This is a genomic window from Paenibacillus sp. FSL H7-0442, assembly GCF_038593105.1.
GTDB lineage: Bacteria > Bacillota > Bacilli > Paenibacillales > Paenibacillaceae > Paenibacillus > Paenibacillus polymyxa_D.
Window position 1 is genome coordinate 2,308,602 of record NZ_CP151963.1, and the last position, 113,899, is coordinate 2,422,500.

The window sequence follows — 113,899 nt, forward strand, 5'->3', positions numbered from 1 at the left end:
GCAGAATCGTATGAAGCTGGAGCAATTTGCAGCATTGTCCCGCGAGCTGGGTGAAAAGGAAGACGTGATTGCACTGGCTTGGGTACTTTCCCATCCGGCTGTAACGGCTCCAATTATCGGACCACGGACCTTAGAACAGTTAGAGGATGCTCTACGGGTACCTGAGGTCAAATTGAGCGAGGAAGTGCTTGCCAAGCTGAATGAGATTTTTCCAGGTCCAGGAAAACCTGCGCCAGAAGCCTACGCTTGGTAATAATACTTTGTACTCGTCATAAAGCATCATTCTTTGTTAGAAATCATCGGCAAAAAGCAGCAGATCAGGAGCCTCTCTTTGATCTGCTGCTTTTTTCTGGTGCCTGATCCACATTTGAACGACCATGGAAAAAATATATATGCGCTAAAACAAAAAGATTAATTCTCCCATTAATGCAAAAAGAACTTCCAGAGATTGTGTTGCTTCTACGGTCGCCAGTTTTTGCATATTTCCACGAACCTGATCTATAGCTTTAAAAAATAAAACTCTTTAAATATCGTTATTTCTCATATTAATAATAACTTAGGTCATTCATTTCAAGAGTTTTTTTACGGTTGACAAGGCAAAAGGGATGCTGTATATTACTGAAAGTTGGTGTTAATAGTAATTATTACGATTTAAAAAATGAAAATGAAAATGAAAAGCCGATATTCAAGGGAGCGTACCAGCGATGAATAAGAAAGCAATACCAGTAACAGTGTTGAGCGGATATTTGGGTGCAGGAAAAACAACGATTTTGAATCATGTATTAAACAATCGGGACGGAATGAAAGTGGCAGTCATCGTCAATGACATGAGTGAAGTGAATATAGATGCTGAGCTGGTTAAAAAAGAGGGCGGCTTGTCCAGAACAGAAGAAAAACTGGTCCAGTTGTCTAATGGTTGTATTTGCTGTACATTGCGTGAAGATTTATTGGTGGAGGTCAAGAAACTGACGGAACAAGGCGAGTTTGATTATATTTTAATCGAATCTACAGGCATCAGTGAACCTGTGCCAATCGCTCAAACCTTTACGTACGCCGATGAAGGAACTGGCATTGATTTGGCATCGCTGGCAAAACTGGATTGCATGGTGACCGTAGTCGATGCGAACCGTTTCTGGCATGATTTTGAATCAGGAGAAACGTTACTGGATCGCAGGCAGGCTACTGGTGAAGACGACACGCGTGATATCTCGGACTTGCTCATAGACCAGATTGAAACCTGTGATGTATTGATTCTGAATAAGTGCGATCTGGTTCAGTCTGCTGAGCTGGATAAGCTGGAGGGTGTGCTGCGGAGATTACAGCCTGAAGCCCGAATCATTCGTACTTCCAAGGGAAAGGTCGCTCCTTCGGACATTTTGAATACAGGGCTGTTCAATTTTGACAAGGCTAGTCAATCCGCTGGATGGATTCGGGAGCTGGAGCTTGAAAGCCATACACCGGAAACGGACGAATATGGGATAAATTCCTTTGTATATCGTCGTAGAAGACCATTTCATCCTGCAAGATTGGCTGAATTTATGAACTATTGGCCGGAGGAGATCGTTCGCGCCAAAGGTTTGGCCTGGATTGCAACCCCGCAGGATTGGGCAGCGAGTATTAGTCAGGCAGGACCATCTATTCAATTTGGCCCTGCGGGAAGCTGGCTTGCTGCATTATCCGAAGAAGAACGGCAGGAGATCGTTGCAGCTGACCCTGAGGCTCTGGACCAATGGGATGAACAATGGGGCGATCGCATGAACGAAATCGTCATGATCGGTATCGGAATGAATCGACCGGACTTGGAAGAAGAGCTAGATGAATGTCTGCTGAACGATAATGAAATGGATATGGACTGGTCCAGTTTTGAAAATCCGCTTCCTTGGCCGACATGATGAAGCTAGTTGATCCATTCATTAATAAAGTCCATACATTTTTTAGCTGCTGGAGAAACATTTTTTAAGGAAGCGGTAGCGATACCGATAGTACGGGAATGCCTCTCATCCAATGGACGAATAGAGATGTCGTAAGGAATGTGAGACGGGATCATTTCAGGAAGAATACTCACGCCTAGTCCATTCTGCACCATAGCCATAATCGCATGGTCATCTTCTAATTCATATTTGATTTTAGGTGACATATTATGCTGTGAAAAAATATTCCTTACATCGGTGTCACAGCCTGCAACAGGCATAATAAAAGGCTCATCTCTGAGCTGTTCTACTCGAATGGAGGCTTGCTTTCCCAGAATATGATCGGAAGGAAGTAGACAAAGCATGCTTTCTTCTTTTAAGGGCAACGCCTCTAATGTGTCTAGCGTGGGGAGGTTCACAAAGCCGAAATCAGCCTCCCCACTGATTATCCAGCTCTCAATTTCATGGTAGTTCCCATCGAGCAGTTTTATTTCAATAAGAGGAAACTGCTCATTGAATTTTTTTAGAATACGGGGCAGCCAATGAATAGAGACGCTTGAAAATGTGCCGATCTTTACGGTTCCGATTTCCAATCCTTTAATTAGAGCTACCTCTTGGTAGAGCTTTTCGTCCATTTGTACGATCTCTCTAAATTGCTTCATCAATCTTTCTCCGTTATTGGTCAATCTGATGCCTGAACGACCTCGGATCAGAAGAGTCAACCCTAATTCATGTTCCAATCCAGAGATCGCATGGCTGATTGCCGATTGTGTAAGATTTAAAACTTCCCCGGCCTTTGTGAAACTTCCCATTTCAACTACGCAAAGAAAAATCTTATATTTAAACAAATTCCTGTTCACTCCTATTTTTTTAATGAAATATATTCATGTATCATATCAGATATATTCATTTTTTTTATTTAATATTTATGATTATAATCAAATGAAAGAAAGGTTATATATTTTTGTTTTAGGAGGAACATATGAACTCAATTGCTAAAACTCCTCGGCCACCCTATTATGCGGCTATCTTTACTTCTGAACGTACGGAAGGAGATGGCGGATACGGAGTGATGGGAGACAAAATGGTGGAACTGGCTGCCGAGCAGCCTGGTTTTCTAGGTGTGGAAAGTGTTCGTGATCACAATGGAGTAGGCATCACAGTTTCCTATTGGGAGTCTCTAGACGCTATAAAAAATTGGAAACATAACGAGCTGCACAAGGTAGCGCAGGAAAAAGGGAAATCCGAGTGGTATAAAACATTTGGTTTAAGAGTGAGCAAGGTAGAACGAGATTATTTTTTTACAGTGTAAATAGGTTCAATATCTTTCTATTCATATTCAGTTCATAAACGTGGGTTATCCTCGCTATAGAAACCGTATAGGGAGGATATGAATGTGGATTATACAGACAAAAAAGAGACCTTGGCCATTGAAGCAAGGGGACTCGTTAAAACTTTTGGTGATAAGCATGCGGTTGACGGTGTCGATTTGAATGTCCATGCTGGCACGATCTACGGTGTGCTCGGCCCTAATGGAGCAGGTAAGACGACTACCATCCGAATGCTGTCAACGTTATTGCGACCTGATGGTGGATCAGCGCGTATCTTCGGGCACGATGTAGTAAAGGAGCCGCAGGTTGTGCGTCAATTGATCGGGGTAACAGGCCAATACGCATCGGTCGATGAGTCGCTTAGCGCTACTGAGAACTTGATCATCTTCTCTAGACTGCTTGGACTGGGACGTGCCGAGGCGCGTCATAAGGCAGCGGAGCTGTTGGAGGAATTTGGCTTGGCCGAAGCAGCCAAGCGACCGTTAAAAAATTTTTCGGGAGGCATGCGCCGCCGACTGGACTTGGCCGCCAGTCTCATCGCTAAGCCGCCGCTGATCTTCCTGGATGAGCCGACTACCGGACTAGACCCGCGCACGCGTGTCAAGATGTGGGACACGATCCGGCGTCTGGTCAAGACCGGTTCCACCGTACTGCTCACTACCCAGTACCTCGACGAGGCGGATCAACTTGCTGACCGAATCGCGGTGATCGATCATGGCCGGGTAGTCGCTGAGGGTACGGTGGATGAACTGAAAGCGGCAGTGGGGGCGTCGACTCTGCAACTCAAAGTGCAAAATCAACAGGACATTGAGAGAGCTGTTCAGATCGTTGAACAGGTGCTTTCAGTCAAGTCCAGCGTGTCAGTGGAAGTTGGAAAGATTATTTCTCCGATGGCCAATGCAGATCGGGTAACGGACCTGCTGATTGCCCTCCGTACTGGAGAGATTCGTCTAGCAGAAATGAGTGTGCAAAAGCCGACGCTTGACGAGGTGTTTTTGTCCATCACTGGTCATGGGGCACAAGTAAACGAGCAGCAGACGTCCCAAGGAGCGCATGCTGGGGAGGGGGCGAGAGCATGAAGAGCACTACGGTTATGACAGGTTTTGATCGCACTTTGAAGAAGTCTGTGAGTTTCAGACAGGCGTTCTTCAATTCCATGACGATGGCCTACCGGGGCATTCTGAAGATCCGGCATACTCCCGAGCAATTGTTTGATGTCACGCTCCAGCCGATCATTTTCACACTTATGTTTACCTATATCTTTGGTGGCGCCATCTCAGGAGACGTGCAGCATTATTTGCCGGTTATTATTCCAGGCATCCTCGTGCAGACTGTGATCTCGACCTCCGTCGTTACCGGCGTCCAACTACGTGAGGATATGGACAAAGGAGTGTTCGACAGGTTCAAGTCACTCCCAATCGCACGTATTGCGCCTTTGGCTGGAGCTCTGCTGGCTGACAGTATCCGGTATACTATTGCGACTGTACTTACCTTCGCCATGGGGTATATTTTGGGGTATCGGCCAGAGGGAGGGCTGCTGAGTGTTGCTATCGCCGCGCTTTTGGTCATCGTGTGTTCCTGGGCAGTCAGCTGGATTTTCGCCTTCTTTGGCGTGATTGCCCGCACTGCTTCCAGTGTACAGGGCATCTCCATGATTGTTCTGTTTCCGCTCACTTTTGTTTCCAACGCATTTGTGCCTGTGGACACAATGCCTGGTTGGCTACAGTGGTTTGTGAACGTCAACCCGATTTCACATCTTGTGAACGCAGTCAGGGAGCTTGCGAATACGGGAACGATTGGCGGGGAACTGGCGATCTCCCTGCTTGGCGCTACAGTCATTGTGGCGATTTTCGCGCCGCTTACGGTGCGTGCATATATGCGTAAAGCATAAGATGGCAGTCTTCTTGACGAGGATGAGAGATTTAAGGCAGAACTAGTTAGGGGGATTGAAATGGCGCGTGTATTGGTCGTTGATGATGATCCGCATATTCGCGAACTGGTCGGACACTTTTTGAGGATGGAAGGTCTGGAGGTAGTCGAGGCGGTGGATGGATTGGACGCGATGCGCATTTTTGATCAAATCAAGGTCGATTTACTTGTTCTTGATATCATGATGCCGGGAATGGATGGTTGGGGGTTGTGTCGTAAGCTGAGAGAGCAAACCGACCTGCCGCTGCTTATGCTTACAGCTAAAGGCGAGACGACACAGATCGTGAAAGGTTTCGCGCTCGGAACGGACGACTATCTTGTCAAGCCATTCGACCCCATGGTGCTTGTTGCACGCGTGAAGGCTTTATTAAAACGTTATCGTATCATGGCTTCCAAATCAGTGACTGTCGGAGATCTTGTCCTGCGGAGTGATACATTTGAATGCCGGGCTGAAAAGAAGGAGTTTACCCTGCCGCGCAAAGAATTTGAGCTGCTCTTCAAGCTGGCCAGCTATCCTGGCAAAACCTTTACCCGCGACCAGTTGATCGAACAGATCTGGGGTTATGATTATGAGGGAGACGAAAGAACGGTTGATGTCCATATCAAACGCCTTCGGGAACGGTTTCCGGAGGCAAGCCACTCCTTCCGGATCAGTACGATCCGAGGATTGGGTTATCGGCTGGAGGTAAGGCAATGAAACGAGAACCGGGATTCCTCCATATCCTTGCGAGACTCATGCTGGTGTTATTGGTGCTGTATCTCAGCTGGACTGCCGCGTTCTTTATTATGGAGGCGATCTATTCGCACATGTCATGGGCTCCCCATGGTTTGTTCGTCTTTCTTATGAATACGACGCTAGGCTTTTTCTTCTTCGGTATTATCAGTATGACGGTAAGGCGCTTCTTCCAGCCTAGAGAACAGCACGCTTTTACCGAAATGATCGATGCTTTAAAACGTATTTCGCAAGGAGACTTTCACATTAATCTGGATTGGGATCTCGGCGGGAGGAACGGAAAACATCGGAGGCCGCATCCTTATGTACAGTTGGTGGACAGTATCAATGATATGGCTGCAAATCTGAAGGCTATGGAAAAGCTGCGGGAGGAGTTTATTTCAAACGTATCCCATGAAATCGGCTCACCGCTGACCTCGATAATCGGATTCGCCAAGGCGCTCAAGGACGAGAATCTGGATCGTGAACAGCGAGACCGGTATTTGACGATCATCGAGACGGAGTGTATTCGTCTATCCAAGCTAAGCGATAATCTCATGAAGCTGGCGATTCTGGATTCGGAGCGGCATCTGTTTCGTCCGTCCCTTTATCGGCTGGACAAGCAGCTAATTTCGCTTATTCTCGCCTGCGAACCGCAATGGGAGGCTAAAAAAATCGAGATGACTGTTGAGGTGGATATCGTTGAGATCAACGCGGACGAGGATCTGATGGGCCAGGTTTGGGTAAATCTCCTTCACAACGCCATTAAATTTACACCACAGGGTGGAAGCATATCTGTTTCTCTTTCAAGTAACGGTGAACAGGCGGTTATCCGCATTGCGGACACGGGACAGGGCATCAACGAACAGGATCAGCAACGCATTTTTGAACGGTTTTATAAAGCAGACCAGTCACGGGCCCGAACTGCAGGAGGCAGCGGCTTGGGACTGTCCATTGCTTATAAAATAACAGAGATGCATACCGGCTCTATCTCTGTATCCAGCAAGGTGGGAGAAGGAACGGTATTTACGGTTATGCTGCCGCTGCGCCGGCAAGGAATGAAAGGCAGCAACAACTGTGAAATGTACACCGGCACAGTAATATAAAAAGGAGCGTCTTCAAAGCCATAAGCGGCTGAAGGACGCTCCTTTTTAACTCCCATGCTTATACTCTTATGGCATATGCGTATGTGCTCAGGACTTAGATGAATTTACCGGCTGCATTTCCTGGATAGCTTCCTTCAAGTTGTGTGAGCATAGCTCATACAACTGTTTCCTTTGCTGTTCGCTGGAATTCGTAGCCAGTTTTTGCAGCTCGGTTGTACATTGCTGCAGCAGCGTCAGCACAGCTTGATTCGAATCCTGTGCCTTGGACATCTGTACATTATCACTGTATGGGTCAATATATAGCTCCCCTTGCGTGTCCACCTGCGCGAAAAACACATCTTTGACCGTCAGGCTCTTTTCCTTTAGCTTGGCATCCAGCCATTGTTGAGTAATCCCCATATATGCCATTTGTTGCTCCATAAGTTGTCCATCCATAATGACTGCTGTGGGTTCCTTCTCCGGTAGCTGAAACATATTCAAATCTTTAAGCGTCACAGGCTGCTTGTCTTTGGTTAACAGCACATTGACTTCGCCACTGGTTTCCATGAGAGCAAATTCTACATCAGATACTTTGAATACATTCTTGCTTCGTAGCTGCTCCATGAGTTCATCCAGGGTGAGCCGTTCCTTTCTCAGATTATCCTCTAAAATTTTGCCGTCTTTGATCAGGATTGTTGTCCTTCCATCTGTTATATCTCTGATTTTCTTGCTTTTAATTTGCAAATATTCAATGCCAAGTGTTGTCAGTACCCATACTGACAAGGCTATGAGGCCTAGATACCAGGTGGATTCACGCTCCATAGGAATGGTAGCAGCCAGGTTACCTATCGTGATTCCTGTTATATATTCGAACAAGGAAAGCTGGGATACCTGACGTTTTCCAAGAATTTTGGTGATTAAAAATAATATAGCGACAGCCATTAATGTGCGTATAGCAACCTCGGCCCAATCCTGCATTTACTCAACCCCATTTCATTTCGCCACAAGGGCGCTACTATTCCAAGGATATCCGCGTCAAGGCACATTTAAACTCCAATTCCCCTAAATTTAAATAACTGAGCTACCAATAAACCGATTAAATACGATATAAGATTAAAATTTTCTATCGTTGAATTAGCAATGTCTATTACACAAGCGATTGACGGAAAAGGGTCGGCAGGATACATTATAAATATAATCCTTATTTAATTCATCGGAATTATAAACATTAAGCTCACGGAGGTATGTATATGTCGTCCAAACCTAAAGTTGTATTGTGGAGCAAAACCGGCTGTCATTTTTGTGGAGAGATCAAATCGTACCTGGAATCCCAAAATCAGCCGTATGAAAATATCCAAGTGGACGGAAATGATGCGCTGCGTGACGTGCTGGAAACCAAATATGGTGTTCGTTATGTTCCTGTCGTCGAAGTAGGCGGGGATAACAAATATGAAGCCCTGCTCAACCCGGATCTGGAAGAGTTGGGTAAAGTGCTGGAAAGTTACAATCAAGTGGTATAACAATCATGTTCAAGAGAGGTGGAAGAGTTATGGCTAAGAATAAACAAATTAAATTTGGTGCGATTATTCACGGCGTTGGGGGAAGCATGACGACTTGGCGTCACCCTGAAGTACCTGCGGACGCGAGTGTTAACTTTGAATTTTATAAAACGCAGGCACAAAAGGCAGAGGAAGGAAAGTTTGACCTCGTATTTATCGCAGATGGCCTGTTCATTAACGAAAAATCCATTCCCCACTTTCTAAACCGTTTTGAACCAATTACGATTTTGTCCGCTTTGGCTGGGGTGACGAAGCATATCGGACTGGTCGGCACATTGTCGACTTCCTATAGCGAACCGTTCACGGTAGCACGCCAGTTTTCTTCCATTGATCATATTAGCGGAGGTCGTGCAGGCTGGAATGTGGTGACTTCCCCGCTGGAAGGCTCTGCCCTTAACTTTAGCAAAGGCGAGCACCCGTCGCATCCGCAGCGCTATAAAATTGCAGAGGAATATTTACAGGTTACCAAAGGACTGTGGGACTCGTGGGAAGCGGATGCGTTCGTTCGTGATAAGGAAGCTGGAGTATTTTTTGATCCTGAAAAGCTGCATACATTGAACCATAAAGGTGAGTTTTTCTCTGTGCAGGGTCCGCTGAACATTGGACGATCCAAGCAGGGACAGCCGGTTATTTTCCAGGCAGGTTCCTCCGAGGATGGCAAAAACCTGGCCGCTAAGGAAGCGGATGCTGTATTTACAGGACATGAAACGTTAGAGGAAGCGCAGCAGTTTTATCGTGATGTGAGAGAACGTGCGGTACGCTATGGTAGATCCGAAGAGGATATTGTCATTTTGCCGGGCATATCGCCGATTATTGGCAATACAACGGAGGAAGCGGAACGTAAGTATGAAGAGATCACTAATCTGGTGACGATTGAGGCTGCGCTAAAATATTTGGGACGTTTCTTCGATCATCATGATTTCTCACAATATCCGCTGGATGAGCCATTCCCTGAGCTTGATGGTATTGGCAGCAATGCGTTCCGCAGCGGTACAGATAAAATCAAACGAGTAGCCAAGGAACAAAACTTGACCTTACGCGAGGTTGCGTTGCGTTCAGCTACACCGAGAACCTCTTTTATCGGAACCGCTGAGCAGGTGGCGGATCGAGTGCAGGAGTGGTTTGATAGAAAAGGAGCAGACGGATTCATTATTGGTTCTGATGTACCATCGGGTCTGCATGACTTTGTAAATTTGGTTGTGCCTATTTTGCAGGAACGCGGTATTTACCGTCAGGAATATGAATTTAGTACACTGCGCGAAAATCTGGGAGTGCCTATTCCTGAGAACCGCTATACAGCAGCCAGATCCAAAGTGAAGGTTGACGCATAACAGAAGGAGGAAAAAATATGTCCAAGGTTGTCATCCTATCAGGCAGTCCGTCTACACAATCCCGTTTATACGGCTTGATTAACTATACAACGGAGCAGTTGCAGCAGGCTGGAGCGGAGGTCACATTACTGAATGTGGTCGACTTGCCAGCGGAGGATCTGGTCACAGCTAACTTTAACAGCCCCGACGTCACAGCATCACTTGCATTGATTGCAGCAGCGGATGCCGTTATTGTGGCTTCTCCAGTCTATAAGGCGTCCTATTCAGGACTATTGAAAATATTCCTGGATTTGGTTCCGCAGGAGGGGCTAAGAGGGAAACCTGTCTTGCCTTTATTTATCGGAGGTACACTGGCTCACCTGCTGGTCATTGACTATGCGTTGAAGCCGGTTATTAATGCACTGGGCGGAAGACATATTCTTGGCGGGGTGTATGCAGTGGATCAGTGGGTCGAGCGTCTGCCAGATGGAGCATACGGGTTGTCCGAAGAATTGGTTGCACGGTTGGAACGTTCTGTTAAAGAACTAAATGAGCTATTAAAATTATAGATATTTTCAATATTTCCATTGACAGGTCGTTCAGTGAGTTTTATGATACAAAAAACCAAGTTAACTTATTGGATAAATGTATATAAAACTTACTGGGGGACTTGCGTATGAATATCGAGAATATGGAAGCCTTTGTATACGTGAATCATTATGGGAGCTTTAATAAGGCGGCAGAAGCCTTGTTCTTGTCCCAGCCCTCTGTTACAGCCCGGATTCAGACGCTAGAGCGCGAGCTAGAATGTAAGCTGTTCGACCGTCAAAGCAAGCAAACGGTTCTGACGGAGTATGGACGAAAGTTTCTTCCTTATGCGGAGCAGATGCTTCAGGTGCTGCAAAAAGGGAAGCAAAAGCTCCAACAGCGTAAGAAAGCCCCTCAACAAATTCGAATTGGCTGCACGATATCGGTGTCGAACTACATTATTCCAGAGATATTAAAGCAGCTTCGTGCCCGTTATCCAGAGGTTAACTACAAAATTGTGACGGCAACGACGGATCAACTGGTACATAAACTGTTGAACCGTGAGGTAGACATTAGTTTTGTCCGTAAAGTGATGCATCCGGCTATCCGTACGCTTGCTTTTTATGAAGATCCGATTTCCCTGTATGTATACGACGGCCATCCGTTTATGAAGACAGGAAAGGCCAGCATACAGGATATTCAACGTGAAACACTGGTGTTTTTTGAATGCGGATCACTAGATTGGATGAGAATTCATCGCGCTTTTGAATCACTGGAGCAGCCACCAGACATTGCTTTTCAGGTAGACAATGTGGTCACGGCCAAAAAGCTGGTATTGGAAGAAGCGGGTATTGCCTTCTTGCCAGATGTCTGTGTGAACCGTGAAGTAAAAGATCAGAAACTGTTCCGTATCCATGTTCCAGAGATAGCTAGGGTGTCGATGCAGATTAGCATAATTGCGACCAAAGAAGACTGTGCAGTAACCTCAGATTTTGCAGATGCACTGACAGAAGGTTTCCGGAGTGCTGTTTTGTTATAGAAAAGTTCTATAGCTTGGTGGATTGACGTATAGGTATCCAGGTGTTAAATTAATCACATCCTAAAACCGATTAAACTTATAGGAATTATGTATGATAGAATGTTATAGCTACCATGTATGTCGCAAACTGCTGATATACAAAGAGATGAGGGGGATTCATATGAAAAAGTGGTTTGCAATATTGTCTGTTATGGCAATCATCCTGGTGTTGGCAGGCTGCGGTTCCTCAGATAACGCGTCCAGTGCGTCAGGTTCAAGCGGAGACGTGAAAAAAATTATCGTAGGCACAGGTACTCAATTCAAAAATGTATGCTTTATTGACGAAAACGGAAATTTAACAGGTTTTGATGTGGAACTGATCAAGGAGCTGGACAAGCGCCTACCTCAATACGAATTTGAATTCAAAACGATGGACTTTGGAAATTTGCTGCTAAGTCTCGATGCCGGCAAGATTGATCTGGTATCGCATCAAATGGAAAAAAACCCGGAGCGTGAAGCCAAGTATCTGTTCAACAAAAATCCATATAGCATTTTTCTGAACAGAGTCGCTGTAGCGAAGGATAACAATACCATTCATTCCATTGATGATTTGAAAGGGAAAAAGGTACTTACCAGCCCAACCAGTAATGCGGCGTATGTGCTAAAAGAATATAACAAAAACCATGGAGATGCCCTGAATATCGTTTATACGAGTGGTGCGGCCAATGATACGGTGCAACAAATTACGAGTGGCCGTATAGATGCTACCGTTACGACAGACTTTGCGAACCGTTTTAACACCGATGAAAAAGGAGAAGTAGCTCTGAAAACCGTTGGTGATCCTTTGACTCAATCGGATGTACTGTATGTACTGAATAAAAATGAGCAAGGATTGGCGGATGACCTGGACAAAGCCATTCAGGAAGTGAAGGACGACGGTACGCTGTCGAAGCTGAGCATTAAATGGCTTGGAGAGGATTTCACGAAGTCTCTGGAAGATGTGAAAAAGGAAGGTAACAGCAGTAAAAAGTAAGGATAGACTTGGACATTTCAGCGGTCAGGGTACTCTATGTATTCTGACCGCTGATGTATAGAAAGGAGGCAGGCATATGAGCAGAGAGTTCAATATTGACTATGTTTTTAGCTTTATCCCGAAAATGCTGTCTTACTTACACATCACCTTGTTTATTGTAGCAAGCTCGCTTGTATTGGGGCTTATCATTGGTCTGTTGGTTGCGCTGCCTCGCATGTATAACATTCCATTTCTCAAACGTGTTTCTCAGGTGTATGTTTCCTTTTTTCGCGGAACACCTATTCTAATCCAATTGTTTCTGGTGTATTACGGCCTGCCAGAGCTACTAAAGCTGGTAGATATCAATTCCTCCAGATGGGATGTGCTGTGGTTTGCTGTAGCGACCTACGCACTCAATAGTGGAGCCTTTATTTCCGAAATTATCAGGTCAGGAGTAGAGGCAGTAGACCGAGGACAAATCGAGGCTGCACAGTCCGTCGGCATGTCAGGCTATCAGACCTTTACACGTATCATAATGCCGCAAGCGCTGGCTGTGGTGATTCCGATATTTTCCAATCTGGTGATTGGCAATCTGAAGGATACCTCGCTGGCATTTACAATCGGAGCGATGGAGATGACAGGGAAATCACAGACATTAGGGTCGGCTACCCAGCATTTTGTTGAAACCTACATCGCGTTATCCCTTATTTATCTGGTCATCAGTCTGATTTTACAAAAATTGTTCAGGGTGCTGGAAAATACGCTTCTCCGGCATGAGCATCGGGATGAAGTGCAGAAAGAACCCGAAAAACGAAAAAGTTTTGTGGTGCGCTACTTGAGAAGTCCTCGTCTGAGTAAAGGAGGTAAAGGCATATGAGTCTGGATTTTGGATTTATATATACTGCCTTTTTAGGGTTGTTCTCCGCGTTGCCCAACACCTTAATGATTACGGTGGTTTCTGTACTGGCAGGGTTGGTCATCGGTATGATAACGGCGCTGGCGCGAATCTATAAGGTTCCTGTGTTGTCCCAGGTTTCCCACGGTTACGTTACCTTTATCCGTGGCACACCGATGCTGATGCATTTGCTGCTTATTTATTTCAGTTTGCCTTTGTTAATTGATGCGGGAGCGAAGCATTTCGGCTGGCCGCTGCAATCCAAAGATGTTCCTTATATGGTATTTGCACTCATTTCGTTTTCCATTACCAGTGGCGCGTATATGTCTGAGGTCGTCCGTTCTGGAATTCAATCGGTCAACAAGGGGCAGATCGAGGCGGCTTATGCTGTCGGGATGACGACGTGGCAAGTGCTGAGACGGATTGTATTTCCGCAGGCATTCGTGGTGAGTTTGCCAAATCTGACGAATTCCGTTATTGGGATGCTTCATGGCTCTACCTTGGCTTTCACGGTTTCTGTCACAGAAATCCAGGCACAGGCTGAAATTCTGGCATCTACCAACTGGAAATATTTGGAGGTATATATCGCAGCTGCACTGCTATTTTGGGGCTTGACGGTATTGATCGAGCGAATATCTGGGTTGGTGGAGAAAAAAATCAATGTGTTTAATGGAGGTCGAGCATCATGATCCGTCTGCAAAATATTACGAAGTCGTTCGGCAAACATGAAGTGCTTAAAGGCATTGATTTGACCGTGAACAAAGGCGAGGTCGTCGTTATTTTAGGCCCGAGCGGTTCAGGAAAAACGACTCTGCTACGCTGCATTAATTATCTGGAAAAGCCGAATGATGGGGAAGTCAGCATTGGAGATTTTACAGTGAACTGCAAGCGACCTGCGAAGAAGGATGTTTTGGCTCTACGCCAAAAGACGGCTATGGTTTTCCAGCAATACAATTTGTTCAAGCATAAAACAGCACTGGAAAATGTCATGGAAGGACTTGTCGTTGTCCGCAAGGTCAAGCAGGAGGAAGCGAAAAAAATTAGCATTGAAGTGCTGGAAAAGGTCGGTCTGGGTGAAAAGCTAAATCATTATCCAAGCCAGCTATCCGGCGGGCAGCAGCAGCGTGTCGGCATAGCGCGTGCTTTGGCGCTGAACCCGGAAGTGATTTTGTTCGATGAGCCGACTTCGGCGCTGGACCCTGAACTGGTGGGTGAGGTGTTGTCGGTGATCCGCAAGATTGCGAAGGAAGGCATTACGATGATTGTCGTTACACATGAAATGGGCTTTGCGCGCGATGTTTCAAATCATGTGGTATTTATGGATGGCGGTCATATTATCGAGGAAGGCACACCGGACGACATTTTTAACCACCCCAAAGAGGAACGTACCCAACAATTCCTGAAACGGATTACACCGGAATATAACTATTCAATTTAGACGGGAGAGGGAGACATGAGTATTAAAATCGGAGTATTGGATCAAAGCCCTATACACGAGGGGGAAACGGCAGCGCAGGCCCTTCGTAATACGATTAAGCTAGCACAGCGTGTAGAGGAATTGGGTTTTACGCGCTTCTGGGTATCAGAGCATCACGATTCCGAGCAGGTTGCGGGCTCTTCGCCAGAGGTACTCATTTCCCACTTGCTGGCACGCACTGAGCGTATTAAAGTCGGTTCTGGTGGAGTGATGCTTCAGCATTACAGCCCTTATAAAGTAGCCGAAAACTTTAATGTGCTGTCCTCTCTTGCACCGGGTCGCGTAGATTTGGGAATCGGACGCGCACCGGGCGGGTTGCCGAAATCCACACAGGCGTTACAACGAAACGTTCATGATGCGCCTTCTCTCGAAGAAAAAATTGATGAAGTAAGTCGCTATATTCATAATATTCCGTCTGAAGAAGGACCGTTAGCCGGGTTACAGGCGAATCCGATTCCAGAAACACCGGCAGATATTTACGTTTTGGGTACAAGTACAGACAGTGCTGGAATTGCTGCGCGTTTGGGGTTGCCCTACGTTTTCTCGCAATTTATCAATAGTAATGAGCAGGTTGCATTGGACTCATTCCGTACGTATCGGGCGTCTTTCGATTATAGTTATGGACGTGAGCCGAAAGCTCTTTTTGCGCTTTCAGTCATCGTAGCGGACACTTCCGAGGAAGCTGCAGAGTTAGCAGGGGAGCACAAGCTGTACAAAATTCATCTGGCCAGTGGCAAGACGGCTACGGTGGGCACGTTGGAAAGTGCAGAAAAGTTTGGCAAGCAATCGGGTGAAGAATATACAATTGAAGCTACACAAGCGCAAATTAACAAAGGGAATAAAGACGAAATTTATGCTGTCCTGACGGAAATTCAAGCGAAGTATCAGGTCGATGAGCTGATCGTTACGACAGGAATAAGAGATATACACAAGCGCGTGCGCTCGTTCGAGTTGTTGCATGAAGCTTTTGCCGGATTGCCTGTGCAGTCCTAGAAATTGTTGGTCTGAGAGAATTGTAACTATTTTGGGTTCACGAAGGAGGAATAGGGATGAGTGGATCAACCGGAACGAAGGAGCAGGTTTTGGAGCAGCAACTGGTGGATATTCGCCGCCATCTGCATCGAAATCCCGAGCTATCTAACGAGGAGTTTGAAACTACCGCCTTTATCCGACGTCTGTTGGAAGAACAGAACATAACGATTCTGGATGTGCCGCTGCGTACCGGATTAGTAGCGGAAATTGGCGGACGGCAGGAGGGACCAACTGTCGCGCTTCGTGCAGACATTGATGCGTTGCCTATTCAGGAGGAAACGGGATTGCCTTATGCTTCGGTGCATCCTGGCAAGATGCATGCCTGTGGGCATGATTTTCATACCGCGTCCTTGTTGGGAGCAGCCATACTGCTGAAGCAGCGAGAGCAGGAGCTGAAAGGCACGGTTCGACTGGTGTTCCAGCCAGCTGAGGAAAAGGCTAAAGGCGCTGTCCAAGTGTTGGACAGCGGTGCGTTGGAAGGGGTGCAGGCCATATTTGGCCTGCATAACAAGCCGGACCTGCCCGTAGGCACGGTCGGCATCAAAGAAGGTTCGCTAATGGCAGCGGCGGATGGTTTTTACATCGAGGTGGAGGGTCTGAGCACACATGCTGCAGTGCCGCATGCAGGGATTGACCCCATCGTGGTATCGTCACATATCATTACGGCGCTGCAATCCATTGTGAGTCGGAGCATTAATCCGCTGGATAGCGCGGTCATTAGCGTCACGAAGCTGCATAGTGGCAATGCCTGGAACATCATTCCAGACCGCGCCCATTTGGACGGAACAATTCGCACATTTGACGAGAATATTCGCGCTCAGGTGACTGAACGGTTCGAGCAGGTCGTAAAAGGTGTTGCCGATGCTTTCGGCACGAAAGCAACCATCCGCTGGATCGAGGGTCCGCCACCTGTGCTGAATGACGGTAAGTTGGCCGCCATCGCGGAAGAGGCGGCGGAAGCGGTCGGTCTGGATGTCGTTCGTCCCATACCATCCTCGGCGAGCGAAGATTTTGGGTTTTATCAGAAGAACATCCCAGGTGTATTTGTCTTTGTCGGCACTGCGGGAAGCCAGGAATGGCATCATCCTGCCTTTGATTTGGACGAACGTGCGTTGCCGGGAACAGCGAAGCTACTGGCTTCACTGGCTGAATCGGCATTGAAATCCATAAAGTAGAGCATGAGCCTAGGGGTGGTTTTCCTGTGCCAACTATTATGTGGGCCGGAACTTCTCCCAAAATAACAGAGTGGGATACCTGGATGTTGCGTTATACCTGGAGCCAAGTCAAGAAGGATACTACTCGTTTTCCTACCCGCTAAAAAATGCTAGAGTAGTGTGAAAAAGCTTATAAATAGAGCCGTTTATTCCAAAATCAAATTCTGTGATGGAATTGATTCAGTGAATAAACGGTTTTTTCATTTTATAAAATACCAGTTTTGTGCATGCCAAAGAGTAAGTATATGTCCCAAAATACGATTAAAAATCCTAATTTAAATCATTAAGGAAAATATTGACGATGCAATAATCCAGTGATAATATGATTTGTGATTATTTACAAAAAACGACAAGGAGGATTGATAGTGTACTCTTGATCTCCTAGATTAGTTCGCAAACACGAAAAGAGAGCTGATAGAGATCATCGTTTCAGGAAAACTACTGCAATAATACAAATGGATATGGAGGTACATACATGTTGAACAGAAAAGGAATGATGGCTTCTTTTTCAGTAGTCATTGCTAGTTTATTACTGATGGGAAACGCTAGTTTTGTATCAGCGGATTCTCATCTAAACGGGAATTCTGTGGTTGCGGCAACGGGTGATTCGACATTGGCTGACATGCCAGCTTATCTCAAATCATCGGTGGAATGGGTTTGGAAGAATAGAATGCTGACCGAAGGCTCGACGGCTCGTAAAAATACGATTTTTGATCAAATTTTTGCGGGAAAAGGGACTCTTAATTATGTTATACGCTGGCAATCTTCTAAGCCCGTTACACTGAAGCAACGCCAAGATATTGCTAAAATGATAGATCGGCAGATGAACCATTGGACAGATCATCTTCAAGGATATGACGGCTGGCCTTATAAGAATATTAAAGTAAAAGTGGTAGGCTGGGCTGTTGCTGATCCTTCACTGCTGCTGGACAAGCAGCCGGATGAGGTCGTTTATACGGATACCATTACAGATACACTAGCTTCTGAAAAACCGGAAATTCCCGCTGCACTTCCCGTTGCGCCTAATGAAATATCCCGATTTGAGCATTTTTCGGACCCAAACTATTCTTATCCGGGTGGATTGGATAAACGCTTTGATATGTATCTCTGGGCCACAGAAAATTTTGACGGGGGAGCCGGCGGCGACTGGGGACAGCGTATGAATGATGAATACGTTCTGAGTACGGTGAATTCGGATGAGATTGAGATTACTGAACATGAAATTGGGCATGGATTTGGATTAAACGATTTTTATGAAGAACATGAGCGTCCACCAGGTGGATTCCCAACGAACACCATTATGTGGGCCGGTAATTCCGATCATATCACCGACTGGGATATCTGGATGCTGCGTTATACCTGGAGTCAGCTCAAAAAAGATACTTCCCGTTTCCCAATCACGGCTAAAGACGACGATGGCCCAATTGAAACAGATCCTGATAAAATCGTGAACATAGCACCTGCGGCAACGGCTAGCAGCTCCTATACTTCATCTTGGGAAAATGTAAGCGCGCTAAACGATGGATTTGAACCTGCTAATTCTAATGATCGAAGTCATGCCGTGTATGGTAACTGGCCTGAGACAGGTACACAATGGGTTCAATATGATTTTGATCAAGAGTATACGGTGTCTCAAACGGATGTCTATTGGTTCCAAGATGGCGCTGGCATTGATGTTCCTAAGTCTTACAAGATTAAGTATTGGAATGGTCGCAGCTGGTCTAATGTCAAGCAGGCTAATGGATTGGGTACTTCGGCAGACCAGTATAATACGACTACTTTTACGCCTGTAAAAACAACGAAATTAAGAATTGAAATGGTATCCAAAGGTTCAGCATCCACAGGAATATTAGAGTGGAAAGTAGCAGCTAACAAACTTTAAACATCATATTATTTGTCCAAAGGTTGTCTCCTGCGATATTTGTGGGAGACAACCTTTTCTAATTCATAGCTGAACAGTTAGGGTCTGATGAGATCAGGCTTTTTTTGCGCTTTGATTATGATGCTTATTACGTTCATATTTGTATCTGTGTTTTGCTAAACTCTCGTAGAAAGGGACACTAAGAATGAACGGGTGTACGATAGTATGTATAATGGACATCAGACATGAAAGAAAAGAGGACAGAAAGCGATGAGTCATGACGTGAATGCTCCTTACGATGTACATGTAGCATATGGACCGGTGTTTGAGTTGCTCAGCAGCTTACACACCTTTATTTGCCGCAAGGCGTACAAGAAGACCGATTTATCAGCCGGGTGGGCGGAGCAAGTGCGTGGAACGCTGTCTCCAGGTTTGTCCGAATTGCTGGAGTCCATGGAAATCAATGCAGATTGGAAGATCTTTTATGGACTCGTCTGTATGCTTTCTGATCAGGGGAAGGTTGAAGAGGTCGTAGACCGTCTGGAGAACCGGACTGTACAGGAATTAAATGAACAGGCATCAGCCTATGGAATCCCGCTGCCTGACGACATGGAGAAGCTTCGCAAACTTGCTTTGCAACTGCTATCTGGCTGGGACGAAGAGTATTTTCGCCATGTGGATATAAGTATTCTAAGCGGTCTGGAACAAGAAGCTGAACGAAGAAATAAGGAGAAGGGCATATATAGCTCTATGGAGTGGGTGGATCGTACCACTAATGGCTTCCTGTTCGAGCCTTCCGAAGGACTGACGCGCGTGTTGCTGGTGCCTCAATACCATTTTCAGCCGATAAATATTATTTATCGATTTGGGTCGCTCCTGTTGTGCCATTACTCGGCAGGAATTTATGTTCAGGAGGACGATTTTTTATCCCCACAGGAATATCGAATGATCCGAAGCTTGGGGGAGAAGAGCAGGCTTAGGATTTTAAAATATTTGTATCAAAGCCAGTCTCCACGAACCTTTATTGAGATTGTCCGTCATCTCAAGCTGTCCAAGGGAATCACGCACGACCATATTTTTAAGCTCCGGGCCTCCGGCTTCATTCATGCACATTTTGATGGAGAAACATTACTCGGATATAGCGCACGGCTTTCGGCTGTGGATGAAATGCATCGGAGCATTTTTGGCTATATGGAGCGAAATTAGGCTGCACGCACCCGTCAGACTTTAACACTTTAAACAAATAGACGTCGATCATTTGGAATCCAGATGAGTTGACGTCTTTTTTTTACATAAAAAATGTAGTTCTCCCTTTACAGAACCCCAATAAATTCCTATAATGAGGTTTATCTTCTTAATCACAACTTGTTCTATCGGAATTTAATAATTTAACTCGGGGGGATTATGTTGAAAAAGAGTATTATTTTACTTAGCAGTCTACTTCTGGCGAGCTCTATTTTGCTGGCGGCTTGCTCTAACGGTGGACCGGACAGCTCCAACAATGCTACTGCCCAAAATAATGGGGACACACAGACAGCTACTACAACGCAGCCATTAACAAGTTTGGTAAAGGCCTCTGATATGTCCAAATTGCCGGAAGTGTCCAAAAAGAGAAGCGACACGATTATTGTGGGTCTGACTGACCCAGCCGGGGTGTTTACTCCGTATTTTAACCAAAGCGGCTATGACGGCAACGTGATTTCGCAATTGTGGACTCCGCTGGTCACAGTAGACGAGAAGGGGCTTCCGCTGCCCAATCTGGCTAAGAGCTGGGATATTTCTAAAGATAATCTAACGTATACATTTCATCTGGTTCCCGGTACTAAATTCAGTGATGGCTCCCCTTTGACAGCAGAAGATGTCGCTTTTACTTGGACGTTGATCTATGACAAAGCCTATCCTGGCGACAGTCAAATCCGAAAGCTGAACATTAAAGGCGGCAACGCCTATACGGAAGGCAAGGCAAAACAAATTGCAGGAATCAAGGTAATTGATGCGCAGACCATTTCTGCGACGTTGGAAAAACCTAACGCGTTGGCTCTGCCGATTCTGGGTGAATATGTACTGTCCAAAGCCTACTACGGCAAGGATTATAAGTTTGGACAGCTGGATTATTTTAAGAATCTACATAGTAGTCCTCTGGGGAATGGGGCTTATAAGCTGGAAAAATTTATTCCGGGGCAAGAAGTTCGTCTGGAGGCGAATGATCACTTTTTCAAAGGCAAGCCGAAAACACAGCATTTCATTTACAAAACAGCAGAAGGCGATGCTTGGCAGTTTATTGAAACGGGCGATACCGACTTTGCATCCTTCACCGCAACTCAGGAAAATATTGACAAACTGAAAGGGCTTGGCTTTTTAAACATTTTGCCGTATACCCCTAGCACTTACGGATATTTGCAAGTAAATCTAGAAAATGAAAAGCTTAAGGATAAAAAGGTTCGTCAAGCATTGACCTATGGACTAGATCGGAAAAGTATTTATGTCGACGCAGCTCAGGGAGCAGGGGCAGTCGCAAACATTCCAGCTTCCCCAATATTCTGGTCTTACACGACCGAAGGAATCAATCCATACAACTACGACCCGGAGCAAGCGAAAAAGTTGCTGGATGAAGCGGGTTGGGTGGAAGGTAGTGACGGTATCCGTGAGAAAAACGGACAGAAGCTGACCATTCACCTGCTGACCTCTAAACGTCCAGAAACAGACACCTTTATTGCGCTTGCGGCTGAAAATTACAAAGCGATTGGTGTTGACCTTCAGCCGGAAATCTTTGCAGACTTTAATGCAATGGTAGCCAAAGTAGAAGGTAAAGATTATGATCTCGCCGCCTTCTCGACAGGCATGCTGACAGATCCATCGGATGGAATCGAGCAATTCGTTAATGGAGAAGTCAAGGGATATAACAATCCAAAGGTAAAAGAGCTATATGAAAAAGGCTTGTCTACGACGAATATGGAAGAACGCAAGAAAATATATAAAGAATTATATGTGCTGCTAAACGATGAACTGCCCGTTATTTTTACCAACTATAAGAAGACGGTGTATGCCTACAATGGTCGGATGGAACATGTAAAGGTCAGTCCGTTCATTGGCTTGTCTGGTAATCTGTTCGAATGGTCCCTTAAATAAGCCACATTTGCGGGCCCCTTGTGAAGAACATCAGGTTCGGATCAAGGGGCCTCCCAAATGGGGGAAACGTAATGAGTAGCCTGACCTTGAATTGAAAGGAGTCTGTCATGAGCTCGTTTTTAACGAAAAGACTGACGTATATGGTTATTATTTTGTTGGCCGCATCGATGATGATTTTTTTCCTGTATGCCATGACACCGGGAGATTTCATTAGCGGCAATCTGAAGCTGTCGCCAGAGAGAAAGGCGGAGCTGAGGGAAATTTACGGCCTAAATAAGCCTATTCTTGAACGCTATGGAAATTGGCTAGGCAATGCGCTGCATGGCAATTTTGGCTATTCGCTTGCCCAGCAGAAGCCGGTGCTGACCTTATTTAATGAATATATCTGGAACTCGTTTTTGCTGGCCGTTATATCGACCTTCCTGACCTGGTTTATCGCGGTCATTATTGGTGTGGTTGCTGCTTATAAGCAGTATTCATGGTTTGATACTTTGGTAATGGTAATGATTTTCGCTGCCATGTCTGTGCCCTCTTTTTTTATCGGACTGTATCTGATTAAAATCGCAGCGGTTGACCTGAAGTGGTTGCCACCCGGTGGCATGCTCAATACGGGCAGTAACGCTACAGGTATGGAGTATGTGAAGGAGGTTCTCCAGCATATGACCTTGCCAGTGATCGTTATGACGCTGCTGGGACTGGGGTCGTTGACCCGCTACTTCCGTAGCAATATGATCGACGTGATCCAGCAGGATTATATACGCACAGCCCGTGCAAAGGGCTTAAAGGAAAGAAAGGTACTTTTTACGCACGCATTGAGAAATGCATTACTGCCTGCCATTACGCTCGTTGGCTTCGAATTACCTGCGCTGTTTGGCGGGTCCCTGATTATTGAAAAGATTTTTAATTGGCCGGGGATCGGTCAGTTGTACATGCAATCCTTTTCGCTCCGGGATTATCCGCTACTTATGGGCTTTACGATGCTAATTGCCATATTGAGCGTGATCGGGACACTGTTGTCCGATATTTTGTATCGCATCGCGGACCCGCGTGTGAAAGTGTAAGAAGGGGGCTAAGGAATGTCATCCGTGAGCAGTAATTTGAGCAAGAGCAACGGCAGACTGCAAGCAACTGTTAAATCTTCAATGTGGCAGCAAGCGCTCCGGCAGCTGTTCAGAAACAAGCTTGCTATGGCTGGTCTGCTCGTCGTGGTATTTATGTTTTTGCTCTGTTTTATCGGCCCGCTATTTTCTCCTTATTCCGATAATAAAACAAATATATTAATGATGAACAAGGCGCCAAATATCCATCACTGGTTAGGAACAGACAAGCTGGGACGGGATGTGCTGACACGTGTGATGCAGGCAGGTCAAATTTCTCTTACCGTGGGTTTGGCTTCCATGGTATTGTCAGTCTTTTTGGGGGCTACGCTGGGGGTCATATCCGCATATTTTCGCGGGATTGCAGATCAGATTATTATGCGCGTTGCTGATTTGCTGCTGACAATTCCCAGTTTGCCCCTGCTATTTATTATGGGCGCGCTGCTATCTGATTGGAAGGTTCCACCCGATCAACGGATGTATATTGTCATGCTGATGCTTAGTCTGGTCAACTGGCCGGGGATTGCACGGATGGTGAGGGGCCAGATGCTTAGTTTGCGGGAACGTGAATTTATGCAAGCCGCGACGGTACTGGGACTCTCGAATCGTCGAAAGCTGTTCAAGCATCTGCTGCCGAATATTTTACCGTTGTTGATCGTTATCGCTACATTGAATATTGGCGGAGCTATCTTGAGTGAATCTGTACTCAGCTTCTTTGGCCTTGGCGTGCTACCCACGACACCAACTTGGGGCAATATGATTGATGCCGCTAACAATGTGCTGGATTTTCAGCAACGACCGTGGTTGTGGATACCGCCAGGACTGTCTATTTTTGCTACAGTCATCGCTATTAATATTTTTGGTGACGGGCTGCGGGATGTACTTGACCCGAAACATAAGAGGTAGGTGATCATACACCATGGACAATTTACTTTCCATTGAACATTTAAGCACTCATTTTTATACAGAAGAAGGAACGGTTAAAGCGGTGGATGATATCAGCTTCCGTGTGAAGCCGGGGGAAACGGTATGCATTGTCGGTGAATCGGGCTGCGGCAAAAGTATTACCGCGATGTCGATCATGGGTCTCATCCAGAGTCCTGGTGGTAAAGTGGCAGGCGGAAGCATCCGTTTTGAGGAAACCGATCTGCTAGAGCTTAGCAGAAATGAGATGCGCACGATTCGCGGGCATGAAATATCCATGATCTTTCAGGAGCCGATGTCTTCATTGAATCCAGTCATGACCATTGGTGAACAGCTATCCGAACCACTGATTGAGCATTTGAAAATAGGCCGTAAGGAAGCTCGTAAGCGAGCACTGGAGCTGATCGAACAGGTCGGTATATCCCGGCCGGAGCAGATTTTAAAAAGCTATCCGCATGAACTGAGCGGAGGAATGCTGCAGCGCATTATGATTGCCATTGCTGTTTCTTGCAGTCCCAAGCTGCTTATCGCGGATGAGCCAACCACGGCGCTGGATGTAACGATTCAGGCGCAGATTCTCGATATGCTGCGTGAATTTAAAGCCCAATCCAATATGTCGCTCATGCTAATCACTCATGATCTGGGTGTTGTCGCCGAAATGGCTGATTACGTCATAGTGATGTATGCAGGCAAGATCGTCGAGGAAGGCGAGGTGGTACAGCTGTTCAATCATCCCAAGCATCCTTATACACAGGGGTTACTAAAGTCCAAACCGGTGCTTAATCAGCGCCAAGAGGAACTGTATTCCATCCCCGGGCAGGTACCTAATCCGCTGGAGCTGACGACTTCCTGTTATTTTCACGACCGCTGTGGGTATTGCATGGACATTTGCCGTATAAAAGAGCCTACATTAAAAGAAGTTTCAGCTCAGCAGAAAGCATCCTGCTGGCTATATGAGGAGGCGGTTGTTCATGGCTGAGCCATTGTTGGAAATAGACCGCTTAAAAACATACTTTCCCGTGAAGTCCGGGTTTATGAACCGTACTTCAGGACATGTGCGGGCGGTAGACGATATCAGCTTTACAATCCGTCAGGGTGAAACCTTCGGGTTGGTAGGGGAATCGGGGAGCGGTAAAAGCACGGTGGGCCGCACGATTGTTAGATTGACGGATAAAACGGACGGTACCGTAAAATACAAAGGGGTGGATCTGCACAGCTTGTCTGCCAAAGCGATGCAGGAGCTTCGTCCTAAAATTCAGCTGATCTTTCAAGACCCGTATAGCTCGCTGAATCCCCGTGTACGGATTGGTGATGCCATTGGTGAGGCGCTACTGGATCACGGTATAGCTACCAAAGAGGAGGTCCGGCAGATTGTGCTGGACGTGCTCAAGCTATGTGGATTGTCCGAATATCATATCGACCGTTTCCCCCATGAATTTTCGGGAGGTCAACGTCAACGGATCGGCATTGCCCGAGCGTTGGCGCTTCAGCCGGATCTAATTATCGCTGATGAGCCGGTATCAGCGCTGGATGTGTCCATACAGGCGCAGATTATTAACCTATTCGCCAAATTGCAGGCCGAACGGGGTTTGACATATTTGTTCATCTCGCATGATTTGAGCGTGGTGGAACATTTGTGTTCCCGTATTGGCGTGATGTATCTAGGCTCTATGGTCGAAACAGCTTCGCGTGACGAGTTATTCGGCAATCCGCTGCATCCGTATACGAAGGCGTTGCTGTCGGCTGTGCCTATTCCGGTGCCGAAGTTGAAAAGAGAACGAATTTTGCTCAAGGGGGATATTCCTAGTCCGGTTAATCCGCCTTCGGGCTGCAAATTCCATACTCGCTGCCCCTTTGCCATCGGGCGTTGTTCTAAAGAGATTCCACTCTATCGTGAGGCACGTCCAGATCACTGGGTAGCTTGCCATTTGGCTGAATGAACAGAGCTAGTCAACAAATTTTAAAGCCGTTGAAACGGCAGACCGATCACAAGAGTGAAAGGGGTCTACTGTTTCAACGGCTTTTTAATGTTGTTGTGATTCAAACCGCTTGGGTTGACAACACGCTTGGAGCAGCGTTATATTAAATAGTAATCGTAATTATTACTATTTATGGTGTGAAATCATGTTCATATCCGTGTTCATCAATCTCGTGGTAGTGATGGTGAACCTTCATGATTGGCATATAACACAAGGAGGAGCTTTACATGGCCAAGAAGTCAAAAGTCGTAAAAGAGAAGAAACGCCAGGAAATTGTAGCTAAATATGCGGACCTGAGACGTGAATTGAAAGCAAAAGGGGACTACGAAGCTTTGCAAAAGCTTCCGCGTGACTCATCTCCAACACGCCTGAAAAGCCGTTGTGAGCTGACAGGAAGACCCAGAGGATACTTGCGCAAATTCAAGCTGTCTCGTATAGCGTTCCGCGAGTTGGCACATCAAGGCCAAATTCCAGGCATTACGAAATCAAGCTGGTAAACAGGCACTTATGTTGATCGCCAGCGCATGTAGATTATCTGTGTTGTTAACTTGAGGGTATGTCTGATAGAAGGCTGTAACGGGAATGCTTCATGTCGTAGGGTGACATGGGGCATTCCTTTTCCATGGAAAATATTATCGTTTGTATTGATTCTCCTCAGCTGGTTAGGTAGAATATGGACGGGTTAAAAATAATACATAACAAACGATGATATAACAGATTATGTATACCTCAGGAGGAGCTACAAGATGGAAGTGAAACAGAAAGAGGACTCCTTTTGGAGTATGGTCAAAAAAGGAAACAAATCTTCGGGCTCGGCGGCGTTAGGTAATACTGGCATTGCCTTGATTAAGGGGATTGCTTTTGCCTTGACAGGTAGTGGTTCTATGTTTGCTACGATGATGCATTCCATTGCGGATGCAGTGAATCAAATGTTTGTGTTCGCGGGCAGTGTACTAGCAGAGAAAAAACCGACAAAACGCTTTCCTACCGGCTTTGGACGGGTGATTAACCTGTTCTGTATGGTTGCTGTTATTGTCGTAACGATCATGGCCTATGAAACCGCATTGGAAGGCATTCATTTGCTTCAGCATCCGGCTGAATCTACACATGGATTTTGGATTAATGTAGTAGTGCTGATTTTGTCACTAGTGGTGGACGGATTTGTATGGAGCAAAGCGATGAAAGAAGTGCTGCATGAATCCAGAGTAGAAGCGAAGGGGCTAAGCATTTTCACCACTGCGTTCCGCCACGTGGGGCGTGCTGCACCGCCAACCCGTCTGGTATTTTATGAAGATTTGGTAGCAACAACGGGGGGAGTACTCGCCCTGCTAGCAGTGGTGGTCACATCGCTGACCGATTTTAAACTGTTGGACGGTATTTCAAGTATTCTCATCGGTTGTCTGATGGTCGGTGTTGCTTTCCGGGTCGGTTACGACAACATGGTAGGTTTGATCGGTGTATCTGCTCCTCCTGATATCGAAGAACGTGTGGCTTCCATTATTCTAGCAGACACACATGTTACGGATATTTATCAAATGCGTATTTTGCAGGAAGGACGCTACTATCACGTGGAAGGGTTGATTGAGCTTACACCGGGCATGACGCTGGCAGATGCTGACGATATTAAATTTAGAGTCGAGGACGCTTTGCTACGTGATCCTAATATCTCAGATGCAGCACTGGGTATTCTGGAGGATGACGGAATTAAAAACTGGAAACCAGAAAAGCCAAAGGTCTAGAAACGATAAATCCAGGCCAATCTGGACTCAGTCTGGCAAAAGAGTAGAACAAGAACTTCCATGACTACAGCAACGTGGCGTGGAGGTTCTTTTGTGTTTTGCGGTATTGTTTTTCTACCCCTTTGAATTTAGGATGATTGTTAGATACAATGAAAGCGTTAACAAAAAAGAGGGTGAAACGAATGCTTCTCATGGGGAGGAAAGGCAAATGAGTCTTCTGAGGGAGGCTTGGCCTGCTTCGCGGCTCGTTAAGGCGCTGGCTGGTAGTATGCAGGATTCAGCAAGGCAACGGTTAAGGAGTAATTGGACAAAAAGGCTGCGGACGACTGTCTCTGAGCCGATATACGCCGAGTTTTGGAAGGATATTGAGCGTGCCTGTAAAGATAATCGGGAAACATCATGGCCTGAACTGCCGTTGTCTCTGTTTCGGGAATTTGCTAATACAGGGGAGCGCAAACCGTATGAGGATGTGTACTTTGGACGGCGTGGACGACTGGTTGCTATAGTGCTGGAAGCGGTTGTCAAGCCGGAGCCTCGAAAGATAAAAGCGGTGGAAAGCGGTCTGCTGGACATATGCAGCGAGTACACCTGGGCGCTTCCTGCACATGTCAATGAAGAGGACACAGTAACACCGCCTTGGCAGCAGGTGGATTTATTCACGTCCGAAACAGCACAAATGCTGGTTGAAATTTTATTGCTGCTAGGAGAACAACTGGCTAGCCATGTGGTCGCTCAGGTGCACGAAGAGATCGAACGTCGTGTACTGGAACCCGTTTTTTGGCAGCCTCGTCATTTTGGATGGGAAACCGCAGATCATAACTGGTCGGCAGTATGTGCTTCGGGTTGTGGAATTGCAGCATTGCTGCTGGTAGAAGATGACTTTTCCAGAGCGGTAGCCATCGAGAGCATGCTGGGCGCACTGGATTGTTTTTTGGCAGGCTACAGTGAGGACGGGGGATGCCCCGAAGGCGTAGGATACTGGGTGTACGGCTTTGGTTATTTCATTTATTTTGCCGATATGCTGCGTGAGTTTACCGAAGGAGCAGTGGATATTCTGAACTCGGAAAAGATTAGGCAAATCGCAGCCTTTGCAGAGCGGGTTCATCTGTCGGATGGCATTTTTGCTAATTATTCGGACAGTAGTGAAACGGAACGTTTGCCTTCCGGACTCATCTCTCATTTGAATTCATTGCAAGAACGACCATCTACACTCCCTTTCTGCGTACCTGGTCTGTTGGAAGACCCCTGTCGCCGCTGGGCTCATGTATTGCGTAATCTGGTCTGGACGAATCCTTTGGCATTTGGGAGCGGTGAGACCGTTGCCAATTATTTGCCGCAACTTGGTTGGCTGATGTGCCGCAGCCGCAGTTCCAGCCATAGTGGATATGGAAGCCAAAAGGGTGAATCAGGTATCATGCTTGCATTTTCAGCGAAGGCTGGGCATAACAATGAACCGCACAATCATAACGATCTTGGACACTTCATCCTTCATGGTGGTGGCGAAAATCTATTGTGTGATCTGGGAGCAGGCTTATACACGAAGGCCTATTTTTCACCGGGAAGAGAGTCGATTATCAATATCTCCTCCGGAGGTCACTCCGTGCCTGTCATCAATGGGACTATGCAGCAATCGGGCGCAAAGGCAAAGGCGGTTGTACTGGATATTGCTTTGGATGAGCAGGAGGAGGTACAGCCAGGCACAAGACTTAAGCTTGATTTGACATCTGCTTATCCCGTAGAAGAATTGGCAGTCTTCACCCGCTCCTTCACATGGACTGTGCTGGAGGGAAGCAAGGGAGCAAGGCTTACCGTCACAGATCATTTTGAGTTTGAAACGTCTGGCGTTAGCATGAAGTCATGGGATGTGGAGGAGCTTTTCATCAGCCGCATTCAGCCTAATCTGGGAGCAAACTTCGTGGAATGGAAGGGAACGAGCGCGGTCGTCAGGCTAGATTATGATGCCAGCGTGCTGCGGGCGGGGGTGGAGGCTGTGAAGCACATAGATCATGACGGAGTTCCCTTTGTGTTTTATAAAACATCGCTGCAGCTGGGCTCCAATCACTGGAACGGTTCTGCAAGCGTAGATTGCAATCTGTTTTTTACCATACATTAATTTTCATTTTGAATGGGAGGCAGACAGGATGAATAAGCTGCAGACAGGCAGCGCGTACCCTTGGCAGACGGAACTGGAGAGATTTATAGAACAGGTGGAAAGCGCACCGAACCAAGTGAATGACGGATGGACTCACCAACATAAGCTGGCCGTGCTGGAAAAGCTGGTTCGCGCATATGCCCTGCATCAGGATGAATCTGGAGCTATCATTGACCTCCATTCTGAAAGTGAACGGTACTACTCCACCCCGTCCTATGCGTTCGCTGCGGCGGTATTGGTCAAAGAAGGCCGGCATGATTTACTGGAATCTGCTGCTGCGGCCTTGACGCATAGCATAGCTTGTGTAGTGGAGGAAAAAGCGCCCGATCACCACCCAGACTTTTTTCCAATTATGATGATGGGAGCGTATCGGCTCCTTAAAAATTTGCTGCCAGAACAAGCCACGGCATGGAAGCAACAACTGAGCAGAATTCAGCCGGAGCAGACCTACATTTTTACGATGAGCAAAATGAAAAACCCGAACCGGATGATCAACTGGAATGCAATTATGATTTCCGGCGAGTTTTTGCGTGCAGCGGAAGGAATTGCAGCCGATTCGGAATGGATGGAGAAGTATATCCGAAGCTACCATTTGCCTCGTTTTACCGGTTTGGGCCTGTATCAGGATGGACCGCTGGATCGGCCCAATAGCCCATTTGCCTACGATATCGTTACACGCTTCCATCTGGGCGTGATGCTGGAGAATGGATATGATGGCAGCTGCGCACTCGAACTGCGTGACCACCTTCGCAGGGGGGCGCTCAGCACATTACTGGCGCTATCCCCGCACGGGGAAATTCCGCCGCGTGGAAGAAGCGCGCAGCATCAGTGGAACGAAGCGGCTGCTGCCTTTGTCTTTACAACACATGCTCAGCAGGCTATTACGGCAGGAGAGCATGGGCTTGCAGGTGCGTTCCGACGGGCAGCAGATCTATGCTGGCAAGCAATTAGCCGTTGGCAGACCGATGACGGCAAGCTGCATATCGTCCGCAACCATTATTCGTCCGAGGCACGGCATGGCTTTGAGGTGTATTCAAATCATACCTGCTACAGTCTGTGGACGGCGGCTGTGCTGGCCCACACCCTTCTATATGGGGAGGAGATGGATCGCATTTCTCCAACCTTCATCCCGGCGGAAATCGGCAGCCGGGTGTTGGCAACGGATGGCTGGTTCCAGACTGTCATTGCAGCCGTAGAGGGGCAGCAAATGCTTGTGCAAACATCGGTCAACGACCCGTATAATGTTCCGGGCATCGTGCGTATTCAGCAGTCTGCGCTGCCGTCGCTGATCGGTCCGTCCTCAGCAGGTCATGCAGACCGCGGCTTTACAGGCTTCGCGGAGGGAGATATTTTCCCGCTGAGCTATACCCCGGCCTGGCAAACGGAGGACGGAAAGTGGCACAGCTTGTCGGAAGGTATTCCCGGTACGTTGGAGTTCGATCGGGATGGAGGGATTGACCCGCAGGATGGCGGAGGAACCGTACAGCTGGAACAAAGCTCAGCGTCTAACGGAGCAACGGATTTTACTCTCCTGTGGGAAGGTCCCTTCCCGGGAGTGAGGGAAATCCGAACGCATTATCGTCAGGTACCTGGCAAAATTGAAGTGGCGTATGAGATTCAAGGCAATATTCAGAATGTAGGGGCACTTATTCCCTTAATGGCGTATGACGGTCGGGAGCGCAGCGTAATTCATCATGTCATGTCAGCCGGGAAAGAAACGGAAAGCATTCGAGTAGAATACGCAGGCGCAAGCCTCGAAGTTATCCCGACGACGGAAGGAACGAACGTGGTATGGCCGGAAGAATTAGCTTCAGTAGCCTGTCGGAATGGTTTACTTAAGGGAGCGCGTCTGGAATATGAAGGCAACCGCATTTCCTTTATCATTCGGTTACCTGAATAGTTAGAGCTGGAGCCATGAATATGGTTTAACATGTGGAAAAAGGAGAGGGAAAAGAAATGACGAAAGCAGAAGCGTGGCTGGAGCAATCGTGGGAGCTGGCTTTGGATAAGACCCTTGCCTTAGCGGCAAGACTGGGGGACGCTTTTCCACATGTTGCTGAGGGTGGACGTTATGATAATCGTGAAGAAGCGTGGTGGACAGCAGGCTTTTATCCGGGGCTACTGTGGCTGACCAATCGGGCGCGTCCTGACAGTGTGGCTGCCGGGATTGCACAGCGGTGCGAGGGTCGTTTGGAAAAAATACTCTATAATAGCGAAGCTGTAGACCATGATCTTGGCTTTATTTGGCTGCTCAGCGGTGTAGCCGCCCATCGGCTGACCGGAGATTCAGAGTCCAGAAGACGCGGGGTGTTGGCTGCCAATCTGCTGGCTGCCCGTTTTAACGTGAATGGCCGTTTTATTCGCGCATGGAACTTCCCCTCGAAGGACATGGATACACGGGGCGTTGCGATTATAGATAGTATGATGAATCTACCCTTGCTTTATTGGGCTTCGGAGGAAAGCGGAGATCCGCGTTTTGCCGCTCTCGCTGTGCAGCATGCAGATACCATAGCACGTGAATTTGTCCGCTCGGACGGTTCTATCGCACATGTGGTCGAATTCGATCCGGAGATTGGAAAAAAGGTCGCCGAGCATGGTGGACAGGGATTTGCTCCCGGTTCTGCTTGGGCACGTGGCACGGCTTGGGCATTGTATGGTTTTACGCTTTCGTATGGGTACACGCGCGATTCGCGTTATTTGAAGGTGGCCGAGAACACGGCTGATTTTTTCCTGTCCCAACTGGGCGATGCTTGCCTGCCTGTGTGGGATTTTAGAGCAGAAGAAGAGCACCGAGGGGCATGGGATTCATCGGCTGCGGCGATTGCAGCCAGTGGTTTGCTAGAGCTGGCAAAATATTCGACACGTGCGGAGCATTTTACAGAAGCTGCAGAATCTATTCTCAAGGGCTTGCATCATACGTGTACGGCGTGGGATGAGGAGCATGAGGGATTGCTGATGAACGGGACCGTACATTATCCTGAGCAAAAATACATCAACGTTCCCATTATCTATGGCGATTATTTCTTTGTCGAGGCATTGGCAAAGCTGCGCGGTGAAGAAGGTTTGTTTAGTGTTGAATGCAAAAAAATATAGTGAGTAAGATGTATAGTGAGTAAGATGATCCGGAACAAGCTCATTCGAGCTGAGCTGTTGCTTGTCAAATCCACAGAGTAATAGTGAGGCAGCGTGTATGTAATCTCATTTACATATACGCTGTTTTTTTATGCACAAAAAAAGACTTTATTTAATTCGATGCCAAAGTACTACTTATAGAGGGGGAAGAGATTGTAGCTGCGCTTATTTTGTACCCAATCAAAGAAAAATCATTGTATATAAGATCTTAATTCCTAAAAATTTTCATTTTAATGCATGGAAATAGGTCCTTTTACTTGTTTAAGAGTATTTATTCGTAAATTGACAATATAGGTAGGTAACCGTATGATATCATCTTGTGTAAAGGAATAAACTGGATTTTAAATATCGTTTCAAAAGGAGTTATACATATCATGACAGGAACAAGTGATACTGAAAGACGGATGTACGGAGGATTCTGGATAAGAACAGCCGCGTTTTTGATTGATTTGATCATCCTTACTGGCATAGTCCTTTTAGTAGGGGGAGCAATTAACATTATCCCAGATCTTCTGGGTATAAAGGAGACGGGTTTCATACAAGTGCTGCTTATGGTTTGGCCGCTGATCTTATGGCTCGTAGTACCATGGCTTTACTGTGTGTTATGGGAATCATCGAAGGTAAGAGCAACACCGGGTAAGCTTGTGTTCTCTTTAATTGTTGTAGACAAGGAAGGAAAGCGTCTTGGATTCTTGCATGCCTCAGGACGTTATTGGATTAAAGCCGTTTCTTTTGTGATTTTACGTCTTATATATATTGTGGTCGCTTTTACTGCGAAGAAACAGGGAGTCCACGATCTTTGTACCAATACCTTTGTTGTACATAAAAAAGAGTTGCAGCGATACAATCAGCAATCGTCTTTTCTGTAAGTACGGAGGAGATCACCGATTATTAAGGAAAGCTTAGTAGTCTTTGATTTTCAAAATAATGGGGGAACATGAATTCATGCGACAACGAAAATGGATATTTTGTTCAGTTGTAGTCCTGCTGCTGTTCGTAGTGGTTGCGGGTTGTACGAATAAAGGACATTCTGGAGAGATCAGCTCTGAAGATGCTAGAAAAGAGCAGCCTGGAAGCACTTATTTGGAGAACTTGCAGGCAGATCTGCCACAACCCACTGAGGCGCAATTTTCCACGCCCGAATTGGTGGTAGAAGCCTTTTTTGAAGCTGTAAATGATCATAACTTCGACAGTGCGTTAAAATGTTTTCCTATTGTGGAAAAGTATCGTGCGAATACAGTAGATAATCATTTCAATTTGCTCCATACCTATGAGCTTCAAGCAGGTGCTCCCATTCCTTCCTTTGAAAGCCATAACTTTTTAAAAAGCTTTATCGAATATGAACAGTATTGGGAGAAATTTTATATGTTACTGTTCCTAAACTCAAATCCGGATATGGTGGGCAAACGTATCGTTATGGGAGAAGCGAATGCTGCTATGGACCTAAAGAAAATCAAGGAAATGAAGGTGAGTAGCACGTACTCTAAGCCTCAAATAATATCGAGTCATAGTGAAAAGAACAAAAATGTTATAGAGCAGACTATGAATATACAAGAAATAAGGGTGCTTGAAGTTAAGCTTTATATAGATGGAGAAGAACAAAACCATGTATTAATAAGCGTGGGGAAAATTGGATCTAATTGGCGAATCTTAAACATGAGTTAAGGAGAACGAGCTTCTGCTTAATGCATATTCATCAATCAACAAGAAACCAGCTAATGCTTGTAATACATTAGCTGGTTTCTTTTATTTTGTCATGATAATTTTCTTCATTTACTATTACGGAAAAAACAGACATTTCTCAAAAAATTTCCATCGTAGATGTCTATGTAGCTTTCTTTATGAAATATTAATATAACGTAGCATCTCACCGAGACGAAAGTATGCCCCTTTATTTTAAAGGGAATCTTATACCGACATAAAAAAAATATAAGCTGCTCTTACAGTTTTCATGTTCTTTTTAGCTTGTTTTGCGTTATAATGAAAGGATGCACATTATGAACGAATTGGAGGCACAGCCCGATTGACTACTTACCCTTTTGCCTTTGATCCGTCCAAGCCGTTTATTGAGCAGGCAAGTGACTGGATTGCGGATGTATTTTATGAAGTTTTGCCTGAAGTCGGCTTTGAGGTTCGGGATGAACAAATTTATATGGCATTCCAGCTAGAACGTGCCTATAAGGAAAAAAAGACCATTTTTGCAGAAGCAGGTGTGGGTACTGGTAAAACGCTGGTATACCTGCTGTACGCTATTGCATATGCCCGATACATGAGAAAACCGGCGATTATCGCCTGTGCAGATGAATCGTTAATTGAACAATTGGTAAAGCCGGAAGGGGATATCGCCAAGCTGGCACAGCATTTGAGTCTGACGATTGATGCCAGATTGGGGAAGTCGCCAGATCAGTATATTTGCCTGAATAAGCTGGATGAGGTGCGAAGCGGACTGGATGAGGACGCAGATGTTTTCCGTGATATCTATCAGGATCTACCGGATTTTGTTCATTTTCCAGATACGTTACAGTCCTTCACTCCTTACGGGAACCGAAAGGAATATCCTGAGCTAACAGATGGACAATGGAGCAGACTCGGATGGGATGTATTTCAAGACTGTCTCGTTTGCCATCAGCGGCATCGTTGTGGTCAGACGTTGTCTCGTGATCATTATCGCAAAGCGGCAGATCTGGTCATCTGCTCTCATGATTTTTATATGGAGCATGTATGGACCTACGAAGCGAGAAAGCGCGAGGGTCAGTTGCCGTTGCTGCCGGAGCACAGCTCTGTTGTTTTTGACGAAGGGCATTTACTGGAGACAGCGGCACAAAATGCGCTTACTTACAAGCTTAAGCACGCTCAGTTTGAGTCTATAATTACCCGACTGCTGGAGGGAGAAGTGCGAGAATCTCTGGCAATGACGATTGAAGATGCAATCTCCCAAAGTGAGGCTTTGTTCGCTGCACTAGATAAGAACAGTCAGCCTGTCCAGGGTTCTAATCGCAAGGAGTTCATCCTGAATGAGTCACTGACTCGAGAGGTAAACCGCTTTGGAGAACTGATCGGCATGATCGAGGAAGAGCTTGTATTTGAAAGCGGACTATTCTCTTTGGATGAGTATCAAGTCAAAATTGTGGAAGAACATTTGGAAATGATTCAAACCGCGTTGGCTTTGTTTAAGCGTCCTGAACTTCTCATTTCGTGGGTGATGGAGGATCAGGATGGATTAACGCTTGTGGTTATGCCGAAGATGGTAAAAGAGATTCTCAAAGAGCGAGTATTTGCGCAGCATATACCGATCGTATTCTCTTCAGCTACGCTTTCCGTAGAAAGCTCTTTTGACTATATGGCGCAGAGTCTCGGTATTGAAAATCCGCTAACGTTCTCTGTTGCTTCACCTTATGACTACAGCGATCAGATGCAAGCTGCACTGTACCCGTTGCAAGCGGGGGATGATCCAATCCAGAGAGCGCTGGCACTGCTGGAGAAATCGCAGGGAAGAGCGCTTATCCTGTTTCCTTCACAGGAGGAATTGGCTGCATTCCAGACGGGTCTCGTTGCTTACCCGGAGGCGTCTGCCTATCGTTTTCTGTACGAAGGTTCGGCTGAAATCAGCCATCTGATCTCAGCTTTTCAGAATGATGAGGAAAGTGTGTTGTGCGCTGTCACATTATGGGAAGGATTGGATATTCCTGGACCTTCTCTGTCGCACGTTATTATCTGGTCACTGCCATTTCCTCCGAATGATCCGGTTTTTACGGCTCTGCGCAAGGATGCAGCAGATCCGTTTATTCAGATAGATATGCCTCACATGGCACTTAGACTCAGACAAGGCATAGGGCGTTTAATTCGTTCGCGCAATGATCGGGGCTGGATATCCATCATGGGCCAGGATTTGAGTCGTCAAGAAGTACGTATACAAGTTGAACAACTACTGCCTGCAGGCGTAGAATGCACCGTAATTGAAGGAAACCCGGAGGGAATAAAAACATGTTGAACTTTACAGCGTACACCGTAGATCAGATTAAAGATGCTTTTGGTATTTTGACTGGACAGCGTTATGAATTTATCATTGATGTAGAGGTAGAGGAGGACGACGAGCTATACACTGAAAACGGACTGTATATCCGTTGTCTTTATTTAGTAGACGAAGAAAAGACAGGACTGCTGAAGTATGAATTAATTGAAAAAGTAACGAATCATTACATTGATCTTGAACTTGAAGAGGATGAACTGCAAGCTGTTGAGAACTTCTGTAAAGAACATGTACAGGATGAAATAGTGAAGTAACAGTAAGACACTTAGCTAGTACAGCTGGTATATAGCTAACATATGATGAAGATATCAAGGAGTCCTGACATGATCAGGCTCCTTTTTTTTATGGTCAAATGAAGAGAACTTATCTGCTCTAGCGCAGTCTGTCCCACACATTCACCATAAACAGCATAGTCCCCCCTGCGAGTAACACCCACCCTGTGACGATCCAAACTTCAGTCTCTGGAACCTTGTAATTTTGACCTGTAAGCGCCAATATCAACACGGGCAGACCGATATTATGCATCCAAAAATGGGTATGTGCCAGAATAGTAACTGAAAGTGCGGGAAAGGCCACATAGATCAGACCTATGATTCCAAGCGTTGTCCAACCCAATAAATAGATATGAGACTGAATGTTGGACAGACTGTAATCACCCGACACGCCAATAATGGCACTAAGCAGCACACTGAGGGCAAAATATACGGCAGCTATCTTTAGAAATTGCTTTCCCATATATGAACTCCTCCTTATGTTGCACGGGGAATATTTTGTGACATCTTCTCTATCCTATCGAGCAAGCAGGCAGGGGGTGTGGGTATTGTGACTGGTCCATTTGACAAAAGCTTCAAATACACATAAAATCTTATTGCATCAATACTTACCGCATTACTATGTTTTCTTGGAGATGATAGCGAACTTCTCCGACAGTAGGCGTTAATTTTTGACCATTGGTTTATTTTGGATTCGCCATTAAAAGGAGCTTGAAATTATGAATGTATATCAAAATACCCTTGAACTCATCGGACGTACGCCATTAGTGGAGCTGAACAGCTATTCTCTACCGAGAGGAATTCGCCTGTTTGCGAAGCTGGAGTTTATGAATCCCGGCGGCAGCGTAAAGGATCGGGTGGGTAAGGCTCTTATTGAAAAAGCATTAAAAACAGGTCAGCTGAAGCCAGGTGGGACATTAATTGAAGCAACAGCAGGCAACGCAGGTATTGGTCTTGCGATGGCAGCACTTCATTATAATATCTCGGTTATTTTTGCTGTGCCTGAGAAGTTCAGCCAAGAGAAACAGGACCTGATGAAGGCATTGGGAGCACGCATCGTTCATACCCCGACGAGTAAGGGGATGAAAGGAGCTATCGAAAAAACAAAAGAATTGGCTGCTGAAATAAAAGATGCATACTTGCCGCGGCAATTCAGTAATCCGGATAATCCCGAGGCATACTATACGACAATGGGACCTGAAATATGGAACGATCTGGACGGCAAAGTGGACGTATTTGTGGCAGGTGCAGGCTCGGGGGGAACGTTTATGGGAACCTCGCGTTATCTTAAGGAACAAAATGCAGCCCTTAAAACAGTCATCGTGGAGCCGGAAGGATCCATTTTGAATGGCGGCGAGTCAGGTCCACATAAAACGGAAGGAATTGGCATGGAATTAATTCCTGAATTTGTGGATAAAGGATATTTTAATGCCATCCACACCATTAGTGATGTCGATGCTTTTGGCCGTGTCAAGGAACTGGCTGCACGTGAGGGTCTTCTCGTTGGCAGTTCTTCAGGGTCTGCTTTACATGCCGCTTTACTGGAAGCAGAAAATGCACCGGATGGTGCACATATTGTTACCATTTTCCCGGATAGCAGCGAACGTTATCTGAGTAAAAAAATATATGAAGGCGGGATATAAAATGAAACGCAAAACAAAACTGATTCACGGCGGGCTTCCTACCGATCCCCATACAGGCGCGGTTAACGTTCCTATTTATCAGGTAAGCACTTATGAGCAAGAGGAAATTGGCGTCCATAAGGGATACGAGTATTCGCGTACAGGCAATCCGACCCGGTTTGCTTTGGAGGAGCTGATCAAGGATCTGGAGGAAGGAAAGCGTGGTTTTGCTTTCGGTTCGGGTATGGCTGCAATTCATGCGGTATTTTCACTGTTTAATGCAGGGGATCATATTTTGCTGACCGATGATGTATACGGAGGCACCTATCGCATTGTAAGCAAAGTGCTCAGCCGTATCGGAATTGAGTCCACATTTGTGGATACGACTGACCTGGAAGCTATCTCCAAAGCAATTCGTCCGAATACGAAGGCATTGTATGTCGAAACGCCAACGAACCCGCTTTTGAAAGTTACTGATATCCGCGCTGTTTCGGAGCTTGTAAAAAAACATGATCTTTTACTGATCGTCGACAACACATTTGCTACCCCTTATTGGCAGACGCCAATTACACTCGGGGCTGATATTGTCATTCACTCTGCTACCAAATATTTGGGCGGCCACAGCGATGTTGTAGCTGGTCTGGCTGTTGTGAACAGCGACGAGCTGGGAGAACAACTCCATTTTCTGCAAAACGCCATTGGTGCTATTCTCGGCCCGCAGGATTCTTGGTTATTGATCCGCGGTATTAAAACATTGGGTCTGCGTATGGAAGCGATTGAGCAAAATGCGAAGGAAATTGCAGCCTTTTTGGAAAAACATCCGAAGGTTAGAAAAGTGTATTATCCTGGACTGGAAAGCCATGCGCAGCACGAACTGTCCAAAATCCAGGCTCAAGGCTTTGGCGGCATCATTTCCTTTGATGTAGGTAGCGACGCTAACGCGGTTGCACTTCTGAAAAAGGTGAAATATTTTACACTGGCTGAAAGCTTGGGAGCGGTTGAAAGTTTGATTAGCGTTCCTGCACGTATGACGCACGCCTCTATTCCGGTAGAACGTCGTGCAGAGTTAGGCATTACCGAAGGTTTGGTGAGGATTTCGGTTGGGATTGAAGATCTGGAAGATTTGATTGAAGACTTGCAGGCAGCATTGTAAGAAAATAAGTGTAATGTTCAAGAGAGGTGGCAGAAGCTGCCTCTTTTTTTGTTGTGAGAATAGCTTCTTTTTTGAAAAGCACAGAGGAGTACGTAGAGGTAATAACGAATAGTTTTATATAGTTCAATTGAATGTTAAACGGAATATAACCGCGACTACGTCTCTGAGGAAACAAAAACCTGGAGGGGGAATGTTATGAGGTTCACACATCTGGAAAAAGCAACTACTGTGCTGTCGGATCATCCGGTACGTCTGGCGTCTGCTTATGCAGTCGGTCCAGTCGAGCTTCCGGAAAATTGCGGTGTGGGTAGGGAATGGTCAAGTTATTTTGCCCATGAGGATTGGAATTTGGAAAAGGCTTGTGGTGAAGAAGGAGTAGAGCTTTCAGCCGGAGGAAAGGCAGCGTGCCGATTATTGACCGAGCTGGACCCTCGGACTGCGGAACTGAATCTAGGTGTTTTTCCGCCTTTGGCCGAACAAGAAAGGCTTTTGCTGGTTTCAAATCTTCGTTGTATGGCTGCACAGGAAGTGATTTTCAGACCCTTTGAAGGAACGGGACAAATATGGATAGATGGCACACTTGTATATGCGGAATCCGGTCCTTTTCGCTTGTATCTGGAGGAAGGCGATCACACGGTAGTTATCATTGCTGCGTTTATTCCCGAGGAGGCCCGCTCTATTCGTATCAGTGGAAATCAGGTATGCGACGAATCAGATGTGACAGAACTGCATCGAGAATTTGTAGAGCGTAATATACGTTTTCATATGGCATGGCTAGAGGTTGAAGAAAGTGCTGGCAGGGAGGGCGAAGACAGCCCGATCTTATTTTATTTACTGCGTAAGGATCGGATAGATCTTCCCTTAGATCAAACGTTATGGGTCGAGGTAACGGATGATGAGGGCATGAAGCTGGATCGCTTTCCAGCATATTGGGAGCAGGAGCAAAGCTATGACTGGGATGAGGAAAAGGCCAGGAATACGGGAATGCTGCACTTCACTGTTACATATCGGGATCATGAGGCTGTGGAGCATCATTTTGTGTATTCGGTACTTGTGCGGCCTTTGTCAGTCGTCGTGGAGGGCTTGCAGGAAGAGTATGACCGGTACATTCAAGCCCGCGCTATAGATATTCTTCATTCTGCGCAGAAAATACAAATAGAGGGCCTGCTTGAAGAATTAAAAAGGTTAACGGATTCTCCAGAAGATCCTTTTGAAATCTGGGATTACCGGATTGTGCGTGAATATATCAAGCTATTAAAACAGATCTTCACAAATGGACATACCGAGCAGTCACATTCCCCATCCTTACTTCAAGAAGAACACATCTTTTTGTGTAATGACGGAATTGGGGAAGGATTTTTTGTCTCCCGTTTGGACAATAGTTTGCAACGCTATACCATTCAGCTTCCCAGAAGCTATTCGGCTGACCGACAGTATCCTCTGATCGTTCTGATGCCAGGCAAGCGATATGAGCTGGGTTTGCCGGATTTTCAGAATCGAGGTTTTGGGCGAGGCTGGGAAGAGGAAGCTATATTCGTTACTTTTTCGTGCCGTGGTGTAACGTTGGGTAGTTATATTGGAGAAGCTGCTTTTTTGGAGGGGCTGGATGTCATACTGCAAGCGTATCGAGTGGACGAAGATCGGGTCTATCTGACGGGTTATTCGAACGGAGCATACGCTGCTTGGGCGATGGCACAGGCTTATCCTTCTCGTTTTGCGGCTATTGCGGTTATCTCTGGAGCGCCACATCCCAAGCATCTGATAAATCTGTTGAATATGCCAATATTAAATGTATGTGGAGATCAGGATTACTTATTTGCACAAGCATTTACAGCCCCTGTAACAGCGCTTCCATCTGATCATTTTAAAGGTGTCGTAGAACGTCATTCTAATCACTGGGACACGCATGAGCTGAGACTTCTGGACGGTGTACTAGGCTGGCTTATGCAATGGAAAAGAGATGTCGTACCTCAGCGTATCGCCTACCGGACGGAACGGGGCAGACATAACCGGGCTTACTGGCTGGAACTGACGCGAATGGATGTAAATGAGGAATATGCCGAGTTGTACGGTGAAATGAGTGCCACAGGTGAGTTAGATATCGAGGCAGTTCACGCCGAAGAATTTATCATTCATCTTTCTCAAGAGGTCATGCCCTTGGAATTGGCCCAAGTTCGTATCGGAGCCCGTATTTTCGTGTTGGATTTGCGGGAATACAGTCGCTTTCGCTTTGTTAAGACACAGTCACATAAACGTCCCTCCCCTGAATACCGTTTGATTGCCGAACGGGAGGAAGAAAGCAGTGGATGCTTTACAAAAGAATCGGATGCCAAAAAGAAAATGGTGGATTCGAAAAGCGTGGGAAGAAACGTTTTGAGCCATGGTATGGGTGTGCTTGACGTTTATATGGATCGTCTTCACATTGTCCTTCCGTCCAGCTACGCTACACCGGAGGAAGAGCAGGCGGTGAGACGGACGGCGAACGCCTTGGCTAGTCCACGAACAGCGACTTGGAATCCGTATATCGGTGTTCATTATCCGGTGGTGTCTTCCACTGATATTACGGAGGAAGCACTGGCTGATAGCAACGTGATTTGTGTCACTTCGGGCTTGTCCAGACATGAGCTGCTTCACAAGCACCAAGCCGATCTGCAAATTACATGTACGGAGGAAGGGTATACATTGGGCGGCGATTTTATGGCTGGCGAGTATTGCCTGTCATATATTCAACCTAGCCCATGGTCTGCAACCCAGCAAATGCTTGTCGTAGCGACCAATTCTCCCCGTATGCTGGGTAAAAACCTATTTATGCGCAGACTGATTATGCCCGGATACTTTAATGGTCTACACCCGTATTTGAATAAAGAGATTATTGTGTATGATAGCCAGGGAGTGCGTGCTTTTAACTTTACTTCTATTAGACATACGCAGCAAAAACTGCAAGGCCAATAGCCAATAAAAAAGTAACAATGTTATAATAATCCATAATTTAAAAAACCGTCTGGAGGCACATTGGCGATCCTGACGGTTTTTTGCTGGTTCATTGCAGTGATTTGTGATCGGGATGACGTCATATAAAGAAGGGCATTATGGCAGCTTAGCTTTTATATTGCTCCATCAGGTACATGATCTTTACTTCATCGGCCAAATCTCCAAAGGGTTCTAACGGATTCTCTTGAATGATATGATATAAACGCTGGACTCGTTCCTTTGGCAGTTTGCGCACATATCTGGAAATGAAAGCGGCATGGGTGACTACGTAGCGCTTTTTACGGACAGCTGCACTGGCTACGCGGACGAGAATATCTTCGCCCCCTGCCAATTCCAGAATACGGCGCTCATAAAAGACTACGTATCGGAATGTCCGGTCCTTGATCAGCTCACGATTGAGTCTGGCAATCTCTCCGATATATCTGACCATAAGCGGCTCAAAGCTCTTGATCAGGAGAGGATCGAGCGTTAATTCCATGTCTTTGCGGAGAACAAAAGATTGCAGCAGAGCGACCTGCTGGAGCCTTATCCGATCATTGTGAAGGAGTACAGCCATCTCACGCAGCATTTCATAGGAGACACGCTCACTAAGCTGCCGCAGGGCAACTGCGTTTTTATGATTAACGTTTAGTCCTTCCTGGATCTGCCCTATACGGCCTCTGAACAGACGTATAAGCTGCCTACGCCGTTCATAAGGATAAATACCCTGCTGTAGAAGCACCAAGGGCAGCAGAAGAAGCGCACCGACGATACCGCACAGAAGCATTTGTTGCGGCGAGTGGCCGAAAAAGACAGTAGCGGCCAGCAATATGACACTAACGACAAGGTCTTTACGAAAATAACGTTTGGCTCTGAGTCTGGCATATTGCTCTACAGGGACTAGTGTATCCCGACCACATGATGTGCACTCTTCTTCCCAAAGGGCGGTAAATTGTCCACAACGCTTGCAGACTCTTAGCTTTTGGAAGGCGTACTCTGTGCGGGTAAATGGGCGAAATTGTACAGCTTGTTTGGAACTATTCATTGTGCTCACTTCTCCGGTTCAGCAGCGCTAGAAGCTCGGTGTCGATTTGTGTAATCGACGGGGCGCGTTTTTTATGTATATAGTAAATTAGTGATTTGATGGCGACAAAAAGAAACATAATCGCCAGACATCCGTATGAGATCATAGTGTATTTCCTCTTTCTACTTGGATTTTTACTTCAATATTTTACATGGGCGGGTTTCGCTATTGTTATTTTTGTCGTATAAAGGAGAAGGCTGGTGCCCGATTGCCCTTGTTGGGGTATAATTATATCATTACTGCAGGATATTGGTAAAATCTCGCGGTATAACAGGCTTTTGGGTTGGATTCAGACCATTCGGGCAGTATTTTCAGCTGGCGCTCATGTAAAACTCATTATAATTTAATAGTAGGGGAGTACAACTGTAATTTAAAATGAGAATTAACCGGCAAAGGGGTACAAGCGATGTTTAGTAGAGACAGAAAATGGTTTTTGGTCATCGGAATCATATGTACAATGATCATGACCTCGATTTTGGCATGGCAGCCAAAGATGGCGAATGCAGCTTCACCCTCTGCTTCTAAGGTGGATGCGGTGCTGGTCGTCGATGTAAGTAATTCAATGAACACCAGTGATCCTGGGAAAATTGGCAATGAAGCCATGAAAATGTTTATTGATATGCTGTCGACGCAAAATGACAAGGTCGGGATTGTAGCGTATACGGATGTCGTACAGCGTGAGAAAGCCTTGCTTAATATTACATCCGAAGCGGATAAGCAGGAACTGAAGACGTTTATTGACGGACTGAACCGGGGGGCGTATACTGACACCTCCGTGGGTGTCAAGGAAGCAATCCGCATTTTGCAAGATGGTAAAACAGCTGGACATGCGCCTATGATCGTCATGCTGGCCGACGGTAACAACGATTTTAATAAGACGACAGGTAGAACCGAAAGCCAATCCGATCAGGATATGGCACAGGCTGTAGCCGAGGCTAAAAATAGCGGCGTTCCGATCTACACCATCGGCTTGAATGCAGATGGGAAGCTGAATAAAAACAAGCTCGCCGACATAGCGCAGCAAACGGGCGGCAAGTCCTTTATTACAAGCTCAGCGGATGACCTGCCGAACATTTTGAGTGAAATTTTCGCCAGCAATTTGAAGTTGAAAGTGGTGCCTTTGCAGTCCATTACGGCAAACGGCGACTATCAGGACGTAACGGTAACCGTACCGAACGATAGTGTGCTGGAGGCTAACATTTCGATCATGTCCTCGAAACCGGTGGATGCGAGACTGTTAGACCCGTCGGGCAACACCAAGCCGATTCCTTCGAGCGATGTGCTGCTGTCCAAGTCCAAAAGCTACTCACTGATTAAACTGCTCAAGCCTGCGGCTGGTGACTGGAAGCTCCAAGTCAAGGGAGTCCAGCAGGATCAGATTGATATTAATCTGGTATTTAACTATGATCTGGAGCTGAAAATGGACGCACCGCCCGCCAAATCATACAAAAAAGGCGATGCAGTTCAAATTCGTTCCTACCTGACGAGCAATAGCCAGCATCTTCAGGATCAGGAATTGTATGCGAATATGAATGCTGTTCTGAAGGTCAAGGATCTGGATTCCGGTACAACGAATGAGGTGCCGTTAACCAACGCAGGGGATTCTTTTACCGGTTCCTATACGATTCCAGATGAGCATGACTACGAACTAACCGTTAGAGCAGAGGAGAAGAGCTTCTACCGTGAAACACAGCCTGTAACCATTAGTGCTAAAGCAGGGGCGACGAGCGGTACAAATACGGGCACGACTCAGCCAACAACACCTGCTGAAAAGTCCAAGCTAATGCCACTCATTCTTTTAGGGCTGGGACTGCTCGTTCTGCTGGTTGCCGCATATTTCATCTGGAAGGCTATGAAAAAGGCCAACCGTGGCTTTGTCGGTCAAATCGTACTGGAAATCCGGGATGAGAACACTGGCGAAAAAACGTATCCGCAGTACAAGAAGCTGAACACCTTCCGGGGCAAATTTAATCTGCACCAGTTGCTGCAACTGGCACCGGAATTTGCTGGAACCGACAAGGTTGTGTTCACACCAGCCAATCAGGATCGTATCATTGTGCGCAGTACCTCCGAGATTACGATTGAAAAATCCGGGCGGGCTGTAGACACAGGCAACGGTCTTGAACTCAAAAACGGTGATCGTCTGACCATCCCGTTAGCCAGTGTGGACAAAACCATTTTGCTGGAATTTATTTCAGTAAACAGCTAAACGAACCCTTAGGAGGTCATATCTATGAAACCAGTAGTTAGAGAGCATATCCAACAATTAGACGTATCACTCGGCGGGGGGATCGTAAGCGATAAGATCAGAGTGGATACTATTGATAATCCTATTTTAATTATCGGACTCGGAGGTACGGGAATTGATGCCCTTCTCCGCTTGAAATATCAAATTAACCGCAGATTCAAGCTTCCAGCAGATCCGATCTCCAAGAAAAAGAGCGATAAACCGGACAATGTGGAATTTCTCGCTTTTGAAACGAATGAACAAGACCGCAACAAAAAATACAAGGGGATTGGTTTGGACCCCATCAATGAGTTTGTATTGCTGTCCAATGCGGAAATCGGCGGATTGCTGCAAAACCGTAGCATTCTAGAGCCGTACATTACCGATTGGCTGTCTCCAGAGCTGAGCATTACCGATGGTATGAACGGGGCGGCAGGGGTACGTCAGGCAGGACGATTACTGCTGTTCACCAAAATTAATCAGGTCGTTCAAAGCATTGACAAAAAAATCAAAACCTTGTCTGAGGGCACCAATAAGAAGCTTATGGTGTTCCTGCTGTCCGGTTTGTCCGGCGGTACAGGAAGCGGTACTTTCCTCGATATCTCATATATCGTCCGAGGAATTATTGAGCGCGATTATGGCTCTGCAGGTGTAGACCGTGTAAATACATTAGGGTATCTGTTTACACCGGATATCAATTTGGCGAACAAAAGCCTGAGTGAGCATACACGTGAATATATTAAAAAGAACGGCTATGCTGCACTGAAAGAGCTGGACTACTGGATGAATGTAGACAGCCGTGGTGAACGCTTTAAGCAGCAGTACGGAAATATTTTGACCGTGAACTCGCCGCTTCCGCCGTTTAATCTGTGCCATCTCATTTCGGCCACGAATACGGAAGGCAAGCTATTGGAAAATGCTTATGATTACTGCATGAATGTCACCGCCGAAAACATCACCAACTTTATGGCGAGTGAGGAAAAACAATCCGGCGAAGAATTTGCCATTCATGACTATATCAGCAATATCCGTACCAACATCGCACAAATGAATAAGGCGTATCCAGCAAACTACGATTACAATATTATCGGGGCTTCCTCGGCGGTGCTGCCAATGGAGGAAATGACGACATATCTGGCTTATCGAATGTTTGGCAAAATGTCCAAAATGTTCGAGCAATCGCCAAATCAAGAGGATGTAGAGAAGTTTGCCCGCAAGCTGGGCGTGGATCTGGATAGCATGATCAAAAACTTTGAATCCCGTGTACCTGAGCCGCTTCCGGGCTTTGAAAACAGTGAACGGTTAAGTTATAGCAATGTCGTTAAAATGCAAGTTGTCAATATGGACACCGAGCTGGAGCAAACGTTCCTGACGCGTGCCCGCGAAGAGTATATCAAAGCGAAGAAGCAGCTTCCTGGTGAAATTACAGGACAGTTTACGGATCAAATTCGCCGGATGTTTCTGCATCCTGAGCAAGGACCGTTTTATGTATCCCGCATGATTTATACTGAAAAAGGATTTAGCTTGCTGAAAATGCTGCTTTCATATGTGGAGACGTTGCGTGAATCACTGCACCGTATTCCGACGGACATTGAATGGGCGCGTGAGCAGGCGAACGAAAAGTTGGGCGATGCCAAGAGCGCGTTTGTATCCAAGGATAAAAAGAAAAATGCGTACATTGAAGCGAAAATTAATGAATATTGGCTGCGTGCTGATGTGGAACGTACAGAGCAGCTCATTGAATTTTATGAAGACCTGTATGACCTGTTGAATAAGGAAAATAGCCGCATTTATAATGTATTTACTGAAATTTTGAACGCATTGAGCGCAATATTCGAGAAGAATGGTGATCTGCTGATTAACGGCGAGGAACAGTCCGATCACAAAGGTAACAAAACGTACTATTGGAATCTGGTAAGTGTACCGGATATTTCTGAAGTTGTGACCAAGCTGCTGGATAACCGCAACGGTGACGATTTGATTCGTGATTTTGCCCAAGAATTGCTCGAAAATTCAGATCAATGGGTGAAGGATCAGGATATGGACATCATCAGCTCAATCTCCAATTTCTTGACTGATAAGTTCGGTGATCTCATTACCCGTTCCATGGAGGATTTCCTCGTCATGAAATACGGGCAAGATGAAGCCATTGAAAAATTTGTGGAGCGCTACATTGCGAGCAAACTGGATGAGGAAGCTGTACCTGTGTTCCATCTGAGCAATAGCTCTGGCAACTTGTACTTCCCGTCTTGGGGATTCGTTTCGGTACCTGTACAGTCGCCTAATATCCTAAAAGGCGTTCGCAATTATCAAAATAATGCAATTGGAAAATCACACTTTACTATTAAAGAAAGTGAAGTTCGTAACCGGATTTTCTGGCTCAATACGCGTAATGGTGTTCCTCTGTTTGTATATACGCCGCTCAAAGTGTATGAAGAAAGCTATGAAAAAACGATTCTTGACCGCGAAGGTATTGGCCGCCATCTGGTTCAAACAGGCCAGAACAACTGGACTAATCTGCCGTCGCCGATTCCTGAAAAGTCATGGGGCGAAACTTACGTCAATTCGCGTGTGCAAGCATACAATGCACGCATTCGTAATGATTTTGACCGTGCCAAGTCATTTGGCGTGATTCGGGAAAAGGATGTCGATCAGAATACGAGCAGTCGCTTCACTGTAATCCGTTCACATGCGCTAGATCTGAATGCGATGCTGGCAGGCTACGATATGCGCTTGCATGAATCCAAGCCGAATTTGGGTGAGGTGAAAAGAGCATGGTCTGAGTTGAAACGTCTGCTGGCTGAAGGGCTGGAGCAGGCCGGAAGCAAGGACATCTTTGGCAGCATCAATGAAGAGATGGCGAAGGAAAACCTGATCCGTTCACCGGAGTTAACACAGGTGGTTCGTGAAGAACTGGCGAAGTATACACAAATTGAAGCGAAAGCCGCTGAACTGGAAGCTTTGCTGGGCAAATATCAAGATGAAGAAAAATGGCTGGATCAGTTCATTCAGGCACTCTATACGGACACGATTACGAAAAAAGGCGCTTTGTATGTCTATGATCGTGACGAAGAGGAAGAGGCTTGGGAGCCGTTTGCCAACGTCATGAAGAGTCGCAATTATGTGGAGTTTGAAGTGCTTACAAACTTCCGTGGTTTGGAAGAAAAGAAATTTGCAGCTCTAATGCGCAAGGCGGATCGCCGTGATGCTGTATTGACTTCATCTGAGGATATTACACCATTGCTGGCAAAGCTGGATGAACTGGCTGCGACTTATACAGAGGCCCGTAATCAATTGGAATATGAAAAGGTGGAGCTGGCTAACGGAGCGGAACTTTATGCATTCTATGCTCAAATGGCTGGAAAATTAAACGACATCCGCAGAAAGTTGAAGTAAAGTATGAGAGAGCAGCTGTTACGTTATGCGGCTGACTATGCAGCCGCAGAGGACCAATTAATCGGAAGCGGGGATGGACGCAGCAGCATCCATTTCCCGTCCGTGTTTCTTTTTATCGGGGATCGCATGAATCCGGTGATGAACACCATTGCAGATATCAACCGGACCAAGTGGGATAACAGCACGGGAGTAACGTATATTCAGATCCGCTCGCAGGAGGAACATGCGGCTGTAGATCGTTCGGTGGATGCTATTATTCATACGATAGCGGTACCGGAGGAAAGTGGCCACCAAACGATACGCCGTGACTTACACCAAGCTTTTTATACACATGAATCGCAGCTAATTGAGCTTAACACCGCGTTGCGCCGGGCTAGTGGACATCTGGCAGATTACGGTCGGTTGTATTCTTCGTTCGAGCGTGTCCATTTGTCGATTTTGACGACAGCGGATGACCCCATGAACGTATTAATCCCTGAAGTTACACTGTTGGCGGAGTATATTTTTGCACAGTCTTTTAAATCGGTACAAATGGATCTGTATGTGTTGGTGAATGAAAGCGATCAGACTGCCCAATTTGGCTACAGTAGTGCAACGTCCGTTGCTTTCATGCGAGAGCTGGACTATATCCAGAGTCCGGAGTATACGTTTACGGCACCGCTTCATATGACCGAGGACAAATTGACCATTCCGGTATCCCATGCTCCATCGCCGTTGTTCGATCTCGTCTATGTGCTGTCCGACAAGAACGAACGCGGCGTAACGGTGCCGAATAGTCTGCGAGAAAGCTGTGACATCATTTGCCACATTCAGCTTCTTAAAAACCGTTATCAGGCAGGAGATTCCTATCGGTCACAGGATGGGGGATACAACAATACATCGTTTAAAAACAACATCATGACGGAATCCGGGCGGCAGGGTTATGTGTCGGCTGGATTTTCCCGAGTCAACCGCCCTAACCAGTCAATCGCACTTACGGTGCTGTATCACTTTTATGTGAAGCTGTTAGAGCGTATGAGAACAGAGCAGGAGTGGGACATACGCGATAAGCTGAATTATTTTGGTTTAGATGCTGCTGAGCGCGGTCGCACGCGAAATGATCTAGTTCCTGGTAATGAAGCGATCACGGACATGAGTGCACTGATGACCAGCGGAGCCAGCTACGGCTCGTTGAAGCGAATGACATTACGTGAGGCGGAGGAGGCCTTGTTTGGTCAGGGCTGCGAAGCCTTTTTCCGTGATAATTGTGAACGGATTGTGCACAAACGGTTGGGAGATTTTCAGGCGGAATCAGGTCTGCAGTTGGCTGTGAATGCAGCTGCCAAGGAATATCCTGAAATCGGATTTTTCGAGCTGACAGACTGGACGGATGAAAATAAAACAGGGAATGTGCTTACGGCTGTTCGGGGGCTGATTCGTGATACGTCCAATGACTTGCAGATTAGTGCCGCTGAACTGGATACCCTGTATAACGGGCGGGTGGAGGACCAGCCTTTTCAACGACTACCACTCATGGATAAGCATAATGTGCGCAGCTTGATCCGTTACCTGACCGAGACAGTTTACGGGCACAAGCTGCACATGCTGCGGATTCAAGCGGATTTGGAGTTACTTCGCCGCTATGAACTGGCACTAGAGAAATGGCATGCACAAGCGAAGCATATTACAGTACAGCTTGCCAGCCTGGAGCGTGAACTGCATCAAGCTGCAACGGACAGTATTCGGCAGGCCGACAGTTACACAGGTCAAAACCTGTTCGAGTATTACGAGCGTGTGACAGAGGATGTCATGCGTGAGCTGGAAAGCAAGCGGGGAAAATCTATATTCTTTGATACCCGGCATATGGGGCCTGTATCCGGATTGCTGGACGGGGGTCTGTCCGCATTGGTGGATCGACTTACGCAGACCTGTCGTACCTTGATTCTCAGTTCACAGCCGTTTAATCAGACCTTCGAAGAAGAATTATTGCGGCGTGCGAATGTAGCTGCTGCATATGAAAATCGGCTGGTCGTTCCGAAGGATGAGCTGTTTAGAAAACTGTATCAAACGTTAGAGGAACATGGCGGAATTAACGTACGTTTGCTCGACTATACCCATGAGCATCGGTATGAAGAAAAGTACTTCTTTGGTGACTACGAAGGCGAATTTCTTCCTTATGCGATGGATGTGGACATTACTTCGCGTATTTACAAACTGGGTTTTGTGCATGAGCGCCGCAGTAGCGGGGTGGAAAAACTGCATTTGATGGGCGGCTTCCATCTGGAGGATCTGATGGTTTACCGCAACGGCAAAACGTATTATGAGACATATACTGCGAATGGTTTCGTGTTTCACGGAATCGACGTGGACCGGTTGCCGGAATTGCGGTAGCCACATATTCATCCTACTTTAATGATGGAAGGAAGCAACGATTCTTATGAAGCAGCGTAAATTTAACGTTCTCCTATTACTGTTCGGCTTGCTGGGCGCTGTAGTAGGCTTCATCTTGGGAGAGCTTATTCTTCACAAATTGATAGGGCATTGGCCGCATATCATCGTGATCGGGCTGTATTTTGGCATCATGGCCCTGTGCATTGGCCTAGGCTGTCTGATTGGCGAACTGATTTCGCCACAGTTAAATGGACATTCATGGCGGCAGCGCTACTCCGGGTTATCCTGGAGGTTACTGGTGCCTGCTACGTTGGTGATGTTGTTCGTGGCAGGTCTGCTATTGGAGTTGGGCTATCAGGTTAACCCTGAAGGGCGCAAGAGCGTACAGGACCTCGTACTTGTGATTGATAATTCCGGAAGTATGCAACAAACAGATCCTGATAATGAACGCCTAACGGCTGCCAAGAGTCTGATTGCCCAAATGGATGGAGACAAGCGGGTAGCCATTGTTTCATTTGAATCTGCTGCGCAGTTGGTTCAGCCATTTACTCCCATTGGCACAGATGCAGAGAAGCAAGCGGTATATTCTAAAATCGATAGTATGCAAACTATAATGTCAGGCGGTACAGAGATCGGGCTTGCTTTGGACGAGACGATCAAGGAGATTGAAACCCAAGGCAATGCGGAAAAAGGTTCTCTCGTTATTATGCTCTCTGATGGTTTTAGCGATCTGGATACCCAGACAGCATTGGCTCCTTATATCGCCCGCCAGATTCCGATTAATACGATCGGGCTGAAACTGGCAGAGTCGGATGGTATAGCCTTATTGCAAAATATTGCTAACCTGACAGGTGGAACTTATTCTAATGTAGCCAATGCCCAAGGACTTACTCAGGCGTTCGGTAAAATATATAACAAAATCGGTGATCGCACACTGGTAACGGAGCGGACAGGTGAATATGCCGACAGTCTGTATTTTGCCATTTATCGTGTAACGGCTCTGGTCATTATCGGCGCTCTATTGGGATTAGCTCTTGGGCTGATGTTCGATAACCGTTTTCTTGCACGGAATTTCGCCATTGGTGGAGTCCCGGCAGGCTTGCTCGCTGGCTTTATTTTGGAAAAAGGATTATCTGGATCGCCTATAGGCGACTTGATGATTCGTTTGTTGGCAGCGCTCGTACTGGCAGCCCTTATTGCTGTCTTTTCGCTTGTTCTGCCGATTGCGGAAAATACTCGCCGATCTTCCGGTGGAGGAAGTCAGGGTGAGTCGTCAGGACGCCGAAGAGGGGCACCGGAAGCCCCGACGCGCAATCGACGCAGCAGTGGATTTTAGAACGGGAGGCTGGAACTTATGCAGTATAGGGAAGCACAGCCCGGTGATCCTATTATTTCGGAGCTGAGCCACAAAATTGATGACAACCGGGTTGTGTTACGCTGGCAGTGGCCTGAGGGCGCAGCCGTGGTATATATTGCGAAGCAATCAGCCGATGCAGGTGTGAATGGGCAAAATAAAGGTGAAGTTTTACCGCCTTTTTCAAGCCTAAAACTTTTTACACGCGAGGAGTATAAGGCTGCTGGCAGCTATCGTGACCGAATTGAAGGCATTGGACGCGTGCGGTATACCGTGTATCCGGCTGTTCGGGAGGATGGAGACACTTACGTGATCCGTCAGCAAGACGGAGCCAACCAACTGGAGTTGAGCACCGGAAGGGCTAAAATCAGATATGCGGTTCACCATAAAAAAGGCTGGTTTCGCAGCCGCAAAACCGTCCAAATTCAGGTGACAGCCGAAGTTCCTGTCCCGCAGGAGGCGCTTTGCTACGTGAAGAAGCGTGGGGGCTATCCCGCAGATCGGGACGATGGAACCTTGTATCCGTTCACAGCACCTTTTGTTGCGGGACGGAATGTTTTACCCGCTGTTGAAGTGGGGGGAGATGAATATGTGCGGCTGTTTTTTACGGACGGCCAGAAATATGGCACGGTATATGAATTAGTTCCTGAATGAAAGGAGGCCGCAACCGATGAGTTTTCTTAGCAATTTATTCAGAAGAAAGCCACAGGCAGCGCCAAGGCCGTTATTTTATGATATTGTGTGCCCTTATTGCTTTAGTAAATTCTCCCCGGAGGAAGTAGTATTCCGTGCTTCTCATCACCGTGAAGATGACGAGGACTACGCTTTGGGTGAAGATGAGCTGTTGAACAAATATCGGGAGCGTTTTGGCTTGGACAGTGTGCATGATATGGAGGCGATTTTACATCCCCTTGATGTTCCTGAGGAACATCGATTGTATTCTGATCATGTACTGACAGGACTGACCGACCGTTATGGCGAGCTGACGCGTCACCGACTGTGCCCGCACTGCCATAACGAGTTGCCCGTGACTGCGGGTAAGGTGCCTAGCAATATCATTTCGATTATTGGAGCTTCGCAGGCAGGGAAATCTGTTTATATGACCTCCCTGATTCACACGCTGCAACATGTTACGGCCGATCATTTTGACGCGGCTTGCATGCCACTCAATGCAGAGATCAGCCGAAAGTTCCGCACTATGTATGAGGAACCCTTATTTGAAAGAGGCGATCTGCTTACATCGACACAAAAAGAAAAGATGCAGGAGCCTTTTATCTTCCAGTTCGTATTTAAGGATGAGGAAAAGCCGCCACTGACGCTAGTGTTTTTTGATGTCGCCGGTGAGGGAATGGTAGATCAGGACTATCTGGGACTGCATGGACAGCATATTAAGAATTCTGCAGGTATTCTCTTTATGGTCGATCCACTACAAATCCGCTCTATTCGGGAGCGCATTAAGATTAACCTTGGCGATAAGCCGGGTGAGTGGGTCTCACAATATGATGAACCGCGTGACGTTGTACTTACGATGTTCGGTGATTTTATTGCCTATCAGGAAAAAGGGAAAACGGACATTCCGACCGCTGTCGTCCTGACCAAAAGTGATATGCTTACTGCGTTGGCAGATGAAGAAGGCACATACATCAAGACGAACAGCAATATTTTTAATCCGATGGAGCATCGCAAATATATGGATTTGGATGAGTTTGCGAACATTGATGGCGAAGTTCGGCGCTTCATCGAAAAGGTGGATAAACCGTTCAAGGGCACGATGGATGTATATTTTACGGATACGGCCTATTTCGCGGTTTCCGCGCTGGGTAGCAATCCGGTTGAGCAAAAGCTGCAAGGGTTGGTTAGTCCGATCCGTGTGGATGAGCCATTTATTTGGCTGCTTTATAAGTTGAAGTACATTGAGGGGAGAGAATCACAGTGAGTTATGCTACCTCTCATTTGATACAACAGCAGATGTACACACGGGAACGGCGTGGTATTTTCCGTTCTACGGAAGGCTTCGATACAGTGGCTAATTCCAAAGGATTGGATGCTTCTTTTATTAAAAAGGTGCTGCATCCCTTATGTGTATATGATGCGCCTGCTGCTTTGACGGCGCGCGGCGAGAAACAGGAAAGTGTCTATCCGGAAGCCATACATCTGGTACGGACGGAGTCCGGGGATGTAGTACTTGGCCGCAGTATTTATAAGGCTGCGGATTTTACTGGGCTACGAAGCGCCCTTTTCACGCACAACTATGTGATTCCAGCCGGACATGGTGAATCTCCGTCTGACTATAAGCAGTGGCTGAACACCTCCTTTGTTGATACTTATGATATTGAGCAGGGAACGGATTTGCCGGAATTGGAGCGCCTACCAGGTGGAAGTGTATTTCCGGCTGTTGACCCGTCTACAGTGCTGGCTCAATTGCAGCTGAGCGAAGAAGTGTTCAAACAGCTTTTATACGCAGTCATGATGTCCGCAGCGGGTCGCAAAAAGGTATACGTAGCGCTGAATGTTCCTGTAGAAGCGGTCGGATCTTCAGCCAAGCAACTGCTTGTTGTGTTATATGCAGCACTGCCTTATGCATTTCGCAACAGACTCGGATTTCTTACATATGCACAGGAACCAAACAGCAGAAAAGGCATTCACTTGATGTTTGTTGAGCCTTTTAGTTTGCGTCCCGGTGATCGGAATGTAGAAAAGGACTTTGTATTTGACCTGTCTAATCATAGTCGAATACTTAATGTGGATGCAGAGCAGGTGAGACAGCCGTATTTTGACTGGATCGTCCGTACGTTGTTGAATGGTGAGACGCCGGACGATTTCTTCAAATTTGCCGAGCAAATGCTGACAGGTATGGAGGCTGGGCGTGATTTGACGCCATCCAGCTATCATGAGCTAATTACGTTGTACAGAATTGAGCAGGGAGAGCGGGCATTATACAACGAACAACGAATCACTGTGTTACGAAGCCTGACTGATTATTTATCGCCACCCGATGCGCTGCCACGTAAAATGAGGCTGAATGATCTGTTTCTGTCGTTCTTTGATCATGAATTTGATCGGGTGAAGGATGGATATATTCCGGATGTAGGCCTGGTAGATAGTTTCAAGGACTATTATAAAGTTCATGCACGCAGCAGCGAAAATCGGTTGGTGGAATATTTAATCCGTTCGCTAAACAATGCTTATACTGCCAGAAATACGGAAGCAGTCACGTATATTTATCATACAATTGAAGAGAATCCATCATTAGGCAAGGCATATTTTACGAAAGTGTTGGGTAATCCGGCACTGACAAAAATGCTGTTCATTCCCTACATGGACAGTCAGATGAAAAGAACACCGGATGCCAAGGGGCTGCTGGCTGTTGTGCACGAATGGGGCAGTAGGTATATCGAAGTGTCGGCGAATGCCGATTTTCAGCTTTTGGCAGAATCTGCACTGATGGGTCGACTGCGTGCGGAAAGAAAACCAGTAGAGGCTGTGGCTGCCATTCACCAACGCTTGCGTCAATGGGACAGCAACTCTGCCGTAGGCAAACTGTCCCCGCTGGAGCAATCTGGATTGACAGAACGCTTGCAGGAAGCGTCGGATCGGTATTTACTTACCGAAGTAGAGCTAAAGGAAATATCACCCGATCAGGTCGTACAGATTCCTTTTTTCACACGGCCTGATTTGGTGCAGTGGGTTGGAAAGCTGCCTGCTCCTCTTAAGGGACAAGCTGTGCGATTAGTTGCGGCTTATGATTGGTTTAACACGGAGGACCCGGAACCGTCGGTGCTGGACGGTCTGGAGCCCGGCGAAGTAGAAAAGGTACAGGATTGGGCTTACAGCTGGCTGCCCCAGCAGCTTGCGGAAGGCCATTTTGCCCGTCTGTTGCCTGCCTTTTATCGTTCTGACGGGCCGGGAGAGGGAATATTGGATTTCGCTCGCCTGGTCAGTTCGATTCGCAAATGGGCAAAGGATAACGATACGATGTACCGCTTTATCCGATGGTCGGAGGAACACCCTGAGTTTGCTACTCCACGCGGCGGTTTTGAACCATCCTACAGACGTGCGCTACTTCTATTCTTCCAAAAGGAAGGACGAGAGGGACTGCATAAAAAAACGCTGTGGCGTCAATATTTTGAACCTGCGAAGCCTGCCTTTAAAAATTTCTATTTGGCAGCAAAGCGTGAGACGGACACGCCTCTGGTCAAAACGCTTCGTCGTTTCCGTAAAGGTGGGGTGATTTCCGGGATCGTGCTGATTGTCATTGCAGGTACGCTAGGCGGCCTGAAAGCAACCGGGGTGATCGGATCTGCTGACACACCTGCGCCTGTTGCCACTCCGAAGCCTGTACAACAACAGCCTGTAGAGCCTACAGTGCCCGTAAAAAAGGAGCCTACGGCGATAGTGACACATGTGCCTAATACCAAGTCCACTACGAAAATGGTCAAGCTGTTGTTTGCGTTTCAGACATCGACAGAGCAGGCAGAATTTAAGCCGAAGAAGCTCGTCATTGTCGGTGCGGATCAGCAGGAGCACTTATACGAAAATTTTACACTTGCTGAACAGAACGACAAGGAAGCAGCCAGTAAGGCGAACAATGATCCATCCGGTGATGTAAACACTGGGAGCGCCACTACAAAAAGCACGACAGCAGATGGACAATCCACGGACAATGGTTCCACAGCTCGTGGGGGTACATCCAGTGGAAAAAGTGGTGATCAATCTGGAGCAGTGACTGGCAACACGGACGGAGGCTTGACTTCGGAGATTACTACTGAGGGTAGTGGCAATGGAGCAAATACAGACACAGACACTGACACACCATCGGAGTATGATCTGAAGAAGTATCCTTATCGTACGCTATTGACCCTTTGGCAGCGGTTGGAACTGAATGATGCTAGCACGGTTACCGTTGATGGAGAAGAATATCCGCTAGTTCAAGTGAAAACTGCGGACTAAGCAACTATAAAACAGAAATGAATGATGAATGAAGTAAAAGACGGGTTTCCTTCAAAGGACTCGTCTTTTATTGTGCCTATATTTCCATAAAGGATGAATTTGTAATTCAAAATTAACCCTATCTAATAAAGCATCATGTTACGAAAGTATTGACACTAAGTAGACAGCTGATTAAAATTAGTTGGAATTCAAACTATTAAAATTAGATAGATATGGAGGTTCGTAGTGAGATGGGAAGCGAGGTGTATCCCGTTTGTCTTCCTTGGGAGGAAGAGAGCACGATGTATTTAATTAAATGGATTTTCACTACCGTCCGGCGCGAAATTGAAATAGCACTGCGCCCTTTGGGGCTCACCTCCCCACAATCGCAGACGCTCTATATACTGGCGATGTCGCCTGGAGTCACCAATACGGATTTGGAAAAGCTATTGCTTATTGATAAATCAAGCGTTACTAGCCTGGTTAACGGGATCGTTAAGAAAAACTGGGCAGTACGCAAAAGTCACCCGGAAGATGCACGCATGAAGCAAATCTATTTGACTGAGGAAGGCTTGAAGATTCACAAGGTAGCTGAACGTACTATTGAGGCAATTAAAAGCTCGGTAGGGGAAACGTTATCTGTCGGAGAATCGGAGACGCTGCGCGGCCTGCTTAAAAAAATTCTCCGCGACTACCACCCTGCGGACGCCCGTGCATGAGCGAATATATAGAGATTTTACCCGGATAGGGGTATTCAAAAGCAGTGAATTACGATCTTAGATAAGAGGTTTACAGGAGAGGGAGACAACCAAATGATAAATGAACAAACTTATCCGAATGCGGATAAGCTTATGCGTGTGCTAGCTTTCACACTTGTTTTTTCAGTGATGAACGCTTTTATGTTTAATGTCGTTATGCCTGTGATTCGAGAGGAGTTTCATATTAGTGCTTCCGATGTAAGTTGGTTGCTGACTGGCTATATGATCGTGTATGCGGTTGGCTCGGTGACCTACGGCAAATTGGCAGATAAATATCGTCTTAAGGATTTGCTGACGTTTGGGATTATCTTTTTTGCACTGGGTTCGCTTATTGGACTGTTGGCCAATCAATTTTGGATGCTCATTGTAGCTCGTTTGCTTCAGGCTGCAGGGGCTGCTGTTATTCCGGCCACTGCTATGATCGTCCCAGTCCGTTATTTCTCGGCTGAAAAAAGAGGACGTGCTTTGGGCGTCACAGCAATCGGCTTGGCGTTAGGTACTGCACTGGCTCCGATTATTTCCGGTTTGATCACAGGCTTTGCAAGCTGGCGTTTTTTGTTCGTCATTTCCATGCTGCCACTGATCGCATTGCCGTTCTTTCGTAAATATTTGGACGATCAGCGTGGAGAGGATCAGAAGTTCGATTTTCTTGGTGGATTATTGCTGGGTGGAACAGTAGCCTTCTTATTACTTTCGATTTCGCAAACCAATATGATGTTTTTTCTGGTCGGTATGGTGCTGTTTGCACTGTTTATATGGCGCATTAACACTGCACATGACCCATTCATCCAGCCGAAGCTGTTCCGTAACAAACAATATTCATACGGGCTCCTTATCGCTTTTTTAGGGACGGGGATTAGCTTTGGATTGCCGTACTTGGCACCGCAGTTTCTGAACAGTCTCAATCAGCTTACGCCCGCAATAATTGGACTGGTTATGTTTCCGGCTGCTATTGCTTCGGCTCTATTGGGTAAAAGAGGGGGGCGTTTGGCGGATAGCAAAGGAAATTCGTTTCTCGTCTATACAGCTGTATCGCTTTTGTTTATTTGTTTTATCAGCTTGTCTACGTTTGTGGGTGCGTCTCCGTATCTGATTTTGTTTTTGCTTATTTTCGGAAACGTAGGTCAGACCTTCATGCAAATTGCCATGTCCAACACGATTTCTCGTACCTTGTCGAAAGACCAGATTGGTGTTGGAATGGGGCTGCTATCTCTGCTGAATTTCATTGCCGGAGCGATTACGACAAGTATCTTGGGCAAAACGCTAGATAGTTCGTCGTCCTTTCATCTGAATCCTGTCGTATCTAATGTGCAGGTGTTCAACTTTAGCAATATTTTTACGGTGCTTGCACTGATTGCGCTTGTGACGATGGGACTTTATGCGTTGCAATTCCGAAGGGGTCCACGCGGTAATACGCCTGCTGTTGAACAAGGATAAACATTTGATGTAACCTCATGCCAAAACAAGGGTATAATATAGAAGGAAAAGTTCATCTATGGAAGGACGGAGTGTCCGGCATGACAAGAAACCTTCAATATGTACCCTATGGTTATGAGCCTCCGATCGAGATGCATAAAGGGACCATGGTCTACTATGATACGTTCGAGCAGATTACAGCCAGAGAGCTGGAGCTTTTTGCCGAAACGGGGGCTGCATTATCTTTTACAAAGCTGGTGCTGTATCCGCTGCATGAAGAAACCGTCAGAAGAATGTGGAAGCAGCCGGTACGTTCGTATTACAAGCGGGTGGACGAGCTGGGAGAGTGGCATCGGGAGCAGGCTTTGAGTGCTGTTGTCATTGAGAGCTGGGAAGGTAAGCGTAAAAAGTATACGCCGATTGAAGCAGCTATTCGTTTTTTGGCGGAAAAGTATACGACCCCACTTTTTTTGTACATGAGTCCTGAAATGGCAAATTTGTGCGCTTCCTATGCATCGTTTGGAGAATGGATTAGAAATGTCAGATTGGTGCTTTCGAGCGAACCACTACAACTTCATCCGAAGCTTGCACAGTACCGTAATCGCTGGAACACGGTAGAAGAAGCGATAAACCGTGACTCTAAGGTTGACAAAGCGGAGCATGAATTATAGAATAAAACTAATCGTAAAAATTACTATTGTAATTGTATACCATGTATTCCAATTAAGGAGGAAGAGAAATGCGCGTAATTGTTACCTTGGCATGCACCGAATCCGGTGACCGCAACTATACAACAACTAAGAACAAAAGAAATCATCCGGACCGTCTTGAAATGAAAAAATACTCTCCGCGTCTGAAAAAGTACACGATCCATCGTGAAACTAGATAATTTGAGGCCTGCTGTATAGCAACCTGAATTATCCTGCTTCCTGAGCGAAGCCTGTTAAGTTTGCAAAAGCCTGCGTTATGGAACCGGCGAAAACTTGAATTAGTCCAGTGGACAGAGCGTCTAAAGTTAAAGCTTGCATCTAAGAGAACGGCTTTTTTTCACGGCTGTATGATAGATGCTGAGCTACATGGCACGCTTTGCCTTTTGAATCGAAAGCACGTGGCTACCGACTTCTCCTGTGCTGGTGTCAGCATTTGGGACGAGCCGGAGGACCATTCACTATATGCTTATATAACGATGAAGGCTGACGAAAGATCCGGAGCGTTCGTGCAATGGGCGATGCGATATATGCGGCATCGTTTGCTTGTCGTTTACGAGCTTGAGCGCCAACCGTTAAGGTCTGTCGTCTTTTTTTCTGGGACATAACCGTTCCTTTTGCCAACTGATGGAGTATTGCGCCAGTACGTTTGAGGTTGAAACTAAAACTACATGAAAGATTAGGTGAAACTAATGAAAAAAGATATTCATCCAACATTGAACAAAGTTATCTTTTTGGACCCTAGCTGTGGATTTACTTTCCTGAGTGCTTCCACTAAATATTCGCAAGAAACGATGGAATGGGAAGATGGTAACACATACCCAGTTATCCGTGTAGATACTAGCTCCGCTTCCCACCCGTTCTTCACTGGTAAACAAAGAAACGTGGATATCGGTGGCCGTGTGGATCGCTTTAACAAAAAATATAACCTTAAGTAAGAACAGTCGAGCGTTGTGTTCATGGATTATGCTTATAATCCGTGAACATCGCTTTTTAAAAAACCTCCTGCATCTGCAGGAGGTTTTTTTGTCTTAATTTAGACCTGTTATTTATAGCGAAATGAAGCACTGTTCCCATTGGTCGGTAATGGATGCTTTGTCGAGCTGCTCCCCAATGAGCGTGACATATCCCTGACTCACGGGAAGTGCAGTAGGCTGCCACTCCAAGTGATTTCCTGAAAATTGCAAAAGCATTGTCCCTTCCTGAGGAAGCACGCAATAACCTTTCGCTCGAAGCAGAGAGGAGCCTAGCCCTGTCAGAAAGCGCTCCAATCGTTGTTTTTCGAGTGGCTGAGGAGAATATTGATGCAGCGTTAAGCTCTCCAAATGGGAAAACGAGTGGGTCTGGTTGGGATCGTGGCTGTGGCTATGACTGTGTGCAGAAATAACTTTGAACGGCGTACTTATAGAGGTAATACTGGGTCGTCCGGAACTTTTGACGGGAATGGGGACAGACAGTGCATCTGCATCAGTGGGCTGGACCTGTGCAGGTGCTGGTTGAGGTGTCTGTACAGGTTTCGCGGCAACGGATGTGGAGGCCAGAACAGGCTCTAGCAGTGGTTCAAGGTCAACCCGGCTATATTCAGTAGTTTGCAGCTTGGCCGTATCGTTGAGCTTGCGGATGCTTTTGACGACCTTCGTCACTTCACGGCTGCTTGCTGCATCCGTCTTGTTCACCACAATGAAGTCTGCGGTGCGCAGTTGTCCGTGCAGGGTGCGAACCAGTTCTTTATCAGCCGTAAAACGGCTATTGTATTCATGGAACAGCTCAGCATCCACAACACTGATGCTGTGAACCAGATAAAGCTGATCTGCCAGTAGAGGGGAGCGAAGCTCCTCCAGTACTTGTTCGGGGTTGGCTACCCCGGTGGTCTCCATGAAGATCAGATCTGGCTCCTGGCTGAGCAGGGTATGCAAAGCCCCTGCCAGTTCATTTCTTTTGCTGCAACAAATGCAGCCTTCTAGCAATCCTTCTACTGTTACGTCAGGCATTTCCTCTGAAATTATAGCGCTGTCTACATTATATTCACCCATTTCGTTCATTAAAACAACAGCACGAAGGGGAATTTGGCGGGTATGGGCTAACAGGCGCAAAAGCAGTGTTGTTTTGCCGCTTCCAAGAAAACCACTGATTAAAATAACAGGAACTTTGTTCATCATTTTTCCTCCTTGGCGGGGTTAGTGTGTTGTGTTCAAGCGATCAAAGGTAGCTACCGAGTCTGCTTGGGTATAGACATAAGGGGATTCTGGCTGCTCGACAGCGGTTATTTTTTCGGATCGAATTTCAAGTACGGGAGCGTTTCCCTTTTGTGCGGTATGCAGTGTTCCTTCAATGGTCACCCAGGTATCCTTGTCAAAGGACGGGGCTTTCTGGGATTGGACGATGATCCCGAAGGGCATGGCATCGGCAGTACAGCACATGACGAGGAATCTTCCTACTGCAAAAAGCCCTTTACCCGGCAGATTGTCGTCTTTATACACAAAGCCAGTCACCTGTACTTTTTTTCCTTCAAAAGCTTGTTTATATAATTCAATGGCTCCAATAGTTTCGGAAAAAATCTCTGGCTTGATCTGTATGATAGGTTGCTGATACAGGCGTTTCGCCAGTTCGGCGAATTCCACATTGTACTTATCAGGCGGAACGAACAGCTTATCCAGCGTTTCCTGACTCCATTTCCCCTCTGGAGGGGGCGAAGTGGGGACAGAAGATGCAGTTGATAAAAGGGAGGAGGTGGATGCTTTCGTGGTCTGTGTATCTGTTTTCCGTCGGATGTCCGGGTTGGGATACGTGAAGGACATGCCTTTTTTGGCGGCCATATCACTACCAAGTGCCTGATTGGGCAGCAAAGAACCGAATAGGAGCGGAATGAGCAGCATTCCATATACGAGTGTTTTTTTGAACCAGCTTTGCGGCAACGGGTGCTCACAATCACATACATCCTCACCGTCCCGCCCCCCAACGATTCCGTGCCATGCCATCGCCAATGCGATGAACAAGAGGGGTACAGGACAGAGTAGGAGTAGCTTTTGCATATGGGGAGCTAGGTAGTAATGAAGTGCATTCGTGCGGCTTAATGAGATGATGTATACAGCCAATCCGATCATGAGCAAGGAGCGAATGCCATATTGCCAGCGGATGCTAAAGGTTGAATTCACGTTTGTATTCACCTCCCCAATAACCATTCAGCAGCTATAGAACCCACTAGAACAAGTGAAACAATGAGCAAGGCCAGGATGGCGACAAATTTGGTGCGGAAGGTGCTTAGTAGCATGAGCGTGCCTTTGAAATCTAGCATCGGACCAAGTACAAGAAAGGCCGCCAGTGGACCCAGTGTAAAGGTATGTGAAAAAGCAGTGGCTACAAAGGCATCAGAGGTGGAACACAGCGACAGTATGTAGGCAAAACCCATCATAAAGGCGTACGATCCGACCGTTCCTTCACTTAACGAAAGCATCTCATTACGTGGGATGAAGGTTTGGATGCAGGCTGTCAATAATGCGCCGATAATGAGATATTTACTCATGTCCAAAAACTCGTCCCCAGCATGTACAAAAAATCCCCGCCATGTGCGATTATGCCGATGAGTCTGATTGTTCTGCTTTTGCTGGTTAAAAGAGAGTAACGACCGTTTGAGCGGATGTACTCGCACAAAGGCATACACGATCAGTCCGATGATCGCGGAAACGGTAAAAGCCAAACCCGTTCGAACGGCAGTGACCTCGGGATGGGAAGGGAAAGCCATCATCGTCGCAGCCAGTACCACGGGATTGATAATGGGCCCGCTTAAAATAAAAGTGATACCCATATAGGCAGGCATTCCCTTGAGCATTAATTGGCGAACGACAGGGATCATGCCGCATTCACAGATGGGAAACAGTATACCTAGTAAGGAGGCCAGCAGGACACCCGGTACAGGATGTGCAGGCGCTATTTTGCGAATCCATGTCTCCGGTACAAGCCACTGCAAAAGGGATGAGACGAGCACACCGATAAGGAGAAACGGAACAGCTTCCAGAAAAATACCCATAAATACCGTTTTTAATGGCTGCAGCTGCCCCACATCTAACAAACGAAGCCACTGGGGAGATAGCGTGACAAGCACAGGGATGAGAAAGGCAAACGGAATCATAAAAGGCAGCATCTTCAACAGCGTACTGTTTTTCATTCCACGTCTCCTTGGGAATAAGGGTTCTTATCTACAGCCTATGCCTGTAAGGGGACAATCATGCCCGCCGGATTGTGTGTGAATCACCTCCCTATATTGACAAATCTGAGCATGCTCATATATATTTATACTCATTAATAGTAATTATTACGATTAAAATCCGATAAATGATTGCAAGAAGGAAATTTTTAAGGTACGATCCATATTAAATGTTGCAAAGACAAGGAGGGGTTATATGATACCGATTGTTGTTTTATCCGGTTTTTTGGGTAGCGGTAAAACCACTCTTCTTCAGCATGCGCTGGCTTACTACAAGGAAAAGGGTCTCAAGCCAGCCATTTTGATGAATGAGTTGGGTGATGTTAATCTGGACGGTAGTTTGGTGAATGGACAAGCACCCATGAAGGAAATGCTCAGTGGCTGTATATGCTGTACCATTCGCGGGGACTTGGGCGTCGAGCTCATGAATCTTGCTGAGGAATATAAGCCGGACGTGATTATTGTAGAATGTACCGGAGTGGCTAACCCGATGGAGATTGTAGATGCAGTGACAGACGCCTCAATTTATTCTACTATGATATTACAATCCGTTATCACGGTCATAGACGCGCGTCAATTTTTGGATTTTGCCTCGGGGAACGAGAGAAGCAAATCGCTTCGTTTGATGCAGGATCAGCTTCGATGCGCTTCCAAACTGATTATTAACAAGACCGATTTATTGGCTGCGGGCGAGTTACAGAAAGTACAGGCCCTCGTAAAAGAGTTAAATCCATATGTTTTGACTGTGAGCACGCAACGAAGTGACGTGGACGCTGGAATTTTTTTCTCCACTCAAGGAGAGGAGCGTATGGATGTTTCGCGACATAAGGAATCCGCAGTTGATATTGAGAGTGAACATCCTCATTTGGAAAATCATCTGCACACGTATGACCATGATGACCATACAGATCATCAGTCTCATGACCATGACCACGAACACGAACATGGGGAGCATTATCATTCCTACGACCATGTAGTTGTTCACACGCATTTTTTTGGACAACCTGTGCCACGCTACGAGTTTGAACAGTTGTTCCGCAGTTTGCCAGCTGAAATTTATCGGGCCAAAGGAATTGTGCGGTTTCTGGAATCAGAGGGTCAGATGATGTTTCAATTTGCCTATCGGGAGCTGGAAATCATTCCGATCCGCCCGCAAAAGCCAGTGAACGATGTAGCGGTTGTCATGGGTGAGAATTTCTCTGCTTCCGAGATCGAGGAACAATTGAGAAAGCTGGAAGCGGCCGAAAAGCCATTGAGTAATTCATGACTTCGAGAACGAGTCACCTTAATCCATCAAGACCTAATCCATCACAACATCATTCTCGTGCACACCTAGCGGGCAAGCCTACTTGGGGATTTACAACAATTCTGCTGCTGACTGCTGGGCTGTTGCTTTCGGTCACACTCGCGGTCATGCTGGGCCCTGTAGCTGTCGCACCGGGGACGATATGGCGAATTGCACTGTCCCATCTTCCCTGGCTGGACCAGTGGATACCCGTGACATGGACCAAGCCTGAGCAATATATCGTTTGGGAAATCCGCTTTCCACGCGTGTTGTTAGGTGTCATCGTAGGAGCAGGACTAGCTGTTACAGGGGCGACTATACAGGCATTAATTCGTAATTCGTTAGCGGATCCCTATATTTTAGGTGTCTCGTCTGGGGCTTCGGTGACAGCCACATTGGTAATTGTGTTCGGAGCTTTCGGGTTTTTAGGACGACTTGCGCTGCCTTTATCTGCTTTTATAGGATCGTTAGCTGCAATGCTTATGGTGTTCGCGTTAGCCCGTGTAGCTGGGAGCATATCGACGACCCGCTTATTGCTGGCAGGGGTGGCGGTGTCTATGATGCTGTCGGCTGTGACTAGCTTTATCGTGACGATGGCCCCGAATGAAAAAGGCATTCGTGACGCGATGTATTGGATGATGGGAAGTCTGGCAGGTGCTCAATGGGACACGCTTTTCATTCCAAGCCTTATTGTAGTCGTTGGAACGGCTGTGCTTCTGACCCGATACCGGTCGCTGAATGCTTTGCTAACGGGTGAAGAGACCGCAGTAACGCTTGGTGTGAACGTACAGGCGTTCCGCGTATTACTGGTTGTGGTGGCGTCTCTTTTAACCGGGGCAGTCGTATCCGTTAGTGGCTCGATTGGCTTTGTCGGACTAATGATTCCGCACATCGTTAGGCTGGTAGTGGGATCAGATCATCGGCGTGTACTGCCCGTCAGCCTGTTGGCGGGAGCTATTTTTGTCGTGTGGGCTGATGTATGTGCCCGGCTTGTGCTGGCTCCACAGGAGCTACCGATTGGTATTGTGACGGCTGTGTGCGGAGGACCTTTTTTTGTGTGGCTGCTGCGTCGTAGTTCCTACTCGTTTGGAGGCGAAAAATGAATATAGAAGTCGAATGCGTGACCTTCAGTATTCACGACAAACGGCTGATCGACGGCATCTGTCTCCAGGTAAAAGCAGGGGAGCTAGTCGGATTGATCGGTCCGAATGGCAGCGGGAAATCAACGTTGCTCAAAAATATGTATCGTGTGCTAAAGCCTGATAGTGGTGTAGTTACGTTGGATGGCCAGGATATGCTGCGGATGAAGTATAAAGAGACGGCCCGACAAATGGCAGTGGTGAGTCAGGATGCGCCGCAAACGTTTGATTTCTCAGTACGGGACATCGTCCTGATGGGTCGCCATCCGCATAAGAAACTGTTGGAAGCAGATACTGTCGTCGATCATGAACTGGTCGAGCAGGCGCTGGAGCGGGTAGGCATGAATGCTCAGGCAGATCAGGGCTTTGCCACCTTGTCTGGCGGCGAAAAGCAACGGGTATTGATCGCCAGAGCTTTGGCCGGGCAGGCGAAATTTCTTGTTTTGGATGAGCCGACGAATCATCTGGACATCCGGTATCAGCTGCAAATTCTGGATTTGGTCAAAACACTTCGGATAACTACGCTAGCTGCACTGCATGATTTGAATTTAGCGGCATTTTATTGTGATCGAATGTATGTATTAAAAGAAGGCAAAGTGGTAGCCTCCGGCATAACAGAGGATGTGCTTCAGCCAGACCTGCTGTGGAGTGTATTCGGGGTCGAGACAGAAATCTGCATTCATCCAAAAACCGGAAAGCCGAATATTACCTTCTTACCGGATTCTCTCAGGAGAGGAGGCCATCCATGATGTTAACAGAAAAGGCGATACGATGAGGTAAGAATAACTACAAATAAAAGAGGAGACGGTACATATGAAAAGATATAGCAGGCCCGCGTTACCGCTGGTTATGCTCGCTTTGGCAATGATGCTGTTGTTATCAGCCTGTGCAGCAGGAAACACGGCCCAAACAAGCGATCCATCCGCAAACGGGCAGCAACCTGCCGCATCCCAATCAGCAACCAAGGAGACGTCGGTAGAGCTTGAGAACATGGGCGTTAAAATGGCATTTCCCGAGGCGCCTAAACGCGCGGTTACACTGAACCAGCACGCGACTGAGGTTATGCTGGCTCTTGGACTGGAATCCTCTATGGTAGGAACTGCGTATTTGGATGATCAGATTTTGCCAAAATATAAGGCTCAATATGACAAAATCCCGGTACTGGCCGAACAATATCCGTCCAAAGAGGTGTTTATGGCCGCTGCACCGGATTTTGCCTATGCGGGCTGGAAGAGTGCCTTTAATGATAAAAATCTGGGTTCCCGTGAGGAGCTAGCCAAACAAGGGGTGCTGACCTATATACAGGAGTCCTCAAATAAGTCGGGCCCCACATTAGAAGATGTATATCAGGATATACTAAATATTGGGCGTATTTTTAGGGTTGAGGAGCGTGCAGAAAAGCTGGTAAATGAAATGCGTGAACAAGTGCAGTCCATTCTGACTCAAATTGGTGTTGTTGAACAGGCACCCAAGGTGTTTGTTTATGACAGCGGAGAAGACAAGCCCTTTACGGCTGCCAACAATTATCTAACGTCTTTGATTGAAAGTGTGAAGGCGAAAAATATTTTTGATGATATCGACAAAAGTTTTACTGAGGTAAGCTGGGAAGAGGTTGTGAACCGTAATCCTGACGTCATTGTCATTCTCGACTATGGAGATACTTCACGGGCGGATAAAGAGAAGCTACTCCTGAGCAAGCCTGCATTAGCTGGTGTGGAAGCGATCAAAAATAAACGCTTTATAGTCCTGCCATTATCCGCGGCGGCTGAAGGCGTGCGTGCACCAATTGCACTGAAAACCTTGGCTGCAGGCTTGTACCCGGACAAAGTGAAGTAAACAAACAAAAGAGTTGCCAAAACATTGACGAACCTTGCCTAAACTGTTAAACTTGCTAATGCGTAAAGGTTACGTTTATCAAACGCTTATTTTTTTATCACCAAATCGTAATAATTACGGTAGATGGTTTAATGATCATAAACGACCTGGAGAATCTGCGCAAAGGATGATTGCTCAGATGGCTCCAGGCTTTTTAAAGGAAAAGGAGATTTGCGTCATGTTATTGGCCTCATTGGAACAGGTCACATTTGGCTACGGAGATGTTCCTAACTTGGTGGATGCCAATGTTGAAATTTTTTCGGGAGAATTTGTAGCCATTACCGGACCGAATGGTGCTTCCAAGTCAACCATGCTCAAACTGTTGCTCGGCTTGCTTCAGCCTTGGAAGGGCAAGGTGTTCATGTCTAATCGTACAGGTGAAGGCAAAAAGCTCGTTGTTGGATTTGTATCCCAACAAATTGCCGCCTTCAATGGCGGATTTCCAAGTACGATTTTGGAATTTGTCCGTTCAGGAAGATATACTCATGGCTCTTGGTTACGCCGTATGCGGTCTGAGGATCATGATCTGACGGAGCAGGCGCTGCGTCAGGTAGGCATGTGGGATTTGCGTCACCGTAAAATCGGCGAATTGTCCGGTGGACAGAAGCAGCGTATTTGTGTGGCAAGAGCGCTCGCTCAGGAATCGGATTTGCTCATTTTGGATGAGCCTACGACCGGAATGGATCAGGAAAGCCGCTACCACTTCTACGATCTGATGAATCAACAGGTTAAGGAATATGGAAGAACCGTGGTCATGGTGACCCATGGACTATCGGAAGTGCAACATTATCTGGATCGAATTATTGAGCTTGAGAGGAAGGAAGATGGCGGATGGAAATGTTGCACTACGACTTCATGCAGCGGGCATTTTGTGCCGGTGGGGTAATTGCACTGCTGGCCTCGGTGCTTGGAGTATACTTGATGCTACGGCGTCAGGCTCTCATGGCGGACATGCTATCGCATGTATCGCTGGCAGGGGTGGCAGCAGGTGCCTATTTAGGCATTAACCCGACGATAACCGGATTTATTGTTGCCGTAATCGGCGCGATTATCGTTGAGTACGTCCGCAGGTCTTATAAAACATATAGTGAGATATCTGTGGCTATTATTATGGTAGGTGGCCTCTCGACGGCCGTTATTTTAATGAATCTGAATCAGAGCATCAACAAAGGATTTTCCGCTTATTTATTTGGTTCGGTAGTAGCTGTCAATCAGACAGAGCTGATGTTGATGATCGTTGTGGCTGTGATCGGAGGTATTTTCTTTTTCGTGTTTCGGCGCCCTTTGTATCAGATTACTTTTGATGAAGAAACGGCGAAGACCAACGGTCTTCCTGTCAAGTCCATCTCATTTGCATTTAGTATTTTAACAGGGATGATTGTAGCTGCTGCAATGCCGATTGTCGGTGTGCTGCTTGTCTCCTCACTCATCGTGCTCCCTGCAGCGCTGGCGATTCGAATTGCACCGAGCTTCGCGGCAGCCATCTGGATATCTATGGTCACTGCATTGATCGGCGTATTTATGGGTTTAACGGCATCGTATGAACTTAGTACACCCCCAGGGGGGACAATTGCCATGGTGCTGTTATTATTCCTGATTGTAGGAGCTGGTATACAAAAGCTGGTCCGCAAGCTGGGCAAGCAACAGGCTTCGCGACGGCAGAATGCGGCAGGTCAGTGAGTGTAATTACAGTGAGAATAACTAAAAAATCTAACGGATAAAGGAGTAATGAATATGAATACATGGTTCAAAAAATCATTTGTATTGTCTGCGGGACTAGCACTTATTTTGTCTGGCTGCGGAGCCAAATCTGATAATACAGCTACAAACGCTTCCCAAACCGAGCCGAATGCGGCACAAGCAGCAGACAAGCTGAATGTGGTCACCACTTTTTATCCAATGTATGAATTTACCAAGCAAGTTGCTGGAGACCATGCTAACGTAACCGCGTTGATTCCAGCTGGTGCCGAGCCGCATGACTGGGAACCGAGCGCCAAAGATATGGCACAGGTAAAGGATGCTGACGTGTTTGTTTATAACGGTATCGTCGAAGGCTGGGCAGAACAGGCTTTGAGTAGCGCGTCCAACGATAAGCGTGTTGTAGTTGAAGCGAGCAAAGGGTTAAACCTGATGGAAGGCACCGCTGAGGAGGAAGAAGGAGAAGAAGCACATGCAGAGGAAGGCCATGATCACGATCATGTGATGGACCCTCATGTATGGCTTAATCCAGTCTTGGCCCAAAAAGAAGTGGAGTCCATTGAAGCAGGGCTTGTAGCAGCCGATCCAGCAAACAAAGCTGATTATGAGAAAAACGCTGATGCTTATATCGCCAAGCTGAAAGAGCTGGATACCGAGTTCAAAACAGGTCTGAAAGATGTAAAACGTAAAGACTTTATTACGCAGCATGCTGCTTTTGGTTATTTAGCTAAGCAATATGGTCTGACCCAAGTACCCATTGCCGGATTATCTCCAGAGCAAGAGCCTACACCGGACAAGCTGGCGGGTATTATCAAATTCGCTAAAGAAAATAATGTTAAAACGATTTTCTTCGAAACTCTTGTTGATCCGAAGGTCGCTGAGACCGTAGCTACTGAAATCGGTTCAAAAACCGATGTACTGAATCCGCTCGAAGGATTGACGGATGAAGACAAACAGAAGAACCTGGATTACCTTGGTGTGATGAAAAACAATCTGGAGGCTTTGAAAAAAGCTCTGAATGAATAAGAAATGCTAAACGAATAAGTTTATAAACTGACGTCGGAATGATACCGACGTCAGTTTTTTTATAACTATCCAAGAAGATTGTGCTTTTATGGCTAGTGCTCAAGATACAGTAGATATATAGTCCTTTGTAATTTGCTTTTCAGAAATGATTTACGTCATTGTGAAACGTTTTTTTGAAAACTAATTCTGTAGTAGCTAGTTTCAAATTTCTTTTATAATTCATTGGTAGCGTTTTTATTTTTACAGATTCTTTCTATTAATTTTACCAGTTTTTTCACCGATATTGAAGTTTGGGCGTGCATATCATTTGACAACGGATTGGAGAGATTAATTTGGCAGCAGTTATAGTAGTGGATGATTCTTTGTTTATGCGTTCTGTACTTAAAGATATTCTTTTGGATTTAGGTCACGCTGTTATTGCGGAAGCAGAAAACGGGTATGATGCTGTTTTGAAATACGCACACTTTCGTCCCGATTTAATCACCATGGATATTAATATGCCTAAGATGGACGGGCTTGAGGCTGTTAAAAAGATCATAGAACTTGATCCCCAAGCCAACATTTTGATGTGTTCTGCTTTGGGGCAGCAGGAAGCGATTATAAAAGCATTTCAGGCAGGTGCAAAAGACTTTATTGTTAAGCCATTTGAGATGGAAAGGGTCGTGAATGCAGTCACAAAATTGCTTGATAGTTAATGAATCAAGATTTTTAATACATAATTATTGAACATGTAGAAGCAGGAATTCCATGCTTATTTTCACGAATATGGAGATGAATAGAATGAGCAATCGAGTGTTGTCTCAAAAAGTATTTATAGACGAACTGATCGCTACGATCAAGAAAGGAGGGCTTGTCCCTGTAAATTATGAACAACTCGTCAGCGAACAAAGAGAAAGAATGGATGCTCTTAACAATGAACTCACCCTTCGAATTGAGGGATTAGAGACAGATTTGATCTCTGCTTCGACATATTCCATTCCTTTTGCCAATGGCGAAATTATGTTTCTTGCTCGCTATATTGTACTCATTGGGGATCATACCGAGGGATACTTTGTGTTCTATCGAGCAGAAGACTGTGAAAGCCCAGAGGAATATCAGTTTTTAACAAGCTCTTATCAACTTCCCCATTTATTACTTGAATTATCTCTTTCTTTAAAAGAACATGGTACTAATGAGCCGCTTGATATTCTCACTTATTGGAATGGCCCTGTCCATCCTCTGAAAGATTTGAATAAAGAAGATATTAAGCTATCCACTTATGAATTTTAATTCCCTTGAGAGAGTCAAATCCCTCAGGGGATTTTTTTACATTGATAATCAAACGCATGTTCGCATATAATACAAACAAACGTTCTGATAAGGAGTGAAGGATCATGTTGGAAAAATACGTGGGGCAGATCGTGGAAATCGTGTATTTGGATCGGAAGGGCAAACTGTCTCATCGGCGTATCGAGGTGCATCGTGTGCAGAATGGCTTGATACGAGCCACCTGTTTACAGACAGGCCAGCCACGTGTTTTTCGATTAGATCATGTATTGGCATGGCATCCGGTAACCAGAACAGCATAGGAGGGGCTTACGATGGGGAAAAAGCTTGAAGGAAATGGCATATGGGAAAGCTCGCGCATGATTTTGCCTGAGCATCGGGAGGCATATTTAAGACTGATGAAGGAGCAAGGTAGGCGCGGCAAACCGACACTGGACGATCAGGAAATGCAGCAGATTGAACAGGCCATCATCGTATCCTATAACGAACGTAAGCCTATTACGCTAAAAGTGTTCAATCCATTTGATGATGAGGAGCTGCGTGGACTGGTCACGGTGATTAATACAAGTCGGCGAGAAGTGAAGCTGTCCCGTGGGGAAGAGGATTTTAGCTGGATTAAGTTGGAGGAAATTATCGAGGCGGATATATAAAAAACAGTCTGACTAAGTCGGAGTGCTTTTTACATTTGTCCCGCCGTTTTTTTAATAATAAGATTGTAGCTCTATGAATTCATATTTAAAATAAAACTGTAATTGCAAAAAGGAGGAGTTCAATATGAAAATAAGTAAAAATAATGCTGAACATTATATATGGGGAGATCAATGTGATGGTTGGCGCTTAGTGAAAAATAAGGATTTGAGTATTATTCATGAGCGGATGCCCGGAAATACTCATGAGGTCAGACATTATCATCATCATGCACGCCAATTTTTCTTTATTTTATCAGGTACAGCGGTACTTGAAGTGGATGGTGAACAAATCCAATTAGGATCTCAGGAAGGGTGTGAGGTTCCTCCTATGGTACCCCATCAAATGTTTAATGAAACGAATGAGGATGTTGAATTTTTGGTTATCTCTCAGCCTGCGAGCAGAGGTGACCGGGTTCTGACCGAATAACTTAGAGTATAAAAATAAAACCAGCCTAGCACATATAAATTAAGTGCCGACTGGTTTTTTATCAATAAATGTCCTTAGCATCTGCTGGGAGAGCTTTTACGCGATGGAGATAGTTCGTAACACGTTGATCGTCCAGAGTCGGATATTCGTAACCATAATGGTTCGCTACTTCCAAGGCAACTTCTCTAAATAAATTTCCCATGATCAAAAGAGACTGCCACATATGTTCATAATCTGCATCCGCAAACGTTTGGATGTAGAGCGTCCAAAGTTCAGGCTCAAGATGGTTCTCGAAATATTTTCCCTGTTTACCCGGATCTGCAGTGAAGTCTGTTCGTATACCAATATGCCATTCCAGCATCAAGTGAAGCGCATCCCTTACAGGCCGATCTAGCATAAATTTGGCATAGGGCAGCTCCTGTCGCCATAATCCTTTAGCTACATAAGTACTGACCCACCAGAACTCGTTGCAGGAATTCGCATAGACTTGGGCAGTTGGAGGTATCGTCTTATAATCTTGAAGACTTGGCGGTAGGAAAGGCTCCACCAGTCCATCTTTATCCAGCAGCAGTACACTTAAGCTGTCTCGGGTCCAATTGGCGATGTTATTCGCAGGGTAGAGTGTAAGATCTATGCGATTGCCGTCCGTAAATAACATGAGAAAAACAAAGCGATCATGGGGCGTCGAAGTAGGTTCCATATGCTCATCGGGCGTCTGCATAATGATCAATTCACCAAAATGGTTGATCCAGCGACGTTCCTGAATAAAGCTGTCAATGGAAGATACGAGAAAGACGATATCAAAATCCTGAAAAACGTCTCGTGGAGCATGTGGATTAGCGCGTGAACCATTCATAATCACGGCACGCACCCGTTCGTCCTCTTGAGCAAATTGGAGAATGGTATGCAGCATCTCTTGTTCACTTCTCACTATAATTGTCTCCACAAGCGATATCGAAAGGAAAAAAACGTAGATAAGACAGCAGTAGAAATAATGGCCACCAGTTCAAGGATCATCAAGAAAAACGACCTCCTGTAAGTTCAGTTTATCTGGAAAAAGTCTCCTGTACTTACAATAGCCTATACACAGAAGCTACTCAACTGTACTGCCAAGGCCCTGAAGTAACTTTATTTTTCGTTTTGGTTTCATCATATATTTCTATTTAGTTTTGGTCATATAGGGGTGATTCCAAATAAGTCCCTTTCATTTTCGCGATCTACGAAAATACTGAGCATGTATACAGAATTAAGACCTTTATCTAATACACTGGATTTTCTTAATTTCATTTCAGCAAGAGCATTGAGGTACTTTGAATTTCATTTTTGTCTTTTACCAATTGGTCTGTATAGTCTGGCGATTTACTAATGAGAATAGTATTAATCTTGGCTGTATCCATGCGATCCAAAACGACTTTTCTAAAAGAGGTATCCAGATTTACGATATAAACCATTCCGATTATAGCTGCGATCAGAATGATTGCAGACTTAACGATGTAACGATTACGTCTTCTCATAGGCTATATCTCTCCATAGTTGTAGAGTTGATGAGCTTCAAGGCTTGATACCGACTGCAAGCATATGCGGGCTCATACCGATCACAGATTCCTGCTCTTCAACCTGCTGTGCTATATCCAGCAAACGGCTACGATGGGAAGGGATCGCCCACTTCTTTTCAAATCCGGGTGCAATCCAGCCGGGTCCTTCCACGCCCAGTACACGAGGCTTCGGCAATCCAGCCGCCTGCCAGTCTGCACGCAAGGCATCCGGTGTATGAAAGTAGGACCGTGTGATAAAAGAGGGATAGGCCGCCGGTCGTACATGCTGACCATCTGTCAGCTCCTGTCTAACCATATTCATGAACTCATCTTCCTCCACAATGGTATTGCGCTCGTCGTACACCGATAGTCCCCACAGTAGCGAGCCAAACCTGGAAATAGCTGAAGTAATCAGCGTTCCGCCCTTCTTTAAGACACGCGCCGCTTCTTGTAGTGCTTTTACTCGTTCCTTCTGTTCCGTTAAATGATATAAAGGTCCCATCAATAGCACGATGTCCGCGCTTTCATCTTTACGATGAAGATTTCTGGCATCCGCGGTTTCCAGCTTACTGATGATGGGGTTATTCAGTCGCTGCTGACGAGCGAATTCAATGGCTTGGGAAGATAGATCAAATAGATGAACTTCGTATCCCAGCTCCGCCAGCCACGAAGAATAGACCCCTACACCGCCGCCGATATCGTAAATAACATGAGTAGACTCGCTGAGATAACGTGAAATGATTTCTTTTGATCTTTCCAGTTCTATTTTTCCTATGCCTCGCTCTAACCTGCCTATTTCTGCACCGCCATCATAATAAGCCAGAATTTCATGCGTATCATTTTCAAACATAGCGCACCTCATCTCAGGTGATTGGAATAATATAACATTATCACTTACATCATGAACAAGTCTACCGTATTTAGGACAAAGAAATCGTCGGAAGCATTGGGAAAGAAAAAGCTGTTCCCCAGTAGCTAGACCTACTTTTTGGGAACAGCCCATATTAAATAATGTTCGTTTCCAGCATCCCTTCGAGATCTTCTTTGGTGAGATGGTAGTGTGCATTACAAAAGTGGCAATGAGCTTCAGCTTGTCCATCGGTATGGATCATATCTTCTATTTCCTTATTCCCTAAGCTGATAATGGCATTGGTAACACGCTCTTCTGAGCAGGGACAATGAAATTGTACAGGCATGGTTTCCAGTATGTTCAGGTTGCTTTCTCCCAAAATCTGACCCAGAATCTGCTCCGGCGTAAGACCTTCCATGACCATTGCGGAGATGCTTGGAATGCTCTCAATGCGTCTCTCGATAAAACTGATAACTTCCTCCTGCGTATCTGGCATCAGCTGAATAATGAAACCTCCAGCCGCCTGAATAGAGTTATCCGGGTTAACAATAACTCCCGCTCCTACAGAAGAAGGGATTTGTTCGGATTGGACGAGATAAGATGTGAAATCCTCGCCCAACTCACCCGATATGAGAGGGACTTGTCCAACAAACGGGTGTTTTAAGCCGATATCTTTGGATACAATGAGCGCTCCATCTGTTCCTACAGCTCTGGCGACATCTAATTTCCCTATCTGATTAAGCTCGAAATGGGTTTGTGGATTTTTTACATAACCCCTAACTTCACCTTTGGAGTTGGTATCGACAAGAATAGTGCCGATAGGTCCGCCACCGTTGATTCTGATCGTCAGTTTATCCTCATCTTTAAGCATGGCTCCCAGCATGACGCCGACCGTCATAGAACGTCCCAATGCAGCCGATGCTGTGGGCCAGGTATAATGACGCCGTTGGGCTTCACTTACCGTTTCCGTTGTTCTCACGGCATAAGCCCGTACCTGATTATTGTAGGCAAGAGCTTTTACTAAGTAATCGTTCATGTTCATGTTCCTCTCTGATAATTAGTGTTCTTTACAAGACCATTTTTTCCTGAATCCAGTTCTCCAAAGAAGTAATTTTGGCATCATATCCTTCTTTAAAAAAGTCAGCGGATAGTGACGCGATGGTTTCCCTTTTCAGAACGGCCTTCCAGGAGGCTTCCGCTTCTTCCATCAAATTTGTCAGTAAACAACACTGATCGTCTTTCTTTAATTCAAGCATTTCGTTGTATATACCACTGGAAGAATAAAGGGTTTGTTGTCCCTCAATCGCTAGGTAAATATCAAATACCCGTATATCCTCAGGTTTTTTCTTTAATTTGAACCCGCCCTTGACACCAGGTACAGAAGTAATCAAATCGGAGCTAACCAATTTTCGTAACAGTTTATGAAAATAAGTAGGTGAAGCACCTAACTGCTGGCTAATGGCCTCCCCAGGTAAAACAGCTTTGTCCGGCAGCATCGTGAGTAGAAGAAGAGCGTAGACAGATTGTTCGACACCTGTTTTCATATGCACTAGCAATCACCTCAATATTTATAACCAGGCTAATGTGGATAACCATTATCCACATATTTGCATAATAGATGAGCTTATCATAAAAGTAAACTGATTTTTGATAAAAACTAAAAATTTAAATCATTTGCAATTCATAACGGGACACATTATTATAATTGACGTATCAATTGATAGGTCAAAGAATTAAGGCGTTGAGGGAAATACGTATAATAATATTTTGACAGGGGGTTTATATATAATGACTACGCGGAACGTTGCACTATCTATATTAGATCTTGCACCTGTCATTGAAGGCGGCACTCCTGCCGATTCCTTCCGCGACACGGTGGATCTTGCCCAGCATGCAGAACAATGGGGGTACCATCGGTACTGGCTAACGGAGCATCATAACATGCAGGCAGTTGCTAGTGCAGCTACGTCCGTGATTATCGGGCATGTAGCTGCACATACAAACAAGATTCGGGTCGGTTCAGGCGGTATTATGCTGGCGAACCATGCTCCACTCATGATTGCGGAGCAGTTTGGAACATTAGAGTCGCTCTATCCGGGACGAATTGATCTGGGACTTGGCCGTGCTCCAGGCACGGATCAACCCGCGATGAGGGCACTGCGGCGAGGGCTTCATAGTACTGGGGAAGATTTCCCCGAGCAATTGAATGAGCTGCGTTCTTACCTGAATCCAGCGCTAAGCGGAGCAGTTCCGGGAGTAAGAGCGGTTCCTGGAGAAGGGCTGGACATTCCCATCTGGTTACTGGGATCAAGCGGATTCAGCGCACAGCTGGCAGGTCAGCTTGGGTTGCCGTTCGCGTTCGCCAGCCACTTTGCCCCGGCTCATTTGCTACAGGCTTTAGAGTTGTATCATCGCAATTTTCGACCATCTAAAGCACTGGATAAGCCCTATGTGATGGTCGGTGTTAATGTGCTTGTTGCAGATTCTGATGAGGAAGCGAAAAGGCTCTTTACATCACAAGAACAACAGTTTCTAAATGTGCTGCGCGGGCACAGCGGAGGACTGAAGCCACCAGTTGATGACATGGAGAAACTCTGGAGTGAGCAGGAAAAGGAGGCGGTTCGTGGTAATATGCTGGGGTATTCAGCCATTGGCAGTCCTGACACCGTCAAGCAAAAGATAGATTGGATTATAGACCAGACTAGAGCCAATGAGCTGATTACAACCTCTCAGGTATATGACCATCAAGCGCGCCTGCGCTCGTATGAGCTGCTAGCCAAAGTAATGCGAACAGACGATTAGTTGGTCAAACCATAAGGCCGTGCTGAAAAAGGTTCTCATAACCTGATCTGGCATGGCCTTATTATATTTTAAAGCTTATATTTACGAATCAAATAGGTTGGGGTCCAGCTCCACGCGTGACAGTAGCTGTTGATTAGATAGCTGCCGTAGTTTGAAAAGGCTTTGTTATGGGGATCGTACAACTCTCAGAACGTGTCCGCTCCATTCTGATGGGAGGCATACTGCTTTACCTGCAGGGATGTTATAAAGCCACCCTTCAAAAACCAGTGAGAAGACGATTTGGAAAACTGCGGGACTAGGTAAGCTAAAAGACTTAGAAATCCCCACAATTTGTAAGAATTTCTCCATTTGGAGGGTTGCGAAAATGTTGGAAAAGCGAGTCTATTCAGACATGGAATGTTGTTGTAACATAAAGTTACGCACCTTTCTTGTTGGCATGGTTGATTTGACACTTCCATGATACCAAACAAGTAAGGTGTTTTTTGTCAATACGGAAAAATTTATTCGATTTTTCCTTACTCACTCAAGGGGTTAGGCTGATTTTCTAGGTGCGAAAGTTGAGTTAATAATTTGTTAGATATGATTGTTTGTTTACCCACAAAATTTAGACATTTATTCAGTCAATCGGTCCGATCAAACCTCAACCTAATCAGCGGATATGACGGTGCTTGGAATTCGTGTATTCGCAGCCGTTGTTCATCACAAAAAATTATTGTTCAAAAGTTTGGTGGGATGAATTGAGCTAAAGAATTATATGATGAATGGTGAGAGTGGCGGCCGGAAGTCCAAACACTCCCAGCCTGACGAACCCGCCGTTCCTGCCACAGGATCACCTGCTTGCGAACCAGCGGAAGCCTTACAAATTTAAGAAGCTTTTCTAACCGTAGGAATGATTCAGCTATCCTGTACTAGAACATCGGCCATTGTAGCCACATATGTATACGGGAAACGCCTGTGGTGTACAGCTTTAGGGAGCAGCAACTTAAGAAAGGGTGAAAGTATGGAAATATTTAGTCAGCAAATTCAATCGCATACTAACCGGCGTCTTGCAGTAATTGATACGAAGTTTCCATGGAAGCTAAGTGGTTTTCGATATTGGGAGAACTTTAATATATTCGAGCAAAGGCCTGATACTTTGTTCTTTGCAACTAAACCTAATGATGATTATTTTCCTTCTAAAGTTTATCCTTTTTCTGATTTTATGAAAGTTGCAGTGTCTGAGGGGGTTACAGATGTATATTGTGTTTTCTTAAATTTAACACTTAGTTTGCTTGGTCATGGCTTTCTTCCGGATGGAAGTTATTTGCCAGGAGCAAATCCTAATCTAAATATTAAGCCATTCTTAGATGACCGAAATATTAATCTTCATGCTACCTTGTACCCTGGTGGCGGACTGGATCCATGGACAAAAAAAGAGTTTCTTTCCATTGCAGGACAGCATTGTTCGACCGTATTTACAAACATCAATGAAGTTATGGAATCGATTGTTGGAAGTATTTATTATCCCGTTGTGATTAATACCGACTTATATACATTCAAACAGAAGAAAGTTGAAATGCCTATACAGTTAACATTCTGTGCTTTTAATGCCATTAGAAAAGGTTTCCCCATTATGGCAGATGCATTTAATCGACTTACGGATGATTTTCATCTTAATCTAATTGGTGATTGGGAAGATCAATTACTTCTATTGAAAAATAAGAATTATACATTCTATGGCCTACTTTCCCCTGAAGAGTTAAAGTCAGTGTACGAAAGAACTCATATATTTCTAAATTGCAGTGTTCCGGATCGATTTGCTTTAGATGGTTTTCCAACTACGGCTGCCGTTGATGCGATATCGACAGGATGTGTACTTGTTACGACAAACCCCCGAAATGATAGATTTATTCTTGAGGAAGGAAAGGATTATTTTGAAGTTGAACCTAACGGGTACGCAATTTCTGAGAGGTTGTTTTGGATCCAGGATCACTTTGAAGAAGCGTTGATTGTTGGAAAAAATGGTTCCAATAAGATAAAAAGTAAATTTGATGCTAGTCAAATAGTGAAATCAAAGCTTGCTAACATATTTAAGTAATTTATAAATATTTGGGTTTTGACTATATTAACTCACGGTTTTCAGCTTTGAAGCAAGAGCTGCGAGAAGGGGATACCGCAAATCGATGGGGGTTTCATTATTTATGGAATGAGAAACAAAAGCAGGAACAATTTGAGGATTTAAAAAACAAATCTGTAAGAGTGTTGTAGCATGACGCAAGTGGTATTTGTAACAAGGATGAGGGCACCCCTTTCTCTTAGGGTGCTTTTTTTATGGTTTGGAATGATATAGGAAGGGGCAAATCTTTCATTTCCTTTCCTTGAGAGAGAATTAGGAGATTTCCAAAACTTGAGAACAACGAGTAGTTTGAGGCTCGATCGGACCGAATGACAGAATAAATAATATCTTGTTTTTTAATGGGTAAACAAACAATCATATCTAATAAATTATTAATATAATACATGGGAACTCCAGGTTCCTTTTCTATTTTCGTCCTAGTATTTTACTTGATTGCATGGAGTTATTGTTAATAACCAGTAAAGGAGGCGTTAACTTAATGGCAATATTAACAACTGGTCCTATTGAGAACAGTCCTGTTGGTGGGGTCAGGCCGATCCAACAGGTCACTGTTAAAATGGTAAACCGTGACTTAGTCAATTCTTCAACAATATTAATTCAGGGATTCATTTTAAATGGTTTACGAACATTACATGTACTAGAACAAATAGCTTTAGCCCCCAATGCAGTTGTTACGAGAAATTATCTAGCGAACTTCGACGCATATGAATTCGTTTTTACCACAAGCGGTTTGGCAGAAGAAAGTACTGATATTTCTGTTTGGGGAAAAAACGGGAGTGGTACAATCATTGGTGCTCAGCGTATTGTTGCGGATGAGCAGTTAGAGTCTTAAAACTCAACAAATGCACAGAGGTAAAGCCACAATCATATCACATGTTTTAGAAATAAAATAGAGGGAACATGATCTTGAGAAAGACCTCATTGTTTACAAGAAAAGCTTGCTTTTACTAGAAAGGAGGGAATATCTAAATGGCAGTATTATCTACTGGACCCATTGCAAACGATCCTGTTCTAGGAGTCAGACCCACCCAACTGGTCACAGTAAAAATAGATAACCGAGATTCTGTAAATTCTTCTACTGTTTTGATCGAGGGTTTTATTTTAAACGGCAGTAGAACAGTATATGTACAACAACTAGTTGTAGTGGGACCAAATGCGGTTATAACTAGGAATTTCTTTGCAAATTTAGACGCATTTGAATTCGTGTTTACCACAAGCGGACCAGCAGTGAATGAAACTCAAATTTCTGTTTGGGGTAAAGATGCATTGGGGCAATTAGTACCTGCGCATCGGTTAGTATCTGATGAACTTTTAGGAACCGATCAAGGCGTCCAAGGACCTCAGGGTGTTCAAGGTGACCAAGGACCACAGGGAATTCAAGGTGATCAAGGACCTCAGGGTGTTCAAGGAGCCCAAGGTGACCAAGGACCTCAGGGAGTTCAAGGCGTCCAAGGCGACCAAGGACCTCAGGGAGTTCAAGGCGTCCAAGGTGACCAAGGACCTCAGGGTGTTCAAGGCGTCCAAGGTGACCAAGGACCTCAGGGAGTTCAAGGCGTCCAAGGTGACCAAGGACCTCAGGGAGTTCAAGGCGACCAAGGACCTCAGGGAGTTCAAGGCGTGCAAGGCGACCAAGGACCTCAGGGTGTTCAGGGTGCTCAAGGTGACCAAGGACCTCAAGGAGCCCAAGGAGCCCAAGGTGATCAAGGACCTCAAGGAGTTCAAGGAGCCCAAGGCGATCAAGGACCTCAGGGAGTTCAAGGCGTGCAAGGCGACCAAGGACCTCAGGGTGTTCAAGGAGCCCAAGGCGATCAAGGAGCCCAAGGCGACCAAGGACCTCAGGGAGTTCAAGGAGACCAAGGACCTCAGGGAGTTCAGGGTGACCAAGGCCCTCAGGGAGTTCAAGGTGACCAAGGCCCTCAGGGAGTTCAAGGCGTACAAGGAGACCAAGGCCCTCAAGGAGTTCAAGGAGACCAAGGACCTCAGGGTGTTCAAGGCGTCCAAGGCGATCAAGGCCCTCAGGGAGTTCAAGGCGTCCAAGGTGACCAAGGACCTCAGGGAGTTCAAGGCGACCAAGGACCACAGGGAGTTCAAGGAGTTCAAGGCGACCAAGGACCACAGGGAGTTCAAGGAGTCCAAGGTGACCAAGGACCTCAAGGAGTCCAAGGAGACCAAGGACCTCAAGGAGTCCAAGGAGACCAAGGCCCTCAAGGAGTCCAAGGCGATCAAGGACCTCAGGGCGTTCAAGGCGATCAAGGACCTCAGGGCGTTCAAGGCGACCAAGGACCTCAGGGCGTACAAGGTGACCAAGGACCTCAGGGAGTTCAAGGCGTACAAGGTGATCAAGGACCTCAGGGCGTCCAAGGCGACCAAGGACCTCAGGGCGTTCAAGGCGACCAAGGACCACAGGGAGTTCAAGGAGTCCAAGGCGACCAAGGACCTCAAGGAGTTCAAGGAGCCCAAGGCGATCAAGGACCTCAAGGAGTTCAAGGCGTTCAAGGCGACCAAGGACCACAGGGAGTTCAAGGCGTCCAAGGTGACCAAGGACCTCAAGGAGTTCAAGGCGACCAAGGACCTCAAGGAGTTCAAGGAGCCCAAGGCGATCAAGGACCTCAAGGAGTTCAAGGAGTCCAAGGCGACCAAGGACCTCAGGGTGTTCAGGGCGTTCAAGGTGACCAAGGACCTCAGGGTGTTCAGGGCGTACAAGGCGACCAAGGACCTCAAGGAGTTCAAGGACCACAAGGTGACCAAGGACCTCAAGGAATCCAAGGCGATCAAGGACCTCAAGGAGTTCAAGGCGACCAAGGACCTCAGGGCGTACAAGGTGACCAAGGACCTCAGGGAGTTCAAGGCGTCCAAGGCGAACAAGGACCTCAAGGAGTTCAAGGACCTCAAGGAGTCCAAGGCGATCAAGGACCTCAGGGTGTTCAGGGCGTACAAGGCGACCAAGGACCTCAGGGCGTACAAGGTGACCAAGGACCTCAGGGAGTTCAAGGTGACCAAGGACCTCAGGGTGTTCAGGGAGCCCAAGGTGACCAAGGACCTCAAGGCGTTCAAGGCGTGCAAGGCGACCAAGGACCACAGGGTGTTCAAGGAGTTCAAGGCGACCAAGGACCTCAGGGCGTACAAGGTGACCAAGGACCTCAGGGAGTTCAAGGCGTCCAAGGCGAACAAGGACCTCAAGGAGTCCAAGGCGATCAAGGACCTCAAGGAGTTCAAGGTGTTCAAGGCGACCAAGGACCACAGGGTGTTCAAGGAGTTCAAGGCGACCAAGGACCTCAGGGTGTTCAGGGAGCCCAAGGTGACCAAGGACCTCAAGGCGTTCAAGGCGTGCAAGGCGACCAAGGACCTCAAGGTGTTCAAGGCGTCCAAGGTGACCAAGGACCTCAGGGTGTTCAAGGAGCCCAAGGCGACCAAGGACCTCAGGGTGTTCAAGGCGTGCAAGGCGACCAAGGACCTCAAGGACCACAAGGTGACCAAGGACCTCAAGGAGTTCAAGGCGTGCAAGGTGACCAAGGACCTCAAGGAGTTCAAGGCGTCCAAGGTGACCAAGGACCTCAGGGTGTTCAGGGCGTCCAAGGCGACCAAGGACCTCAGGGTGTTCAAGGAGCCCAAGGCGACCAAGGACCTCAGGGTGTTCAGGGAGCCCAAGGCGACCAAGGACCTCAAGGAGTTCAAGGCGTGCAAGGCGACCAAGGACCTCAGGGTGTTCAGGGCGTACAAGGCGACCAAGGACCTCAAGGAGTTCAAGGCGTGCAAGGCGACCAAGGACCTCAAGGAGTTCAAGGCGTGCAAGGCGACCAAGGACCTCAGGGAGTTCAAGGAGTCCAAGGCGATCAAGGACCTCAAGGAGTCCAAGGCGATCAAGGACCTCAAGGAGTCCAAGGAGACCAAGGAGTTCAAGGAGTCCAAGGCGATCAAGGACCTCAAGGAGTCCAAGGCGATCAAGGACCTCAAGGAGTCCAAGGAGACCAAGGCCCTCAAGGAGTCCAAGGAGACCAAGGCCCTCAAGGAGTCCAAGGAGACCAAGGCCCTCAAGGAGTCCAAGGCGTACAAGGTGATCAAGGACCTCAGGGAGTTCAAGGTGATCAAGGACCTCAAGGAGTCCAAGGTGACCAAGGACCTCAGGGCGCTCAAGGCGACCAAGGACCTCAGGGAGTTCAAGGAGACCAAGGACCTCAGGGAGTTCAAGGTGACCAAGGACCTCAGGGAGTTCAAGGTGACCAAGGACCACAGGGAGTTCAAGGTGATCAAGGACCTCAAGGAGTCCAAGGTGACCAAGGACCTCAAGGAGTTCAAGGTGACCAAGGACCTCAGGGTGTTCAGGGCGTACAAGGAGACCAAGGCCCTCAAGGAGTCCAAGGCGATCAGGGACCTCAAGGAGTCCAAGGCGATCAAGGCCCTCAGGGAGTTCAAGGTGACCAAGGACCTCAAGGAGTCCAAGGCGATCAAGGCCCTCAGGGAGTTCAAGGCGTACAAGGAGACCAAGGACCTCAAGGAGTCCAAGGCGATCAAGGACCTCAGGGTGTTCAAGGCCCTCAAGGAGTTCAAGGCGATCAAGGCCCTCAAGGAGTCCAAGGCGATCAAGGCCCTCAAGGAGTCCAAGGCGATCAAGGACCTCAGGGTGTTCAAGGCCCTCAAGGACCTCAGGGCGTACAAGGCGACCAAGGACCTCAAGGCGTCCAAGGCGACCAAGGACCTCAAGGAGTTCAAGGCGTGCAAGGTGACCAAGGCCCTCAGGGTGTTCAAGGACCGCAAGGCGACCAAGGCCCTCAGGGAGTTCAAGGCGTCCAAGGCGACCAAGGACCTCAAGGAGTTCAAGGAGTTCAAGGCGTGCAAGGCGACCAAGGCCCTCAGGGTGTTCAAGGACCGCAAGGTGACCAAGGACCAGCTTAAGGTCAAGGTATATTTAGAGGACTCAAAAGTTATTTATAACTTTTGGGTCCTTTTTTTGTCTTAAGTTAATGTTTGCAGTCCTGCTGTAACAAAAAAAACCTTTGTCGAAGTCTCATGGAAATGATTCAGAGAGACTTCGACAAAGGTATTGGAAAATAATTGTTGGCTAATATTCTAATCAGCCTTGTTGTAATTTACGGCAACACAACCACTTTCTCTTTGCAGGACGCAATAAATTTTCCATATTGAATACAAGTTTCTAATGAATCATTTGGCTCCATAGGCCACCATCGTATGGCTCCCCTGGGAGCTTTGGAGGCATAGGTTTCGATTTCTGATGGAATTCGACCTACAACCACAATTTCGATCTCCCTAAAGTTGTTTTCAATGCCCTTTTGGAGCGTTTTAATTAATTGGGTGTGCTCTATTTCAGGACAGGAATGGGGGATAGGGAACAATATCGAGAATTTAGAAGTATCTTCTTGAATAACGTGAGCAGATTTCCGGGCAGGATCATCCGTAGAAGTCTCCCATATACGACGATAAGGCAATTGCTGTGGTAAATCGAGTTCTTTCAGTCTCATTTGTATCCTTTGAAAATAGCATCTATTTAGTTCCCCTACAAGAACCTGAATCTGCTTATTTCTTAGGAATGTAGTGTTATTCCCATGTTCGTTACGATATTGGATATATATCAAATCGGGGATGTTTGCAAATTTAGTGCAAAGAAACGTCCGGACCAGCATATCGTAATCATCTGCAACCAGTAGTTCATTGCGATGTCCCCCGATCAGATGATAACAGTCCCTTGTCCACGCACGGGGATGATTGGGTAAACCGACCAAATGTCGAATGGTTTTGCCATTAATGGTCGTATGTTTTTGTACATTTTGCCATCTGTTCATTTCATGCAGCCAGACTCGATAATGAACACTGTAGCCAAAGCCACAATCCCAGCCATACCAATGTGCATGATTGCTCCCTGCATACACTTCAGCACAATCCCCATAAACAAAGCCACAGTCAGGGTTTTGTTGAAATGCTTTGACGATTTTCTCCAGGCAGTCAGGAGTTAGCTCATCATCATGATCGACTTCTACCAAAATTTCCCCTGTACATAGACCTGCTGCAAACCTTTTGATAGCCCCTATATAACCATTGCGGGAATCCTGGCGATATCTCCGCACACGGTGATCCTCTAAAGGGAGTAAATACTCCTTGTACGTTTCATCTTCATCACCGGAATCATCCACGATTACCCATTCCCAGTTCTTGTAGGTCTGCTTCAATAAAGATTGATAAGGTCGTTGAATTTTTTCCTTTGATCTGTAGCTGGCAGTAAAGACGGATATTAAAGGTGTGTTTGAAGAAAAATGTGTAGGAGGAATCGTTCTATTCTCCGGAAGAGGATCTGTTGCCTTAAGCCAGCAGAAAAATAAATGCATAGGTTGAATTTCGTCAGGTGATTGGAAGTGTAACCAGCGTTTTTTTTCGTGACCAGGCAATGCTTTTAGTGCTGAAAATTCTCCCCACTCTTCTCCGATCGAGACGTAAACCCGAGGTTTTTGGAGGCTATTGTCTATAAGTGGCTGATCAGCCTCATACAAGTTTATTGTAATGTTATTTTCTTCCAATCTATCTATCAATTCTTTTACATGATCCTTTAAAACCTTCTTCGATACAAATAAATGAGTTGTCAGTAGCGGAGTGAAATTCAATGACATGATCATTCCCCTTTACCAGTTTCGAACATCAACGAGAGGGAGGTGCCGTTCAGACGTAAGCTATTGTTTTTATTGAAACAACCATTTTCCTGGCATCATTTTATTTCCCAGTAGTATATATGTATGTGTATGTGTTCGGGGATGTGAGAAAAATACCAGCCCATATGAACATAGCGAATAAACCGTTTGAAACCTCCGTCGTAAACACCGAAGCATTAAAGAAAGGTGGAGTAAGTGTGGAATGCCCATTAGTAAGTGTAGTTATACCTGCATATAACCGGCCGCATACACTAAAAATCGCCATCGACAGTGTATTGGAACAAACTTACCCGAACATCGAAATTATTATCTGTGATGACAGTACAACGAATGAAGTACAAGAAATGATTGATTCTTATTTAGATTCTTTTCCCCAAGTTAAATATTATAAAAATGATAAAAATCTTTTTCTTGGAAATTGGCATAAATGTTTTGATTTGGCATCAGGTGAATATATCAATTACTTGATGGATGACGATATGTTTCATAAAGAAAAAATAGCAAGGATGCTCTATTTTTTTGAAAATTTTGAAAAGATCACACTGGTTACCTCGTATCGGCAAACCATGAATGAATTAGGGGCTATTCTCCCACCGCTCTATGCAACGGAAAAGTTATACGAAGAAACAAGGATAATGGACGGAAGAATGTTGGCAAACGTTGCATTAACTCGTTGTTTAAATGTGATTGGTGAACCTACAACAGTGTTTTTCAAAAAAACAGATCTTATCGAACGGTTTGGAGTTTATAAAGGGAAACAGTATTCTCTTCTTAATGATTTAGCTTCCTGGTTGAACTTACTATCCAAAGGAAAAGCAGTTTATATTCCTGAAGCGCTAAGCTATTTTCGAATACATCCCAATCAAAATAATCAAACGCTTGGTCAAAATGCGTTCACGGAATGGTTAGATATTATGATTGCCTCGAGAGATGATGGATTTCTTGATACCAACGATTTGTTTAAAACTGCACTTCATTCTTATCATGAACGTATAAAAGGCCGTCCACAATTTGTTGCAGATATCAAGCGAATTGAAATGATATTAAAAACATTGGAATCCTAACTTGCTCATCCCATGTGCAAAGGAGGCTTGGCTTATGTTTGAAATTCCCTTCTTACGACCTAGTTTAGTAAAAAAGGAACGATTTATTGCTAATTTTGAGAAAATAGAAGAGACGCGAATTTACTCCAATTATGGCCCCTTAAATAACCTGTTTGAAGAGCGGGTCATTGCGCAAGTGTTTAATGGAATCGGTTCGGCTGTGACTGTTAGTAACGCTACCATCGGCTTGATTTTGGCTATCGCTCACAGCAAGCGACCACAGGGCAAATATGCAGTTATGCCAAGTTTTACTTTTGCTGCCACCCCACTTGCTGCTGAGTGGTGCGGGTTAGAACCCTATTTCCTTGACATTGAACCGGAGAATTGGCAAATGAATAGGGAGCAGTTAGAGCAGGCAGTCAAGCTGCTGGGAGATGAGATTGCGGTAATCGTTCCTTATGCCACTTTCGGTACAGCCATTGATTTGTCTGTATACAATAAGCTGCAGGAGCAAGGAATTCCGGTAGTCATTGATGCTGCTGCCAGTTTTGGGACTATATCTCCCGAGGAAGCCACCCATTTTGGTAAAGGCTTTGGAGGGGCCGTAGTATTCAGCTTTCATGCCACCAAATCTTTTGGTATCGGAGAGGGTGGATTGGTATACAGTTTGGACCAGCATCTCATTAAGCGAATTCGTCAGGCGGGGAATTTCGGTTTCTCCAGCAGCAGGGAGTCTGTCACCCAAGGTCTTAACAGTAAGATATCCGAGTATACCGCTGCTATCGCTTTAGCTACTCTCGATCACTTCAAAACTGTACGGGAGAATAGAAGGACGATCTACGAATATTATCTTCAAGAACTGCTCCAAGCAGACTTATTAGAACGAGGATGGTCTGTACAAAAAACACAAGGATCGGTTGTCCATCAATTTATCCCTATTCTTAGTCCGGATTCACACACGAATCAAGAGGTCGTTAAGTTATTAGCCTCTAATTCAATAGAAGCCAGAACCTATTTTTCTCCGGCGTGCCATCAGCAGAAGCAGTTCCAAAGTTATCCCCGGTCTACTCTTCATGTTACCGAGCATATTACCAAACATATTGTCAGCCTGCCCTTGTGGGAGGAACTGGATGAGATTATCGTTCGAAGAATTGTAAATGTTCTAAGAAGCTTGGGAAGAGAGACAGCCAGATGAGGAAACTCGTGATTTGGGGATCGGGCGGACATGCCAGGGAAATTAACTGGTTATGTGAAGAGTTAGGAGTTCGAGTGATAGGATTCTTAGACGAACGGCCTGAGACGAAAGGGCAGATCGTAAATGGGGTTCCTGTACTGGGGACGTTGACCGACATTAAAGCGTTAAAATATGAGGTGGAACTGATATGTGCGGGAGTGGGTGACCCAGCATTAAAGAAACGATTCGCTTATCATACAATTCAATCGGGATTTCGTATCGCAGCCCCGCTAATACATCCGCGTGTTCGTTTGTCTCGAAGAAACACCATTGGAGAGGGAAGTATGATCTTTGAAGGGGCTGTCCTGTCGGACAATATTAAGATCGGACAGCATGTGATTATCAATCGGAGTGTTAACGTGAGTCATGATGCGGTTATTGGCGATTATATAACCATAGCCCCTGGTGTGAATTTGGCAGGTAACGTAACCATAGATGAGGGGGCCTATATCGGCGTCGGTGTCTCGGTACGGGAGAGATGTCACATTGGTTGTTGGTCTATGATAGGTGGAGGTGCCTTTGTTAAAGATGATATACCCAGCTTTACCATGGCTGCAGGGGTACCAGCAGTCGTTAAAAAACGACTTGATATTCCCTGAGTAGTCTTTCTTTGGACGGAGCGTATTCGATTTGTAGTAATATGCTTGGCAATGAAGTGATTTACCTACCAAAAGGCCGTGCCGGAAAAGGTTCTCATAACCTGATCCCGGCGCGGCTTTTGATTAATGTACACATTTTACAGATGGATAAAAATTAAAATTTATTTTTGATTATTTTTGTATTGCTTATTTTCAAATCAAAACAAAAGTGTTATAGTCTCCATAAATAAAGAATAACCACTGTAATAAAGCCTTTCAAAACTAAAACTAAACTTGGAGGTCTTTTTCCTATGGTACAAAGTCTGTGGAATTCTTCACAAGCATCTGAGCAAAAAAACACGCTGGAACAGCTCGTATACCGTTCTAACCTGATTGGCACAGATAGGAGTGTGTGCAACTGGGGAGGCGGCAATACTTCGGCCAAAACAACGATACAGGATTTCCGCGGACGTGAAGTGGAAGTGATGTACGTCAAGGGCAGCGGTTCAGATCTTGCAACAATGAAAGCGCATAACTTCACAGGGCTTCGTATGGAGGATATTCGTCCTTTATTTGAAAGAGAAGATATGTCTGACGAGGATATGGTCGCATATTTGGCGAACTGTATGATAGATGCCAAGCATCCACGGGCTTCAATTGAGACGCTATTGCATGCTTTTCTGCCTTTTAGACATGTCGATCATACACACCCGGACGCGATTATTAGCTTGTGCTGTGCGCACAACGGTAAGGAAATCGCTAAGGAAATTTTCGGTGACAGTTTTGTATGGGTGCCTTATATCCGTCCTGGATTTAAGCTGTCGAAAATGATTGCCCAAGGTGTACTCGATCATCCACAAGCTGAATTGGTATTGATGGAAAAGCATGGTCTGGTTACGTGGGGAGACACATCCGAAGCGGCTTATGCCAAAACGATCGATATCATCCAAGAAGCAGAAAGCTATATTAAAGCTCGTCAAGAGGAAAAGCAGGCGTTTGGAGGAACAAAATATAAAGCGCTTACTTATGAAGGACGCCGTAGCATTGCATCTCAAGTTATGCCGTCGATTCGGGGAGCGGTCAGTGATGAGAAAAAGATGATTTTAACCTTTGATGATGCAGAAGATGTGTTGGAGTTTGTGAACGGCCGGGATTCTGCTGCTTTATCCCAGGTCGGGGCTGCGTGCCCGGATCATCTGGTCCATACCAAGATGAAGCCACTCTATGTAGATTGGACACCGGATGTGGAGGATGTAGAGGGCTTGAAAGTTAAGCTTGCCGAGGGTATAGCAGCTTATAAGGAGCAGTATCAAGCTTATTTCGAGCGCAATCGGCTTGAAGGGGATGTTATGTTTGAGGCTGCGCCACGTGTAATTTTGGTTCCGGGTGTTGGTATGATCAACACAGGTAAAAGCTGGAGCAATGCGCAGGTAAGCGGTGCTCTGTACCATCGGGCTATCGCTGTCATGCAAGGGGCAACGACGTTAGGAGAGTTTGTTTCACTCAGTGAGAACGAGTCATATAACGTGGAATATTGGCCGCTGGAGCTTTATAAGCTGTCACTCGCGCCAGCAGAAGTTGAATTTTCCCGTAAAATTGCGTTCATTACAGGTGGTGCAGGCGGAATTGGCAGTGCAACCGCACGTCGTTTGGTGGATGAAGGCGCACATGTCGTACTGGCAGACCTGAATCTGGAAGGCGCGCAAAAGGTAGCCGCAGAGATCAATAGTAGCTACGGAGAAAACTGTGCCATTGCCGTAAAAATGGATGTGACGCAGGAGGAGCAAATTCAGGCTGCCTATGCAGAAACGGCATTGACCTATGGCGGTGTAGATATCATCGTCAACAATGCAGGCCTTGCTACATCCAGTCCGTTCGATGAAACATCGTTAAAGGAATGGAATTTAAATGTGAATGTGCTGGGAACGGGTTATTTTCTGGTTGCACGAGAAGCGTTCAAGCTCATGAAGGAGCAGACACTTGGCGGCAGCATGGTGTTCGTCGGCTCCAAAAACTCGGTCTACGCAGGTAAAAATGTAACGGCCTACAGCTCGGTCAAGGCGCTGGAAGCGCACTTAGCCCGTTGTATTGCCGCAGAAGGTGGTGAATATGGTATCCGTGTGAACACCATTTTGCCGGATGCCATTCTGCAAGGCTCGGCAATCTGGAACTCCAACTGGCGTAATGAACGCGCCACTGCCTACGGCATTGAGCCCGACCAGCTGGAGGAGCATTATCGCATACGGACGACGCTGCTGGTCAATATTTACCCGCAGGATATCGCTGAGGGCATTGCCTTTTTCGCCTCATCCAAGGCAGAGAAAACGACAGGTTGTATGCTGACCATCGACGGCGGCGTCCCCGCTGCCTTTACACGCTAGCCGAATTAAAATGAACCTGGGTAAGCGATAGACTCATTTCAACGGCTCAACACTTAGGATTATAACGAACTAATTTAATGTACTAATCTATTTCACTAATCCAAGCCACATGTTATACACACACTAACACTTTAAAAATAGAAGTGACTTTATGGGTGGTCAGCAGCGGAGCGATCGGAAGAACAATCCGTACGCGAAGCGATCTCCCATAACTCACTTCATTTTTCCAAGGAGGAACCATGATGAGTGACAAAGCGTACGCCTTATTCGAGGAACAACAGCAACAACGAGGCATTGACCTGGAGCGAGTAAAGGCAAGGCTGAAAGCGCTTAGCATAGAAACACCATCCTGGGGATATGGCGACTCAGGTACACGATTTAAAGTCTTTCAGAAAACGGGCGTGCCGCGTGATCCGTTCGAAAAGTTGGAGGATGCGGCGCAGGTTCATGCCGTGACAGGCTTATGTCCATCCGTTGCCATTCACATTCCATGGGATAAAGTAGACAATTACGGCAAGCTTCGCAGTCATGCGGAAAGTCTCGGTCTGCGGATTGGGGCCGTGAATCCTAATCTGTTTCAAGACGAGGACTACATGCTCGGCAGTGTCACCAATGTAGACCCGGCCATCCGCCGCAAGGCCATCAACCATTTGCTAGAATGCGTAGATATTGCGAAGGAAACGGGCTCGAACGATTTTAGCTTATGGTTCGCAGACGGAACGAATTATCCCGGTCAGGGGGACATTCGCAAACGGAAAAATTGGATGCTGGAAGCGCTCAGTGAAATGTATAAGGCGCTCACATCTGACATGCGCATGCTGATTGAATACAAGGCGTTCGAGCCAGCCTTTTATCATACGGATATTGCCGATTGGGGCATGGCGTATAATTACGCAACCAAGCTGGGGCCGCAGGCACAGGTGCTGGTGGATACTGGGCATCATCTGCCGGGAGCCAACGTGGAGCATATTGTGGCGTTTCTAATTGATGAGAAGCGATTAGGTGGTTTTCATTTTAATAGCTACAAATATGCGGATGATGATCTGATCGTGGGCTCCGCGAATCCGTATGAACTGTTCTTGATTTTTTATCAAATTTTAAATGCGGCTCAGGATGTGGATAAAGATATTCGGCATACGGTGGACAAAATTGCTTATTTGATCGATCAGTCGCACAATATTGAGCAAAAAATTCCGGCGATGATTCGTTCGGTGCTGAATGTGCAGACTCAATATGCGAAAGCGCTCCTAATTAATCATGCAGAAGTGGAGGAAGCATCGAGCCGCCAGAATGTGCTGGGTGCGGAGGATGCTGTGCGACAAGCGTTTGAGTTTGATGTGGCACCATTGCTCAGAGCGATCCGTGAAGAGCAAGGCTTACCAGCAGACCCGATGAAAGCTTACTTAGCGTCTGAGTATGGCACGCAGATTTTGCAAAGAGGCAAGGGTGGTGCAAGCTGGTGAGTATCCTCGCTTATGATTTGGGGGCAAGCAGTGGCAGGGTTCTACTCGGAGAATTGACGGATTCACGTATAGTGGTGGAGGAAATCCATCGCTTTTCGAATGATCCGGTCAAGGTTGGGGAACATCTGCACTGGGATCTGTTGCGTCTGTATCACGAGGTTCAGCAAGGATTGATCAAAGCCAAGCATAGGGGAGTGAATCCATCCAGTCTTGCGATTGACTCCTGGGCGGTCGATTTTGGACTGATCGGAGAAACTGGAGAATTGCTGGGCAACCCTTATCATTATCGGGATTGGCACACCCATGGGGTAATGGAAGAAGTACAGGAACGGCTGGGAAAAGAGTTTATTTTCCAGCGCACAGGCATTCAGTTTTTGACGTTTAATACCATTTATCAGCTGGCTGCTATGCGAAATGCGAGTTCACCGTTGCTGGAGCAGGCAAAGCATTTCTTGATGATTCCAGATCTGCTACGGTATTTTCTGACAGGTGAAATGTACAATGAGTTTTCCAATGTGACCAGCACGCAATTATATAATCCGTTGCAGCAAAAATGGGATGATGAGCTTTTGTCTGGAATCAACATTCCTCATTCCTGGTTTGGTGAGGTGCTGGAGCCAGGAAATGTTGCAGGAACGATCCGCTCGTCGGTTATGAACGATTTGGGCATTGGAGCGATTCCTGTGATTGCAGTAGCAGAGCACGATACGGGATCTGCTGTGGCTGCCGTGCCTGCGCTGGAGCGCTCGTTTGCGTACTTGAGCTGTGGAACATGGTCTCTGATGGGAACGGAAACGGCACAGCCTGTAATCAATGACGATACGCTTCGTTTTAATTTTACGAACGAAGGTGGGGTCAGTCGAACTTACAGGCTGCTTAAAAACATCATGGGCTTATGGATTTTACAGGAGGCGCGTAGGGAGTGGGAACGGCAGGGGTACTCCTATTCCTTCCCTGAACTGGTTCATATGGCAGAACAGGCTCCAGCATTCACTTCTTTGATTGATCCGGACGATGAACTATTTCTGCACGCCGGGGATATGAGAACACGAATTCGCCAATATTGCCGCAATACCCGACAGCCATTGCCCGAGACGCCGGGAGAAATCACGCGTTGTATTTTGGAGAGTCTGGCGTTAAAGTACCGTTACATTTTGGAGCTTACAGAACAGGTGTCAGGACAACGGTTTAATGGTTTACATATGGTCGGAGGAGGGATTCAAAATCGCTTGTTGTGCCAATGGACGGCCAATTCGATTCAAAAACCAGTGTGGGCGGGACCTGCAGAAGCGAGCGCAATCGGCAATCTTGCGGTACAATGGATGACACAGGGAAAGTTCGCCGATATATGGGAAGCCCGCCGGGTCATCGCGAATTCTATTTCCGTGGAGGAATATGAGCCTGCCGAATCAGAAGCGTGGGAGGATGCCTATGGGCAATTCCGGCGGGTAGCGGGACTTTTTGTACATTAAAGATGTGGAGTGAGATTGCCATGCTGGTCGCAGAAAGATATGAGATGATTGTGCAGCTCGTGAATGAAAAAGGAAGCATACGAGTGTCCGAATTGAGTGAGTTGTGCAAAGTAACGGAGGAAACGATTCGCCGTGATCTGGACCGTCTGGAGCAGGCGGGACGACTGCGCCGTTCGCATGGGGGAGCGGTCAGTGTCAAAAACGAGCAGCCTGAAACGCCCTATGCGGTACGGGAAATTATGAACGCAGAGGAAAAGCGCAGAATTGCCGAAGAAGCAGTCAAGCAGATTCAGCCGAATGATCGTATTTTGCTGGATGCCAGCACAACCGCCTGGTATATGGCCTCAAGTTTACCGGATATTCCTTTGACAATATTAACGAATTCGATTCGGGTAGCTACAGAGCTGGCGGGTAAGGAAAAAATCGAGGTCATTTCGACGGGGGGGCAGTTGCTTCAACGCTCGCTGTCATTTGTAGGCCCGCTCGCAGAGCGTTCCCTGGAAACCTATTATGTGGATAAATTGTTTTTCTCCAGCCAGGGGGTTCATCTGGATCGCGGTATTAGTGAATCGAATGAACTGCAAGCTCGTTTGAAGCAGAAAATGGTCAGCATTGCAGACCGTGTGATTTTACTGGCCGATGCGAGCAAATTTGGGCAACAGGCGTTTACGCATGTCGTGAACCTGTCGCAGGTATCCGAGATTATTACGGATTCGAGGTTGTCGGATCCGATTCGCAGTCAACTTGCGGAGCAGGCTATTCCAGTTACGGTTGTGTGAATTTAAAAATGTCGAGGTGGAGAGTGTCGCTCCGCGTTTCATTTGCTCTTACGCTCGCTGTTGCAGTGGGATTCTTTGATGATGTAAAACACGTTTAGGTGAGAATCCCACTGCAAGCTTATGCTTACGTAGAGAGCTTTCCTTTGGAAAGCTTTTAGGCAAACGCTGACGCTTCTCCAGATTCAAATGAACCGATCCGCTGGTATCCTCTATAAAGTAATAGCTATTCCATAGACGTAAGGGGTGTTCCGTATGAAGGTATCTTTATTTATTACTTGCCTGAGTGATGCGATTTATCCCAAGGTGGGGGAAGCGATGGCATGCTTGCTTTCCAGATATGGTGTTCAGCTGGATTTTCCGAAGGTACAGACATGCTGCGGACAGCCGTCCTATAACAGCGGCTATTGGGATGAAACGAGGGTTGCTGCCAAAACAATTCTGAAAGCGTTTAACGACAGCGATTTTGTCGTATCTCCTTCCGGTTCCTGTACATATATGATTCATCATTACCCGGAGTTGTTTAAGGATGAGCCCGAATGGCTCGATTCAGCACGGAGGCTGGAACAAAAGACGTATGAGTTTACGCAATTTATGGTACAGGTGCTTGGCGTGACCGATGTGGGCGCGTCTTTTCCGCATACAGTAACCTATCATCCGTCTTGCCATGGCACACGTTTGCTCGGCGTGAAGGAGGAACCGATGAAGATGCTTGGCAGTGTAAAGGGGCTGCAATTAGTACCACTTCCCTTTGCTGAGGACTGCTGTGGCTTTGGCGGGACTTTCGCGGTGAAAATGCCAGATATTTCGGGAGCGATGGTGACTGAAAAAGTGGACCATATCAGGGAGACCGAAGCCGAGGTACTGGTCGGACTAGATATGGCCTGCTTGATGAACATTGCCGGAAATCTTCGGTATCGGGAGGAGCCAGTTCGGGTCATGCATCTGGCTGAGCTGCTGTACGAAGGGGTGAAGCACGCATGACCGTCGTACACACACATTCCATGAACCAAAAGGTCAAAAAACGTGCAGAGCTGGCCCTAAATGATGATTTTCTGCGGAATGCAGTTCGTTTCACTACAGAGCGTTTGCGTAACGGAAAGCAGGTGGCTTTAGAGCAACACGGAAATTGGGAAGAATGGCGTGAACGGGGCCGTCAAATTCGTCTGCATACCATTGCCCATCTGGACTATTACTTAAATCTATTTGTAGAAAATGCCCGTGCCAACGGGGTGCAAATCCATTTTGCCGATACAGCAGCCGATGCCGTACGTATTACCCTGGATATTGCTGCACATAGCCAAGCCCGTTCCGTCGTCAAATCCAAGTCGATGGTGTCGGAGGAGTTACATTTGAATCAGGCGCTAGAGGGTGCGGATATCGAGACGATTGAAAGTGACCTCGGTGAATATATTATTCAACTGGCAGGAGAGCCCCCGTCTCATATCGTCATTCCGGCGATTCACAAAAACCGCTTTCAGATTGCCGAACTGTTATCCCAAGAAGCAGGTGAGAAACTGTCCGCGGATACGACGATTTTGGCGGGCTTTGTCCGCAAAAAGCTGCGTGAGAAGTTTCTAGAAGCGGATATTGGCATGACGGGCTGTAATTTTGCCATCGCCGAGACAGGCTCCATGGTCCTGTTTGAAAATGAAGGGAACGCACGGATGGTATCCACTCTGCCCAAAACCCAAATTACGCTGATGGGCATGGAGCGGATTATTCCATCCTGGACGGATTTGGAGGTGATGGCTACATTATTGCCACGATCCGCTACGGGGCAGAAGCTGACCATGTATATGTCTGGTATTTCAGGCCCTCGGCGCAGCCAAGATGCCGATGGGCCTGACGAAATGCACATCATCATCGTAGATAACGGACGTTCACTACAGCTGGGCAATCCCGAGTTTCAAGAGTTGCTGAATTGCATTCGCTGTGGTGCTTGCCTGAATGCCTGTCCGGTGTACCGACACATTGGCGGGCACGCGTATGGCGGGACATATAGTGGCCCTATCGGTGCGGTGCTTACGCCTGCCCTTCATAGCAACATTGAAGAGTGGAACGATATTGCGAGTGCGTCCAGTCTGTGTGGTGCGTGCTATGAAGCCTGTCCGGTCAAAATACCGCTGCATGATATGCTGGTATATTTGCGCAGACGCAAGGTTGAGGCGGGACAAGGAGATAAGCTGGAAACGGCAGGGATGAAAGGTTTTGCGACCGTGGTTTCCAACTCGAAGCGATTCGCAGTGGCGATTCGGCTAGGGCAGATCGCCCAGAAAGCGATCGTCCGTAAAGGTGAAATTACCTTGAAACTGGGTCCGTTAAAAGGCTGGAATACGTACCGTGTGGCTCCCTCTCTGGCGAAAAAATCCTTCCGTCAGCAATGGAACACGCTGGAGCATAAGCTGGAGCAGGAACGCAACGTGATGCAGCCGGATGTTCTCAGCCGAATGGAGAAGATTTTGGCAGATAGAAGTAAAGGAGGGACGCAGCATGAGTGAGCATAGTAATCCTTCTGCGCAAGCAAAAGCGGCCCATGAAGCGTGGCTTCATCAAATGGAAGAAGAATCCCGTGCCAAGCAGGTACGCTTTATGGACGGCATCGCGACGCGGCTCAAGCGTCCACGACAGACGGAGCCGCCAGTTCAGCCGTTTCGCGGGGCACCTGCATTTTGGTACGAATTCGATTGGAGCGCGGAGCGGCGCATCGAGGAGTTCACTGCTAACTTTACAAGTGTTGGCGGGCATGTCGTGCGTCTGCCGAATTTGGAGCAGACCGCAGACTGGATCGCGTGCAAAGCGCGAGAGCTGGGAGCGGCCTATATCGTCCGGCAGAATGAGCCGGACCTGGATGCGCTCCAGCTGGAATCGGCACTGCCGCAAGTCCGTTTATCGGTGTGGAACACCGATCCAGTCGAGGATTGGAAGGCCCGCGCCGCTGAGGCGGATATCGGCATCGTCATCGCCGACGAAGCGGCTGCTTACACCGGCTCGGTAGCGGTGCTATCCTCGCCGGAGAAAGGCCGTGCGGTCAGCCTTTTGCCAACCGCACTGATCATTCTTCTGCCAGTAGAGCGCTTACGAACACGACTGGGCGAGATTCTAAGCCGCTTTGACGAAGTCGGGCGTGAGCAACTGCCTGCAGGCATTCATTTTATTACTGGACCAAGCCGCTCGTCGGATATTGAAAATGATTTGACGATCGGTGTACACGGGCCAGGTATCGTCTATACGTTGTTAGTGGGCTAGCGTGTAGACCGCCTAACGAGCATGATAGAGGGGAAAACGGGTTTCAAAATCTGTTTGTCTGCGATTACTCCTAACCGAAATGCGGCCATTGTGCAGCTCGGTAATACTTTTTGTAATCGCAAGGCCCAGCCCGGTGCCTCCAGTTTCCTTGGAACGTGATTTGTCCACCCGGTAAAACCGTTCAAACAAGTACGGGACATCTTCCGCAGGAATTGGGGTGCCGTAGTTGGTGCAGATTACCACCGCCTCGTCGTCTTCGCGTCCTATGGTGATATCAAGGCGTTTGCCGTCTTTTCCGTATCGAATAGCGTTGGAAAACAAATTTTCATACAGGCGTACCATCTCGTCGGTATCGGCTAGAATCCGAACAGGCTCGACGATTCGGACACGGTAGGACATGTCTGTCTGTTCCAGAGAGGGTACAAATTCCTCAGCAAGCTGAGTGAGCAATTTGCCGAGATCTACAGGCTCCAGCTCCAGTGGCAGGCTGCCACCGCTCACACGCGTGTATTCAAACAGCTCGTCGATCAGCTTCTTAAGCGTCAATGACTTTTCATAAGCAATGTTCACATAATAGCGCAGCTCAATTTCATCCCGATAGCGGTCGGTTTCAATATATTCCAAAAAACCGATCACGGATGTTAGCGGGGTACGAAGATCATGGGATACGCCAGTGATCAGGTCGTTTTTGGCCTTGGCAGAAGCCCGTTCTTCTTCCAGCAAGAGACGGAGCTTGTCCGCCATGGTGTTCATATTTTTCGCCAAGGTACCCAGCTCGTCCGCTGAAGAAACAGGAATCGTATAGGACAGGTCTCCGTCAGCAAACTCTTGCATCCCCGTCGTAATTTCGCGAAGGTAACCAATCGTATTTTTGGTAAAAAGGAAAAAGAAATAAATATATGTAGGTAGCCCGCCTACCAGCATGATCAGTGGGGACCCAATGTGATTTACGGTCCAGCGAACCAGACGGGTGCCAAAAAATGAACGGGAAGGATTCAGCCATAGTAGCAAAGATGCTCCATAATAAGACACCATCAAAATCAGTCCGGTTAGAGCGAAAGCGGCAAGGCTAAGGGCTGCCAGCTTCCATCCCAACGTATCATATCGTTTTGCCTTCAAGACGTGAATCCTCCATTAATCGAATTTTTCCATTTTGTAGCCGATGCCCCACACCGTTTTTAGATATTTGGGTTTTCTCGGATCAGCCTCAATTTTCTCGCGAATTTTACGCACATGAACCATCAGCGTGTTGTTGGATTCCAGATATTGCTCCTTCCACACTTTTTCATAGATCTGCTCCATGCTCAGCACTTGACCACGATTACGGGCCAACAGCTCGACAATGGCAAATTCTCGTGGGGTCAGCTTAATGGATTCTCCGGCGAGAGTGACCTCATGCGTAGCAGAATTAATGGAGAGTTCATCCAGTATCATTTCATGCTCCGATACAGGGGAGGAATGGGTATATTTCCGTACTCTACGCAGCTGGGATTTAATGCGTGCCACCAGTTCCAACGGGCTGAACGGCTTAGTGACGTAATCATCGGCCCCAACGCTGAGTCCTGTGATTTTGTCCATATCTTGTCCCTTCGCAGACAACATAATAATCGGAAAATGCTCGGTTTCCCTGATCTTCATGCAAGCTTCAACCCCGTCCATATTGGGCATCATCACATCAAGCACCATCACATCTATCGATTCCCGACTGATTTGCTCCAGAGCTTCCAGTCCGTCTCGTGCCATAAGCAGTCGATATCCTTCATTTTCCAAATAAATTTGCATCAGCTTAATAATTTCAGGCTCATCGTCTACTAATAAAATGGTTCCGTTATGCATGGCCCGTGCACCCTTTCTGTTCTTTCCAGCAGTATACAATATGGCGTATTATATACTTTTTTAAAGATGGAGGCTATGGACACTCTTCTCAGTTCGCTTGCTTGGGGACGTCAGCCTTTGGATAGTGCTGTTTCAGTTGAAGAAATACGGTTTTCTTGCTTGAATTGTCTTTTTTCTATTCCCGGTAGTTGACCGAACAGGATCCAAGCAAATGGTAGGAAACGGGAGATGGTAGACACGACGAGCCAAGAGCAAAGAAGTGCAAAGAAAAAACCTCCAGCGTACCACACATGAATAAGCTGCGGAGAACCGATATGTGGTGAAAACTGCCGATACAGAAGCAGGAAAAACGGATGAATCAGATACACACCAAAAGACAGTGTGCCCAGACGTTCCAGCTTGCGAGTGACAAAGGAATGTTGTCGTCTATACATTAAAAAGGAAATCTGTAGTATTACCAGCGTGCTAGACAGGCTGTACATATTATACATAAGTTCGAAAACTAGCGAATTATACGAGATTCCGTACATTCTATTTTCGCACCACATATAGACATGCATGGTGGCTGAAATCAGCCATAAAGCCCAAATTGTGATCCATGTCAGCACTCCGGCAACACTTCGTTGCCCCTTACGCATCAGAAACCACGTTTTCAGCTGTGGGTAGTAATAACCTAGAGCAGCACCCAGCATGTAACAGGCTACATAAGACAGTGCCCAACTGCCCTTATTTTGCACCTGAAATAGAAATTTATTGCCAATTACAAATGACCACTGTAGCAACAGCCCAAGGACAATAGACCATTGTGGAAGTTGCCGATATCGCTGGAACAGCCACAGTACGAATGGAAATGCAAGATAGAATTGTATCATGATAAAAATATAATATAAATGGGTATACGCTTTGCCTGTCGCCAGCTTCAGAGCAAAGCTTTTCGCAAGTGTGGCTATATTCCATGGTTCGGAGCTGCTAGCCATAAGAGACAGGAAGAAATAAAATAGGGAGAACATGACGTAAGGTAAGAGAATATACAGCAATCTCTGCTTATAAAAGCGACTTAAGAACTGTCGTCCCATTGGACGATCCTTGTAGTTGTAGAACAGTACCATGCTGCTAAGCGCGATAAATACGGGGGTTCCATACTTCATCAACACATTGAGCGCATTGTATACAACATATAGGCTGGAATTTGTAAGCTGAACCGTTGCATAAGAAGTGGCATGTACCATCAAGACGGCTAAAATCGCCATGGCTCTGACCAACTGCAATTCGGGAATTTTTTCTTTGGTCGTAGGCTTCATAAGCTTCATTTCCTTTCAGGAGTGAACTGTATCTTGTTGAACTCTTTCTATTAAAAGATAAAGTTCTTAACAACCCTAAAGGGAACGGCTTAAGAAACGCTTATGAACTTCTTAACTTTTGTTAAGAATTGAGGATTTTGCAAAAATCCTGAATTAAGAAAAGAACTTCCATAGCCTCAAAATGAGTGGTATGGAAGTTCTTTTTTATACTCATGATTATTCGTTATTTGCAACGTTTGATAGGTGCGCGTCTAATTTGTCCACGAATAGCACCATTCGGATGACGGATCGTGTGGACATTGACGTAGGCATTACCCTCTCTAATTTGGCACACCAAATCATAAATGGTTCTGCCTCTGAGTGGACCGGTAAGATCACATGCACGGAGCACGCCGCTAACGACGCCTCTTCTAACGGTTATTCCAAACTTCGAAGGACCAAACAGTGTAGCAACAACAGGGCCATTTTCACCTCTTCGTCCCAGATGAATATGCGCTTCGGTTACCCGTGAGATATTGCGTACAGTCAGTTCAAAGCTTAATTGTTGGCTCGTTGGACGGTAACGAAATTCGGCTGTTCCTGTCGCATTTGTTCTGACAGGAGGCACTTCATTAGCCCCCCTTAAGGTGGCTCTAAACTTATTAGACATGACATCCCTCCTTTCTCAGTGTTGGTTTAGTGTATTCACAGGGCTAGAGAAGGGGCTGCACATTAGCCTATTCATCAGAAGTTGTGTGTTTTACAAGTTATTCAGTCCAAGCACAAAACAAACTTTTTCATAGTCTATGAGTATCTGATAGAGAGAGGAGGAGAAACCATGGGAACATTTATTGATGGGAGAACATCCCAAAATGCTTCGACAGCCAACTCTATTGCCATTCCGATCACTCTTATAAATACGCCTCAATTGTTCGGGCAGATCGGGTTAAACACACTGGGAGCTACAGGTACGCCACGGGTTTTGCTTAAAGGAACTATATCGCTTCAACTTCCGCTTGCTTTAGTCGGAATAACGATCACTATTGTAAGAGGTACCCTGGTTACTGACCCTGTTGTTTATTCGGCCACGTCAACTTTTAGTTTGAGTTTGTTGGCTCCACAGGTTATTGCATTCTCAGCCGATGACTTTAACCCGCCGATTACGGAACAATTGGTGTACACTGCTTTTGTTTCAGCTAACCTGCTGGGTACAATACGTGTAGGTCCAGAGAGCTTTGACGGAATTTTGGTTGCGGATTAATGTAGTAATTTTGATATGACGAAATATCGCTTCATGAGGCTTCGCAGATGTAACTGCGAAGCTTTTTTGTGTACAAGACAAGTTTCAAGCTTAACGATTAAACTACTTTTCTTTTGCATAAGAATTACACAGGCATAACCCTGCAACAATGGGTAGAATTTTATGTATGCGCTTACAGTAAATATCCATTGCTTCGTACAATTAAAAATCTGGAGGAGGAATGAAGAATGGTGTGGAAAAAAGGATTGACTCATATGCTTTTAGCAGCTTTTTTATGTGGTGCAACAGGTGTGGGCATAGCTCTCCCGGCCCAGGCATCCGCTGGCGAGTACAAGTTTGATTTTGGCGGAGGTACGGTCGAAACGGGTTATACCGGAGTGAGCGCTTCGCTGTCTTATGACTTAGCACGTGGCTATGGCTTTCGTACCCCTGAGAATATGCGTAATGTCAGTGCTTCGGGGACTGGAGTGGCAAGTGATGCGGTACGTTTCCTGGTTACAGGTACGAAAAGCGAGAATACTTTTGATGTTGATCTTCCTCCTGGTTTGTATGAGGTGTCGGTTACTTTAGGAGATACCTCTCGTTCGAGTATTGCAGCTGAAGGGGTGTATCAGGTCATAAATATGACAGGGAATGGGGCCAAGGATCGCTTTCAAATTCCAGTAACAGACGGACAACTAAATCTGCTGGTTACTGAAGGCAAAGAGGGGGCGGTCTTCACACTCAGTGCAATGGAAATCAGGCAATTATCTAGCAATCCGGTTACGAATCGAACAATTTATATCGGTGGGGATTCTACGGTATGTAACTATTATCCGCTGGATAGCAGCGTGCAGGCGGGATGGGGTCAACTGCTGCCAGAGTTTGTGAACACGAATACTTTTCAAATTCGCAATATGGCGTCAGGAGGCCAAATTGCTAGAGGCTTCCATCAGGACGGTCAGTTGGAGGCCATCGTCCAATATATTAAGCCGGGGGATTATTTTATTCTCCAATTGGGCATTAATGACACCAATCCAAAGCATAACGAAAGCGAAGCAGAGTTTAAGGACTGGATGCGGGATATGATCCGGCAGGCGAAGGCTAAGGGGGCGACGGTAATCCTGTCAACTCCGCAAGGACGAGCCACTGACTTTAATGCTAACAATGTACACAACGCAGAAAATAGATGGTATAGAAGTGCTATTTTGGCGCTGGCTCAAGAGGAACAAACGCCTTTAGTCGACCTGAATGTTCTTAGCTCCGCTTATTTTACTTCTATTGGTAAAGTCGCTACACTGGCTTTGTACATGAACGGTGATACACTCCATCCAAACTATGAAGGTGCAAGGGAACTGGCACGATTGGTAGCACAGGATTTAAAAAGGCAGGGTCTGAGCGGATTCTAAATTTTAACGATGGGTTTTCCCCTGTTTCTTACATTTGTAGGAGCAGGGGTTTTTAGCATCTGTTCAGGGTGCTATAATTATTGAAAAAGCAATAGTAATACGGAGGAATTAGAACATGCAGCCTTTCACTGCCCGTGTGCTTCAAATTATACTGTTGATCCCTGAGGGAAAAGTAATGACTTACGGTCAAATTGCGGCAGAGGCCGGAAGCCCAAGAGGTGCCAGACAGGTGGTGCGGATTTTGCATACATTGAGCCAAAAACACCGGCTTCCTTGGCATAGAGTAGTCAACCGTTTGGGGGAGATTGCTTTGCAGGAGGATGAGTCCGCATCCCTGCAGCGTCTGTATTTGGAGGAGGAAGGCATACGGTTTAATGAAAACGGGCGCATTCCACTGGATCAATATCTCTATGATCCGCAGGCAGAGATGGAAGAATAGGCGCGGAACAAGCTATGCGGTTTTATATTAAATTTGATCGTCATAAAGAACCGGGACAAGTCAATTAACGATTTGTCCCGGTCTTTTTCATCTAGCATACGAAGCAGATAACTAGAGGTAATCTGTTATTTATAGCATAAGATTCATTTGTCATTTTATCCGATAAGATGCTGCTGATCCCGTTGGGCAAGGTGAAAAGAAATGCTGTTCATCAGTGGTATATCGTTATTTTTCCGGGCTTCCCGGATGAGTTGTTTCTTTTTTTGATCTGATTCACGTAAAAAGCGGGTCATCCACAAATCAGACGGTTCGTTAGTGGTTGTCATACGAGATTCTTTTATCATCTATTAACCCTCCCAGTGAGCGGCTGTTATTCTTTCTCTAGTATATGTTCCAAACCTTAATAGATGCTGTTGGTTTCCTTAAAATTAGCTGAAAATTAGGTAAAGTTAAGGTAAAAATAGGTTGAATCCATATCTGATTGGACGAAAAGTAGTATAAAGCGAGTAATCTGGAAGTAAAGGTTACAAAAATGTATTGTATTGACACCTTGTACCAACACAAACCTGAAAGTACAATTAGAATGCAAGAGTTTGTGGAAATTTATGTCGAAAAAAACGGAAAAGATTCGAAGAATGCACCGAAAGGGGAGAGATTCATCTATGAAGCAAAAAGCGGCTGCCGTGCTGCTTGTATTGTCATTATCATCAGGCTTGGCCTCCACTGTACAGGCTGAGAGTTTATCAGGAAATGTAGCATCAAGTACGTCAGTTAAACCTTCTGCTGCGGCTCCATCGAAGACATCATCCATAACGGGTCAGGCTTTACCTACATTGACACTCAAGCAGGCCGCGGAATGGGCACAGACGAACAGTTACAATACACGTACCGCCGAACGGGACGTAGAGCGCCGCAGAATGGAACTGAAAAATGCAGAAAAGGACCTGGGCAATTCACCTGTCGATTTTATAGACAATGAGTATGTTGATGATGAAACGTCATGGAGAAATTACAGTTCCTCGACGCTATCTTATTTAGCCAGCAAAAAGCAGGCGCAGTTCGCCAAAGACCAGATTTATTTTAATGTGATGAAAAGCTATCAAAGTGTGTTCGTGGCAGAGAATCAGGTGAAAAATGATCTAGAAGCGCTTGAAATCGCCCAAGCGGAGGAAAAGATTGCACTTGCCAAATTTGCGCGCGGAAAGCTGTCTGAGCATGCGAAAAACGAGAGTACACAGGCCAGAAGCCAAGCTCAGCAAACCGTAGAGCAGGGGAAAATTGCGTTGCAAAAATCCAGGGATGCCCTGAACTTCCTCATGGGACAGCCTAATGGAACAGCTTATGAATTGGTCGATCGACCCGTGTACAAGGAACCGAAGAAGCTGGATATCGAATTACATATACAACAGCTGACAGACATGAATCCAAATTTATGGAAGCTGGAGGATAGCATCAAAACTTCGGAGCTTAATGTGAGATATTTCGATTTTAACAATGGTGCTGGTGCTTATGATCTAGCTAAAATGGATGTCGATACGGCTAAGGAGGAACTCGACAAAGGTCAAAAGGATTTTGCCGAATCTCTCCGTAATTTGTATGCCACAGTTAAGGAAAATCAAAAGAAATACGTACAACTGGAAGAAAGCTTGCGTACAGCAAAAGAGGCCTTGGAATTATCACGCAAAAAGTGGGCCAGAGGTCTAATTATTGAGATGGAATTGAAAAATAATCAGTTGAAAGTGAACCAGATTGAACGGCAAATGGAAGAGCTTGCGATCGAGTTGGATCAAAATGAGTATACGTTGAACAAGCCATGGAGCACATAGGGAGGAAACGGCATTGGCAGAAACGGTTTTAAATGACGCTTTAATCAAGTTACGGAGAAAACGGAGAAAAAAGTGGATCTGGACTGCAATTGTTCTACTGGTTGTCGGTGGAGGCGGAGCAGCAGTATACCTAAATTTGCCCAAAGAACAGGCGGCACCGTTGGTTCAGGATGAGAAGCTTAAAGTAGAACGCGGCGATGTGAGCGAGAAGCTGGATACGTCCGGTACCGTACAGGCTTCCAAGGAAGTGAAGTTGAATTTTACAAGCGCAGGCGAAAATAAGCTGGCAGCGGTGAACGTGAAGGCCGGAGACAAAGTGAAGAAAGGACAAGTCCTGGCTCTTCTGGACAGTTCTGAAATTAAAATGCAAATTCAGAGTGCGTCTGATACTTTGGAAATATCTAAAGCCAAGCTGGCTGAATTGGAGAAAGGTCCGAAGGCTGAGGACATTGAAATTCAGAAAACAAATGTACTTCGGGCCAAAATGGCTATCGATACAGCGCAAGAATCATTTGAGCTGGAAGAAGCCGAAAGTCAGAAGAAAACTTCCCAAAAGCAGTTGGAACAGGCGCGAAAGGCATATGAAGACCAAAAGTTTTTACATGATGCCGGGGCGGTGTCCAACAGTGAATTGGAGCAGGCAGAGCAAGCACTGGATAAAGCACAGACGGACTATGATGGTCTGGATCTGCAGTTCCGCAAAATCATGTCACAAAAACGTCGCACCATTTCAGAGGCTGAAATCGGATATCGTACGGCAATGGCAGAGCTTCGCAAAATTCAGGTTCCGGCTGATGCATCCAATATTCAAGCCTCACGGATAGAGGTTCGAAGACAGGCGACGGAACTGGAGCAGAAGAAAAATGAATTGAACAAGCTTCAGGTTACAGCACCTTGGGACGGGGTAATCTTGAAGGTGAACGGGGATGTGGGGACCAGTCCGACAGCTCCATTCATTGTCATGAATAACTCGGATTCCAACGACCTTAAGGTGGTTGTGAAGGTAAGTCAGACCGACATTGTCAAAGTAAAGAAGGGTCTTTCAGCCGTGTTGACTACCAATGCCTATCCGGGTGAATCATTTCCAGGGAAGGTGCAATTCGTGTCACCGGAAGCCTCTACGGATGAAGGGATGACGACGTATCTGATGGAACTGTCTGTTCATGACCCGAAAGGCAAGCTCAAAACGGGCATGATTATGAATGTGGCCGTTATTTTGGGAGTACACAAAAATGTACTGTTCGTACCTGCGACTGCGCTGAGATCCGAAGGGGGACAGGATGGCGTGTATGTTTCCGCTAATAATGCTGCAAATCCAGGGGCGCGCACTTTCAAGCCCGTAGAACTCGGATTTTATACGCCAGATCGAGTCGAACTCAAGTCAGGTGTAAAGGAGGGTGACACGCTTATTGTGCCTGCTCCTGAACCTCCGCCGGACCCTTCCGCTATGGGCGGCATGCAGGGAGGCTTTTAAACGGGTATGAGATACGTCATTCAGATTGAGGATTTGAAAAAAGTGTACCATGTCGGAGATCAGGAAATTCATGCTCTGCGTGAGGTTCAACTTGATATTGCTGACGGTGATTTTGTTGCGATTATGGGACCGTCTGGATCAGGCAAGTCCACGATGATGAATGTTATCGGCTGTCTGGATTTACCTACGTCAGGACAATTTTATTTGGACGGCTATTCGATCTTAGATGCCCGTGAGGATGAACTGGCTATTATACGTAATCAGAAAATCGGATTTGTATTTCAAAAATTTCATTTGCTCCCGCGATCAACGGCTCTGGAGAATGTGGAACTGCCTATGATTTATGCAGGTATTCCTGTCAAGGAGCGTCGTTTGCGGGCAATGGAAGCCCTCACTAGCGTAGGTCTAGGCGATCGGATGAACAATAGGCCGAACGAATTGTCAGGCGGTCAGCAGCAGCGGGTATCCATTGCCCGCGCACTTGTGAACAATCCGGTCATTCTCTTGGCGGATGAACCTACAGGCGCATTGGACTCCAAAACAAGTGTTGAAATAATGGGGATTTTTCAGCGTCTGAATGATCAGGGGAAAACGGTTGTATTGGTTACTCATGATCAAGAGGTTGCGGAATACGCCAAGCGTCTGATTCATTTTCGAGATGGGCGGATTGAAGAGGATCAGCCTGTTGGGAAACGAAGAATGGCGGCAGAGGAAGTGAAGGCATGAAGTTTAAGGAAATTATCCGTGTATCACTCAACAGTTTGCGAACCAATATGCTGCGATCTTTGCTGACCATGGTGGGCATTATTATCGGAGTGGCCGCTGTGATTATGATTGTAGCCATCGGTAAAGGATCAACGGCTACGATTACATCTCAGATCAACAGTATGGGAAATAATCTGCTGATGATCTATCCTTATGCTCCATATGATGGCTCTAGTTCCATGTCGTTCAATCAGACGAAAGGAATATCTCTAAAAGATATCGATGCGCTAGAGCAGCAAAAAGCAGTAGCAGAGGTAGCACCAAGTGCTATGACCAATGCAGATATTACGTGGAGTCGCAATAAGGTCAGCGGACAAATTGAGGGGACTTCACTGGCATTCGTTCATGTGAGAAAGCTGTCACTAGCTCAAGGCAGGTCGTTTACCCACTATGAAGTGGATAAACAAATGAATGTGGCCGTGCTTGGGAGTGATGCGGCCCGTAATATTTTTGGTCCGGATGCCTCCAGAGCGGTCGGTGAGACGATCATGATCAAACAGCTTCCTTTTAAGGTGGTCGGTGTGCTGGCAAATTCCAATTCCAATATGAGTAACAGCGGTCAGCAGGTATATGTACCGATTACAACGGGGATGGAACGGCTAGGCAATATGAGTATTCAGCAGGTGAACGCCTCTGCAACATCAGAGGAGAAGATTGATCAGGCAAGTGCAGAAATTCGGCAGGTGCTTCGTGTCAGACATGAGCTAAAGCCATCAGAGGGCGATGACTTTCAGATCATGACCCAGACGGAAATCTTAAAAACAGTGTCCGGGGTTGATCGGATTATGAATATGCTGCTGGCCGGTGTAGCTGCAATTGCGCTTGGCGTTGGAGGTGTCGGCATTATGAATATTATGCTGGTGTCCGTCACGGAACGTACGAGGGAGATCGGGATTCGTAAAGCGATTGGTGCGCAACGTAGTGATATTATGCTGCAGTTTGTGGCTGAGGCTGTTTTTCTCAGTCTGATGGGTGGACTAGTTGGCGTAATGGTGGGTCTCGGAGGTGCAAAACTGCTTGAGAAATTCGTCCAAATGCCGATTGTGTATTCGATAGAGCCCGTGCTTTACTCTTTTCTGTGCTGTATGGCAGTCGGAGTGTTGTTCGGAGTATATCCGGCGCGGAAGGCGTCTAAGCTGCGTCCAATTGATGCTTTAAGATACGAATAAGAGAGCGGGTACTTCGCCTTACTCGAAAGAGCAGGGTGTAAAGTGCCCGTTTTTTTGTGTTGAATAAGTGTTTTAAATGATAAAAAGACATGAATAACCACTTTAATTTTATATATGTGATGTTTTATATGCTTTTTAAGGTTGATTTATTGTTATATATGACGTATTATATTCAATATTAGATCGCAAGAAAAAAAGGAGGGACGTTCATCATCGACCTTACGGCAAGACAAGTAGAAATTTTAAACATCGTACAAAAGCATGCCCCAATTACCGGGGATCAGATTGCGGAAATGCTTAATCTCAGTAAGGCGACCATTCGGACCGACCTATCCAAATTGGGTATTCTGAATTACATAGATGCAAAGCCCAAGGTCGGATATTTTGTTGGAAAGCGGGGCACGCCGAACCGGGAGGAAAAATTCCGGCTATTGCAAATGAAGGTGGGCGATCTTCACGGGGTTCCAGTCATCGTACGTGAAACAACAACGATTCAGGAAGCTGTTGTAGCTCTCTTTTTGGAAAATGTGAGCAATTTGATCGTTACCGATGAAGACGGAGATTTGGCAGGGGTAGCTTCCCGCAAGGATTTACTTAAGGTAACGTTAGGGAATCCCAATGCAGCAACCATTCCTGTCAGCCTAGTGATGACCCGACAGGCGAATGTTGTCACCGTTTCCCCAGAGGATACGGTATTAGAGGCAGCGCGCAAAATTATTGCCCGTCAAATCGACAGTCTGCCTGTCGTCGTCCCTTCCGACTCCGACAAGCCAGGAGAGCACTGGAAAGTCGTGGGACGTATTACAAAAACAAATATTATTAAAATGTTGCTCGATATGGTAGCAGAGGATTAATGGGAGGAATCGAATGGTTCAGGCGAGCAGTCATTTTATAGCGATCTGTTCAGACTCGATTGGCGAGACGGCAGAAGCTGTCGTACAGGCGACCATGCGCCAGTTTGAGTTACCGGACACAGAGATCAAAAGATTTATGAACGTGAGGGATGAAGACGAACTGAGCCGGGTGATGGAGGAAGTTGCCGAGCGTAGAGGCTTTGTAGCTTATACGCTGGTACAGCCGGAATTGAGAGAGGCGATGAAAGAAGAGGCTGTCCGGCTGAATGTGCGGGCTGTCGACATTATGGGACCAATGATGCAGGCGTTTGCCGATACGTTCCATAACGATCCCAAAGAGAAGCCTGGTCTGCTGCACCGACTGGACGACAACTATTTTCGGCGTGTAGAGGCCTTGGATTTTGCGGTTCAATACGATGATGGCAAAGATGTGAGCGCCATTCTCAAAGCGGATATTGTATTGCTTGGAGTATCCCGTATTTCCAAAACTCCTTTATCCATGTTTCTCGCGCATAAAGGTTATAAAACGG

At 46.3% G+C, this 113,899-nt stretch carries 103 protein-coding genes and 2 pseudogenes (2 of these 105 only partly in view); 85 read left to right on the forward strand and 20 right to left on the reverse strand.

What is annotated here, in order from left to right:
• On the forward strand, window positions 1-253 hold the final stretch of the coding sequence (locus MHH57_RS10620; RefSeq protein WP_029519103.1) for an aldo/keto reductase. It extends 722 nt beyond the left edge of the window; 253 of the gene's 975 nt are visible here — the last part of the coding sequence; its start codon lies off the left edge, out of view; its stop codon occupies window positions 251-253.
• A 150-nt stretch (window positions 254-403) separates the two neighbouring features.
• Here the strand turns inward: MHH57_RS10620 and MHH57_RS10625 are convergent.
• Window positions 404-520: pseudogene (locus MHH57_RS10625) on the reverse strand (multidrug resistance efflux transporter family protein); the annotation flags it as partial.
• A 184-nt stretch (window positions 521-704) separates the two neighbouring features.
• On the opposite strand from MHH57_RS10625, the gene MHH57_RS10630 reads away from it, so the two are divergent.
• Complete coding sequence (locus MHH57_RS10630; RefSeq protein ID WP_029519104.1) at window positions 705-1,892, forward strand: GTP-binding protein; 1,188 nt, start codon at window positions 705-707, stop codon at window positions 1,890-1,892.
• 5 nt (window positions 1,893-1,897) lie between these two features.
• Here MHH57_RS10630 and MHH57_RS10635 read toward each other — a convergent pair whose 3' ends face one another.
• On the reverse strand, window positions 1,898-2,758 hold the full coding sequence (locus tag MHH57_RS10635; protein WP_341070766.1) for a LysR substrate-binding domain-containing protein: 861 nt from the start codon (window positions 2,756-2,758) through the stop codon (window positions 1,898-1,900).
• A 134-nt stretch (window positions 2,759-2,892) separates the two neighbouring features.
• Here MHH57_RS10635 and MHH57_RS10640 point away from each other — a divergent pair, with 134 nt between their 5' ends.
• The 5 genes from MHH57_RS10640 to MHH57_RS10660 all read left to right on the forward strand — a co-directional run bounded on the left by MHH57_RS10640 (window position 2,893) and on the right by MHH57_RS10660 (window position 6,988).
• Window positions 2,893-3,222, forward strand: a complete 330-nt coding sequence (locus MHH57_RS10640; protein ID WP_013310063.1) for an antibiotic biosynthesis monooxygenase — start codon at window positions 2,893-2,895, stop codon at window positions 3,220-3,222.
• 78 nt (window positions 3,223-3,300) lie between these two features.
• Window positions 3,301-4,320, forward strand: a complete 1,020-nt coding sequence (locus tag MHH57_RS10645) for an ATP-binding cassette domain-containing protein (protein WP_165147309.1) — start codon at window positions 3,301-3,303, stop codon at window positions 4,318-4,320.
• On the forward strand, window positions 4,317-5,132 hold the full coding sequence (locus tag MHH57_RS10650; protein WP_029519108.1) for an ABC transporter permease: 816 nt from the start codon (window positions 4,317-4,319) through the stop codon (window positions 5,130-5,132). Before MHH57_RS10645 ends, MHH57_RS10650 begins: the two co-directional genes overlap by 4 nt.
• A 60-nt stretch (window positions 5,133-5,192) precedes the next feature.
• Window positions 5,193-5,867, forward strand: coding sequence for a response regulator transcription factor (locus tag MHH57_RS10655; protein ID WP_165147291.1), 675 nt, complete (start codon window positions 5,193-5,195; stop codon window positions 5,865-5,867).
• Window positions 5,864-6,988, forward strand: a complete 1,125-nt coding sequence (locus MHH57_RS10660) for a HAMP domain-containing sensor histidine kinase (RefSeq protein WP_165147288.1) — start codon at window positions 5,864-5,866, stop codon at window positions 6,986-6,988. The genes MHH57_RS10655 and MHH57_RS10660 overlap by 4 nt, the downstream gene beginning before the upstream one ends.
• Before the next feature lie 87 nt (window positions 6,989-7,075).
• Here the strand turns inward: MHH57_RS10660 and MHH57_RS10665 are convergent, their stop codons facing one another.
• The gene (locus MHH57_RS10665) at window positions 7,076-7,945 is read right to left on the reverse strand and encodes a DUF421 domain-containing protein (protein WP_069010217.1); all 870 of its coding nucleotides are present in this window, start codon (window positions 7,943-7,945) and stop codon (window positions 7,076-7,078) included.
• Between the two features lie 272 nt (window positions 7,946-8,217).
• Here MHH57_RS10665 and MHH57_RS10670 point away from each other — a divergent pair, with 272 nt between their 5' ends.
• The 27 genes and pseudogenes from MHH57_RS10670 to MHH57_RS10800 all read left to right on the forward strand — a co-directional run bounded on the left by MHH57_RS10670 (window position 8,218) and on the right by MHH57_RS10800 (window position 37,309).
• On the forward strand, window positions 8,218-8,487 hold the full coding sequence (locus MHH57_RS10670; RefSeq protein ID WP_029519113.1) for a glutaredoxin family protein: 270 nt from the start codon (window positions 8,218-8,220) through the stop codon (window positions 8,485-8,487).
• A gap of 29 nt (window positions 8,488-8,516) precedes the next feature.
• Window positions 8,517-9,857 (forward strand): LLM class flavin-dependent oxidoreductase, encoded by a 1,341-nt coding sequence (locus MHH57_RS10675; protein ID WP_342435073.1) that lies wholly within the window; start codon window positions 8,517-8,519, stop codon window positions 9,855-9,857.
• 17 nt (window positions 9,858-9,874) lie between these two features.
• Entirely contained in the window at window positions 9,875-10,405 is a 531-nt protein-coding gene (gene ssuE / locus MHH57_RS10680) for an NADPH-dependent FMN reductase (protein WP_029519116.1), read from the forward strand.
• A gap of 107 nt (window positions 10,406-10,512) precedes the next feature.
• Window positions 10,513-11,403: a LysR family transcriptional regulator gene (locus tag MHH57_RS10685; protein WP_029519117.1), complete on the forward strand. Its 891-nt coding sequence runs from the start codon at window positions 10,513-10,515 to the stop codon at window positions 11,401-11,403.
• Window positions 11,404-11,563: 160 nt separating this feature from the next.
• The gene (locus tag MHH57_RS10690) at window positions 11,564-12,415 is read left to right on the forward strand and encodes a transporter substrate-binding domain-containing protein (protein ID WP_029519118.1); all 852 of its coding nucleotides are present in this window, start codon (window positions 11,564-11,566) and stop codon (window positions 12,413-12,415) included.
• Between the two features lie 76 nt (window positions 12,416-12,491).
• Complete coding sequence (locus MHH57_RS10695; RefSeq protein ID WP_029519119.1) at window positions 12,492-13,271, forward strand: amino acid ABC transporter permease; 780 nt, start codon at window positions 12,492-12,494, stop codon at window positions 13,269-13,271.
• Window positions 13,268-13,978, forward strand: a complete 711-nt coding sequence (locus tag MHH57_RS10700) for an amino acid ABC transporter permease (RefSeq protein ID WP_029519120.1) — start codon at window positions 13,268-13,270, stop codon at window positions 13,976-13,978. The genes MHH57_RS10695 and MHH57_RS10700 overlap by 4 nt, the downstream gene beginning before the upstream one ends.
• On the forward strand, window positions 13,975-14,727 hold the full coding sequence (locus MHH57_RS10705; RefSeq protein WP_029519121.1) for an amino acid ABC transporter ATP-binding protein: 753 nt from the start codon (window positions 13,975-13,977) through the stop codon (window positions 14,725-14,727). Before MHH57_RS10700 ends, MHH57_RS10705 begins: the two co-directional genes overlap by 4 nt.
• Before the next feature lie 15 nt (window positions 14,728-14,742).
• Entirely contained in the window at window positions 14,743-15,759 is a 1,017-nt protein-coding gene (locus tag MHH57_RS10710) for an LLM class flavin-dependent oxidoreductase (RefSeq protein ID WP_165147282.1), read from the forward strand.
• 56 nt (window positions 15,760-15,815) lie between these two features.
• On the forward strand, window positions 15,816-16,973 hold the full coding sequence (locus MHH57_RS10715) for an amidohydrolase (RefSeq protein WP_342435074.1): 1,158 nt from the start codon (window positions 15,816-15,818) through the stop codon (window positions 16,971-16,973).
• Window positions 16,973-17,116: pseudogene (locus MHH57_RS10720) on the forward strand (dockerin); the annotation flags it as partial. The gene MHH57_RS10715 and the pseudogene MHH57_RS10720, both read left to right, overlap by 1 nt.
• Before the next feature lie 371 nt (window positions 17,117-17,487).
• Window positions 17,488-18,894 carry a discoidin domain-containing protein gene (locus MHH57_RS10725; RefSeq protein WP_342435075.1) on the forward strand — a complete coding sequence of 469 codons (1,407 nt, stop codon included), beginning with the start codon at window positions 17,488-17,490 and terminating at the stop codon, window positions 18,892-18,894.
• A 249-nt stretch (window positions 18,895-19,143) separates the two neighbouring features.
• A complete protein-coding gene (locus MHH57_RS10730) occupies window positions 19,144-20,079 on the forward strand; it encodes an ArsR family transcriptional regulator (protein WP_069010209.1) in 936 nt (311 codons plus the stop codon).
• A gap of 198 nt (window positions 20,080-20,277) precedes the next feature.
• Window positions 20,278-22,002: an ABC transporter substrate-binding protein gene (locus MHH57_RS10735; protein WP_049817073.1), complete on the forward strand. Its 1,725-nt coding sequence runs from the start codon at window positions 20,278-20,280 to the stop codon at window positions 22,000-22,002.
• Window positions 22,003-22,109: 107 nt separating this feature from the next.
• Window positions 22,110-23,063 carry an ABC transporter permease gene (locus tag MHH57_RS10740; RefSeq protein WP_029519127.1) on the forward strand — a complete coding sequence of 318 codons (954 nt, stop codon included), beginning with the start codon at window positions 22,110-22,112 and terminating at the stop codon, window positions 23,061-23,063.
• Window positions 23,064-23,078: 15 nt separating this feature from the next.
• Window positions 23,079-24,005, forward strand: a complete 927-nt coding sequence (gene opp4C, locus MHH57_RS10745; protein ID WP_029519128.1) for an oligopeptide ABC transporter permease — start codon at window positions 23,079-23,081, stop codon at window positions 24,003-24,005.
• Window positions 24,006-24,018: 13 nt separating this feature from the next.
• Window positions 24,019-25,002 (forward strand): ABC transporter ATP-binding protein, encoded by a 984-nt coding sequence (locus MHH57_RS10750; protein WP_069010208.1) that lies wholly within the window; start codon window positions 24,019-24,021, stop codon window positions 25,000-25,002.
• Window positions 24,995-25,963, forward strand: a complete 969-nt coding sequence (locus tag MHH57_RS10755) for an oligopeptide/dipeptide ABC transporter ATP-binding protein (RefSeq protein WP_069010207.1) — start codon at window positions 24,995-24,997, stop codon at window positions 25,961-25,963. Before MHH57_RS10750 ends, MHH57_RS10755 begins: the two co-directional genes overlap by 8 nt.
• A gap of 266 nt (window positions 25,964-26,229) precedes the next feature.
• The gene (gene rpsN / locus MHH57_RS10760; RefSeq protein WP_029519131.1) at window positions 26,230-26,499 is read left to right on the forward strand and encodes a 30S ribosomal protein S14; all 270 of its coding nucleotides are present in this window, start codon (window positions 26,230-26,232) and stop codon (window positions 26,497-26,499) included.
• Between the two features lie 249 nt (window positions 26,500-26,748).
• Window positions 26,749-27,741 (forward strand): cation diffusion facilitator family transporter, encoded by a 993-nt coding sequence (locus MHH57_RS10765; RefSeq protein ID WP_029519132.1) that lies wholly within the window; start codon window positions 26,749-26,751, stop codon window positions 27,739-27,741.
• Window positions 27,742-27,949: 208 nt separating this feature from the next.
• Window positions 27,950-29,854, forward strand: coding sequence for a heparinase II/III family protein (locus MHH57_RS10770; RefSeq protein ID WP_029519133.1), 1,905 nt, complete (start codon window positions 27,950-27,952; stop codon window positions 29,852-29,854).
• A 28-nt stretch (window positions 29,855-29,882) separates the two neighbouring features.
• Complete coding sequence (locus tag MHH57_RS10775; protein ID WP_029519134.1) at window positions 29,883-31,793, forward strand: hypothetical protein; 1,911 nt, start codon at window positions 29,883-29,885, stop codon at window positions 31,791-31,793.
• Window positions 31,794-31,849: 56 nt separating this feature from the next.
• Window positions 31,850-32,986 carry a glycosyl hydrolase gene (locus MHH57_RS10780; protein WP_342435076.1) on the forward strand — a complete coding sequence of 379 codons (1,137 nt, stop codon included), beginning with the start codon at window positions 31,850-31,852 and terminating at the stop codon, window positions 32,984-32,986.
• Window positions 32,987-33,399: 413 nt separating this feature from the next.
• Window positions 33,400-33,894, forward strand: a complete 495-nt coding sequence (locus tag MHH57_RS10785) for an RDD family protein (protein ID WP_029519136.1) — start codon at window positions 33,400-33,402, stop codon at window positions 33,892-33,894.
• A 43-nt stretch (window positions 33,895-33,937) separates the two neighbouring features.
• On the forward strand, window positions 33,938-34,690 hold the full coding sequence (locus MHH57_RS10790) for a hypothetical protein (RefSeq protein ID WP_341039307.1): 753 nt from the start codon (window positions 33,938-33,940) through the stop codon (window positions 34,688-34,690).
• A gap of 358 nt (window positions 34,691-35,048) precedes the next feature.
• Window positions 35,049-37,016: an ATP-dependent DNA helicase gene (locus MHH57_RS10795; protein WP_029519138.1), complete on the forward strand. Its 1,968-nt coding sequence runs from the start codon at window positions 35,049-35,051 to the stop codon at window positions 37,014-37,016.
• On the forward strand, window positions 37,010-37,309 hold the full coding sequence (locus tag MHH57_RS10800) for a DUF6509 family protein (RefSeq protein ID WP_029519139.1): 300 nt from the start codon (window positions 37,010-37,012) through the stop codon (window positions 37,307-37,309). Before MHH57_RS10795 ends, MHH57_RS10800 begins: the two co-directional genes overlap by 7 nt.
• Window positions 37,310-37,427: 118 nt before the next feature.
• Here the strand turns inward: MHH57_RS10800 and MHH57_RS10805 are convergent, their stop codons facing one another.
• Window positions 37,428-37,790 (reverse strand): hypothetical protein, encoded by a 363-nt coding sequence (locus tag MHH57_RS10805; RefSeq protein ID WP_342435077.1) that lies wholly within the window; start codon window positions 37,788-37,790, stop codon window positions 37,428-37,430.
• 256 nt (window positions 37,791-38,046) lie between these two features.
• Here MHH57_RS10805 and MHH57_RS10810 point away from each other — a divergent pair, with 256 nt between their 5' ends.
• From MHH57_RS10810 to MHH57_RS10820, 3 genes are all read left to right on the forward strand, one after another.
• A complete protein-coding gene (locus MHH57_RS10810; RefSeq protein ID WP_029519141.1) occupies window positions 38,047-38,970 on the forward strand; it encodes a cysteine synthase family protein in 924 nt (307 codons plus the stop codon).
• 1 nt (window position 38,971) lies between these two features.
• Window positions 38,972-40,102 carry a bifunctional cystathionine gamma-lyase/homocysteine desulfhydrase gene (locus MHH57_RS10815; protein ID WP_029519142.1) on the forward strand — a complete coding sequence of 377 codons (1,131 nt, stop codon included), beginning with the start codon at window positions 38,972-38,974 and terminating at the stop codon, window positions 40,100-40,102.
• 195 nt (window positions 40,103-40,297) lie between these two features.
• Window positions 40,298-43,054, forward strand: coding sequence for a PHB depolymerase family esterase (locus MHH57_RS10820; protein ID WP_342435078.1), 2,757 nt, complete (start codon window positions 40,298-40,300; stop codon window positions 43,052-43,054).
• A 145-nt stretch (window positions 43,055-43,199) separates the two neighbouring features.
• On the opposite strand, the gene MHH57_RS10825 is transcribed toward MHH57_RS10820, so the two are convergent.
• Entirely contained in the window at window positions 43,200-44,117 is a 918-nt protein-coding gene (locus MHH57_RS10825; protein WP_029519144.1) for a hypothetical protein, read from the reverse strand.
• On the reverse strand, window positions 44,110-44,262 hold the full coding sequence (locus MHH57_RS10830) for a hypothetical protein (protein WP_165147246.1): 153 nt from the start codon (window positions 44,260-44,262) through the stop codon (window positions 44,110-44,112). Before MHH57_RS10830 ends, MHH57_RS10825 begins: the two co-directional genes overlap by 8 nt.
• 300 nt (window positions 44,263-44,562) lie before the next feature.
• Here MHH57_RS10830 and MHH57_RS10835 point away from each other — a divergent pair, with 300 nt between their 5' ends.
• The 13 genes from MHH57_RS10835 (at window position 44,563) to MHH57_RS10895 (ending at window position 62,251) form a co-directional block, all read left to right on the forward strand.
• A complete protein-coding gene (locus tag MHH57_RS10835; RefSeq protein ID WP_209948087.1) occupies window positions 44,563-46,365 on the forward strand; it encodes a vWA domain-containing protein in 1,803 nt (600 codons plus the stop codon).
• 24 nt (window positions 46,366-46,389) lie between these two features.
• Window positions 46,390-49,779, forward strand: coding sequence for a tubulin-like doman-containing protein (locus MHH57_RS10840; protein ID WP_342435079.1), 3,390 nt, complete (start codon window positions 46,390-46,392; stop codon window positions 49,777-49,779).
• A gap of 3 nt (window positions 49,780-49,782) precedes the next feature.
• Window positions 49,783-52,149: a transcription initiation factor TFIID gene (locus MHH57_RS10845; RefSeq protein WP_209948090.1), complete on the forward strand. Its 2,367-nt coding sequence runs from the start codon at window positions 49,783-49,785 to the stop codon at window positions 52,147-52,149.
• A gap of 46 nt (window positions 52,150-52,195) precedes the next feature.
• Window positions 52,196-53,485 (forward strand): vWA domain-containing protein, encoded by a 1,290-nt coding sequence (locus tag MHH57_RS10850; RefSeq protein WP_209948091.1) that lies wholly within the window; start codon window positions 52,196-52,198, stop codon window positions 53,483-53,485.
• 18 nt (window positions 53,486-53,503) lie between these two features.
• Complete coding sequence (locus MHH57_RS10855) at window positions 53,504-54,157, forward strand: beta-mannanase (RefSeq protein ID WP_069010195.1); 654 nt, start codon at window positions 53,504-53,506, stop codon at window positions 54,155-54,157.
• 16 nt (window positions 54,158-54,173) lie between these two features.
• On the forward strand, window positions 54,174-55,439 hold the full coding sequence (locus tag MHH57_RS10860) for a hypothetical protein (RefSeq protein ID WP_029519150.1): 1,266 nt from the start codon (window positions 54,174-54,176) through the stop codon (window positions 55,437-55,439).
• Window positions 55,436-58,453, forward strand: coding sequence for a hypothetical protein (locus tag MHH57_RS10865; RefSeq protein WP_209948093.1), 3,018 nt, complete (start codon window positions 55,436-55,438; stop codon window positions 58,451-58,453). The genes MHH57_RS10860 and MHH57_RS10865 overlap by 4 nt, the downstream gene beginning before the upstream one ends.
• Window positions 58,454-58,683: 230 nt before the next feature.
• A complete protein-coding gene (locus MHH57_RS10870) occupies window positions 58,684-59,151 on the forward strand; it encodes a MarR family transcriptional regulator (protein ID WP_029519152.1) in 468 nt (155 codons plus the stop codon).
• 93 nt (window positions 59,152-59,244) lie between these two features.
• A complete protein-coding gene (locus tag MHH57_RS10875) occupies window positions 59,245-60,627 on the forward strand; it encodes an MFS transporter (RefSeq protein ID WP_069010194.1) in 1,383 nt (460 codons plus the stop codon).
• 80 nt (window positions 60,628-60,707) lie between these two features.
• A complete protein-coding gene (locus tag MHH57_RS10880; RefSeq protein WP_342435080.1) occupies window positions 60,708-61,277 on the forward strand; it encodes a hypothetical protein in 570 nt (189 codons plus the stop codon).
• Window positions 61,278-61,345: 68 nt separating this feature from the next.
• Entirely contained in the window at window positions 61,346-61,495 is a 150-nt protein-coding gene (rpmG, locus tag MHH57_RS10885; RefSeq protein WP_013310116.1) for a 50S ribosomal protein L33, read from the forward strand.
• 204 nt (window positions 61,496-61,699) lie between these two features.
• Window positions 61,700-61,921 carry a hypothetical protein gene (locus tag MHH57_RS10890; protein ID WP_238437774.1) on the forward strand — a complete coding sequence of 74 codons (222 nt, stop codon included), beginning with the start codon at window positions 61,700-61,702 and terminating at the stop codon, window positions 61,919-61,921.
• Window positions 61,922-62,005: 84 nt separating this feature from the next.
• Window positions 62,006-62,251: a type B 50S ribosomal protein L31 gene (locus MHH57_RS10895; RefSeq protein ID WP_013310118.1), complete on the forward strand. Its 246-nt coding sequence runs from the start codon at window positions 62,006-62,008 to the stop codon at window positions 62,249-62,251.
• Window positions 62,252-62,362: 111 nt separating this feature from the next.
• Here MHH57_RS10895 and MHH57_RS10900 read toward each other — a convergent pair whose 3' ends face one another.
• The 3 genes from MHH57_RS10900 to MHH57_RS10910 are packed head-to-tail and all read right to left on the reverse strand — an operon-like array spanning window position 62,363 to window position 65,478.
• Window positions 62,363-63,472 (reverse strand): CobW family GTP-binding protein, encoded by a 1,110-nt coding sequence (locus MHH57_RS10900; RefSeq protein WP_049817075.1) that lies wholly within the window; start codon window positions 63,470-63,472, stop codon window positions 62,363-62,365.
• Window positions 63,473-63,490: 18 nt separating this feature from the next.
• A complete protein-coding gene (locus MHH57_RS10905; protein ID WP_029519156.1) occupies window positions 63,491-64,468 on the reverse strand; it encodes a TIGR03943 family protein in 978 nt (325 codons plus the stop codon).
• A gap of 8 nt (window positions 64,469-64,476) precedes the next feature.
• Window positions 64,477-65,478 carry a permease gene (locus MHH57_RS10910; RefSeq protein WP_029519157.1) on the reverse strand — a complete coding sequence of 334 codons (1,002 nt, stop codon included), beginning with the start codon at window positions 65,476-65,478 and terminating at the stop codon, window positions 64,477-64,479.
• 235 nt (window positions 65,479-65,713) lie between these two features.
• On the opposite strand from MHH57_RS10910, the gene MHH57_RS10915 reads away from it, so the two are divergent.
• From MHH57_RS10915 to MHH57_RS10970, 12 genes are all read left to right on the forward strand, one after another.
• A complete protein-coding gene (locus MHH57_RS10915) occupies window positions 65,714-66,784 on the forward strand; it encodes a CobW family GTP-binding protein (RefSeq protein ID WP_029519158.1) in 1,071 nt (356 codons plus the stop codon).
• Complete coding sequence (locus tag MHH57_RS10920; protein ID WP_029519159.1) at window positions 66,781-67,905, forward strand: iron ABC transporter permease; 1,125 nt, start codon at window positions 66,781-66,783, stop codon at window positions 67,903-67,905. The genes MHH57_RS10915 and MHH57_RS10920 overlap by 4 nt, the downstream gene beginning before the upstream one ends.
• Complete coding sequence (locus MHH57_RS10925; protein ID WP_029519160.1) at window positions 67,902-68,690, forward strand: ABC transporter ATP-binding protein; 789 nt, start codon at window positions 67,902-67,904, stop codon at window positions 68,688-68,690. The genes MHH57_RS10920 and MHH57_RS10925 overlap by 4 nt, the downstream gene beginning before the upstream one ends.
• A gap of 64 nt (window positions 68,691-68,754) precedes the next feature.
• On the forward strand, window positions 68,755-69,777 hold the full coding sequence (locus MHH57_RS10930) for an ABC transporter substrate-binding protein (protein WP_342435081.1): 1,023 nt from the start codon (window positions 68,755-68,757) through the stop codon (window positions 69,775-69,777).
• 217 nt (window positions 69,778-69,994) lie between these two features.
• Window positions 69,995-70,702, forward strand: a complete 708-nt coding sequence (locus tag MHH57_RS10935; protein WP_039273487.1) for a metal ABC transporter ATP-binding protein — start codon at window positions 69,995-69,997, stop codon at window positions 70,700-70,702.
• Window positions 70,648-71,496 (forward strand): metal ABC transporter permease, encoded by an 849-nt coding sequence (locus MHH57_RS10940; protein WP_029519163.1) that lies wholly within the window; start codon window positions 70,648-70,650, stop codon window positions 71,494-71,496. Before MHH57_RS10935 ends, MHH57_RS10940 begins: the two co-directional genes overlap by 55 nt.
• Window positions 71,497-71,550: 54 nt before the next feature.
• A complete protein-coding gene (locus MHH57_RS10945) occupies window positions 71,551-72,540 on the forward strand; it encodes a metal ABC transporter substrate-binding protein (RefSeq protein ID WP_342435082.1) in 990 nt (329 codons plus the stop codon).
• Between the two features lie 332 nt (window positions 72,541-72,872).
• Entirely contained in the window at window positions 72,873-73,235 is a 363-nt protein-coding gene (locus tag MHH57_RS10950; RefSeq protein WP_029519165.1) for a response regulator, read from the forward strand.
• A gap of 85 nt (window positions 73,236-73,320) precedes the next feature.
• A complete protein-coding gene (locus MHH57_RS10955) occupies window positions 73,321-73,809 on the forward strand; it encodes a hypothetical protein (protein WP_029519166.1) in 489 nt (162 codons plus the stop codon).
• 104 nt (window positions 73,810-73,913) lie between these two features.
• Entirely contained in the window at window positions 73,914-74,108 is a 195-nt protein-coding gene (locus MHH57_RS10960) for a hypothetical protein (RefSeq protein ID WP_013310131.1), read from the forward strand.
• 12 nt (window positions 74,109-74,120) lie between these two features.
• The gene (locus MHH57_RS10965; RefSeq protein ID WP_029519167.1) at window positions 74,121-74,456 is read left to right on the forward strand and encodes a YolD-like family protein; all 336 of its coding nucleotides are present in this window, start codon (window positions 74,121-74,123) and stop codon (window positions 74,454-74,456) included.
• A 124-nt stretch (window positions 74,457-74,580) separates the two neighbouring features.
• Complete coding sequence (locus MHH57_RS10970; RefSeq protein WP_069010190.1) at window positions 74,581-74,922, forward strand: cupin domain-containing protein; 342 nt, start codon at window positions 74,581-74,583, stop codon at window positions 74,920-74,922.
• Window positions 74,923-74,983: 61 nt separating this feature from the next.
• On the opposite strand, the gene MHH57_RS10975 is transcribed toward MHH57_RS10970, so the two are convergent.
• From MHH57_RS10975 to MHH57_RS10995, 5 genes are all read right to left on the reverse strand, one after another.
• A complete protein-coding gene (locus MHH57_RS10975) occupies window positions 74,984-75,853 on the reverse strand; it encodes an aminoglycoside 6-adenylyltransferase (protein WP_342435083.1) in 870 nt (289 codons plus the stop codon).
• Window positions 75,854-76,205: 352 nt separating this feature from the next.
• A complete protein-coding gene (locus tag MHH57_RS10980) occupies window positions 76,206-76,436 on the reverse strand; it encodes a hypothetical protein (protein ID WP_029519170.1) in 231 nt (76 codons plus the stop codon).
• Between the two features lie 37 nt (window positions 76,437-76,473).
• Window positions 76,474-77,307 carry a class I SAM-dependent methyltransferase gene (locus MHH57_RS10985; RefSeq protein WP_342435084.1) on the reverse strand — a complete coding sequence of 278 codons (834 nt, stop codon included), beginning with the start codon at window positions 77,305-77,307 and terminating at the stop codon, window positions 76,474-76,476.
• 154 nt (window positions 77,308-77,461) lie between these two features.
• The gene (gene hslO, locus MHH57_RS10990; RefSeq protein ID WP_039275256.1) at window positions 77,462-78,343 is read right to left on the reverse strand and encodes an Hsp33 family molecular chaperone HslO; all 882 of its coding nucleotides are present in this window, start codon (window positions 78,341-78,343) and stop codon (window positions 77,462-77,464) included.
• A gap of 31 nt (window positions 78,344-78,374) precedes the next feature.
• Complete coding sequence (locus MHH57_RS10995) at window positions 78,375-78,851, reverse strand: Rrf2 family transcriptional regulator (protein WP_080658677.1); 477 nt, start codon at window positions 78,849-78,851, stop codon at window positions 78,375-78,377.
• A 244-nt stretch (window positions 78,852-79,095) separates the two neighbouring features.
• Between MHH57_RS10995 and MHH57_RS11000 the strand changes: the two genes are divergently transcribed.
• From MHH57_RS11000 to MHH57_RS11015, 4 genes are all read left to right on the forward strand, one after another.
• Window positions 79,096-80,109: an LLM class flavin-dependent oxidoreductase gene (locus MHH57_RS11000; protein WP_029519174.1), complete on the forward strand. Its 1,014-nt coding sequence runs from the start codon at window positions 79,096-79,098 to the stop codon at window positions 80,107-80,109.
• A gap of 1,000 nt (window positions 80,110-81,109) precedes the next feature.
• The gene (locus MHH57_RS11005) at window positions 81,110-82,186 is read left to right on the forward strand and encodes a glycosyltransferase family 1 protein (protein ID WP_342435085.1); all 1,077 of its coding nucleotides are present in this window, start codon (window positions 81,110-81,112) and stop codon (window positions 82,184-82,186) included.
• A gap of 517 nt (window positions 82,187-82,703) precedes the next feature.
• Complete coding sequence (locus MHH57_RS11010) at window positions 82,704-83,057, forward strand: hypothetical protein (RefSeq protein ID WP_029519178.1); 354 nt, start codon at window positions 82,704-82,706, stop codon at window positions 83,055-83,057.
• 522 nt (window positions 83,058-83,579) lie between these two features.
• Window positions 83,580-87,182, forward strand: a complete 3,603-nt coding sequence (locus MHH57_RS11015; protein ID WP_342435086.1) for a BspA family leucine-rich repeat surface protein — start codon at window positions 83,580-83,582, stop codon at window positions 87,180-87,182.
• Between the two features lie 130 nt (window positions 87,183-87,312).
• On the opposite strand, the gene MHH57_RS11020 is transcribed toward MHH57_RS11015, so the two are convergent.
• Window positions 87,313-88,842 (reverse strand): glycosyltransferase, encoded by a 1,530-nt coding sequence (locus tag MHH57_RS11020; protein WP_069012380.1) that lies wholly within the window; start codon window positions 88,840-88,842, stop codon window positions 87,313-87,315.
• Between the two features lie 236 nt (window positions 88,843-89,078).
• On the opposite strand from MHH57_RS11020, the gene MHH57_RS11025 reads away from it, so the two are divergent.
• The 10 genes from MHH57_RS11025 to MHH57_RS11070 all read left to right on the forward strand — a co-directional run bounded on the left by MHH57_RS11025 (window position 89,079) and on the right by MHH57_RS11070 (window position 101,077).
• Window positions 89,079-89,945 carry a glycosyltransferase family 2 protein gene (locus MHH57_RS11025; protein WP_069012379.1) on the forward strand — a complete coding sequence of 289 codons (867 nt, stop codon included), beginning with the start codon at window positions 89,079-89,081 and terminating at the stop codon, window positions 89,943-89,945.
• Between the two features lie 34 nt (window positions 89,946-89,979).
• Window positions 89,980-91,119 carry an aminotransferase class I/II-fold pyridoxal phosphate-dependent enzyme gene (locus MHH57_RS11030; protein ID WP_342435087.1) on the forward strand — a complete coding sequence of 380 codons (1,140 nt, stop codon included), beginning with the start codon at window positions 89,980-89,982 and terminating at the stop codon, window positions 91,117-91,119.
• Entirely contained in the window at window positions 91,116-91,757 is a 642-nt protein-coding gene (locus MHH57_RS11035; RefSeq protein ID WP_039275128.1) for an acetyltransferase, read from the forward strand. Before MHH57_RS11030 ends, MHH57_RS11035 begins: the two co-directional genes overlap by 4 nt.
• Window positions 91,758-92,047: 290 nt before the next feature.
• Entirely contained in the window at window positions 92,048-94,117 is a 2,070-nt protein-coding gene (locus tag MHH57_RS11040) for a bifunctional aldolase/short-chain dehydrogenase (RefSeq protein WP_342435088.1), read from the forward strand.
• Between the two features lie 242 nt (window positions 94,118-94,359).
• Window positions 94,360-95,580: an L-rhamnose isomerase gene (gene rhaI / locus MHH57_RS11045; RefSeq protein WP_209950361.1), complete on the forward strand. Its 1,221-nt coding sequence runs from the start codon at window positions 94,360-94,362 to the stop codon at window positions 95,578-95,580.
• A complete protein-coding gene (rhaB, locus tag MHH57_RS11050) occupies window positions 95,577-97,052 on the forward strand; it encodes a rhamnulokinase (RefSeq protein WP_209950362.1) in 1,476 nt (491 codons plus the stop codon). The genes rhaI and rhaB overlap by 4 nt, the downstream gene beginning before the upstream one ends.
• Before the next feature lie 20 nt (window positions 97,053-97,072).
• Complete coding sequence (locus MHH57_RS11055) at window positions 97,073-97,831, forward strand: DeoR/GlpR family DNA-binding transcription regulator (RefSeq protein WP_029518449.1); 759 nt, start codon at window positions 97,073-97,075, stop codon at window positions 97,829-97,831.
• A 252-nt stretch (window positions 97,832-98,083) separates the two neighbouring features.
• Window positions 98,084-98,812 carry a (Fe-S)-binding protein gene (locus MHH57_RS11060; RefSeq protein ID WP_029518448.1) on the forward strand — a complete coding sequence of 243 codons (729 nt, stop codon included), beginning with the start codon at window positions 98,084-98,086 and terminating at the stop codon, window positions 98,810-98,812.
• A complete protein-coding gene (locus MHH57_RS11065) occupies window positions 98,809-100,329 on the forward strand; it encodes a LutB/LldF family L-lactate oxidation iron-sulfur protein (protein WP_340885254.1) in 1,521 nt (506 codons plus the stop codon). The genes MHH57_RS11060 and MHH57_RS11065 overlap by 4 nt, the downstream gene beginning before the upstream one ends.
• On the forward strand, window positions 100,322-101,077 hold the full coding sequence (locus MHH57_RS11070; protein ID WP_029518446.1) for a lactate utilization protein: 756 nt from the start codon (window positions 100,322-100,324) through the stop codon (window positions 101,075-101,077). Before MHH57_RS11065 ends, MHH57_RS11070 begins: the two co-directional genes overlap by 8 nt.
• 12 nt (window positions 101,078-101,089) lie before the next feature.
• Here the strand turns inward: MHH57_RS11070 and MHH57_RS11075 are convergent, their stop codons facing one another.
• The 4 genes from MHH57_RS11075 to MHH57_RS11090 form a co-directional block, all read right to left on the reverse strand.
• On the reverse strand, window positions 101,090-102,196 hold the full coding sequence (locus MHH57_RS11075; protein ID WP_342435089.1) for a HAMP domain-containing sensor histidine kinase: 1,107 nt from the start codon (window positions 102,194-102,196) through the stop codon (window positions 101,090-101,092).
• A 15-nt stretch (window positions 102,197-102,211) separates the two neighbouring features.
• The gene (locus MHH57_RS11080) at window positions 102,212-102,913 is read right to left on the reverse strand and encodes a response regulator transcription factor (protein WP_029518444.1); all 702 of its coding nucleotides are present in this window, start codon (window positions 102,911-102,913) and stop codon (window positions 102,212-102,214) included.
• Between the two features lie 110 nt (window positions 102,914-103,023).
• The gene (locus MHH57_RS11085) at window positions 103,024-104,214 is read right to left on the reverse strand and encodes an acyltransferase (protein ID WP_029518443.1); all 1,191 of its coding nucleotides are present in this window, start codon (window positions 104,212-104,214) and stop codon (window positions 103,024-103,026) included.
• Between the two features lie 223 nt (window positions 104,215-104,437).
• Window positions 104,438-104,863 carry a CHRD domain-containing protein gene (locus MHH57_RS11090; protein ID WP_023988435.1) on the reverse strand — a complete coding sequence of 142 codons (426 nt, stop codon included), beginning with the start codon at window positions 104,861-104,863 and terminating at the stop codon, window positions 104,438-104,440.
• Window positions 104,864-105,031: 168 nt separating this feature from the next.
• On the opposite strand from MHH57_RS11090, the gene MHH57_RS11095 reads away from it, so the two are divergent.
• From MHH57_RS11095 to MHH57_RS11105, 3 genes are all read left to right on the forward strand, one after another.
• On the forward strand, window positions 105,032-105,454 hold the full coding sequence (locus tag MHH57_RS11095; protein WP_029518442.1) for a hypothetical protein: 423 nt from the start codon (window positions 105,032-105,034) through the stop codon (window positions 105,452-105,454).
• 227 nt (window positions 105,455-105,681) lie between these two features.
• Window positions 105,682-106,842 carry a GDSL-type esterase/lipase family protein gene (locus MHH57_RS11100; protein ID WP_029518441.1) on the forward strand — a complete coding sequence of 387 codons (1,161 nt, stop codon included), beginning with the start codon at window positions 105,682-105,684 and terminating at the stop codon, window positions 106,840-106,842.
• Window positions 106,843-106,957: 115 nt separating this feature from the next.
• Window positions 106,958-107,281, forward strand: coding sequence for an MGMT family protein (locus tag MHH57_RS11105; protein WP_029518440.1), 324 nt, complete (start codon window positions 106,958-106,960; stop codon window positions 107,279-107,281).
• A 155-nt stretch (window positions 107,282-107,436) separates the two neighbouring features.
• Here MHH57_RS11105 and MHH57_RS11110 read toward each other — a convergent pair whose 3' ends face one another.
• Window positions 107,437-107,625: a hypothetical protein gene (locus MHH57_RS11110; RefSeq protein ID WP_019687137.1), complete on the reverse strand. Its 189-nt coding sequence runs from the start codon at window positions 107,623-107,625 to the stop codon at window positions 107,437-107,439.
• Window positions 107,626-107,943: 318 nt separating this feature from the next.
• On the opposite strand from MHH57_RS11110, the gene MHH57_RS11115 reads away from it, so the two are divergent.
• The 6 genes from MHH57_RS11115 to MHH57_RS11140 all read left to right on the forward strand — a co-directional run.
• Window positions 107,944-109,107, forward strand: a complete 1,164-nt coding sequence (locus tag MHH57_RS11115; protein ID WP_029518439.1) for a TolC family protein — start codon at window positions 107,944-107,946, stop codon at window positions 109,105-109,107.
• Window positions 109,108-109,120: 13 nt separating this feature from the next.
• Window positions 109,121-110,581 (forward strand): efflux RND transporter periplasmic adaptor subunit, encoded by a 1,461-nt coding sequence (locus MHH57_RS11120; RefSeq protein WP_029518438.1) that lies wholly within the window; start codon window positions 109,121-109,123, stop codon window positions 110,579-110,581.
• A gap of 6 nt (window positions 110,582-110,587) precedes the next feature.
• Window positions 110,588-111,307, forward strand: coding sequence for an ABC transporter ATP-binding protein (locus tag MHH57_RS11125; protein WP_029518437.1), 720 nt, complete (start codon window positions 110,588-110,590; stop codon window positions 111,305-111,307).
• Window positions 111,304-112,515 (forward strand): ABC transporter permease, encoded by a 1,212-nt coding sequence (locus MHH57_RS11130; protein ID WP_029518436.1) that lies wholly within the window; start codon window positions 111,304-111,306, stop codon window positions 112,513-112,515. Before MHH57_RS11125 ends, MHH57_RS11130 begins: the two co-directional genes overlap by 4 nt.
• Before the next feature lie 239 nt (window positions 112,516-112,754).
• A complete protein-coding gene (locus tag MHH57_RS11135; RefSeq protein ID WP_223822107.1) occupies window positions 112,755-113,369 on the forward strand; it encodes a helix-turn-helix transcriptional regulator in 615 nt (204 codons plus the stop codon).
• A 13-nt stretch (window positions 113,370-113,382) separates the two neighbouring features.
• Window positions 113,383-113,899, forward strand: the 5' portion of a protein-coding gene (locus MHH57_RS11140) for a pyruvate, water dikinase regulatory protein (RefSeq protein ID WP_342435090.1). It continues 287 nt past the right edge of the window; the window shows 517 of its 804 coding nt (coding positions 1-517); the start codon lies at window positions 113,383-113,385; its stop codon lies off the right edge, out of view.

Excerpts from the sequence above, each read along its gene's own strand:
- MHH57_RS10630 (WP_029519104.1), top strand. The coding sequence starts at position 705 with ATGAATAAGAAAGCAATACCAGTAACAGTGTTGAGCGGATATTTGGGT.
- MHH57_RS10640 (WP_013310063.1), top strand. The coding sequence starts at position 2,893 with ATGAACTCAATTGCTAAAACTCCTCGGCCACCCTATTATGCGGCTATC.
- MHH57_RS10645 (WP_165147309.1), top strand. The coding sequence starts at position 3,301 with ATGAATGTGGATTATACAGACAAAAAAGAGACCTTGGCCATTGAAGCA.
- MHH57_RS10650 (WP_029519108.1), top strand. The coding sequence starts at position 4,317 with ATGAAGAGCACTACGGTTATGACAGGTTTTGATCGCACTTTGAAGAAG.
- MHH57_RS10655 (WP_165147291.1), top strand. The coding sequence starts at position 5,193 with ATGGCGCGTGTATTGGTCGTTGATGATGATCCGCATATTCGCGAACTG.
- MHH57_RS10660 (WP_165147288.1), top strand. The coding sequence starts at position 5,864 with ATGAAACGAGAACCGGGATTCCTCCATATCCTTGCGAGACTCATGCTG.
- MHH57_RS10665 (WP_069010217.1), bottom strand. The coding sequence starts at position 7,945 with ATGCAGGATTGGGCCGAGGTTGCTATACGCACATTAATGGCTGTCGCT.
- MHH57_RS10670 (WP_029519113.1), top strand. The coding sequence starts at position 8,218 with ATGTCGTCCAAACCTAAAGTTGTATTGTGGAGCAAAACCGGCTGTCAT.
- MHH57_RS10675 (WP_342435073.1), top strand. The coding sequence starts at position 8,517 with ATGGCTAAGAATAAACAAATTAAATTTGGTGCGATTATTCACGGCGTT.
- ssuE (WP_029519116.1), top strand. The coding sequence starts at position 9,875 with ATGTCCAAGGTTGTCATCCTATCAGGCAGTCCGTCTACACAATCCCGT.
- MHH57_RS10685 (WP_029519117.1), top strand. The coding sequence starts at position 10,513 with ATGAATATCGAGAATATGGAAGCCTTTGTATACGTGAATCATTATGGG.
- MHH57_RS10690 (WP_029519118.1), top strand. The coding sequence starts at position 11,564 with ATGAAAAAGTGGTTTGCAATATTGTCTGTTATGGCAATCATCCTGGTG.
- MHH57_RS10695 (WP_029519119.1), top strand. The coding sequence starts at position 12,492 with ATGAGCAGAGAGTTCAATATTGACTATGTTTTTAGCTTTATCCCGAAA.
- MHH57_RS10700 (WP_029519120.1), top strand. The coding sequence starts at position 13,268 with ATGAGTCTGGATTTTGGATTTATATATACTGCCTTTTTAGGGTTGTTC.
- MHH57_RS10705 (WP_029519121.1), top strand. The coding sequence starts at position 13,975 with ATGATCCGTCTGCAAAATATTACGAAGTCGTTCGGCAAACATGAAGTG.
- MHH57_RS10710 (WP_165147282.1), top strand. The coding sequence starts at position 14,743 with ATGAGTATTAAAATCGGAGTATTGGATCAAAGCCCTATACACGAGGGG.
- MHH57_RS10715 (WP_342435074.1), top strand. The coding sequence starts at position 15,816 with ATGAGTGGATCAACCGGAACGAAGGAGCAGGTTTTGGAGCAGCAACTG.
- MHH57_RS10725 (WP_342435075.1), top strand. The coding sequence starts at position 17,488 with ATGTTGAACAGAAAAGGAATGATGGCTTCTTTTTCAGTAGTCATTGCT.
- MHH57_RS10730 (WP_069010209.1), top strand. The coding sequence starts at position 19,144 with ATGAGTCATGACGTGAATGCTCCTTACGATGTACATGTAGCATATGGA.
- MHH57_RS10735 (WP_049817073.1), top strand. The coding sequence starts at position 20,278 with ATGTTGAAAAAGAGTATTATTTTACTTAGCAGTCTACTTCTGGCGAGC.
- MHH57_RS10740 (WP_029519127.1), top strand. The coding sequence starts at position 22,110 with ATGAGCTCGTTTTTAACGAAAAGACTGACGTATATGGTTATTATTTTG.
- opp4C (WP_029519128.1), top strand. The coding sequence starts at position 23,079 with ATGTCATCCGTGAGCAGTAATTTGAGCAAGAGCAACGGCAGACTGCAA.
- MHH57_RS10750 (WP_069010208.1), top strand. The coding sequence starts at position 24,019 with ATGGACAATTTACTTTCCATTGAACATTTAAGCACTCATTTTTATACA.
- MHH57_RS10755 (WP_069010207.1), top strand. The coding sequence starts at position 24,995 with ATGGCTGAGCCATTGTTGGAAATAGACCGCTTAAAAACATACTTTCCC.
- rpsN (WP_029519131.1), top strand. The coding sequence starts at position 26,230 with ATGGCCAAGAAGTCAAAAGTCGTAAAAGAGAAGAAACGCCAGGAAATT.
- MHH57_RS10765 (WP_029519132.1), top strand. The coding sequence starts at position 26,749 with ATGGAAGTGAAACAGAAAGAGGACTCCTTTTGGAGTATGGTCAAAAAA.
- MHH57_RS10770 (WP_029519133.1), top strand. The coding sequence starts at position 27,950 with ATGAGTCTTCTGAGGGAGGCTTGGCCTGCTTCGCGGCTCGTTAAGGCG.
- MHH57_RS10775 (WP_029519134.1), top strand. The coding sequence starts at position 29,883 with ATGAATAAGCTGCAGACAGGCAGCGCGTACCCTTGGCAGACGGAACTG.
- MHH57_RS10780 (WP_342435076.1), top strand. The coding sequence starts at position 31,850 with ATGACGAAAGCAGAAGCGTGGCTGGAGCAATCGTGGGAGCTGGCTTTG.
- MHH57_RS10785 (WP_029519136.1), top strand. The coding sequence starts at position 33,400 with ATGACAGGAACAAGTGATACTGAAAGACGGATGTACGGAGGATTCTGG.
- MHH57_RS10800 (WP_029519139.1), top strand. The coding sequence starts at position 37,010 with ATGTTGAACTTTACAGCGTACACCGTAGATCAGATTAAAGATGCTTTT.
- MHH57_RS10805 (WP_342435077.1), bottom strand. The coding sequence starts at position 37,790 with ATGGGAAAGCAATTTCTAAAGATAGCTGCCGTATATTTTGCCCTCAGT.
- MHH57_RS10810 (WP_029519141.1), top strand. The coding sequence starts at position 38,047 with ATGAATGTATATCAAAATACCCTTGAACTCATCGGACGTACGCCATTA.
- MHH57_RS10815 (WP_029519142.1), top strand. The coding sequence starts at position 38,972 with ATGAAACGCAAAACAAAACTGATTCACGGCGGGCTTCCTACCGATCCC.
- MHH57_RS10820 (WP_342435078.1), top strand. The coding sequence starts at position 40,298 with ATGAGGTTCACACATCTGGAAAAAGCAACTACTGTGCTGTCGGATCAT.
- MHH57_RS10825 (WP_029519144.1), bottom strand. The coding sequence starts at position 44,117 with ATGAATAGTTCCAAACAAGCTGTACAATTTCGCCCATTTACCCGCACA.
- MHH57_RS10830 (WP_165147246.1), bottom strand. The coding sequence starts at position 44,262 with ATGATCTCATACGGATGTCTGGCGATTATGTTTCTTTTTGTCGCCATC.
- MHH57_RS10835 (WP_209948087.1), top strand. The coding sequence starts at position 44,563 with ATGTTTAGTAGAGACAGAAAATGGTTTTTGGTCATCGGAATCATATGT.
- MHH57_RS10840 (WP_342435079.1), top strand. The coding sequence starts at position 46,390 with ATGAAACCAGTAGTTAGAGAGCATATCCAACAATTAGACGTATCACTC.
- MHH57_RS10845 (WP_209948090.1), top strand. The coding sequence starts at position 49,783 with ATGAGAGAGCAGCTGTTACGTTATGCGGCTGACTATGCAGCCGCAGAG.
- MHH57_RS10850 (WP_209948091.1), top strand. The coding sequence starts at position 52,196 with ATGAAGCAGCGTAAATTTAACGTTCTCCTATTACTGTTCGGCTTGCTG.
- MHH57_RS10855 (WP_069010195.1), top strand. The coding sequence starts at position 53,504 with ATGCAGTATAGGGAAGCACAGCCCGGTGATCCTATTATTTCGGAGCTG.
- MHH57_RS10860 (WP_029519150.1), top strand. The coding sequence starts at position 54,174 with ATGAGTTTTCTTAGCAATTTATTCAGAAGAAAGCCACAGGCAGCGCCA.
- MHH57_RS10870 (WP_029519152.1), top strand. The coding sequence starts at position 58,684 with ATGGGAAGCGAGGTGTATCCCGTTTGTCTTCCTTGGGAGGAAGAGAGC.
- MHH57_RS10875 (WP_069010194.1), top strand. The coding sequence starts at position 59,245 with ATGATAAATGAACAAACTTATCCGAATGCGGATAAGCTTATGCGTGTG.
- MHH57_RS10880 (WP_342435080.1), top strand. The coding sequence starts at position 60,708 with ATGACAAGAAACCTTCAATATGTACCCTATGGTTATGAGCCTCCGATC.
- rpmG (WP_013310116.1), top strand. The coding sequence starts at position 61,346 with ATGCGCGTAATTGTTACCTTGGCATGCACCGAATCCGGTGACCGCAAC.
- MHH57_RS10895 (WP_013310118.1), top strand. The coding sequence starts at position 62,006 with ATGAAAAAAGATATTCATCCAACATTGAACAAAGTTATCTTTTTGGAC.
- MHH57_RS10900 (WP_049817075.1), bottom strand. The coding sequence starts at position 63,472 with ATGATGAACAAAGTTCCTGTTATTTTAATCAGTGGTTTTCTTGGAAGC.
- MHH57_RS10910 (WP_029519157.1), bottom strand. The coding sequence starts at position 65,478 with ATGAAAAACAGTACGCTGTTGAAGATGCTGCCTTTTATGATTCCGTTT.
- MHH57_RS10915 (WP_029519158.1), top strand. The coding sequence starts at position 65,714 with ATGATACCGATTGTTGTTTTATCCGGTTTTTTGGGTAGCGGTAAAACC.
- MHH57_RS10920 (WP_029519159.1), top strand. The coding sequence starts at position 66,781 with ATGACTTCGAGAACGAGTCACCTTAATCCATCAAGACCTAATCCATCA.
- MHH57_RS10925 (WP_029519160.1), top strand. The coding sequence starts at position 67,902 with ATGAATATAGAAGTCGAATGCGTGACCTTCAGTATTCACGACAAACGG.
- MHH57_RS10930 (WP_342435081.1), top strand. The coding sequence starts at position 68,755 with ATGAAAAGATATAGCAGGCCCGCGTTACCGCTGGTTATGCTCGCTTTG.
- MHH57_RS10935 (WP_039273487.1), top strand. The coding sequence starts at position 69,995 with ATGTTATTGGCCTCATTGGAACAGGTCACATTTGGCTACGGAGATGTT.
- MHH57_RS10940 (WP_029519163.1), top strand. The coding sequence starts at position 70,648 with ATGGAAATGTTGCACTACGACTTCATGCAGCGGGCATTTTGTGCCGGT.
- MHH57_RS10945 (WP_342435082.1), top strand. The coding sequence starts at position 71,551 with ATGAATACATGGTTCAAAAAATCATTTGTATTGTCTGCGGGACTAGCA.
- MHH57_RS10955 (WP_029519166.1), top strand. The coding sequence starts at position 73,321 with ATGAGCAATCGAGTGTTGTCTCAAAAAGTATTTATAGACGAACTGATC.
- MHH57_RS10960 (WP_013310131.1), top strand. The coding sequence starts at position 73,914 with ATGTTGGAAAAATACGTGGGGCAGATCGTGGAAATCGTGTATTTGGAT.
- MHH57_RS10965 (WP_029519167.1), top strand. The coding sequence starts at position 74,121 with ATGGGGAAAAAGCTTGAAGGAAATGGCATATGGGAAAGCTCGCGCATG.
- MHH57_RS10970 (WP_069010190.1), top strand. The coding sequence starts at position 74,581 with ATGAAAATAAGTAAAAATAATGCTGAACATTATATATGGGGAGATCAA.
- MHH57_RS10980 (WP_029519170.1), bottom strand. The coding sequence starts at position 76,436 with ATGAGAAGACGTAATCGTTACATCGTTAAGTCTGCAATCATTCTGATC.
- MHH57_RS10985 (WP_342435084.1), bottom strand. The coding sequence starts at position 77,307 with ATGTTTGAAAATGATACGCATGAAATTCTGGCTTATTATGATGGCGGT.
- hslO (WP_039275256.1), bottom strand. The coding sequence starts at position 78,343 with ATGAACGATTACTTAGTAAAAGCTCTTGCCTACAATAATCAGGTACGG.
- MHH57_RS10995 (WP_080658677.1), bottom strand. The coding sequence starts at position 78,851 with ATGAAAACAGGTGTCGAACAATCTGTCTACGCTCTTCTTCTACTCACG.
- MHH57_RS11000 (WP_029519174.1), top strand. The coding sequence starts at position 79,096 with ATGACTACGCGGAACGTTGCACTATCTATATTAGATCTTGCACCTGTC.
- MHH57_RS11005 (WP_342435085.1), top strand. The coding sequence starts at position 81,110 with ATGGAAATATTTAGTCAGCAAATTCAATCGCATACTAACCGGCGTCTT.
- MHH57_RS11010 (WP_029519178.1), top strand. The coding sequence starts at position 82,704 with ATGGCAATATTAACAACTGGTCCTATTGAGAACAGTCCTGTTGGTGGG.
- MHH57_RS11020 (WP_069012380.1), bottom strand. The coding sequence starts at position 88,842 with ATGTCATTGAATTTCACTCCGCTACTGACAACTCATTTATTTGTATCG.
- MHH57_RS11030 (WP_342435087.1), top strand. The coding sequence starts at position 89,980 with ATGTTTGAAATTCCCTTCTTACGACCTAGTTTAGTAAAAAAGGAACGA.
- MHH57_RS11035 (WP_039275128.1), top strand. The coding sequence starts at position 91,116 with ATGAGGAAACTCGTGATTTGGGGATCGGGCGGACATGCCAGGGAAATT.
- MHH57_RS11040 (WP_342435088.1), top strand. The coding sequence starts at position 92,048 with ATGGTACAAAGTCTGTGGAATTCTTCACAAGCATCTGAGCAAAAAAAC.
- rhaI (WP_209950361.1), top strand. The coding sequence starts at position 94,360 with ATGAGTGACAAAGCGTACGCCTTATTCGAGGAACAACAGCAACAACGA.
- MHH57_RS11055 (WP_029518449.1), top strand. The coding sequence starts at position 97,073 with ATGCTGGTCGCAGAAAGATATGAGATGATTGTGCAGCTCGTGAATGAA.
- MHH57_RS11060 (WP_029518448.1), top strand. The coding sequence starts at position 98,084 with ATGAAGGTATCTTTATTTATTACTTGCCTGAGTGATGCGATTTATCCC.
- MHH57_RS11065 (WP_340885254.1), top strand. The coding sequence starts at position 98,809 with ATGACCGTCGTACACACACATTCCATGAACCAAAAGGTCAAAAAACGT.
- MHH57_RS11070 (WP_029518446.1), top strand. The coding sequence starts at position 100,322 with ATGAGTGAGCATAGTAATCCTTCTGCGCAAGCAAAAGCGGCCCATGAA.
- MHH57_RS11080 (WP_029518444.1), bottom strand. The coding sequence starts at position 102,913 with ATGCATAACGGAACCATTTTATTAGTAGACGATGAGCCTGAAATTATT.
- MHH57_RS11085 (WP_029518443.1), bottom strand. The coding sequence starts at position 104,214 with ATGAAGCCTACGACCAAAGAAAAAATTCCCGAATTGCAGTTGGTCAGA.
- MHH57_RS11090 (WP_023988435.1), bottom strand. The coding sequence starts at position 104,863 with ATGTCTAATAAGTTTAGAGCCACCTTAAGGGGGGCTAATGAAGTGCCT.
- MHH57_RS11095 (WP_029518442.1), top strand. The coding sequence starts at position 105,032 with ATGGGAACATTTATTGATGGGAGAACATCCCAAAATGCTTCGACAGCC.
- MHH57_RS11100 (WP_029518441.1), top strand. The coding sequence starts at position 105,682 with ATGGTGTGGAAAAAAGGATTGACTCATATGCTTTTAGCAGCTTTTTTA.
- MHH57_RS11105 (WP_029518440.1), top strand. The coding sequence starts at position 106,958 with ATGCAGCCTTTCACTGCCCGTGTGCTTCAAATTATACTGTTGATCCCT.
- MHH57_RS11110 (WP_019687137.1), bottom strand. The coding sequence starts at position 107,625 with ATGATAAAAGAATCTCGTATGACAACCACTAACGAACCGTCTGATTTG.
- MHH57_RS11115 (WP_029518439.1), top strand. The coding sequence starts at position 107,944 with ATGAAGCAAAAAGCGGCTGCCGTGCTGCTTGTATTGTCATTATCATCA.
- MHH57_RS11125 (WP_029518437.1), top strand. The coding sequence starts at position 110,588 with ATGAGATACGTCATTCAGATTGAGGATTTGAAAAAAGTGTACCATGTC.
- MHH57_RS11130 (WP_029518436.1), top strand. The coding sequence starts at position 111,304 with ATGAAGTTTAAGGAAATTATCCGTGTATCACTCAACAGTTTGCGAACC.